The organism is Enterococcus sp. DIV0008 (assembly GCF_050542615.1).
Lineage (GTDB): Bacteria > Bacillota > Bacilli > Lactobacillales > Enterococcaceae > Enterococcus_D > Enterococcus_D innesii.
Genome location: NZ_CP172937.1, coordinates 2,113,852 through 2,229,194, shown reverse-complemented (window position 1 = coordinate 2,229,194; position 115,343 = coordinate 2,113,852). Strand labels below are relative to the sequence as shown.

Below are 115,343 nucleotides of genomic sequence, written 5' to 3'. Positions count from 1 at the left end.
GGCTATCTGTTATTCGGCCGTGATACCGAAAATGAGACGGCAGAGAGTTTAAAACAGAAAATTTCAGATTACCAAGCAGCCAGCGCCATTCCGCTGTTGATCGGTATGGATGAAGAAGGGGGCACAGTGACTCGCATCAGCCGCAATCCGAACCTTACGGATCAGCGTTTTCTCTCACCACAACAGCTGTATGCCCAAGGTGGATGGTCAGCGATCGAAGAAGATACAGCAAAGAAAGCGGAAATTTTAAAAGCTTATGGCATCAATGCTGGGCTGTTTCCCGTGGCCGATGTTTCCACTGATCCGCAGTCCTTTATCTACGACCGAACCATTGGCATGGATGCGCAGGGCACGAGTGCGTTTGTAGAACGTGTGGTTCATGTTTTACAGAAACACCACGTTGGGTCTACCTTGAAGCATTTTCCTGGTTATGGCAACAATCGTGACTCGCATGTCGAAATCGTCACCGATGACCGTCCACTATCTACACTGCGGGAAACGGATTTTCTACCTTTTGCCGCAGGGATCAAGGCTGATGCCGATAGTATTTTGGTCGCCCATACGATCGTCAATAGTATCGATAAGACCGTACCCGCCTCTATTTCAAAACCCGTGCATGAGCTGCTGCGAAATGAATTGCATTTTGAAGGGGTCATCATGACGGATGACTTAGATATGGCAGGACTTTCTGAGTTCATTCCGCAAAAAGAAGCCGCATTACAGGCGTTGCAGGCGGGAAATGATCTAGTGATCTCCTCTACCTACCAAGAACAGATTCCTTTTGTCGTGCAAGCAGTTGAAGATGGCCGCTATTTGGAAGCTGATTTGAATGCTTCCGTCAAACGAGTCTTGCTCTGGAAAGAAGCATTGCATTTACTTTAAGAAAAAATAAACCTGCTGTTTCCTCCGTGTAAGAGAGTCGTTCTCTTACTGAGAGGAAGCAGCAGGTTTTTTTTAGATACTCTGAGCCAGTGCCTCTAATTCTTTGGCAAAGGCTTCTTGCCCAATAAAACGCAGATAATCCAATGCTTTTTCAATCGTGGCCATTCCCAGAGTACGATCGCCTTGAAACAAGGCGTAGATGCCTTCGAAATAACGAATCATCAAGCGAATACGATCATTGTCCGGCGGCAGGTGATCGGCTAGATACGTCAGCACATGCGCCAACTCGGCAGGTTTTTTGCGATCGATAAACAAGAAAGCCGCATTTGTCAGCAATTTTGTGTAGATTTGATAATTGATACTTAGCGTATTGCTGTAAAAAATTTTTTTATTCAGGTGTTTCATTTGATACAAGATGTACTCGTCAGAAAAAAGAAAAAGCAGATTGGTAAATAAGGAGATTTCAAACTTTCCCCACGTGTCGATGCGTTCCAAGTATTTCTTGATGGTCGCTTCGATGATGCGCCGTTCTTCCTCGTCGGTAACCACGCCTTTTTTCTCTAAAATCAAAAAGAATTGACTATACAGTACATAATAGAAGAAATCCTTCGTGGTTTTATACAGCGCTTGGGCTTTGTTGATCAAAGAGAGGACTTCAGAATACTTGCTTTCATAGTAAGCGGTGGTCAACTGTTTGGATAGCTGCTTTTTCTCGCTGACTTGATTGTCATCCAAGCGATACTCAAATTCCTCCAAAGTGACATTTAAGCGGTCCAAATATTGGTGCAAAATATCAAAGGCGATGCGGTGCCCTTTTTGTTCAAAGGTTGCCAGTGTACTGCGTTCTGAAATGTTCTCAACCAATTTTCGCTGTGAAATATTTCGTTCCGTTCGTAACTCTTTTAACAAGTCATTGGCCTTCAAAAAATCCCTCCTAAAAAAAGTGGACGGAAAAATAGTCCAAATATGTTACAGCTTTATTTTGCGGGTAAACTTGAAGAAAGTCAATTAAAGGAGGAGAAATGGATGTTTGATTTTTTTAGTTTTCCCTGGGAAGTTGTAGAACTAATGGCTAACGTTTTTTCTTTCTTCAAATAATCGATCCTTTGTGATTGGTTAGCAATTGATTTTTTAACAGGAAAAAAGTATAAGTGGTTTCACGTAATAAGTTACTGTTCATTCGCGCATTCAAACGCCCTCTCCCCAAACAGCTTACCCTGTCAAGGTGCGTAGGTCTGCCGAATCCCTTTTAAAAAAGGAGCAAACACAACAGCGAGTGATTGCTCTTTTTTTGTTGGTCAAAAAAACCTACATACGGCATCGCAACAGTCAGTTTTGTTTTTTCTTGAACATTGGTTCATTCGGATCAGAATAGTAATCAGGATTGAACTCATCATCGATCGAGACCCCGAAAAGAGAAACGAGACTGGGAAGAAACCCAATCACGCCGAGGACGACGGCAACTGGAATGTAGAATTTTTTACGCTTGTACCACGAAAGCTGCGATTTCTTTTCCATAGGAAATCCTCCTTTTTAAATAGTGTAGCATGTTCTGAGGTGAGTGTGTTAATAATTATCTTCAATATTTAAAAATGTACTAAAACGGTATATCTGATGGGATAAAAAGTTTCGCTAGGTAAATCTAGGGGGGGTTCGTTTTTGTCATTGTTGCCAGAATCAAGTTTTTATAAAAAAGGAACCGAGTAAGAAAGCATCCTTCTTACTCGGTTCCTTTTATTGAAAATAATCCTTGGTTTGGTCCATCAAGGTTTGAAAGTCTGATTCGTTTTTTCTTATCGCCTCTGTTAGGGTAAATAAATAACCGTTGGGGTCTTTGATGGTCATTTCAAGGGCATTCCAAGGCTTTTCCATCAAAGGTTCCACGATCCACTTTTCGGGAATTTTCTGAGCGATATTCTGAAGATCAATCATCGCTACATTCAAAATTGCCCCATCGCCAACAGTGAACGAGTCTGCGGCAATCAGCATCAAATCTTGGTAGTCAGCAAGACGCAGATGGTCCATCGTCACTTGATTTTCTTGATTGCGAAACTGATACAATGACTGGAACCCCAAGATTTCTGCAAACCATCTCGATGATTGTTCAATATCTTTGGTCTTCAATTGGTAAAACATTGGCATAACATAAACCTTCATTTTGACACCTCCTCTTAATTAGAGGATACCGCTTGACGCAGCGTCAAAGTCAATAGACATTTTCGTATTGAAGCAAAGCTTGAGAAGGGTGTTTCTTTGGCACTTAAGTCAAGGAAAAATGGGCAATAATTTTTTGACTGACTTCATCAGGTGACAAGTGGGTATTGTTGATTTTCAGCGAAGGAATCGTTGGAAAAAGGGTAGTTAATTCCTGGGGCAGACTTTCTAAGCGATAGTTTTCAAACGAAGACAAAAGCTCGTTTCTAGAAAAAGCCAGCACTCTTTTTGACGGCTTTGCGGCTAAACGGTCCTCATGGCAATTACGCTGTAAGCGTTCTTCAATATCAGCCACTAATTCGATAAAATAGACCTTTTGCTGGGCATCGGTAAATAGTTGGGCGATCTCTTGTAAAAAAGCTAATTCTGCCGCTTGATCGAAATCAATCAAGACCGTAAAGATGATTGATTTTGTCGTATTATGGGCTTCATTTTGAACAAAGGCTTTGAAGAGTTCGATCCGTGTTTGATTAGACAAAGCGAATGCCGCGGGGCTATAGCCAAGAAAATTCGCAAAAAGATCAATGGTCTGGTGATTGAATAAAAGCTTTGCATCTAATCGTTTTTCCAGTTCTTTCCCCACAGTCATTTTCCCTACTGCTTGCGCGCCAATCAAGACGATCAATGACATCACAACACATCCTTTTTAACAATCGTAACAAAGGAGAGCGAACGTGTAAATCGCATCTTAGAAAGAAACGATTGAGAAGCTGGTTTTTTTATGTGGAAACCAGAGATGATTTTTTTAGGCAAAAAGGAATGAGCGAAATTTCTCCGATAGAGGGAAAAAGATCATGCAACATAGTAGCACGGTCTGGAACAACAAAATGACTAGTAGATTGATCGTTTCAAATCGTGAATAAAGATAGAAGTGGATCAGCCATTCGAAGACATTGACAAAAACTAAGTAAATATAGTGAGCTTTTTTAACCTTGCAGTTTTTCAACCAATAATAGCTTAAGTAATAATCCAGCAAGATCATCAATAATAGAAAAAGTTTGCTAAAAGCCGTCAGATTGTCATGTTGGGAGGCAAGTTTTTGAAAAAATAGCAAAAGTGTGGGCGTCGGAATATAAATGATCAATAAGGATAGAAAAAAATAGACAATAAAGGGCATAGTCATTCCTCCAAAATATTGATAGAAAAAGCATAGATAAATTAGCAAATTTGACCGTACTCGTCAATTGGTTTTGTTATCGAAATTTTCGATAATGGATGGTTGGTATTGATTGAAGGAAAAAGGATTATAGGAAAGTCGGCGACCATTGATTCAACAAAGCGCTGATAGGGAAGGAATATTTAGGGGACAGAAAAAAAGAAATACTCCCTTTCTTTAATCGAGAAGGGAGCAGAAGGATTGATCCAACGGAAACCTCTAATTCCATGTTTCGTTGAGCTTATCGGCATAAAACAAAAGCGCCTGATGGTAAGATTGGATATCTGGATCGCTAGAAGTTTCGGCAAGCAGGGTCAATAGCCGTTTAGTGGCTTGCTCATACTCGGCTAGATTAAACAGTGTCATGGCATAGAAGGTTTGCAAAGCATGATTTTTTGGAAACAGCTTCATCGCGTGTAAAAACACTTCTTCGGCTTTTTGATAATTGCCGAGGGCACGATAGGTGCTGCCTAGACCTAGGTAGGCATCTGGCAAGTCGTTTTCTGATAAACCTAACGCGATTGCTTGTTCATAATAAGGAATTGCCTGTTGTTCTTTCCCTAAAAGATCATAACTCCAAGCCGTTTGGTAGTGGACAAAGGCATCTTGGGGATTTTCGGTAGCTAATTGAATCAATTGTTCATTTGATTGTTGCAGCTTTTTTTCAGCTCGCAGTTGAATCGCCGTAGCTAGACGTTCATTCATCGGTTCATCCCTCGCTTTCAATGGGTAAAAATTTTCAGTTAGATAGTAAGTAGAGCTAAGAGGAAAGATCAGTCCAGCTTTCACCCGCAAAAGAAAAGCCGCATGCTTCATATAGTTTGAAGGCTGGTTGATTTTCAACGGTCACTACCAGGTAAAGGTGAGTGAGTCCCATGGCTTTAGCTCGTCGGATCACTTCACTCATTAACAGCTTGGATAAGCCGTTTCCTTTACATGCTGCGTCCATAACGACAAATAATAGCAGTGGAATTTTTTGAAAAGTGCTTGTCACTATGCGCCAACCGGATAGTCTTCCTTCAGTAATTGAAAAGAGAGCTCTGGAATCAAGGGACCGTATTTGCCTTCAGCAGTTTCTCTAAGTTCCTTTTGCCAATCAGCGATCGATTCTCCTTCATCATCGATGGTTTCATGGTAAGCGGAATTGAAAAGTTCTGCAACTCTTGGTGAATCTGTGGGAAAGGCCTCAAAAGAAAAGCTGGCTTCAGCCTGACGACTGGAGGCATGCTGTAAGTCACATGACATAATGATTCGTTTCATTAGAGGACTCTTCTCTCGTTGTTTTGGCTTAATTTAGCAGAAGGTCACTTTGTCAGTGTTGCTTGTTTCTCATAACTTCCCAAATGACGCGAATTCCTTCGTAAATTGCAGTGAGAACAGCCACAACAAACAAAAAAGACATGTAGTGAATCAAAAAAGTCAGTTGAAACCATAAGCCATAAACCATCGGCAGGACGACAAGTAAACAGAGGCCCAATTCGATGCTTCGCTTTCTTCTCCTTTGAAACCAACGCTCATCTGACATCAGTTGTTTCCTCCCAATTTGGTTTTTATCGATCATTTTTTAAAAGAAAAAGTGGAAATTCTACCATATTTTGCGCAAAATAACTAGAAATTATCTGAATATTTTGGTAATATTTGATAGAAAGTAAGATATAAAAGACGTTATTGTATATTTTGACTTATTTTTCCCAGAAAGGCAAGGGTTGACAATGGAAAGAAAACCGATGTATGTAAAAAATGGGCTTCCTCTAACCATGGAACCCGGTAAGATTTATACATGCCTTTATCGAGGCGCTTATTTCATTTGTGAAGAAAAGGGCCAACCGCTGCCAGCGATAAAAAAAGAAGCGAAGTAAGCAAAATTCTCACTTAATATTTGTCAGGGATCGAATAGGTTGTTGGAATTGTTATCTCCTTTTTGATACCAATCAAATGATGTTTAGCATTTTCAAAAAATCTCAACGTTCTTCATTCAATCCATTCTAAGTCTTCTATTGATGTTTACCGATTTCAATTTGGTAAGAACAACGCGATCCCTGGCAAATGTTAGGTGAAAAGTTTTTAAGAGACTGAGCGAGTAATAATAGTCATTCCGATAACCAATAGCAGTGGATATTCGAGCGAACATACAATAGTAGAAACCGGGTTTTTCTCATAAAAGACGATTCTACTTGAATAGAACACGTTTTTTTGCTACAATAGTTCAGGAATTGAAAAATAGAATAGCCAAAGGTTGAGCATTTTTATGCTTCAAGGATCAGGTTTGCCAAGGGGTGAGGCAAACATTCTTGGAGGAATGCTGGCCTTTTTTGTTATCAGCATACTTCTTCGTGAGGTATGCTTTTTTTGTTTATTTTTCAGTTGAGTATCCAAATAGTATAGGAGGGGAATCGATGAGAGAAGCGTTGACTCGTTTACGAACAGCAGAAGAAGCCAATGAACAGCAATTGCTCGCTTTAAAAAAAGAGCTACAGTTGGAAGAAGCCAAGCAGCAACAAGTATTAGAAGAACGGGCTATCGCTTTGGAAGAAGAACTTGCGCAAGAACAAGCAGCAGTTCAAGAGCAAATGCGCCAGTCACTTGAAGCACAAAAGCAGCAGCTGGCAAAAGAGAACCAGCAAGTGTTAGATCGTTACCAAAAAAACATGCAAACCTTCCAAGAGCAAGCGGTTCAACAGATCGTTGAAGGAGTGATCGGGACTTATGGCAGTAACCAAACTAAATAAACTAACGTTGATCACCCCGAAGCACTACCAAGAAAGGCTATTGACGAAGCTGCAAACGATGCAGTTTGTTGAAATCGAGAATGTGTTCGAACAGGAAGCTAACGAAACTTGGCTGCGGGAATTTTTTGCAGGAGCCACCCCAGAAGGTGCTTCTCACCAACCAATGATTCGTCGACTGCAAGAAGCGATCCGCTTTATTCGCCAAAATGGTGATGCGAAAAAAGGGACAGAATGGCAACGAGATGCCTTGCGGCTGTCGGATTTTGAAACAAGCTTCGATGAAGCCGCAGCATTTACGGAGCTGGTTGCGGTCGAGAATTTGCAGGAGCGCTGGGTAGAGACGATCGAAGCGATCGAAGCAGCGACTCAGTCGGAAGAATGGGCGACACAGTGGCAAAATCTTGACGTTCCGTTGGAGATCGAAGCACCTGCTCATACAAGTTTTTTCGCTGGGAGTGTCGAAGGACCACGCTGGGAAGATCTAGCTGAAGCCTTGCGTCAATTGGAAGAGGTTCATATCGAAGTGATCTATTCTGAGCCAAAAAAAGTCAATTTCAGCTGCCTGTTTTTAACAGCGATCGAAGAGCAAGTGTTCCAATTGTTTCACCGATATGGGGTGAAGAAAGAAACTGGCCTAACATCCGAATCACCAAAAGTGGTTTTGCAAAATGCGAAACAAGCCTTGACTTCCTTGACACAGCAGCGCAAAGAACTGATTACAGAAATCAGTCAGCACAAACAACGGCTGATCCTGCTGCAGCAAGCGGAAGAACTGTTTTTGACTCGTGAGAATCGGGCAATGATGCAACAGCGCTTAGCAGCTGGTCAGACTTTTGCCCTCTTGCGCGGCTGGATCGCAGAAAAGGATCAGCCGTTAGTGGCGGAAATGGTCCAAGAATCCTTTGCCAACGAGATTTACTATTCATTTGAAGAACCCACTGCAGAGGAGATCGCTGCCAATCAAGTGCCAACGAAGCTAAAAAACGCCTCGTTTATTCAACCCTTTGAAATGTTGACGGAAATGTACAGCTTGCCAAAATACGATGAGATCGATCCAACCCCATGGATGACGCCTTTCTACTATGTTTTCTTTGGTATGATGGTGGCTGACTTAGGTTATGGTGCATTAATGGCTGTCGCAACCACGATTGGGCTACACGCCTTGCGTTTGCCCAAAGGGACCAAACGCTTTCTGAAATTGTTCCAGATTTTGTCTGTGCCAACTATGATTTGGGGCGCAATCTACGGCTCCTTCTTTGGTGCTACATTGCCCTTCCAACTTTTATCGCCCTCCGAAGATTTTATGGCGATCTTTGGTCTATCCATGATTTTTGGTGGCATCCAACTGTTTACAGGCCTTTATTTAGCAGCCAAAGAAAATATCCGCAAAAAGGATCTTTTAGGTGCAGTCAACGAAGGCTTTGCGTGGCTAGGACTTTTGAGTGGTCTTTTAGTGGCAGCCGCAGGCAATCTTTTGATCGATGTCCCAGCACTAACAACCGTCGGCTTGATTTTAGCAGGCTTTAGTGCCTTATTGATCATCGTGGTACCGATTCTTAAAGGGAAAACCAAAGTGGGCGGCTTCTTTTTAGGCTTGTATGACTTGTACGGCGTGACCAGTTACATCGGCGACTTTGTCAGCTATAGCCGCTTGATGGCATTAGGGATCTCTGGTGGAAGTATCGCAGCAGCCTTCAACTTATTGGTGGGCTATTTGCCGCCAGCCGCTCGTTTTTCTGTAGGCATTCTCTTATTGGTTGTCCTACAAGCTTTAAACATCTTTTTATCGTTACTGAGTGCGTATGTGCATGCCGCTCGTTTACAATATGTAGAGTTTTTCGGAAAATTTTTCACTGGTGGGGGGCGCCAATTTGAAACCTTTAAGCCAAGTGAGAAATACGTTGATTTTGATAAAGAAAATGGAGGAGACAATAAATGATTGATTACTTAATTAATAATAATGGTGGTATGGTGTTTGCAATTATCGGAATGGGGATCGCTACGATCTTTTCTGGGATCGGTTCAGCCAAAGGGGTGGGCCAAACTGGTGAAGCAGCGGCAGCCTTAACGACGAATCAGCCGGAGAAGTTTGGACAAGCCTTGATTTTACAATTGCTTCCCGGAACGCAAGGACTATACGGATTTGTTATTGCGTTTATGATCTATGGTAGCTTAAGTGGTGAAATGTCGACAGTGACTGGTATGGCGTACTTGATGGCCTCACTGCCAGTTGCCTTTACTGGCTTATTCTCAGGAATGGCCCAAGGGAAGGTCGCTGCAGCTGGGATTCAAATTTTAGCGAAGAAACCAGAGCATTTCTTTAAAGGGGTCATGTTCTCAGTAATGGTTGAGATGTATGCCATCTTAGGCTTTGTTATTTCTTTCTTACTTTTAGGAACGATTTAAAGGGGGCGAAGGTATGGATGCAATCGACAAAATGATTGCTGAACTAGACCAAGAAGCGCAGACAAAACGGGAACGTTTGGCTGCCGCTGAACGTGCTAGGATCAGTGAAACGATGGCACGTGACTGGGCGAAAAAAGAGTCGGACTTGCAGCTTCGTGCCCAGCAAGCAAAAAAGCAAGCCGAAAAACATTATCAGCAAGCGCTGAATCGCCAAGCAAGTGCCGCTAAGCAGCAGCAAATGGTGAAACAAAACGAATACCTGACTCAACTTTTTGAGCAAGCGTATCAACAAATGGTTGCCTGGACGCCAGAAGAGCTGCAGTCATTTGCTGAAAATGTGCTGCAACAGCTGCCGATCAGCGGGACGGTGACCTTCCACGCTGGTCCTGAGCAAGCAGCCCATCTAGATGCCGCTTGGCTTACGTCTTGTCAATCAAAACTACCGTATCAAATCAAAGCAGGCGCACCATTGACAGAAGCAGGCTTTTTGGTGGATGACAACGGCATCCAATACAATTTTACCTATCAGGTTTTGCTTGATGAATACAAGAAAGAAACCCGGGAACGGTGGTTGCAGATCATACAACAAGGAGGTTGATCCATGAGGAACTATCATCAATTGAATCCAATCATTCGGCTGAAAGAGATGACGTTGCTAAAGCCGCAAGAAGTCGAGCAAATGATTGCGGCAAAAGGGTTTGCTGAAGTCGAAGCTGTTTTGCAGCAGACCCATTATCAACGCTATTTAAAGCCAGATTTTCATGAACGATTCGAAACCTATCTCGATGAAGAATTGTTAAAGACGATCAAAGAATTGGCCGAGCTGGTTCCTGATCAAGAGATCCTCCGACTGTATATGATGCCTTTTACTTTCCATAATCTAAAAGTCTTGACCAAAGAGTCAGTGACTGGAAAAGACTATGATCATCTACTGATCGAAGATGGTTTTTACACGATCGATGAGTGTCGGACCGCCATCAAAACGGGAACCTCAGAGGTATTGCCTGAGAAAATCGTGACTACGATCCAAGAGGTGCGGGAGTACTTAGAAGGTGGCGCCGTGCTGCAAGGCATCGATATCATTTACGATCGCCGGTATTTACATGAACAACGGCGACTGGTAGATGAAATCAAGATCCCTGAGCTACAAGAAGCTGTCATCAAGATGATTGATCTGACCAATATAACGATCGCCGCTCGTTGTGTACTTCAAAAACGATCGCGCAGTTTTATGGAGGCAGTCTTAGTGAGTGTCGGCAGTATCCCGAAAGAAGAATTTTTAGCGTTTGCGGATGCGTCTTATAGTGACTTTTTAGCCTTCTTATTAGAAAGTGATTATCAGGAAGTAATGCGGCCTTTGATTCATGAACAGGTGATCGACTTTGCTGGCTTGGCACTTTTACAAGACAATTTGATCACAGAAAGCTATGGTCAAGCTCAAACAGATGCTTTAGGACCACTGCCTTTACTGGCATTTTTGAATGCTAAGGTTTTGGAACTGCAAAATCTGCGTATCTTGCTGGTAGGCAAACGCAGTGGCTTTACGGAAGAACAACTCAGAGAAAGGATGCGGCACTATGACTCATAAAATCGGCGTAATCGGCGAGAAAGAATCCGTCATTCCTTTTCAACTATTTGGCTTTCAGGTCTGTTATGCCTCGGAAGAAAAAGAAGTGAAGCAGGCGCTGGCAAAATTAATGAAGAACAGTACGATCATCTACCTGACTGAAAAATGTGCCGAGCTGATTCCCGATGAATTAGCAAAAGTCCAACAAAAAATGACACCTGCAGTCATCTTGATTCCTGATTATGATGGTTCCCGAGGAATCGGCAAGCGAATGATTCAAGAAAATGTCGAAAAAGCAGTTGGACAAAACATACTATAGAGAGGAGCCGATGTTGTGGAAAAAGGAACAATTATTAAAGTATCTGGTCCATTGGTGTTAGCCAAAAATATGGGCCATGCAAGTTTAGAAGATATCTGTTATGTAGGAGATTTAGGCGTGGTCGGTGAGATCATCGAAATGCGCGGCGACGTCGCTTCGATCCAAGTCTATGAAGAAACGTCTGGGATCGGACCTGGTGAACCAGTCGAAACCACCGGTGAACCGCTATCCGTCGAATTGGCGCCTGGGATCATGTCACAAATGTTTGATGGCATCCAACGTCCCTTAGAAACCTTCATGTCTGTCACCCAAAGCAACTTCTTGACGCGTGGGGTGCAATTGCCTGCGTTGGATCATGAGAAAAAGTGGCCCTTTGTACCGACAGTGGAAGTCGGCGCAGTAGTCAGTACTGGGATGGTCATCGGCACCGTGCAAGAAACACCGTTGATCAATCACAAGATCATGGTTCCTCATGGCATTTCAGGAACAGTCAAGGCTGTTTATGCGGGGGAATTTACCATCGATGAAACGATTTATGTTTTAGATACATCCAAAGGAGAACGGTCTTTCACGATGCTGCAAAAATGGCCCGTTCGTCATAGCCGTCCAGTAAAGCAAAAACTGAATCCAGTTGAACCGATGATCACTGGCCAGCGAGTGATCGACACCTTCTTTCCAATCGCTAAAGGCGGGGCGTCAGCCGTTCCAGGACCTTTTGGTGCAGGGAAGACTGTCGTTCAGCACCAAATCGCCAAATGGGCGGATGTCGACCTGGTCGTCTATGTCGGCTGCGGCGAACGCGGCAATGAAATGACCGATGTAATGAACGAGTTTCCAGAGTTGATCGACCCTCGTAGTGGTGAATCTTTGATGGCGAGAACCGTGTTGATCGCTAACACCTCCAATATGCCGGTAGCCGCTCGGGAAGCGTCGATTTATACCGGGATCACGATTGCGGAATACTTCCGAGATATGGGGTATTCCGTGGCGATCATGGCGGATTCCACCTCACGTTGGGCAGAAGCACTGCGGGAAATGTCTGGTCGTCTGGAAGAAATGCCTGGGGATGAAGGGTATCCAGCTTACTTAGGCAGCCGCTTGGCAGAGTATTATGAGCGTTCTGGAAAAGCGATTTGCTTAGGTTCTGATCAAGAAGGCAGTATCACTGCCATCAGCGCCGTTTCACCATCAGGCGGCGATATTTCAGAACCAGTTACCCAAAATACGTTGCGGGTCGTAAAAGTCTTTTGGGGCTTAGATGCCACTTTAGCGCAAAAGCGTCATTTTCCATCGATCGATTGGTTGAAGAGCTATTCATTATACGAAAACGAATTGGGTGCCTTTTTGGACCAACAAATGCAAGTAGATTGGTCCAAACAAGTAACAGAAGCCATGCGGATGCTGCAAAAGGAATCTGAGTTGTCAGAGATCGTTCGACTTGTCGGCATCGACGCTTTGTCCGAAAAAGATCAGTTATTGCTGGAAACCACCAAATCATTGCGAGAAGATTTCTTGCAGCAAAACGCTTTTGACGACGTCGATACGTTTACCTCTCGCGAAAAGCAGTTCAAAATGCTGGAAACGATCTTGCTGCTCCACAAAGAAGCGGAAGATGCGTTGACACTAGGTGCGTATCTTTCAGAAATCTATGCAGGGACCGAAGAATTGCGAGACAAAGTGGCACGTATGAAGTACTTGCCTGAAACGGAATTAGAAAAAATTCCTGCTTTGCATCAAGAGATCAAAGCAACGATGAAAGAAATTTTACAGAAAGGAGACCGCACCGATGATCAAGGAATATAAAACGATTGGAGAAGTCGTCGGACCATTGATGGCCGTCGATCGCGTCTCCGGTGTCAAATACGAAGAGTTGATCGAAGTCCGCATGCAAAACGGCGAAACGCGGCAAGGACAAGTACTGGAGATCCAAGAAGACAAAGCGTTGGTCCAAATTTTTGAAGGAACCGGCGGGATCAATTTGCGGGAATCTGCGGTGCGTTTCTTAGGACATCCTTTGGAATTAGGCGTTTCCGAGCAAATGATCGGGCGAGTCTTTGACGGCTTAGGTCGGGTCAAAGATGGCGGAGTAGAGATCGTCCCAGAAAAATTTATGGACATCAACGGCGAAGTGATCAATCCAGCAGCGCGGGATTATCCTGATGAGTTTATTCAAACTGGGATCTCATCGATCGACCACTTGAATACGCTTGTTCGGGGACAAAAGCTGCCGATTTTTTCTGGTTCTGGTCTGCCTCATAAAGAATTGGCTTCGCAAATTGCGCGTCAAGCACAAGTGTTGAACTCGGAAGACGATTTCGCTGTTGTGTTTGCTGGCATCGGGATCACCTTTGAAGAAGCTGAATATTTCATGGAAGATTTTCGTCAAACGGGTGCCATCGACCATTCTGTCGTCTTTATGAATCTAGCCAATGACCCAGCGATCGAGCGGATCGCTACGCCCCGAATGGCACTGACGGCAGCCGAATACTTGGCTTATGAAAAGGGCATGCATGTCTTGGTGATCATGACGGATATGACCAACTACTGTGAAGCTTTGCGGGAGATCTCCTCTGCTCGTCGTGAAGTGCCAGGGCGTCGGGGCTATCCTGGGTATCTTTACACCAATCTATCCACGTTATATGAACGTGCGGGACGGATTCGCGGCTTGAAAGGTTCAGTGACCCAGCTGCCGATTTTGACCATGCCAGAAGATGACAAAACCCATCCGATTCCCGATTTGACCGGCTATATCACCGAAGGACAAATCATCTTGTCTCGTGATTTGTATAAAAACGGCATCCAGCCACCCATCGATGTCTTGCCGTCATTGTCACGGTTAAAAGATAAAGGGACCGGCGAAGGCAAAACACGTAAAGACCATGCCGCAACGATGAACCAGTTGTTTTCTGCCTATGCTCAAGGAAAGCAAGCCAAGGAATTGGCAGTCGTTTTAGGAGAATCGGCATTGTCGGAAGTAGATAAAACCTATGCCAAATTTGCGGAACGCTTCGAAAATGAATACTTGAACCAAGGGTATCGCACCAACCGCTCGATTATCGAAACCTTGGAATTAGGGTGGGAATTATTGGCGATGCTGCCAAAAGTCGAGCTGAAGCGGATCAGCGATGCTTTACTGGCGGAATACTTACCGGGAGAGGAGAACAATGGCGCAAAAAACCGTTAATCCAACCCGCATGGAGCTGTCGCGCCTCAGCAAACAATTGGCGACAGCCAAACGCGGACACAAATTATTAAAAGACAAACAAGACGAACTCATGCGTCAATTTATTGAATTGATCAAAAAGAATGACCATTTGCGTAAAGAAGTGGAAGAACAATTGCAGCGTGCCATGAAGGCATTTCGCTTAGCCAATGCCACGATCAATGAAAAATACATTGAAGAAATGTTTATTTTACCAGCAACTGAGGTCTCCCTTGAGTTATCCACGAAAAATATCATGAGTGTGGAAGTGCCAGTGATGCATTTTGATTATGACGATACGGTGATGCAAGCGCCGATCGAGTATGGCTTTTTGAATTCGAATGTTCCGTTAGATCATGCGGTCGCCCGTTTTACCGACGTCATGCCGAAGCTGTTGGAGCTAACGGAAATCGAAAAGACCTGTCAACTGATGGCAGGGGAAATCGAACGTACGCGCCGACGCGTCAATGCCCTAGAATATTTGACGATTCCCGAGCTGGAAGAAGCCATTTATGGAATCAAAATGCGGCTGGAAGAAAACGAACGAGCAAACGTAACAAGAATGATCAAAGTGAAGAATAAATCAAAATAAAATGGTATGATAAATGAAAAACAACTGCAATAAACTAGGATTATCAAGCCATTCGTTTTTGCAAAAGGTCAGAGGAAATGAAAATGAAAAAAAGAAATCGTTTGAAAAAAAAGCTGGCATCGCAACGCTTTTTGATTCCGCAGATCGTCACACTGGTCTTCGTTTTGCTGATATTGGCAGGAACCGGCTTGCTGATGCTGCCGGCTGTCACCCAAAGTGGTGAAGGTACCAACTTTTTAGATGCGCTGTTTACTGCCACATCGGCTGTTTGCGTGACGGGTCTTTCGACCTTGACAGTAGCTGACCATTACAACCTCTGGGGCCAAGGGATCTTGCTGATGCTGATTGAGATCGGTGGGATCGGCTTCATGTCGATTCCCGTCTTCTTTTACATCTTGGCGAGAAAAAGAGTCCATCTTAGTACCCGGATGATTTTGCGGGAATCATTGAATTTGGATCGGATGTCTGGAGAGATCCATTTGGCATGGTACCTGATTCGGATCGCCTTTTTGATCCAAGTCAGCGGGATCATTTTGCTGGCTTTTGCATTCGTGCCCCGTTTTGGTTGGGGGCAAGGCCTTTGGTACAGTGTTTTTCATGCGATCTCGGCCTTTTGTAATGCTGGGTTTGATTTGTTCGGCAACAGCATGGTAGGATTTCAAAACGATCCGTTTGTATTGGGGGTCATCAGTTTCTTGATCATTGCCGGTGGTCTTGGGTTTCTCGTTTGGTTCGATCTCCTGCATACGTCGTCCAAAAAACGGTCCCTGCATAGCCGCTTGGCATGGATCGCTATGATCGTTTTGGTAGTTTTTGGAACGGCAGGGTTCTTTTTGACCGAAGCCAATTCACAGTTGATTACGGGTGATTCGGTCATTGAACGTTTTTTCCAATACCTCTTCTTAGCGGTCACCCCAAGAACTGCTGGATTTTTCAGTATTGATTACGGACAAATGAGTCAAGCAGGCTTGATGTTGACGATGATTTTCATGTATATCGGTGGGACCTCTGGTTCCACTGCTGGGGGATTGAAGACAACGACGTTTGCGGTCTTGATCATCAAGATCCGCAGCTTATTGAAAGGGCGCAGTCGAGCGGAGGTGTTCGGTCGCACGATCAAAGAATCTGCCGTATCACGTGCCTTTACGTTTTTCTTCCTTACCTTGACGTTATGCTTCTTAGCGATTTTCTTATTGTCGATCACTGAACGCATGCCGCAAACCCCAAACTTTGGGTTGCCAACCATTGCCTTTGAAGTTTTTTCCGCTTTTGGAACCGTGGGGTTGACCATGGGGTTGACGCCTTACTTGTCGGTTTTTGGCAAACTACTGATTATTTTTTTGATGTTCATTGGTCGAGTCGGCATCATGACCGTTGCTTTTTCATTGATGAAAAAAGCTAACAAACAAGAAGCTGGCTACAAATATCCTGATGAAACCGTAATGATTGGGTAACGAAACAGGGAAACGAAGCACGCTTCGTTTCCCTGTTTTTCGTTTATTGAAGTACTTCTAACATCACATCGCGTTGGTCATCGCTGACATTCCCCGCGTAATTCGGCGTGATCAAAGACAGACCACCCTCCTTATTTGTAAATAGGTACAGGTTGTGGCTAAAATCAGGATTTCCATTGGAAGTGATCCCTTTTGCAAAGGTCAACTGAGTGTTCACTTTTACGGTGCGAATCTCATTGTTTTTCGCAGAAAATACGCGAATCTCTTTTGTTGCGATCGTATCAACTTGTGCTTCATAGCTTGCGCTGTCGCCGATCGAAATAATCAATGGGCTCGTATTTTGAATCGTGACAGTATCTGGTACATTGACGCCATGGAAATAAAAAGTCAGTGAAGGGCCATATTGGGAAAGATCAACGGCATATGGAAACTCGTTGATGGATGGTGAGCTTGCCGTCGTTTGACTCGAATCAGAGTGGTCCGTCGATTGCTGGCTTGTGGTCGAAGGTTTTGAAGTAGAGGTTGACGCTAAGGAATTGCTTTCAGTCGTTTGCGTCGACGTGCTTTGTTTGCTTTCAGTAGACATCTGACTCTGGCTTAGCTCGCTTGTTGACTCAGCAGTATCTTTTTCGTTGTTACAGCCTGCCAAAAGCCCCAAACTGACGAGCGTCAGTGCGCCAATCAAAGAAATTGTTTTTTTCATCGTTTGCTTCATCCTTTCCTTAGAATACTAGAACATCTAAAACAAGCAAATCATTGTGTCGGAATGCACAATTTTGCTGATATAGTGTTGAAATATTCTTTGGTGTTAAAGTTATTGTAGTATAGAATATTGAGAAAGAACAGGAAGTTTTTGCTGAATATTTCATCCTTGCTATCATAAAAAACTCATTAACGTCCGCCGCAGCTGGCTAGTTTTGTATAATAAAGTGTCAGCCATACTGGCGAAGCTTTCTGGCGGCTTGCGTAACGCAGGGATCTAGATTAAAATACCTTGGTATAGAAGAATGGGTGGTGAAGAGGATGGAAAAAGAACGGATGGGGCAATGGCTAGCCTTTACGAATCAGCATCAAGCGATTGAAGCTCGCTTGGAGCAAGTTCTCAAAGCAGAAAGCAATCTGTCTTTGAATGAGTATTACGTACTTTATTACTTAGAAAAGACCCCCAATCATAGCATGCGCCTCAATGATTTGATCGCTCATTTTGATTTGAGTCAAAGTGCGATGTCACGCATGATCATGCGCATGGAAGACAAGCTGTGCGGTGTGATCGAACGGCATTCTTGTCAAGATGATAAGCGAGGGATCTATATTGATTTGACCCAATTAGGGGAAAAGAAACTGCAGCGATCAAAAGTCGTTTTTGAAAAAGTCTTGGAGGAAATGATGGACTAACGAAGGTTTCACTTGTTTTCTCCTTGATTCTTTTGTAATATAGATGCATGTGCATGTATATTTTGGCAAAAGAGAAGAAAATGCACCAATTTGCTTTAAGGATCTCCTTAGAAAACCAAGCCAATCAGATCTACAAAGCGATATGAATCCAATGGAAAAGGTGGGAAACCCATGCGAAATGTAACAGATAAAGCAACATTTAAGCGCGGATTGCAGTTGAAAAATCGAATTATCATGGCACCAATGACGACCAAGATGTCCTTCTTTGATGGGGTGATTACGAAAGATGAGTTGGCATACTATGGCTTACGCTCCGGGGAAGTCGGAGCAGTCATCACAGCGGCAGCCAATGTCCAAGAAGATGGCAAGGGCTGGGAAGGGGAATTAGGCGCTTACGACGATGCCTTTTTACCTGGATTAAGCAAATTGGCCAGCACCATCAAAACCAATGGAACCAAAGCCATTTTACAAATTTTTCATGCCGGTCGGATGACGGATGAATCGGTCCTACGAGGGACACAACCGATTTCTGCCAGCGCGGTTGCTGCCGAACGACCAAATGCCCAAGTTCCCCGGGAAGTTACGGTGGATGAGATATTAGCGATTATTGAAAACTTTAAAAAAGCTACCGAACGGGCGATCAAGGCGGGGTTTGATGGCGTAGAACTCCACGGAGCCAATACGTATTTGATTCAACAATTCTTTTCTCCTCACTCAAATCGTCGGTCCGATGAATGGGGTGGCTCACTAGAGAACCGTTATCGTTTTATTGAGAAGCTTGTCGATGAAGTGTTGGAGACAGTGGACCAATCATGTGTGAAGGAGTTTATCGTCGGTTATCGGTTTTCACCGGAAGAATTCGAAGAACCAGGGATTCGCTTTGAAGATACGTTGTTCTTAGTAGACCAACTGGCAGAAAAAGGATTAGACTATCTGCACATTTCTCTTGCGGATTATACCCGCAAATCGATTTCAAAAGCGTACCAAGAAAAATCGATGTTGGCGTATGTCTATGAAAAAATCGCTCAGCGAGTTCCTTTGATTGGTGTAGGGGATGTTCGAACATCGAAGGATGCCACGGGCTTGCTAGAACATGCAGATTTTGTTGCAGTGGGGCGGGCATTGTTGATCGATCCTCATTGGGGACAAAAAGTCTTAGACGGTCGAGATGAGTTGATCCGCACCACGGTTTCAACTTACGAACGTGAGGAACTCGTATTACAAAACGGCGTTTGGGGTTTTATGGAAAACATGATGCCAGATCGACTAAATGAAGAATAATAAGCAGACAACCACCTTTGCCTCGGGCGAAGGTGGTTTTTTGTGATCGCTACTCATTTGTGACACATTGAGAAGAGCTTTTTTTCTCTAGTGAAACCCTGCTAGCTTAAAAATGACGAATCAGCAGAAGATTGTGAGAAACAAGCCTGTGATCGAAAGAAAGAGCGTGAAAAGATTTTTTTAGTTAAAATACACGAATGAATTTTCGCTTTATTTTAATAAATAGTCAAATAATTCAGAATCATTCATTTTTCTTACAAAAAGATAGCGCAAGTCGAGTTGATTGATAAAAAAACAATCAGTTGTTAGACTGAATACAGGTTAAAAAAACAAAAAGGGGATGTAATGATGAAAAGAGGATTCAGAAATTATTTAGGTTCAGATGAGCGGGAGGCAGGCTACAATTTGTCTTGGGGGTCTATCTTTGCAGGGGTCGTAACATTTATCGCATTGTTCATGACACTGTCAATGATTGGCTCAGCAATCGGTTTTGGTTTGGTGGAACCAACATCAAATAATCCATTAGATGGTGTTGGTACAGGATTATTGATTTGGACAGTCATTACCTTTGTCTTGGCATTATTCGGTGCTGGTTTTGTTTCAGGTGTGGCGGCTCGACGTGTTGGATTGGTTCATGGTTTCTTAACATGGGCAACCAGTATGATCGTGATGATGGTTATGCTCTCTTACTTAACGATCGGAGCATTTTCTGTAGTCGGTTCACTTTTAGGAAACGTTGCCTCTGCTGTTGGCAGTGGCGTTGAAACAGTTGCCTCAGGTGCTGGCGATGTCGCTTCAAAAGCCTTCGATGAAATAACAGGAAACATGGAAGACGTCAACACAGATGAATTACAAGCGAATGTCAATGATGTTTTACAAGATACCGATGTTCCGGAATTGCAACCAGACTACTTGCAAAACCAATTGTATGACGCGACAAATGATATCAAAGATGCTGGCAAAGACATTGCAACCAATCCAAATGATGCCGATAAAATCATTGATGATTTAGCAAGCAAATTGCAAGATCGTGCTACAACGATCGGTGATTCAGTCGATAAAGAAGCAATCTCAAATGCAGTGGCTCAAAACACAGAGCTAAGCCAACAAGAAGCAGAAGAAGCAACGAACAATATCGTGAACGGCTTACAAGATGCTTCTGATGAAGCACAAAAACAAATCGAAAATGCACAACAAAATCTTGAACAAGCCAAACAAGACATTGACCAAGCAGTGGAAGACGCTCGTCAAAAAGCGGAAGAAGCAAGTGATGCAACAGCCAAAGCGTCCATTTGGGGCTTTGTGGCAATGGTCTTAGGACTCGTTCTTACGTCAATCGGTGGTATGGTGGGAGCAAACTTAGTCAAAACTGCTGACCACGAAAATCGTATCTAATTCATCTCTCACAAAGAGAGTTAGTGATCCATAAACCAGTGAACAGCGTTCTGCCAAAGACTCAAATGGCAGCAGCGCTGTTTTCTGCTTTTAAACAAGCGGTTAAAAATCCCCATTGACGAGTGATTTTTCTCATGCTACACTGGCTCTGAGGATTGTTACCGCTTTAGGCGGGCTATACCTATTTTTTTGTGTGAAGAAATCTAAAGAAGAATAGGGTCGTTAAAATGAACGTAACAAAAGTGATCAATAACAACATTGTGATTTCTGAGAATGAGGAAAAACAAGAATTGGTCGTCATGGGCAAAGGCTTAGGCTTTAAGAAAAAGCCGGGCGATGCGATCGACGATACCAAGATTGAAAAAGTCTATCTCAGTACACAAGAATGGAATGTCACAAAACTAACCCAATTACTTTCTTCTATCCCTATCGAACATATTCAAGCAGCGAATGAGATCATCAGTTTTGCAAAAGTTTCCCTTGGGAAAAAATTGAGCGAAAAATTGTTTCTGACGCTGACCGATCATATCAATTATGCTATCGAGCGCTATCAAAACGGCATGGAAATCAAAAATGCCTTGCTATGGGAAATTAAGCGGTTTTATAACCATGAATACCTCATTGGCAAAGAAGCGTTATCGATCATCAAAAATCGCTTGGCTATTGAGCTGCCGGAAGATGAAGCCGGCTTCATTGCGCTACACATCGTCAATGCGGAGTTGGATATGGCGCAGGTCAGTCAAGTATCGGAAATGGCGAAGATCATTCAGCATATCCTGAACATCGTCAAATATCATTTTTCAATGGAGCTTGATGAGTATTCATTGAACTACGAACGCTTTGTGACCCATTTGAAATTTTTTGTCCAGCGCTTATTCAGTGGTACAAAGCTCGATGATGCAGGAACCGGCAGTTTTATTTTTATGTTGAAAGACCGCTACATGAAGGAATATGCGTGTGCACTGAAAATCAGCGACTACATCAACAAAGAATTCGGTAGACCGTTAGAAGAAGACGAATTGATCTATTTAACTATACACATCAAACGAATAACAAGTGCTTAGGATTGTTACTGGATTGGCAGGCTATACCTAAATGAACTCCCAAGGGGTTTGTTTAGGTATTTTTTTATGGTTTGACACACAAAAAGCAGACGAAAAACCAAAATAGGAGGAACGACATGAATTACAAAGAGTTAGCAAAAACGATCATCACCAATGTTGGCGGGGAAGAAAATATCCAAAGCTTGACCCATTGTGCGACCCGCTTGCGCTTCAACTTGAAAGATGACAGCAAACCCCAAGAAAGTACTTTAAAACATACACCAGGGATCATGGGTGTGGTCAATAAAGGTGGGCAATACCAAGTAATCATCGGCAGTGATGTTGGCAATGTCTACAACGAAATCACTGCCCAAACCAATTTAAACAGTGACCAAGAAACAGCAGAAGACGATCGCGGACGTGTGGCAAAAGTCATCGATACGATCACCGGGATCTTCACCCCAATCTTGCCAGCCATCACAGCAGCTGGGATGCTAAAAGCAGTTCTTTCATTGCTGGTGGTCTTTAATGTTTTGACGGCAGAAAGTCAAAGCTACCAAATCCTAAACTTTATGGCGGATGCGGCGTTCTACTTCTTGCCTATTTTGCTGGCTGCTTCTTCTGCACAAAAATTCAAAGCCAATATGTATTTAGCTATGATGGTGGGGGGGATTTTACTCCATCCGAACTTTATCGCGATGGTGACAGCAGTCAATGAGGCAGGCGGCGGCATCCATTTGTTCGGCTTACCGATTTCACCAGTGAGTTATTCATCATCGGTGATTCCAATCATCTTAAGTGTTTGGTTTATGTCTTACGTTGAACCGATTGCCGATAAAGTCTCACCAAAAGCAATCAAATTCTTTAGCAAACCGTTGCTAACGATCTTCGTCGTAGGAACAGTCGCATTAGTTGCTTTAGGCCCTCTAGGCTACATGATCAGTGAAGCGATCTCTGCAGGGATCCAAGCCCTAGAAACGGTCAGCCCATGGATCGTTCCATTACTGATTGGTGCCTTCACGCCATTGTTCGTGGCAACTGGTACCCATTATGGGTTAGTGCCTATCGGAATCAATAATCGAATGACTGCCGGCTACGACACAGTGATCTATCCTGGCATGCTGGCTTCAAACGTCAGTCAGGGAGCTGCAGCTATCGGCGTTGGTTTCAAATCAAAAGATTCTACGATCAAACAATTGGCATTTTCTGCTGGTCTGACTGGGCTATTCGGTATTACTGAACCGGCGTTGTATGGGGTCAATTTGCGGTTTAAAACACCTTTGTATGCAGCAATGATCGGTGGCGGATTTGGTGGTCTATTTATGGGAATCATGCGTGTTCGCAATTTCTCAGGCGGTTCACCAGGCCTATTGACTTTGCCAAGCTATATCGGCGATGACACCTTACGACATTTGACCAATGCCTGTATCGGTGCCGCAATCAGTATTGTGGTCACATTTATTGCGACATTATTCTTATACAAAGACCCTGTTACAGAAGAAGCACCTGAAGCAACACCAGCAGACAAAGAGCAAGAACCAACTCATCAAATCAGCGGCGCAGAGATCAAAGCACCTTTAAAAGGGGAACTAAAAAGCTTGCAAGCAGTCAATGACGGCATGTTTTCGGAAGAGATTCTTGGACAAGGGGTGGCAATCGAGCCAACCGACGGGGAAGTGCTAGCACCAGTCAACGGGACTGTCACAGCAGTCTTTGATTCAAAACATGCTATTGGCTTGACTAGTAAGGAAGGCATTGAACTATTGATCCACGTGGGGATCGATACAGTGCAATTAAATGGTGAAGGCTATGCCTATCAAGTAGAAAAAGGGCAAAAAGTGACAGTCGGGGATCCATTGATTACGTTTGATATTGAATTTATCAAAGAAAAAGGCTATCCAGTAATCACGCCGATCGTTATCACCAACAGTACTGAAGTGGGGGACATTTTGACGGCTAACAGTGGTCCGATCACATTTGGCGATCAAATCATCAAAGTGATCGGCTAAAAAAGGAGAAGAAGACATGGGATTTCCAGAAAACTTTTTATGGGGCGGTGCAACAGCCGCTAATCAATGTGAAGGCGGGTTTGATCAAGGCGGGCGTGGGCTTGCCAATGTCGATGTAATTCCGACTGGCAAGGACCGCCGAGCAGTCATTACCGGCAAGCGTGAGATGCTTGCCTTTGAAGAAGGGTATTTCTATCCGGCAAAAGAAGCGATCGATATGTACCATCATTTCAAAGAAGATATCGCCTTGTTTGCGGAGATGGGCTTTAAAACCTATCGTTTATCGATTGCTTGGTCAAGAATTTTTCCGAAGGGGGACGAAGAAACCCCTAATGAAGAAGGCTTGCGCTTTTATGAAGAACTATTTTTAGAGTGCCGCAAATACCAAATCGAACCCTTGGTAACGATCACGCATTTTGACTGTCCGATCCATTTGATCAAAGAATATGGCGGTTGGCGCAACCGTAAGATGATCACCTTTTATGAAAACCTTTGTCGAGCGATCTTCACTCGATACAAAGGATTGGTGAAGTACTGGCTGACCTTTAACGAAATCAATATGATTTTGCATGCCCCATTTCTCGGTGCCGGGCTGACCTTTGCTGAAGGCGAAAATGAAGAACAAATTAAATACCAAGCTGCTCATCATGAATTAGTCGCTAGTGCGTTGGCAACGAAAATCGCCCACGAGATCGATCCAGAAAACAAAGTAGGCTGTATGCTGGCAGCGGCTAGTTATTATCCTTACAGCTGCAATCCGAAAGATGTCTGGGAAAGCAAAAAAAGCGATCGCGGCAACTATTTCTTTATCGATGTGCAATCGCGAGGAGAATATCCAAATTATGGTTTGAAGATGCTAGCGGAAAAAGGAATCACTTTGGAACAAACCGCCGAAGATACGGCTTTATTAAAAGCCCATACCGTCGATTTTATTTCCTTTTCTTACTATGCCTCTCGGGTCGCTGCTTCAGAAGATTCCGGTGTTGAGAAAACGGAAGGCAACTTGTTCCCGACCATTAAAAATCCGTATTTAGAAGCGTCGGAATGGGGCTGGCAGATTGATCCGCTTGGCTTGCGGATCACGATGAATGATCTTTATGATCGTTACCAAAAACCACTTTTCATCGTCGAAAACGGTCTAGGAGCGGTGGATACACCAAACGAAGATGGAAAAATCAATGATGTGTATCGCATCGACTATCTACGTGCGCATATTGCAGCGATGAAAGAAGCGATTGACCAAGACGGTGTGGAACTGCTGGGCTATACTTCATGGGGCTGTATCGATTTGGTTTCAGCAGGAACCGGAGAAATGAAGAAACGCTATGGCTATATCTATGTCGATCGCGACAATGAAGGCAATGGCACATTAGCCCGCAGCAAGAAGCAATCCTTTTATTGGTACAAAAAAGTGATTGCCTCAAATGGAGAAGATTTGGCTTAAGCCAGTTAACTAACGATTATCATTAAGGAAAGAAACGCCAGCGGAACAGAACTGCTCATGGAAGCAGCCTGGTTCTGTTGGCGTTTTTCTTATTTAACGAAAGAAATTATGCTGCTTCCTCCCGTTGGATCGGCAGCAGCAAGCGAACGGTGGTTCCTTCGTTGATGCGTGATTCTACGGTCAATCCATATTTTTCCCCATAGAGCAGCTTGATACGCTGATCAATATTGTCTAAGCCAATACCCGAATAGTGTTCAAAGTGGTTGGCGGTGCTGGTTGGGTGCACTTCATTGAACCCAATGCCCGTATCGATGATCTCAATTTTCAGGCCTTCCTTACTGACGCGAGAAAAAATCTGGATCAATCCTGAATCCTCTTCGGGAAAGGCATGCAGGTAGGCATTTTCGATAATCGGTTGCAATATCATCTTCGGTACGAGAACATTTTCACAGCCATCTTCTGAAAAAATCGTCGATTGGATGCGATTGCCGTAACGCACGTTCATTAAAACGAGGTATTCTTCCACGATCGCTAGCTCATCCTTTAAAGGGACGATCTCTTTGCGGTTAAAGGTATGCCGCAACAATTGGACAAAACTTTCAATCGCTTGGGTGGCGGCTTCTTGTTCGTTTTGCCAGATCAAAAACTTGATAGCAGTCAAGGTGTTATAGACAAAATGCGGTTGGATCTGCATTTGCAGTGAACGAATCTCGAACTTGCGTTTTTCGGCTTCTGTGACCATTAAATGATCGACATAAGATTCCAAGTCCTCCAGCATCAAGTTATAGGCACGCCCCAATTCTCGCGTTTCATACGTACCGTTGATGGTGACTTTATCGCTGAAATCACCTTGTGTGACCGCCGGCAGTTTGGCGATCAGCTGATAAATCGGTTGGGTGATATTACGGATGATCCAAAATGCCAGCAGACTAAAGAGTAAAATACTAACGACAGAAATCAACAGAGCTGGCTTGATCAGATTCATATTGCGTACCAGATGCGATTCATCCAAAACATCGTAAAAAGTAAAATGATACGAATAAAGGGGCAGCTGATTGATGCTAGTATCTCTTTTGACCGTGATGAGATGATCCTCAAACGGCTTGCCTAAAAGGCTCGGATCAGAAGTAGAGAGTATTTGATTTTGCTCATTGACGATATAGATCGAGTGAAGACTGGTATCTAACAGTTGACGATAGATCGAAGAAAAATCGGATTCCTTTAAGAAAATCAGAGCATAGCCGAAAATCGTTTCTTCTTTCATTAATTTGCGCACGTACATCAAGCCAGGGGAGTCGCTGGTGGAGGTACTTAAGCCTTGGTCCAAGAAATAATACTGACTGATGGCGTCATTGTCATTGATCTGCTGGACAAAGGCACTGGCGAGAAACTCATCCACCGATTGGTTGCGAACCGCATCGTTTTGAAAGAAAGTGCCCCCGTTGACCCCAATCAACACTAAATTCGAGGGGATGTCTTGAAACAAAGAGCGGGTGTCTTTTAATTGCTCGTTTAATTCTAAAATCGTGCGCCCTTGATTCATGTCGCCTTCTAAGTATGTTTCAACAGCTTTGCTTTCATCGACGATGTCAAAAATCCGATGGATATTCTCGTTCAGACGCTCATAATCTTCTTGGATTTTTTCCAGTAGCAGCTGATTGGAACTCTGGTACGAAGCAACATAGGCATCTTTCGAACGACCATAGATCACGATGACGGTTAGCAGACAAACACTGATGACCCCGACGACAACAAAGAGGAAGATCCGACTGAATAATTCATTTTTCTGAATCCATTGGTTGATTTTCATAATTGATTCAACCGCCGATACTTCGATGGGGTGACCTGACATTCTTTCTTAAAGATGCGAGAAAAATAGCTGATATCTGAATACCCGACCGCTTCACTGATTTCAGATAGGTTCAGATCAGATTGTGTCAGTAGTTCTTTGGCTTTATCCAAGCGGGTTTTCTTTACGTACTCAGAAAAGCTCATTTTCAGTTTCGCAGAAAGAAAAGCCGAAAGATAGGTGTAACTAAAGTGAAAGGTTTCAGCTAGTTCAGACAAAGACAGGCTTTTGGTGTAGTTGTCTTGAATAAAGCGCTGAATCGCAACGAGTAGATCATCTTCATCCAATGGTGATAAGGTCGTCAGCTGTTGACGAATATCATCAATGGTCGCCAACAACAAATCAGAAAAATCTTCCAAATACTGCACGTGACCGATGGCATGCAAAAATTCAGCTTTTAAGCGGCTAAAGCGTGGAGCAGTGGGGAATTCTTCTTCCAAGCGGGAAAGTAACGTGTAAAAAATACTGCTGGCCTGCTGTTTTAAGAATGTCGGATCGACATTGGATAAGATCATGTCATTGAAATATTCCTCGATTCTGGTGATTCCTAGCAAAAAGTTGTTGTCTAACAAAGCCCGTAAGAACTTCTTGGTATCAAAACGATCACTTTCAATGTACAAAAAGAGTTCGTGTTCTAGCACCAGCCGTTGTCGTTTATAAAAAAACGATTGTCCTTGGCTTTTGGCTTTAAGCGTCACAAAATGGTCCCGTAACTGTTCAATCTTTCGAAAGGGCACACTGAGAGTAAAGAAGGCATCTGGCTCGGTAAAACGCAATTGCTCCAATGTTTCTTTCAAGGAGGAATAAACATCCGTTCCTTCTGGATAACTGATCACTAAGCCGGCATCTTTGTTACTGGTTTGAAAAAAGAGCGTCTTTACCTGCGGTTGTGATTGAGTAAATTCTGTCAACGCATGCAGCAGCTGATCATTGGCACGAAAGCCGCTAAAATTGGTGGTCAAAATTTGGGCTTGCTGTTGCGGCTGATCCAATGCAAGGTAGTCCGCCAAAGGAGCCAAGGGTTCTTCATACCCTGCTAAATAGCGATTCAACGATTCTTGCAGTTGCGTCTCCTCAGTCACGGAGCCTTTTGTATGTGACAGCTTTTGTGAGATGTTGTGTAGCGTTTTCAACAAGAGTGTCGGTGTCAGTGTCGGTTTTAAAAGATAATCTACGGCACCATTTCTAAAAGACTGACTGACGTATTGGAAATCATCGTAGCTGCTCAAGACCAAAAAATGGACTTCTGGATATTGTTGTTGAATGATCGTTGTGAGTTGAAGGCCGTCCATTTGTGGCATTTTCAAATCCGTGATCACGATGTCGGGATTCAGCTCATGGATCAGCGCCAATGCTTCTTGCCCGTTCGCTGCATCGCCTAAGAGACGGAACCCTTCTTGCTCCCAACGTATCATATGTTTTAATCCATCTCGGATCGTTGCCTCATCATCAACGACTAAGACCGTGCGTAAAATCGTCATGGTATCCCCCCTATATCTCTTCTTTATTATAAACGCTTTCAAAAAAGAAAGGTATTGTAACTTTTTTCTATTTTTGGACAAATTTAGTAAGCTCTTTCATATTCATTGAATACGGTTACAAAATCAGTGTATAGTTACCATGTAAATAAAAGGAAAGAGGGATAAAAATGAAAAAACTACTTGCATCGATGGTAACGGCGGCTGCAGTGCTGACTTTGGCGGCTTGCGGAAACAGCAACACAAGCTCTGGTGATTCCGGCGAGTCCTCAAACAAAGTCACGGTCTGGGCATGGGATGAGACCTTCAACATCAAGGCAGTCAATGAAGCCAAAAAAGTGTATGAAAATCAAGATGTCGATGTGGAAGTCGTGACGATGTCGCAAGATGATATCGTCCAAAAATTAAATACGAGTCTGGCATCTGGAAATACGGACGGACTACCAAATATCGTTTTGATCGAAGACTACCGCATTCAAGGATACCTTTCTTCTTATCCCGATGCGTTTAGTGATCTAACGGATATCGTGAATGAGGAGGATTTCTCCAGCTATAAATTTGCGGTCAATAAAGTCGACGATGTCATTTATGGGGTGCCCTTTGACAGTGGCGTCGCAGGACTATTTTACCGCACAGATTATTTGACCGATGCAGGCTATGAGCAAGCGGATCTCCAAGATATTACTTGGGATGATTTTATCAGCATTGCCAAAGATGTCAAAGAAAAAACGGGTCACGCTATGATGTCGTTAGACCCAAGCGATCTTGGCTTGGCAAGAATCATTATGCAATCGGCAGGCGAATGGTATACCGGTGAAGATGGCTCCACTGTGACCATCAAAGACAATGAATCCTTCAAAGCCGGTCTTACTGTTTTAGCAACATTGTTGAATGAAGGCTTAGTTGAACAAGTTTCTGATTGGGATGGCGGGGTCAATGCCGTTCAATCGGGGAATGTTGCTTCTGCGCCAACCGGTGCGTGGTATTCCAGCACGATTCAAGGCGCTGAAGATCAAAGTGGCAAATGGGCGATCGCTCCAATCCCATCTATCGCTGGCGATAGCAATTCAGTCAATGCCTCCAGCATCGGTGGAGCAGGCTGGTACGTGATCAAAGGGGTTGACGGTGAAGAAAATGCCAAAGACTTTTTAGCCAATACCTTTGCTTCAAATAAAGAATTGATGGGTACATTAGCTACCGAGATCGGTTTGGTTTCAACCATGAATGCTGCAGAAGAAACGGAAGAATATACGTCGGGGCTTGATTTCTATGGCGGTCAAAAAGTCTTCCAAGATTTCTCTCAATGGTCACAAGAAATTCCAGCCGTGAACTACGGCAATCACACCTATGCCATTGAATCCGTCTTGACTGAAAGCTTGCAACGAGTGATCAACGGCGAAGACATCGATAAAGTATTAGAAGAAGCACAATCACAAGTGGAAGCACAAATTGCAAACTAATCGAACAACTTTGCAGAAACTCGTGAGCGATCGCGAGTTTCTGTGTTAAGGGGGAATTACAATGAAAAACAAAACAAAAAATTGGTTTGCAAACGGCAATGCCTTTATTACCTTACCCGTCATTTTGATCACGATGCTGGTCTTTATTCCGATGGTCTCGGCATTGTTCACGTCATTCCAATCAGGACCACCGACAGCGATGACCTTTAACGGTCTTGGCAACTATCAGCGAATGTTGAGCGACTCAACCTTTAAAAAAGCGTTTGGCAATACGTTTTTATACTTATTAGTCCAAGTTCCGATCATGCTCTTTTTGGCGCTGATCGTATCGAACATATTGAATGACAAAAAATTGAAATTTAAAGGGCTATTCCGCACCGCCTTGTTCTTACCATGTATCACATCCTTGGTTTCTTATTCCTTGATCATGAAAAGTCTCTTTTCGGCAAACGGGTTAGTCAATAACTTTTTGACGCAGCTACACCTGATCGATGCACCGATCCAGTGGTTGACGGATCCTTTTTGGGCAAAAGTACTGATCATTTTTGCCATCACCTGGCGTTGGACCGGCTACAATATGATCTTTTTCATCTCAGGCATGCAAAATATCGATCCAAGTATTTATGAAGCGGCAGAGATCGATGGCGCTTCAAAATGGGATCAATTCTTCAAAATCACGATTCCCAACTTGCGTCCAATCATCCTATTTACCACGATCACTTCAACGATCGGTACGCTGCAATTATTCGATGAAGTTCAAAATATCACTGGCGGTGGACCAGCCAATGCTACGACGACCTTGTCACAATACATCTACAATTTGAGTTACAAATTCACGCCAAACTTTGGGTATGCTGCCGCGGTTTCCTTTGTCATTGTGATCGCGATCGTGATCCTATCGATCATCCAAACGAAAATAGGAGGAAAAGAAAATTGAAAACAATCTCACTCACTTTAAAATACGTCTTTCTGGCGATTTTGGCTTTCATCTCTATTTTTCCATTTGTTTGGATGATCCTAGGGATGACCAATCAAACCTTTGATATCGTTGCCGGAAAAATCATGATTGGCGATCAGTTGGTCATCAACTTCCAAAATCTCTTTTCTTCCGATTTGAATTTTACTCGGGCATTAGGCAATTCCGCAGTGATTGCCGTGATTACGACCGTCTTTGCGCTGTTGTTCTCCTCCATGGCAGGGTATGGCTTTGAGATCTATCGAACGAAAACCAAAGACCGTATCTTCAATATTCTATTGCTGTCGATGATGGTGCCTTTTGCCGCGCTAATGATCCCGCTCTATCGGATGTTCAGCAAGCTTAGCGGCACACCAATCGGGATCAATACCTTCGCTGTCGTGATTTTGCCCTCGGTCTGTACCGCCTTTTTGATTTTCTTTTTCCGCCAAAACATCAAGGCATTCCCTAGAGAATTAGTCGAAGCTGCTCGGATCGATGGCTTGAATGAACTGAGTATTTTCTTTAGAGTCTACATGCCGACGGCTAAAAATACCTACGCAGCTGCCGCGATCATTACGTTTATGGGCAGCTGGAACAATTATTTGTGGCCATTAGTTGCCCTGCAATCACCAGACAAACGGACCGTTCCACTGGTTCTTTCAGCAATGGGTGCTTCTTATACACCTGATTATGGCATGATGATGTGCGGCATTGTGATCGCCACACTGCCAACGGCCATCATTTTCTTCGTTTTACAAAAACAATTCGTCCAAGGGATGCTGGGTTCCGTGAAATAAGCGGGACATCGGTAAACAAATACAAAGTAGAGGGTACGATATGATTCTTTTTGACAAACAATTAAACGTCTTTCATTTAAGCAACGATCAAATCAGCTATCTCATACAAATAGAAGAAGGGGGCAATGTGGCACACCTTTATTTTGGAAAAAAAATCGCTCATTATTCTGGCGGCTATCGTTATCCACGTCTTGATCGGTCTTTTTCACCTAATCCCCCAGACAGCAGCGATCGGCTTTTTTCATTAGACACCTTGATGCTGGAGTTTCCTGGTAATGGCTTCGGGGACTTTCGAGAAGCTGCCTATAAGATTCGTCAGTCTGACGGCAGCCGAGTCAGCCATTTTGTCTTTAGTGATTACCAGATTCAACAAGGTAAACCAGCCTTAGCAGGATTGCCTCAGACCCATGGGGTCGACGACGGGATCGAAACACTGATTCTGTCCTTAAAAGATGATGTGGCGGGACTCGAACTGCAATTGTTTTACACGATTTTTGAGGAGGCGGCAGTGATCGTCCGCTCAAGTAAAATAATCAATCACGGAATCCAGCCTGTTACCATCGAACAGCTGGCGAGTCAAGCGCTGGATTTTCCTAACCGTCCCTTTGATTTGATCCACTTGCCGGGGGCGTGGGCGAAGGAACGCCAAGTCACCCGAGAACCAATCAATCGCGGCATCAAGCGTTTGGACAGCAAGCGGGGGTCCAGCAGCCATCAGCAAAATCCTTTTGCCGTCTTGCTGGAACCTAATGCTACGGAGTTTACTGGGGAGTGTTTTGGTTTTAGCTTGCTGTACAGTGGCAACCATGAAACCATCATCGAAAAAGATCCCTACCACCAGACTCGTGTAATCATGGGGATCAACAGCCATCAATTTGCCTGGCAATTGCCGCCAATTGAAAGCTTTCAAGCCCCAGAAGCCGTGATTGCTTATAGTGAGGCTGGCTTGAACCAGCTGTCAGCCACCTATCATGACTTTTATGATGAGCATTTGATTCGGGGCAAATACAAAAAGCAAGAACGGCCGATCCTAATCAATAACTGGGAAGCAACGTACTTTGATTTCAATGAAGAAAAGCTGGATGCCCTCGTTGATGAAGCCAAGGAGCTGGGAATCGAACTGTTTGTTTTGGATGACGGCTGGTTTGGTCAGCGAGAAGATGACCAAACCTCATTAGGCGATTGGTTTGAAAACGAAGGCAAGCTAGCTTCTGGCTTGGCAGGATTTGCCCAAAAAGTCCATGACAAAGGGCTGCAATTCGGGCTTTGGCTGGAACCAGAAATGGTTTCGGGCGACAGTGAACTGAACCGACAACACCCTGATTGGCTGTTACAAGTACCAAATCGCAAGCCGGCGCTAAGCCGCAGTCAGTATGTGTTGGACTTTTCTCGACAAGATGTCAGAGACCATCTCTATCAGCAGTTAACCCAACTGTTTGATACGGTTGCCATCGACTATATCAAATGGGACATGAACCGCAGTCTGTCGGATGTCTATTCCTTGCTCCTCGATCCTGCCCAACAAGGGGAGGTTGCACATCGCTATCTGCTGGGCTTGTATGAATTTCTGGAAAAACTGACCACTGCCTATCCAACGATCCTGTTTGAAGGCTGTTCTGGTGGCGGCGGGCGCTTTGATGCTGGCTTCTTGTATTATATGCCGCAGATTTGGACCAGCGACAACACCGACGCCATCGCCCGCCTGAAGATCCAATACGGAACCAGTCTGGTCTATCCGCCATCCACCATGGGTGCGCATGTCTCGGCGATCCCGAACCATCAGACCCAACGGGCAACGGATCTAGCGATTCGCGGCAATGCTGCGATGTCCGGCTTGCTGGGCTATGAGCTTGATTTGACACAACTGACAGCAGAAGAAAAAGCACAGATCAAAGAACAAATCACTTTTTATAAAAAACATCGGCGCCTGCTGCAGTTGGGCCGCTTTGTTCGACTACTCAGCCCTTATGAAGGCAATGACGCCGCCTGGCTGTATGTTTCTCCAGATAAAAAAGAAGCGATCGTCTTTTACTTCCGAGTCTTAGCCGAAGCCTCTGCACCATTGGTTACTTTAAAGCTGGCTGGTCTTGATCCTGACCTCACCTATCAAAGTGGGGGAGAGAGCTTCGGTGGCGATGAATTGATGCAACTCGGGTTGTATATCGATCCTCATTTAGCCGGGGATTATGCCACGCAGCGGTTTCATTTTGTTGCAAAAGCACCTCATGAATAAAAAAAGCGTCCTGTCAAAGTAGCAAGTTTTGACGGGGCGCTTTATTGTGTTAACGCAAGCTTTTAATTAATGATCGGCAACTGAGAGGCTATTTTAGAACAAATGATTTATTTTTTTCTCGAGAAGTCGTATGATGAAGGAGGAGGCAGGCAGTTTGCTTCTGACAATCAGTAAGAGGAGGGTGTTCAACATGGACGAACAGCCACTAGCAAATGAAACAGAAGAAGGGTGGATCGCTGCAGGATATCGGAAGTATCGTGGCGAAGCGATCGATATTTATTACAACAAAGAGATCTGCACCCACAGCGGTAATTGTGTGCGGGGCAATCCCGCCATTTTTGAAGTTGGACGGCGTCCCTGGGTGATTCCTGATAATGGGGAAGCAGCCCAAGCGGCCCAAGTGATCCATACCTGTCCAAGCGGTGCATTAAAGTATGTGTTAAAGGAGGAACAATCATGGAAATCTTAGAAGAAAATGCTCGATTTGTGTTAAAAGACGGTGACAAAGAAATCGGTGAAATGACCTGGTCGGAAGCGGGTGAAACGCGTATGATCATTGATCATACCTTTGTCGATCCTGCCTATCGGGGGCAAGGATTGGCAGAAAGATTAGTGGCAAAAGGGGTGGAAAAAGCCCGCAAAGAACAAAAGAAAATCATTCCTTTGTGTCCCTTTGCCAAAAAAGAATTTGAACGCAAACCAGAATATGCCGATGTTTGGAATCAATAAATCAACCAAAACAACCCCTGCCAACTCAAGAGTCTCTCTTTGAGCTGGTGGGGGTTGTTGTATGGCTGATCAATGTTGGAATTGAGCATGGTACAAGCGATAGTAATAGCCTTGTTCTGCCAGTAATTCTTCATGGGTTCCTTGCTCCACGATTTGACCGGCATCCATTACAAGGATCTTGTCTGCTGCTCGAATCGTTGATAACCGATGGGCGATCACAAAGCTGGTTTTGCCTTCCATCATTTTCAAGAAAGCATCTTGGATTTTTTTCTCAGTCAGAGTATCAACCGAACTGGTTGCTTCATCCAAAATCAGCATTGGTGGGTTGCTGATCATCGTGCGGGCGATCGTCAATAGCTGCCGTTGCCCGTCAGAGATCTTGACCCCTTGATGACCGATCGGTGTATCTAGTGTTTCTGGTAAGCGCATCACATACTCATACATATAGGCATGCTTTAAGGCATCGTAAATTTCTTCATCTGTGGCAGTGTCATTGCCGTATTGCAGGTTTTCCCGTAAAGAGGCATCAAAGAGCCACGTATCCTGCAAGACCATTCCGAAGCTTTGCCGTAATTCTTCTCTTTTCAACTGACGAATATCGGTGCCATCGATCTTGATCGCGCCTTTATCGACATCATAGAAACGCATCAATAAATTGACCAACGTCGATTTACCGGCACCGGTTTTTCCGACGATTGCGACGGTTTCTCCAGGTTTTGCAGTAAAAGTGAAATCTTCGATCAATTTTTGACCAGGATCATAAGCAAAAGAAACCTCCTCAAAGGCAATCTCGCCTTTGGTCTCACCCAGTGATTGAGATTCTTGGTCATCGGCTGTTTCTGGCTCTTGATCCAATAACTCAAAGGTTCTTGAAAGTCCAGCCAATGCCGTTTGGATCTGGGTGGTAATTCCCGACAATTCAATGAATGGTTTCGAAAACTGACTGGAGTAGATCGTAAAGCTGGAGATTACCCCAACCGTGACGGCACCTGAACCAGAAAAGTAAAGCAGACCGCCGACAAAGCCGACTGACAGATACGCCAAGTGATCGACGAATCGTGAAAGGGGATTGGTCAAAGAAGAAGAAAACTGTGCTTTTTGCCCCCGGACATTCAATTCTTGGTTGATTGTTTCAAAACGGTTTTGGTTGATGGTTTCTCGATCAAAGGCTTTGACGATTTTTTGATTGCCGATCATTTCCGTAACAAAGCCAGAAATTTCGCCGACGATTTCTTGTTGGCGAGCAAAATGCGATTGAGACGTTCGTGCCACGATCCAGTTGACCAGAAAGATGATCGGGGTCGAAACCAATACGACCAACGTTAAGGGCACACTCATTTGCAACATGACAACTAAGGCGATCAAGACGACCGAAATACCAGAGAACAACTGGTTAAAGACTGCAGCGACGGCAATGGAAATATTATCCATGTCGTTGGTAAAACGACTGACGATGTTGCCGTGGGAGTTTTGGTCATAATAGCGCAACGGCAATGTATTGAGATGGGCAAAACCTTTCTTTCGTAAGTCGGCGACGGATAAATACGCCACGCGGTTGCCTAGTCGCTGGATCAACCATTGACTGACCACAGTCACTAAAACCACTCCGGCAAACAAAAGCAAAATACGATAGAGGGAGCTGAATTGCACTTGATCGGCGCCTATCAGCTGATCGACGGCTTGACCGATCTGATACGTCATATAAACCGAGGAGACACCAGCAGCGATCCCGAGGACAACTGCTGCCCAAGTTTCCTTCGCGTAGGCAGTCAAATAAGGGAGGTAGCGACGAAAGGCCGACCAATCGAATGATTTCTTTTTCATGCTTCTTCCTCCTCTGCCTGTGATGCCACGATTTCTTGGTATTCTTTTGAAGATGCCAACAGCTCTTCATGGGTACCTTTGCCTACCAAATTCCCTTGGTCTAAGACTAAGATCTGCTGCGCATCTTGAATGGAGCGAACCCGTTGAGAGATAATGATGACCGTACCACGAATGCTTTCTTTTAAAGCCATCCGCAAATCAAGATCGGTTTGATAGTCAAGGGCGCTTAGAGAATCATCCAAAATCAAGATATCTGGTTTAGCGATCAATGCTCGGGCAATTGTTAACCGTTGTTTTTGTCCCCCAGAAAAGTTCTTGCCACCTTCAAAAATCGGGGTATCCAGTTGCTGCGGCAAGGCTTCAACGAAGTCACGGCTTTGAGCGATCTCTAAAGCGCGCCAGCACTCTTCATCGGTGGCATCTTTTTTGCCCCATTGCAAGTTTTCTCGAATCGTTCCCGTAAACAGCACGGCGGTTTGAGGCACCATGGCGATTTTTTGGCGTAATTGCTGTAAAGGCCATTTCCGCACATCGTGCCCGTCAACGATCACTTTGCCATCTGCTACATCATAGAAGCGGGGAATCAATTGGGTCAAGGCAGATTTCCCACTACCGGTTGGTCCAGTGATACCTAAAATAGACCCTGGTGCGACTTGGAAATCAATGTTTTTCAAGGCTAACCCATATTCTTTTGAAAAGCGGAAATCCACATGTTCAAAGCGAATCGCTCCAACGTTGTTTTTCGGCTGATCCATAAAGACTTCTGAAAGTTCATCGCCGATCGACGGCTCAGTGGCTAACACTTCGTTGATCCGTGAACCTGATGCTGCGGCACGGGTAAAGATGATCACTAAGTTGGAAACTACGATCAACGCTAAGAGCATTTGATTCATGTAATTGACCAGTGCCAGCACTTGTCCTTGCTGCAAATTGCCAATATTGACTTTGAATCCACCGATATAAAACAACGCGATAATGCCGACATTCATGATTAAGGTAGTGGCAGGCGTCAATAAAGCGGACAGATTTGTCACCCGTAAATAGACATCACTTAAATCATCAGTTGCTTTATCAAAGCGTTTTGTTTCCGTTTTTGTGCGGGCAAAGGCTCGAATCACCCGAATCCCGCTTAAATTTTGACTCACTAACTCATTCAACTCATCTAAATGGACTTGAACTTTCTTATATAATGGCACGGTTTTGGCGATGATCCAGAATAAGACAATACAAAAGAGCGGTAAGACGAGTAGGAAAATCAAGCCAGCTTGCCAATCAATGACAAAGGCCATAATCACGGAACCGATACTTAAGAAGGGCGCCCGGACCACCAGCCGAATCAGCATCGCCAAAGCAATCTGCATCTGATTGATGTCGTTGGTCATTCGAGTAATCAACGTATCCGTACCGAATAAGTTCAGTTCGCTATGGGAAAGGGTGTTGATTTTTTTCATCAAGCGATTGCGTAATTCTGTCCCGAATCCTTGAGAAGCGACGGAAGCATAATACTGACAGATGACGGCACAGATCATGCCTACCACGGACATCACGATCATCCAGATCGTCATTTCAACGACCTTCGACCAATTGTTTTGCCGTAGGCCCTCATCGACTAAAGCGGCCATCTGTAAAGGCAGAACCAATTCAAACACCGCTTCTAAAAATTTGAAAAACGGACCAAGAATAATCTGTTTGCGATAATCCTTGGCGTAGCGTAACAAGCTTATCATAAAAAACCTCCTAAATTATTTCGGATGAGCAGGATATTCACTGGCTAAACAGGCAAAAACCAAACTATCGGTCCATTCCCCCTTGTTCCACCAGTCTTGGATAAAATGTGCTTCTTGGCGCAATCCAATACGTTGGCAAAGCTTGGCTGAGGCCTGATTACGGGCATCTAGCGTCGCTTGGACCCGATGGATCTTCTGACTGGCAAACAACCAGTCCAACAACTCGTTCAATGCTTCTTGAGCAAACCCTTGTCCGCCAAATGACGGATGGAAAGCATAGCCGATTTCAACAGAAGACGGCTGACCAGTAGACCATACCGACAAATCGCCGATGACCGTTTGATCGTGTAGTACCGCCAAAGAAAGACCTGCTTGGTCCGTCAAGGCGTGCTGTTGGCATTTTTTGGCAAAAGCCGCCGCTGCCGTTTCTGTCTGCCAAGGCTCATGAAGTAAGAAACGGCAGACTTCCGCTTGACGATAAATAGCAAAGGTATCGGCAAAATCACTTTCTTGGAACGGGCGGATCGTTAACCGTTCACTTTCCATACATACCATAGACAGCCTCCATTTCTTTAGGGACATCTTACCATAGAACGAAATAGCCGAAAACATTATCAGAAAAATACAACAATATTCTTGTAAAAGCATGTAAATTTCATGAAAGTTCTTTCTTATAAAAATAGAACTTGCCAGTTGCTGCTCATTTACCACGACTGCCAGCGGGCAAGAAAGGTTTTTTGCCAATCTCCCAAGGGCAAGATCACTCGCTGCATTTGAAAACGGTAGGTTTCCCCTTTATAAGTAAAGCGAATCGGGACGAGCATGCCCACCACCGAATCTTTGTGCTCTTTTGTTAACTCAGCAAGAGGCACGATTTTTTGCTGAAGGACTTTTGTCGAGAAAAGATTCAACGCCAAAATCGTCAATTGCTGATCATCTAAGACGAGCAGGCTACGGCTGGTGATGGCATTGAAGGACTGCCATTTTGCATAGCCGATCACAGCTCCTTCCGTCAAATAGGGGGCTGCCAACGCTTGGAAGGTTTTTTTATTTAAAAGAAACATGGGTAGAAAACTCCTTATCAGTTAGAATCAGTTTCGGCGCAGGCAAGCAATCAAAACCAACCTAGGAAAGAGGTCAGTCAGTTGTAAATGGCTGCAGCATCCGCCGAACTTTTTCAGTATACGCCTGTTTGAGGACTAACGGTTCGATTTCTTTGATGGTTGGCCCAAATTGCAAGAGAAAGTCAGCTAAAAAATCAAGCTCATTGTCGGCAATGTGTCCTTCTAAGCAAAGCTCACTAGGACGTTCCACCACTGCCATATCAGGATATTTTTCTTGCCACAAGCGTTCCTTTGCCGATAAATCAAAGCGGATGTGATAGCCCAGTGTTTGTGTCAACACTTGTTGCTGCACCTGTTTTTCAGCTAACTGTTGCAAGGTATAGCCTGTTTTTTCAGCCGGAGCAAGTTCCTGCATTGCATCGCAGCGATAGCGACGAAAGGCCTGTTTTTGATAGTCGTAGGCCAAACAGTACCAGTAACCAGCACGAAAATCTAGCTGATAAGGCTGAACAGTCTTGCTCGTTTTTTGATACCGCTGATAGCTAAAGTGGATGACCTGTTCTTGTACGATCGCTGAAAAAAGCGTTGAGAGGATCGGTGCACTCGTCAATTGAGGAACTCCTTGAAACGAAACCGCCGTCTCCATTTTTTCTAGCCACTCGGTGTCTCCTTGGTAAAAAGACTGCAACAGTTTTCGCCGTAATCCTTGATAACTTCGATCAAAAGGAGAATCGGATAATTTTTGCAAGAGCTGTAAAGCAAAGAAAAGGGTATACCGTTCATTTTTGTCAAAGTACAACGGGGTCAGTTGATTTTTCAAAATCTGATAGCCGCCATATCGACCGACTTCTACTACGAGAGGCAAACCCAGCTCTTCCAACGACTGGACATCGCGGACGGCTGTGCGTTTTGAGATCGCGAAGGTTTCCATTAAATCGGCTAGATGAAAAGTGGCTTTTCCTTGTAAATACAATAGTTCTTGGGCTAAGCGTTCTGATTTTTTCATTTCTTTCTCCAATGGTGCCAAGTTTTGGCAAGATTCACAGTTACACTTATGGTAACAAGAAAAGGAGGAACCAACAAATGATCGAACCAAAAATCGCTTTGTTTTTAACGTTAGACGGCAAAGCCCAAGAAGCCATTCAGTTTTATCAAGAAACACTAGACGCAACCCTCTTATTTACCATCACCAACCAGGAGTATCGTGAGAGACTTGATCCAACACTGGAGATTCTTGCGGGACAAGAACAGTATCTTTCTCACTCCATCCTACAGATCGGAGATTTCCAGTTGCAGCTGGCAGACAATCCATTAGTTGAAGGAGAGGCGATTCAGCTAGGGAATCACTTATCCTTGAGTTTGACGATAGACGACACCAAAATAGCCCAGAAGCTTTATCAACGACTAATGGAAAATGGCAGTCAGATGATCCAAGCACCTAGTGACAATCCATTTGCGTTTTTTTATGCTAGTGTTCGGGATCCTTTTGGTGTAATTATTCAGCTTACTGTCGAGAAAGAAGTTGATCCGTCCAAAAAAGGCGAATGAGAAAAACTCGTTTTTTAATAAAATATCCATAGAAGTTGACTATTTATCCAACTTTCTTTCATTGTCAGAATTATTTTTTAGGAATGTTTAAAGGACTTCACAGAAAAAGAATAAAACTTCTTAAAAAAATAGGCGGATCGTAAAAATTCTGGTACAATCGGGGAGAGCAATTCAGGAGAAATGAAGGAGGCACTATGGATAGAAAGACGAGATATAAACAGCAAAGAGCCCACAAAGCACGCAATAAGCGCGTGATTATTGGAGGAATCTTTCTTTTCGCCATTGCAGGCATCGTATTATTTGCCGGCTATACGTATTATGCAGCAAAGAATTCAGTGGATAAAATGTTTAAAGAATCCGCTGTGATCAGTTCCAATAAGAGCAAAGAGGACAACTCATTGAAAGCTTCTGACGTGAATTCAAAGTTTGGGATCTTGTTAATGGGTGTTGATAATGACGCGGAACGTGAAAAGACAGAACATTTGGACAGTGCTCGTACCGACAGTTTGATTTACATGGTGTACGATGGCGAAAATAAGAAAATCGATATGGTCAGTCTCCCAAGAGACATTTGGACCAACATTTATGATGGAACAGGAACTGGGACAATTGCTACTACAGCCAAGATCAATAGTGCATTCACAATTGGCGAAGAAGACGCAACGATTGAAACAGTCCAAAACTACCTGCAATTGCCAATTGATTATTACGTAAACATCAACTTTACGAGTTTTGAGAAAATCATTGATGCGATTGGCGGAATTACTGTTGATGTACCTTATGATATCAATAAGAAATATACTTCAGATAACACCGGGGAAACATTGATTCCAGAAGGTCGTCAATTGTTGAACGGTGAGCAAGCCTTGATTTTTGCCCGCATCCGGAAAATGGACACCGATGTGGACCGAGGGAACCGTCAGCAAGAAGTCATTGAAGCAGCGATCCATCAAGCTTTGAAAATCAATAATGTTACCAAGTACCAAGAAATTCTAGACTCAGTCAGTGAAGACGTCAATACAAACTTCAAGTTTGAAGACTTAGTATCTTTAGCTGGTAATATGTTGTCTGGGTTCGATATTCAAAAACATACCTTTGAATGGTACGATGGGGAATCTTATGATGGACAATCGATCGTATATATTCAAGATTATTCTTACAACGAAATTCGTAACGATATGCTGAAAGCCTTAGGTCAAGCACCAGCAGATTCACAAGTAGATGCCAATACAGAAACACAAACCGGTGTTGGAAACGAAACTGGAACCGAAACAGGTGCAGGAACTGGTGACGGATACGGCTCGGAAGTCGTTGATGACGGAACCGGCTACTAAACAAGAACAAAAAGTCAGGAGCAATCCTGACTTTTTTAATACCCTCAGTCCGTCTAACAATCGATTGAAAACAGGGGCAGTCTCTCAAGTCACTTTCGTTTTCATCTAAGAAGCGCAGTGCTATGCTTGAGAAAAGAAACAGCTTGTTGCAGCTAGTCCGACATCGGAGGAGGAACCATGATGGAAAAACAACAAGAACAAAAAGCCCGAAGAATCGTCTTGTTGACCCATGTCTTAGGGTTGATCATGAAAGCCATCGGATATTTCCTTAGCGGCAGTGCAGTCTTGATGAACGAAAGTATCCACAGTATGATCGATTGCATCAATCAAGGGCTTCTTGCCATCGGTGAAAACCGAGCACAGCGAGGGCGCAGTGAGCTGCATCAGTTTGGTGAAGGACGAGCGACCTATTTTTTTAGTACCGTGGTTGCCATGACGGTTTTTTTAGGCGGAGGCATCTTAGCCGTTGTCGAAGCTAGCCGTGATTTGCTGGATCCAACCCATGAGGTGGAGCAGATTCAGCTAGTAGCAGCAATCTTATTCGTCAGTTTGTTTATTGAAGTGACTGCGGTTCAAGAAGGCTGGCAAGAAGTCAAAGAACAAAACAAACAAAAACAACCCCTCGTCCGTTTTTTGAAAGAAAGCCGGGATTCTGATTTACTTTTAGGCTTTACGGAAAATCTGTTTGCCTTAGGGAGTGTAACGATCGCCATCGCAGGAATCTTATTGACCGCTTTGACGAACAATCCGATATTTGATTCCCTCGGAGGCATTTTAGGTGGACTGTTGTTGATTGCTGCCGCTGTCTTCTTAGCCAAAGAATTTTATAGCCTCTTGATTGGCGAAGGGGCATCCACTTCGGATTTAATGGCGATCAAACAAATTTTAGCCGATCCTGCAATCATTCAAATCAAAGATTTGCGAACCCTTCATCTAAGTCCAGAAGAACTTTTGATCGTCGCCGACCTTAGCTTGAAACTAGCGCCGGATGAAGAACCAAGTTCGTTTATCGATACTATTGAACAGCAGATCAAACAGGCTTTGCCTGAACTAAGGGTCTATTGTTATATCGAAAGCGAAGAAGTTGCTTCTTAAACTAGTAGACTGAAAAGCATTTTGCCGGTTGCTGATTTCTCACCATTTCGAGGAATGTTTTTTAGTATTGCCGACCTCGTGGATGGCTGCCGCAGTTCGATGATCTATTTTTGCTTAAAGCTTTGAGGACAACCAGAATCTAGACCGTCAAGCAAAGGGGAGTCTTGTTTTTCGTTTTTATAGCAAAAAGAAAGAATTTTGTTTAAAAGTTTGTTGTTTTTTGTTAAAATTAAGTAAGGATAGTGAGCGCTCATTTTTTGAGTTATTTTTTTGGCATAGTTGTAACAATGTAAATCACAACATAACTAACGCTCAGTTTCTCAAGAAAATGCCGTAACAAGTGCCTTTTTGCATTGCTGAAATGACCAAAAATCTACAGCAATAGTTGTGTTACCCATTTGGTCACGTCTGTTTTTTTCACCACTTGTGAAGCAAAATCCTTTGCGAACATCTTCATCCATGATAGGTTAGAAGTAGGCCGGATGGTTTTTTCACAAAGTACGTACATAGAAAGATCACTTGCGACTACTAAAAGCAGCTGCTTCATTCCTCGCAAAATGATCGATGCTCAACACACATACCTTTTCCCTCAGCCAGTCAACCTGCGCTTGCTTTTCTTATTGGTTATCTTCCCTTCATTCAGCGATCGCCTGAACCGATTCAAATCAAAAAATGACTGTGCAAGGTATCTGTACCGATTTATCCCTTCAGAAACGTGGAAACCCTCGGCAAGAAGTTTACAATTAAAAGGAGGAATTTGATGGAAAAATTTTACCAGCAAAAGACTGAAGAGACCTTGAAACATTTTGAAAGTGACCGCAAGCAAGGCCTAAGCGGGAAAGAAGCCGACAAACGCTTAGAAAAATACGGAGAAAACACGATCCAGCAACAAGAGTCCCTTTCTGTATGGGAATTGCTGTGGCATAACTTGAACAACTTGATTGTTTATCTCTTGCTAGCAGCTGCGTTACTCTCTTTTGCGATGGGGGAAACGGTTGAAGGAATTGCAGTATTGATTGCCGTGGTGATTGCTGTAATGACAGGCTTCATTACAGAATTACGAGCACAAAAATCAATTGATTCACTTCAAAGCATGATTTACACTACCGCAAAAGTGATTCGTGATGGAGAAGTAATGGAGATTGAGTCGGCAAAAATCGTACCAGGCGATATTCTCGTTTTGGAAGAAGGGGATGCTATTGCCGCAGATGCCCGCTTACTTGAAACGAGCAACTTTGCCTGCATCGAATCAGCGTTGACCGGTGAGTCAGAAGCTGTGGAAAAAGATGCTCGAGAAACCTACGAAGAAGATGTTCCATTAGGCGATCGTCGCAATGTCGTTTTCGCAGGAACTGCGGCAACTCGGGGAAATGCTTATGCCGTAGTGACAGAAACTGGTATGAAGACCGAAGTTGGAAAAATCAGTGATATGCTGACCGGTGACAAAAAACGTCAAACACCATTAGATATCGAATTGGATAAGCTTGGAAAAGCAATCATTATTGCAGCGCTCTTTGCGGCAGTGGCAGTTCTGATCGCTGGGATACTGACGAATCAGCCATTTGTCGAAATGATCCATATTTCGATTATTTTAGCGGTCGCAGCCATTCCTGAAGCCATGCCAGCCGTTTCGACGATCACATTGTCTCGTGGGATGCGAACGATGGCCGAGCACAAAGCCCTTGTCAAATCGTTATCAGCCGTCGAGACTCTTGGCGCCACCAGTATCATTGCCAGTGACAAAACGGGGACGCTGACAGAAAACCAAATGACGGTCGCCGAGATCATTTTAGGTTCAGGAGAAATGTTCAAAGTGTCCGGAAATGGTTACGAACCGAATGGAAAATTCTACAAGGCAGACTCGGAGGATGAAACCGAGATCGATGCAACCAATCATGATGCGCTGCAAGGGATGATCGAAAACGGTGCTTTATGTACCACCGCCACTTTACGTGAAAACGAAGGGCAATACGAGATTCTCGGTGATCCAACGGATGGGGCGTTCGTCGTTTTAGGTCAAAAAATCGGCATCGATCGGCAAAAAGAGCAGGATAACGGTCTGAAGAAAATTGCAGAAATGCCTTTTGATTCCGACAACAAATATATGGTGACCGTGTATGAAGGAGAGCAACGGACATTGATTATCAAAGGGGCACCAGATGTCTTGATTGATTTAGCCGATGCTGATGCCAAAGAAAAGGAACAGCTCCATGTATACAATGACACGTTAGCCAGTCATGGGCAGCGGGTGATCGCTGTCGGTTGTATCAAGGATTATCAAGGTGGTACGGACGAAGCAGAGCTGAAAGCAGCACTGCAGCAAATCAAGATCCAAGGCTTTGCGGGCATCGTCGATCCGCCACGAACAGATGTCAAAGAAGCAGTGAAGGTCGCCCAAGAAGCGGGGATCCGAGTGAAAATGATCACTGGGGACCATCCGAAGACAGCCTCCATGATTGCCAAAGAAATTGGCTTAAAAGACCATGAAAAAACTATGACGGGTCGTGAGATCGATGAATTGGCAGGACAGGAAGGCTTTAACGAAAAAATCGAAGAAGTCGCTGTCTTTGCGCGAGTCTCACCAAAAAATAAATTACAGCTTGTGGAAGCCTTGCGTGAAGAAGGCGATATCGTTTCAATGACTGGCGATGGCGTTAACGATGCGCCGGCACTCAACGGCGCTGACATCGGGATCGCCATGGGGATCCGCGGCACAGAAGTAGCCAAAGAATCTTCCGATATGATTTTGACCGATGACCGTTTTGGAACGATCGTCGATGCCATCAAAGAAGGACGCATCATTTTTGACAATATCAAAAAATACGTCTCCTTCCTGTTCTCATGTAATATGGTTGAGATCGTGACGATCTTTTTAAGTGTCATCTTTTTGATGCCAATGCCAATTCAACCGCTGCATATCCTTTTCTTGAATCTAGTTATCGATATTGCTCCAGCCATGGCGTTAGCCTTTGAACCAGCAGAAGACGACATCATGAAACGTCAGCCACGGTCGAAAGCTGATGGACTCGTCAACAAGCGTTTCTTAGGACGTATCATTTTAAGTGGTGTTGTAATTGGTTTGGTGGCGTTTGGCTTCTTTAACTTCTTGATGTTGACGGATCACGAGTTGCTTTATGCACAAACAGCGACCTTTACCTTTATGGCAGTGGCGCAATTGATGCATATTTTCAACGTTCGTAAGAGCAGCGGCTTTGGTTTAGATAAAACCCTCTTGAAAAACAAACCGTTGATGGGGGCATTGCTCCTTTCCGTCGGCTTGCAGCTTTCAGCGGTCTATGTACCGTTTATGAATGAGCTATTAGACACGATGCCAATTCAAGCCGGCACGTGGGGGATCATCTTCGCTGCTGCAGCGATCTCCACATTGATCGTCATGGGCTTGAAGAAACTCTTCCAATTAAAATAAAATAAATTCTCCAGTATTGACTCAATACTGGAGTAACGAAGACCCGCAGCCTAATGGTGCACCTTCATCAAAGGATTTCTGATTCGATCCTTGATGAAGTTCGCCTAACTGCGGGTCTTTTTTATGCTTACTCTTTACAAGCAAAAGAAAATGACTTATACTTGACTAGTCAACAGTTGACTAGTCAATGATGAAAGGAGCGGTTGATGCAATGAATTTACGTGAGCTAAGCGGATTGCTCTATCGGATGAAAATCGTGAACCAAGAATTAACGGCGATCTTTGAAAAAGAGACCGGCTTTAGTCTGACCCGTTATCAGTTGCTGCAGTTTTTGAATGAGCAAGGACGCTGTACCCAAAATCAAGTACAGAATGAATTGAAAATCGATAGTGCAGCGGTCACGCGGCATTTGAAGATTCTCGAAGAAAAACAATTGGTGACTCGGGAACGAAACAAAGACAATAACCGCGAGATTTTTGTTTCTTTGACACCGAAAGCACAAGCCGATTTGGCTAGTTGTGCTTCAAAGCATGCCAGCTCTGAGGAGTCGTTAGGCATCAATTTGACCGAAGAAGAAGAAGCCCAGCTTCTAACATTACTTATGAAATTAGTTCCATGAAAGAAGGCAAACCCATGACAGAATACAGCAACAACAATTTTTCAGAGATTACTTTTGGCCGAAAATCGGTCCGTGTCTATGATGAAACCTACAAAATCCCCCATGAAGAAATGTTGACCATGATCCAAGAGTCAACGACAGCACCTTCCTCAGTCAATATGCAGCCTTGGCGCTTTGTCGTTGTGGAAAGCGATGAGCAAAAAGCAAAATTGAAACCATTGATTCGTTTCAACGTCCGTCAAAATGATACCTCTTCTGCAATGGTCTTGATTTTTGGCGATATGCTTTGTCATGAACTAGGAGAAGAAATTTATAACAAAGCAGTAGCAGAAGGCAAAATGCCAGCGGAGGTTCGTGACCAACAATTAGCAGCGATCATTCCTCATTACGAAAATCTTACAAAAGAACAAATGAATGATGTGGTGAAGATCGACGCTAGTTTAGCAGCGATGCAATTTATGTTAGTTGCGCGGGCGCATGGCTATGAAACCAACCCAATCGGTGGCTTTGAAGCGGATCAATTAGCAGAAGCTTTTGGCTTAGACAAAGAGCGTTATGTTCCTGTCATGATCCTTTCAGTCGGAAAAGCCAAAGAATTAGGCTATGAATCCGTTCGGTTGGACGCAGAACAAATTACGACATTCCTATAAGAGGAGGAAAAACGATGGAAATCATCAATGCAACGTTTTACATCAAAGAAGAAAAGCGAGCAGATTTTTTAGCCGCTGTTACCCCATTATTAGCATCGGCGAGAACTGAGGATGGCTGCCACGGCTATCATCTCTATGAATCATTGGAAGAGAACAATCGGTTTGTCATGGTCGAAAAATGGGCGAATCAAGAAGCGATCACCGCCCACAATCAAAACCCGCTGCTGCAACAATTATTCCAACAAATGCCTGACTTTGCAGCCAAACCGAGCGAGATCGTTGTCGCTCATCAAGGAGAATAAAGATGACGATTTTATCGACGGTTTTGATTGTACTGGTTGCCTTAGAGTTTTTCTATATTCTCTATTTAGAAACATTTGCCACTACTTCCAAAGCAACAGCGCGAGTCTTCAACGTGACGAAGACAGAACTTGAGCGACCGATCGTGGTGACCTTGTTCAAAAATCAGGGGGTTTACAATGGGCTGATTGGTTTGGGGTTACTGTATAGCATCACCTTTGCTTCAGCGCCTTTGGAAATCAGTCGTTTGCTGTTGATCTACATTATCTTAGTGGCTGCATATGGCAGTCTGACTAGCGACAAGAAAATTATTTTGACCCAAGGCGGTCTAGCGATCCTTGCCTTGCTGTCCACCTTTTTTTAACCAATAATACAAGAAACCCCGAACATAGAAAGCTATTCTATAGAATAGAAGCTTTCTATGTTCGGGGTTCTTTTAATGTTTGGGCAAAGAGTACTCAGAACGTGAAAAAAATGATAGGATAAGAGAAGGGACTAACGATTTTCTGGACGTAAACTGGTTGCCGCAAATAAGGCTTTTACTAGAATTGGGGTTAAGACCGCAGCTGTGATCACCTCAGAGATTCCATTTGTTACAGCGATTCCGCCGAGGGTCACGAACAAAGCCGAAGCATCGACACCATAGGTATTAGCAACTAAGCTAGTATACAAGGTTCCCATTAAGGTTAAGACCAGAACCGTATTGGTGATGGTCCCAAAGATTGCTGCAACAATCGACGCAGCGACGACTTTTTTTGTCTTCTTGTAAATGATCGTAAATAAGAGACCAGCCACTAAGCCAACCAACACACGGGGAATCACCGAGATGATTGGATTGGTGAAAACGGCAATGTCTAAGGGCGTTGTTGGAGAGGTAAAGGCGCGAATCATGGTAAAAATACCCCAGACTAAGCCAATGAACATCCCGTCTTTTGTCCCTAAAACGATGGCAGCGACGATCACCGTGATATGGATGATCGTTAAACTAGTGATACCGATCGGAATAAATCCAAGGAAAGGTACCATCGTCTGTAAAATAATAATAGCTGTCAAAATGGCACGAATGACAAGGCGATAGGTTTTGCTTTTTGTATTCATTGTAAAAACTCCTTTTTTTATAATGACACTCGTGTCATTTTTAAGTTAGGTTGATTATACAACAAAATGACACTCGTGTCATTCATAATGTGATGAAAGGAGCCAAAAAAATGGCGAAGAAGCAGCAGAGCGAATTGACTACAGCTGAAAAGAAAAAACAACAAAAGCGTGATTTGATTCTTGAAAGTGCCAAAGTCGTCTTTAGTAAGAAAGGCTTGATCGATGCGACCATGAAGGACATTATCGAAGAGTGCGGCATTAGTCGCGGTGGCATTTATTTGTACTTTCGTTCGGTGGATGAGATTTTTTTGGCAGTGTTAGAGCAGCGTTCCAAACGAAAATTTGATGATGTACGAGAGATGATTATGGAGCAAGTGCCCTTTGAAACGATTTTAAACAAATATTTTTCCGACCATCGCAAACGTCTACTCCACAGCATTTCTGACGGTATGCTGCGAGCCGTCTACGAGTATTACTATACGCATAAAACTGAAGCCTCCAGTTCACTGCAGCAAGCACAACTTTCTGAGACGAAACGGACGATCCATGAGATCTTTCAAGTCGGCGTTCAGCAAGGTGTATTAAAAGATGAAAACTTGGCAGTGATTGCCGAAAACTATATGTTCGTGATTGAAGGATTAGGGATTTTGGCTCTGACTGGTCATATCACTGAACAGACTATTGACGACCAAATCGCCGTGATGCGGCAATTACTGCCATATCGCAACTAGCACAGACAAAAAACGCGCTCTTTTCTAGAAAACACTAGGAAAGAGCTTTTTCTTATGAATAAGATTTTGTAAATCAAGCATATTTTGCAAAAAATTAATGTAATAAAAGTGAAATCTAAAACATGATTTATTTTTTCTTAAGAAAAAGAAGATTTTCTATGAAGTTTTCTTGAAGAGTTGATAGATAGGGATTGATTCAACTTTAATGACTTTTTTTACTGGGGAACAATCAATAAAAAAACATTTGATATTTGTGTAACTAAAATGTAAATCGCTTACGGATTGGGTTTGTAGATGAACTATGTTAAAATGAAAATGGTCAAATAAATGAAAAAAAAGTTTTTAAATTGAATTTGGAGGATCAGATGAAGAAGAAAATCTTTGCAACAGTATGTATGTGTGGCATTGTCTTGTCATCATTCGGCGGCCCTATGACCGTTTTTGCAACGAATCATGACCAATTGATTGAACAAAAAAATAACGAGATTGATCAGTTGAGACAGCAGCGCCAGAGCGTACAAGGGGAAATTGACGGATTGTCTGAGGAAATTGATTCACTGAATCAAGAAACAGCGACCATTTTAGCGCAGCAAGGTGATTTGCTGCAAGAGATAGAAGGATTAGACCAAGAAATCAGTCAATTAGAAGAGCGAATCGCCAAACGCTCAGAAAACATTGAAAAACAAGCCAGAGAAACACAAATCAATGGCAAAGGCGATCATTTTTTAACAGCGGTGTTAGAAGCGGAGTCTGTCAGTGACCTAGTCGGTCGGGTGCATGCCATGACGACGATCATCCGAGCAAACAATGAAGTGATTGAACAGCAAAAAGCTGACCAAAAAGCCGTTGAAGAAAAGCGCGCAGAATCACAAGAAAAAGTTGCAGAATTGCAAGCAGCACAGAGTCATCTAGAAGCGCAAAAAGGTGTCTTCGAAGCCACTCAAGCAGAATTGAATGTGCTAGTCAGTAACCTAGCCTACGAAGAAGCAACAAAAGAAGAAGAAAAAGAACAGCTGCGTGCGGAAAAAGAAGCTTATGAAGCGGAGCAAGCAAGAATTCGTGAAGAAGCAGCTCGCGTTGCTGCTTTACAAGCCCAAGCGGAACAAGCGGCGCAACAGCAAGCAGAACAAGCGGCTGCGGAAGAAGCAGCCTTGAATGAAGCAGCTGCTCAGGCGGATTCAACGGAACCTGAAATAGGAGCAGAAAGTCAGGAACCAGTGGAAGAGCCAGAAGCGCCAGTAGAAACACAACCAGAGGAAACGCAAGGATCTGAGTCGGTTGAAACACCAGATGCTCCAGAGGAAACACCAGTAGATGCACCAGAAATTCAAGAACCAGAAACACCAACAACACCTGCAGCACCGGAGACGCCAGCGGATAGTGCACCTGTAACTCCTGCACCGACGCCAGTGACACCAGCGCCTGCGCCGACACCAATCGTGACTCCACCGACAGCGCCTTCCGCACCAGCTTCAACAAATGGTGCCGCGATCGTTGCCGAAGCCTATAGACATATCGGAAAACCATATGTTTGGGGTGCCAAAGGACCTGACAGCTTTGACTGTTCTGGATTTACTCGCTATGTCTTTTTACAAGTAACAGGTAGAGATATTGGCGGTTGGACGGTACCACAAGAAACAGCCGGTACAGTGATTCCAGTCAGCCAAGCGCAACCAGGAGATCTTTTATTCTGGGGTTCATCAGGAAGTACGTATCACGTAGCCATTGCATTAGGCGGTGGCCAATATATTCACGCACCACGACCAGGACAAAACGTTTCTGTTGGTAGCACTGCTTACTTTACACCTAGTTTTGCAGTGAGAATGTAAGGTTTAACTGGATGTGGTTTTAAGGAGAGACAAATGGAAGAAAGAAAATTGATTCGCAGACGAGCGATGAAACAAAAAAGAGGAGTGTTTTACCGCAAAAGTGCAGCCACAACGGCTGCACTTGTTAGCACGGTGAATATTTTGCCAGTGAGTGTCTTAGCTGATACGCTTGAGTCAACAGAAGCGCAAAATGGCGTTCGGGTCGTTGAAACAGCTGACTCATCGCAAGATACCTCAACACAAGATTCAGTGATCGTTGTAGAAGACAACGCAACGAATGATGAATCAGGAACACAAGACAATTCCGATTCCTCAAACGTTGACGTTGTGGGAGTGCCAGAAAGCGAAGACGTACCTGAAAGGGTACCGGCAGATGACACGGCTTCCGAACAAGAAGAGACAGAAATAGGGAGCGACATCCCGGTTCTTTCAGAAGAAGAGCGGATTGCCATTGAAACGAAGGTGATGCCGAACTACAACAATCCAATGGCACGTTCTACCAATCAACAAGCCTTTATTCAGCAAGTAGGGCCGATGGCACAAGAAGTGGCGGGAGCAAATGATCTGTATGCTTCGGTCATGATTGCCCAAGCAATCTTAGAGTCCGGTTGGGGCCAGTCCACACTGACCACTCTTGCGAATAATATGTTTGGCATCAAGGGATCTTACAATGGACAATTTGTAGAGATGCAAACGATGGAAGATGACGGGAATGGCAATCTTTATCCGATTATTGCTAAGTTTCGTAAATATCCCTCGCTAAAAGAATCCTTTCAAGACAATGCCCACGTTTTGAAAACCACCTCATTTTCGCCAGGTGTTTTCTTCTACCATGGGGCATGGAAGTCTAATACCAGTTCTTATCGTGATGCGACACAGTGGCTACAAGGACGTTATGCAACCGACACGTCTTATGCAAGTAAGCTGAATAACTTGATCGAAACCTACAATTTGACCCAATACGATACCTCAAGCGGTGGCGGTTCGAATAATAACAACAATAATAACAATTCTGAACAAGCCATCAATAAGCAATTCAGGACAAATGCAGCGCTAAATATCCGTTCAGACGCTTCCACCAGTGCCTCGATCGTTGGTTCACTGGCTACCAATGCGACGTTCCAAGCAGTTGCCCAAAAAAGCGGCACCAGTGTCAACGGTAATACGACCTGGTATCGGATTCAAGGTCGTGGATGGGTAAGTGCCGCTCATGTGACAGAGATCTCATCAAATACGGGTGGGAATGGTAATAACAATAATGGGAATAACAACAATACCGAACAAAGTATCAATAAAGAATTTCGAACAGCGGCGGCTTTAAATATCCGTTCAGATGCATCAACTAGCGCCTCAGTTGTCGGCTCGTTGGCGAATAATACGACCTTTCGAGCTGTCGCTCAAAAGACCGGAACCAGTGTGAATGGCAACAATGTCTGGTATCGGATCCAAGGCCGTGGGTGGGTAAGTGCCGCCTATGTCAGCGAAGTAAGCTCAGGAAGTAACAATACCGAGCAAAGCATCAATAAAGAGTTTCGAACAACGGCGACCTTAAACATCCGTTCAGACGCTTCTACTAGTGCCAACATTGTCGGTTCGTTATCAAGCAACGCTTCTTTTCGAGCCGTTGCCCAAAAGACTGGGACGAGTGTCAACGGCAACAATATCTGGTATCGAATTGAAGGTCGTGGGTGGGTAAGTGCCGCCTATGTTCGAGAGAATAGCACCTCTTCAAGTAGCACCACTCATACGGTGCGTTCGGGAGATACCTTGTGGGGAATCTCGCAACGGTACGGTGTAACAGTGAATCAGTTGATGCAGTGGAACAATCTTTCTGGTTCATTGATTGTGGTAGGGCAGCGACTAGTAGTAAGTAGATAAAAAAGAAAAACATCTGTAATCATTTTTGCGATTGGACGCAAAAGTGGTTTACAGATGTTTTTTACTTATTCTTCTTTGAAACTATTCATGATCGCTGTCAGTTCCTCTTTTGAGGAGTCATACAAACTTTCCAATGTCCAACCATATAACTGCACATAATTATTTTCTGTTTCAAGGACATAATAAATATAGTGGATATTTAGTCCTTCAACGGTTGCTGGGAAATCAACGAAATAGGCTTTGGTGTCAGGAATTGGTAAAAAGGTGGCAGTCGTATCAAAGCTCGTTGCCAAATTTTCTTGAACCAACCCGAGATAAGTTTCTAAATCGGCGAAATCTTGCTTTGATTCAACAACAGCAGCTAAGTACTTCGTTTCTAATGCATCTGACAACATAAAATCATTGTCAGGATTCAATGAAGTGAAATCTGGTACTTCTTGCCAATTGCTAGGTAACGCAATCTTGTAGTTTGTACCACTGACCCCTGTGATGGTTTGTTCAGAACTCGGTAAAGCAGATCCGCTAGATGAGGCCGTTGATTCTTGATTCATTTCTGTGGAAGATGTCATGGCGATACTTGAAGTGCTTGCACTTTGCGAACTTTCTCCCGCCGAGTTTTCTTTTTTTTGTGTACATCCTGCAAAAAGAAGTGTAAACCCCAACAAACTTAAAACAACACTTTTTTTCATTATTCTCACTTTTCCCTTCGTATGTGCTTTCAAATAACCAACATTATTTAGTTAATCGTATAATAGGAAAGAAAATAACGCAATAAAATATTCTCAGTTATTGCATGAATAAGGTGAAATTTATTTTTCTTGATGATGAAAATAATAAAACAAAGTCAAAAATAAAAGATTATAAAGGCTTGTTTTCACTTTTTTCCTAGATGGATGCAAAAGTTGATTATAAATATGAGAGTAGTTTTGATATGCTTAGTATAAGAAAGGAAGCATAAAAAAAATGGTGAAGTTGAAAATTGCATGGAATGCATCTAAAAATTGATCGTATTCTTTTTCTTTATTGATGCAAAATATATGCTTTATGTTCTTATCATAAAAACTACTTTATATGGGGAATTTCAAGCGAAAGCAAAATAAGATTTCCCCGAGAAATCAACGAACATCGCAGAACGACAGTCATCTCTATTGGGGAAAATTGGTTCAATAATATACTTAGGGGGAATGAAATTGCTATATCCATCAGTTAATGAATACTTAAGAAAAATGCGTGAAGGTCTATCGCCAGCTGATATTCGAGAGGATATGCCAGTTGTTTATTCTTATTGGTTAGAACAAGAAGCAGAACTGAAAAAAATTTTAAAGAATCGAGAAACAACTTTTTGGACAGATATCCAAAGAGTACTTTTGATTGATGCAAAATTGGTCTTGTTGCGTAGTTATATCAATGATTACGATTTCCATGGATTTTCAGAGGAGGAAATCATTGCCAACGTAGAACAAGATCACTTTACTTTCAACAAAGAATTATGTGGATATAGTTTAAAGGAACAAGTCCATCCATCCATTATTTTTGGCAATCAATAAAAGCATAGGAAACAATAAAATGAGCTGTTCACTGAGAGAACGTCACTTTGAACTGAAAATGAGATAGCTTACTTTGTGGTATGATGAATAAGAAAAGTACCGCAATAATACGTCATCATTTTTTGAAAGGAGTAAATATGTATGTTCGAATTTGAACGAATTATTTTATTGTTTTTTTGCTATTCATTTATTGGCTGGTTGTGGGAAACGATTTATTGCTCGATAAAAGCAGGTCATTTTGTTTATCGAGGTTTTCTGGTCGGTCCCATCACACCCATTTATGGCTTTGGCATTTTAGGCGTTGTCTACCTATTACGACCAATTCATCAACATATTGTCTTGCTTTTTTTTGCAGCCGCAATCCTAGTAACTATTTTGGAGTATGCCACGAGTTTTCTATTGGAAAAACTGTTTCACGCTTCATGGTGGGACTATAATAATGTCCCTTTGAATATCAATGGGAGAGTAGCACTGCCAATCTCCGTATTTTGGGGAGCGTGCTGCGTGATCATCGTTCGATTTATTCATCCCCAGATGCTAGTTTTTGTTCAAACATTAGTAGAACGTACAGGATTTTTATTGCCAGTTATCTTGTTGATGATCCTTTCATTTGATATGGGGTATACTTTGGCAAATTTGGTTGCCTTTCAGAAAGCTGTGCAACAAGTCAATCAAGCCTTTGAACAACACAAAAAAGAGTTGGCTGAAAACATTGAGCAATATAAAAATGATTGGCAAGGGCGATTTGCAGCATTTCCAGAAGAATGGCGCATCTTAAAACAGAATCTACCGAAGTTGAATTTCCATCAAAGAAGACTCTTAAAAAACTTTCAAAAGTTAGAAATCAATCAGATAAAAAGCAGCCAAGAATTGTCGCGCTTCATCGAGGCTATTCGTAGAAAAAAATAGCATTGTTACGATAGTGTTACAGAAAATAAACCCTTATCAAAGCTGATTCTTCCCACTTCTGTCTGAAATCCAATGGAAAAGACTGTTAAAACTCCCACTTTTACGATAATTTGTAACAAATTGTAAAGGTCTTGCAATAAAATTCTTCTTAAGAATTTGTATAATAGGATATGTTGGAAACCATAGTGAGAAGTGAGGGAATTTTTTGAAGGCAAAGAAACTACGAACAATCGTTGTCGCTGTCTTTGCGGCAGGAATCGTTTCTCCCATCTTTGCGCAGGCTGAGTCACTTGAATCATTGCAAGAGCAAGAAAGTGCCGTCATGCAGCAAAGTCAGGAAATCAGTACGGAAGTGCAGATTGCATTGACTGATGTGAATGCGAAATACAGCGAAGTAGAAGAGTTAAAAGCTCAAATCGCTGAAAATGAAGAATCATTAGCAACAACCAAAGCAGAAATCAAAACTGCACAAGAAACAATTGAAAAGCGTGAAGCAGTCGTTGCGGAACGTATGAAAGACATCCAAGTCAATGGTGGGGCAACCAGAGATTGGACCGTCCTATTAGAATCATCGAACATCCAAGATTTCATCAATCGTGCCTATGCCATGACGATGCTGCAAAACTTGGAAAAAGAAAAGATCGATTCATTGACGGCTGAGAAAGAAAAGCTTGAAACATTAGAAGAAAAAGCGCAATCTACCCAGCAATCGTTGAAAGAAAATCAAACAGCACTAGAATCAGAAGCCAAAGCGCTAGATTCAAAAATCGCCAATCTTCAAGCGCAGTTGAAAGAAAATGAATCAACCTTGGCTCAAATCGCTTCAAGCAAAGAAGCTGAAACTGCTCGTTTAGCCGCTGAAAAAGCAGCAGAAGAACGTGCAGCCAAAGAAGCAGCAGAACAAGCAGCGAAAGAAAAAGAGGAAAAAGAAGCAGCACAAGCGGCTGAACGTTCAAGTTCTTCGGAATCACAATCGTCTGCATCATCTAGCAGCAACACGACTGAAAGCAGCACGTCATCATCGAATAGCTCTTCAAGCAGTAACAGTAATAGTAGCTCGAATAGCAGTTCAAGTAATACAAGCAACAACAATACTAGCAATAGCGATACAAGTAGTGGTCGGACATTGATGATGGAATCAACTGCCTACTCTTATAAAGAAGCTGGTGCGAGCTTCTTTACCGCAAGTGGTACAGATTTACGTAAAAATCCAATGGCAGTTGCCGTTGATCCAAGCGTGATTCCGCTAGGCACTTTAGTCAATGTTGAAGGCTATGGCGTAGCACTAGCACTTGATACTGGTGGCGCGATCAAAGGGCACATTATCGATGTTCACTTTGATAATGTAGCACAGTGTATCCAATGGGGACGTCGTCAAGTAAAAGTCACGATCTTAGATTGATCAAAAAAAGAAGCAGAGGCCTGCTTCTTTTTTTTTGGCTTTTTTTCAATAAAACAGAGTGCCGTAAATACCTGATTTGTGGGGTATTTCTAGCACTCTGTTTGATTATCTTTAGTCAGTCAAAATATCTATGTTAAATAAATCACAATCCCTTAAATTCCCATAGATGATCGTTTCCGGCAAGAACGACCATTATAGAGTCGCCTCAGGCTGCCAAATAATAACAAAGAAAAAAGAAGAAAGACACCAGTAGCAAAATTAACTATTGAAATTCGTGTTTAGTTTCGCTTCTAAAGCTTCCCAGTCATAGTCATCCGGAAAGGTTTTAAGGAGTAGATAATCAATGTTCTGAGCGTACTCCGTGATGTATTCCGTATAGTTCGTTACGATCAAATCGATCTGATTCTTTTCTAAGTATGCTTGCGACAATTCGTTGGAATCCGGGAAATAAAAGGTACGAAAACTGCGCAAATAACGGACAGACTTGCACTTAAGTAATTGGCATAGATAATAAGGACCTTCAAATAAAAAGGCAATATTCTTTTTTTCTTGCCAATACAACGATCTGATGGAGGAGCTGTACATTGTTAAACTTGTACTCAAGTGATTCAATGTATCACTATCCCAAGTATCAAGTGCTATAGGTTGCGTGAACAAGTAAGTTTTAAACAATTGAAAATCATCCGGGTAACTATCTTCTACAAATTGGATGGCATCAGAAATCATGTGGTTTAGCAAAGGTGATAATAATTGTTTGATTTTTGCTACGGTAAAGAATGATTCGATCAAAAGTTGATCGCGAGCAGGATCTGGTGAATCGGGTAAGCAGTCGTTTACAAATAATGCCGCAAGTTTTTTGAGTTCAGGCCAATGGTTGTATTCTTTGCAAAATGTATGTTCAATGGTCAGGTTGCTGATCGATCGTCGCGTTTTCACTAATAAAAATAAATAGAGCATTTCCTCATAAGGAAGTTCTCTTTGGTATTGCTCCTCGATGGATTCGTTGATTTCGGAAAATAACTTGAAATCATTGTAGTTTTCGAACATAGCTTTGACTGGCTTTGGTAAGGAGATAGGCTGACCAATGCAATGCCGTTCGAAGGTGATATACAAATAGTAATTAAACTCACCGAAAGAGCAAGTATGTTGATTCAGCTGATAGCACTTTGAAAATGCACTGGCAGTGATGTTTTGAATCGCGATGGGCGGGAAAATCGTATGGCCAGTAATTTCGGATTCATAGTAGAAATCATGAAAAAATTTGCGAATGTTGATTTCTTCCCCAACAAAGCTGACTGGGTTGGTTTGAATTTCCAAACGATAGGAGGAAAAAATGGGTTGGACCTTTCGCAAATACCGCAAAACAGTACTCTCAGATATATGATATTTTTCTGCCCATTCAGAAGAAGTAAGCAAATCGTGATGAAAAATACTTTCAATGATATGGAATAAAATTTCATCGGCAATCAAAGCACGTTTTTTTGTAAGGTAATCAGAAGAATTTTTTATAGAAAAAAAATACCCTTTGTGTGAAGAGTCGATCATAAGGCAGTCACCAAAGTGTTCTTTTAAATTCGTAATATCTGTCATGATCGTACGAGTCGTACTTCCTGATGTCTTTGCTAAGCCGACAGTTGAGCAATGGTGATTTTTCTCGAATGCCATTAAAATTTTCAGCCATCGAATCGTAGCCGTATTAGTAATGAAGTTATTTTGAAAATTTCTCAAGATGCAGCTCCTTTCATGAAGAAAAAGCAAAACTCTTTCCTATACATCTTAAAGAAACTAGGGATGGAAAAACAAATCACATATTTCATCGATTGGTGAAATATATACCTGAGCCTGTGTAAGATTTTTTGCGTTTTCTATAAATCATCTGACGATCAGCATATATATAGGTAGAAACACGTTTTTTTCAGCCTCTCAAAGAAGATAAATGGAAATTAATTAGCAAAAGAGACGTCAAGGTAATAACTTTTTAGCGTAGGAATAAAAATTGAACGATTAATTATGTTTCGAGGAAACTGATAGAAGATGAAAGAAAACGGAAATGAAGAGAAAAGTCACTTTTCGAAAGACAACTTATAATTTTAACAGGAATGATTGGCGTAAATAAAGAGCAGTCGCAAAGGAAACCCTAAGTGCGCCAAGAAAAGAATTCAGCTTTGACAAGTTAATTTATAATAACAAGAAAAGTGTATGAAAATACTTTCTGAATTTCTTTTCTTTTCTATTTATAATGAAAAGATGTTGAGACAGTGAAGGGATTTAATCTCTCAAGGTTATTTTTCTGTAATGTGACAACCTTCAAAGGTGATGAGAATAACGATTATAACTGAATTATTCATTATTTAAAATGAGGGTTTAAAAAAACTGTCAAGTAGAGTAGACGTTATTTATGATTTTTTAAAATAACGGATGTTTGGCATTATACGAGTCTTTTATTGACGAAAAATATACCGTAATAAATAAAAAACGGGAATTTCCTTTATTTAATGCTACATTTCTCTTATAATAAACTAGAATTGCCTTTATTATGTGAGAGGAAGGCAGAATGCTTAAACAAGCACAATTGAAGTAGGGAGTGTGTTCATGGGAAAGCCGTTATTAAAGACTTTGACTGTTTTAGCCGTTGGTATTGGCGCAGTTGCGATTTGTTTTATTGGTTACCGACAAAATAACCAAAGGCAATATCAGCAGCGAGTCGAATATGCACAGACAGCGATTGCCAGCGAAAAAGATCGCATCAATGAGTTGTCGAAAGAGATTGCTGAATTTTACAGCAACGAAGATCAAACGTTTTTGAGAAAAGATCTTAAAGAAGAAGACGTTCTTAAAACAGTCGCAAAACTTTCTGCAGTGAAAGTATCTGCAGACGATTATGGGATCGATGATGATGCATTACCAAGTGAGTCAGTCGAGATCCAACAAGAAAAAACCGCCCTTGATGATCAGTTAAAAGACATCGAGGCAAAATTAAAAGTACAAGCGGATACGGAAGCCTTATTTACTGAAGGCGTTTCAAATTGGCAAAGTGCTGAAAATGATGTCATCATTAGAGCCGATCTAAAAGAAACGGATGTTGGGAATGTCCGTGAAAATCTGAGCTTTTTTGAGGATAGTAAATGGAAAGACTTAGTTGTTTCCTATTTAGAGTATGCGGATACCCAATTGGACCGCATTGCAAAGTTACAAGAAACTTTTGATGAAATGCTTAAAGATGATACAGTGACCAGTGAAGTGACCTTGGAAAAATACCTAACTGCTGTTGATAGTATTAGCAAAGTCCGTAATGAAGAGTTAAAAGAAAAATTTACTGAACTTGCAGATAAAGTCGCGACACAAATGGGATATACCGGTTATAGCAGTTACTCATCCACTGCCCCGACAGAAAGTTATTCAAACGATACTTCCGCAGGAGACGGCACTTGGACCGATCCAAATTCAGACGTCGTTTACTAGCATAAGTGAAGGATCGAAGAAAATTAGAGATAACTGGAGGAAAGCAAATGTCAAAAGGCAAAAAGATTTTTTTGATTATCTTTGGAATCGTTGCAGTATTAGTCATCGGAATCGTCGGTGTTGCTGCAAAGTTATATTTTGATGTATCAAATTCAATGCAACAAACCTATGAATCTGTCGAACGTGATCGCGAAGATCGCATACGTGAAAACGATGTGGACCTATCCCAACAAGATTCTTTCTCGGTTTTATTGATGGGCATCGATACAGGTGATTTGGGGAGAGTGGAGCAAGGCCGTTCCGATACCATGATGGTGGCAACGATCAGCCCTCAAGACAACCAGACGACAGTGGTTAGTATCGGACGAGACTCCTATGTTGATATCGTTGGACATGGGACGACAGATAAAATTAACCATGCTTATGCTTTTGGTGGACCAGCGATGGCAATGAACACTGTAGAAAAATTTTTGGATATTCCGATCGATCATTATGTATCAATCAATATGGCTGGATTAAAAGAATTAGTTGACGCCGTTGGCGGAATTGAAGTAAATAATGAAATTACCTTTTCGCAAGATGGTTTTGATTTTGCTATTGGACGTACATCACTAAATGGCGAACAAGCCCTTGCCTATTCAAGAATGCGTTATGAAGATCCAAACGGCGATTATGGACGTCAAGAACGCCAACGTAAAATCGTTGAAGGGATCGTTAAGAAAGTCTTGAGTCTTGATGGAATTACCCAATATCAAACGATCTTAAATGCCGTTGAGCAAAACATGAAGACAGATATGAGTTTCGATGACATGCGAACCTTAGCATTTAACTATCGCAGTGCCTTTCAAACGATCAAACAAGATCAGTTGCAAGGGGAAGGATTCATGCAAGACGGCATCTCATATCAGCGTGTGAGTGACGAAGAACTAGCAAGAGTTCAAAAAGAGTTGAAAGCTCAACTAAATCTAGAGAATGAATAGGAAAGTGGAGAAAAGATGGAAGAAACAATTAGCTTAAAAGAAATATTCGCAATTCTACGGAAACACTTAGCTGCTATTTTTATTTCAATGTTTGCTGGTTTAGCTTTAGCAGGAATATTCACCTTCTTTGTCATTACACCGAAATACAGTTCACAAGCTCAGTTGATTGTGACATTGCCGCAATCCGAAACTACCAATGCCAACGATGTGAATACAAACTTGCAAATGATCAATACGTATAAAGATATGATTGTCAGTGACTTGGTTATGACACAAGTAAAGGATCGTTTGGAGTCTGAATACAACCTTGACTTGACTGTCGGACAATTGAAAGAATCCATTTCGATCAACCAGTCACAGAACTCACAGATGTTTTCCATTCAGGCAACTAGTACAAATGCAGTGTCAGCGCAAAATATTGCCAATACGACAGCATTGGTCTTTCAAGAAAATGCTCAAGATGTTATGAATGTTGATAAAATCTCAATCATTTCAAGTGCGGTAGCTAGTACTACACCAGTTTCACCTAACAACAAACTAAATTTAGCCATTGGTCTAGTATTAGGGATCATGGTCGGTGTCGGTTTAGCCTTCTTATTGGAGCTACTAGATCGAACTGTCAAAGATGATAAATTTGTAACCGAAACATTAGGCTTTACCGTATTGGGTACTGTACCCCAAATGTCACCAAAAGAATTGGCTGCGACCATTCAGAAAAAGCCAAGCGTACCATTTATTAAGAAACCGCAAGGCGACAAAACGGCAGAATCACGCCGTAGTCGTAGCCGGGTCTAGGAGGGAACAATGATGGCAAAAAAACAAGAACGTACTGGGACACAGACACATGCAGTGAGCTTGATTACAATGGTTGATCCTTCTTCACCAATCTCAGAGCAATATCGTACGATCCGTACAAATATTCAATTTGCGTCTTCAGCAGATAAACAAATCAAGACCATTGTTGTTACTTCTTCTGGTCCAGGTGAAGGGAAATCGACAACTTCAGCTAATTTAGCGGTTGTTTTTGCAAAATCAGGACAACGAGTATTGTTAGTTGATGCCGATATGCGAAAGCCTACTGTATATAAAACATTCAGCTTAAACAATGCGAGTGGATTAAGTACCGTATTAAGTACCTCAACGAGCGTCCTTGAAGCAGCTCAAAAAACGGTGATTGATAATTTATCTGTCTTAACCAGCGGACCAAAACCACCAAATCCATCTGAGCTACTTGGATCGGCACGAATGAACCAAGTGATGGAAGAAGCGAAAAATCTTTATGATGTGGTTATTTTTGATATGCCACCAGTTGTAGCAGTCACTGATGCACAAATCATGGCATCTAAAGCAGACGGAACGATTTTAGTGGTTCGAGAGAATGTTGCTCGGAAAGAATCCTTAATAAAAGCGAGAGATCTTTTGAATATGGTTCAAGCAAGAATCATTGGTGTGGTCTATAACGGTGCCGAACACTCGAAAGATTCAGGTTACTACTATTATTATGGAAATTAATTAATTTGAAGGAGAAGAGAGAAATGATTGATTTACATTGCCACATTTTACCAGGAATTGATGATGGTGCAGAAGACATCAATGCGAGCATCGCTATGGCTGAAAAAGCGATTAGCCAAGGGATTACGCATATTCTTTGTACCCCACATCATAACAATGGAAAATACCGCAATCCGAAGTCAGAGGTCATTTCTCTCGTTACTTCTTTACAAGAAGAATTGGACGCACGGAGCTTGTCCTTGACAGTACTTGAGGGACAAGAGGTGAGAATAACAGGAGATTTAATTGAGGATATACAGAAAAATAACATCCTTTTTACAGATCTTGATGATACGTATATCTTGATAGAATTTCCTACGATTGAAGTACCTACGTATACAGAACAAATTTTCTTCGATTTACTACAGCTGGGAAAAATTCCAGTCATTGTCCATCCCGAGCGGAATGCTCATTTTAGGAAAGACCCTAACAATCTAATCCCATTTTTAGATATGGGCTGTTTAGCTCAGTTAACTGCGCCAAGTTATGTCGGCGTATTTGGAAAAGAAATCCAAAAAACAGCAAAAACAATGGTTGAACATAATCTTGTTCAGATGGTCGCTTCGGATGCCCATGGCGTTACAAAACGCACCTTTAATTTAAAAGAAGCTTATGAGCAAATTGAGCAAGATTTTGGCATGCTCAAAGTAACGTTGATGAAACAAGTAGCAAAAGATTTAATAAACGGGGATCAAATCAGTTTTCCAAGTTATATTGAAGTGAAAAAAAAGAAATTCGGGTTATTTTAGGGGGCAACTGGGTTGTTTGAATTAACGAGGAGAAGAAAAATTGTAACTTTAATAATTGTAGATAGTTTATTGATCATAGCAGCAAATATAGCAGCAGTTTATTTTATGAAACCTTTTGTGGCGATTCCAAGGGAATTTACATTGATCTCTGTGAGTCTGTCTGTCGGCTTCTACCTTTTTTATGGTTCTGTGTTCCGTGTTTTTTCTCGAATCAATCGCTATACGAATCTGAAAGAAATGATTGCTATCTTCTTAGCGGTGTCATGTAGCGCTTTTACTTGCAATGTGATCTTATTTTTCGGTGATGAAACCTATAGCGTGCGGTTAGTGATCTTTACGTACTTTCTTTCGCTCTTTTTGATCATTGCTAGTCGATTGATTTGGCGGATCTATATTGAAAGAAAAAACATGAGGGGGTCGTCCAATGAGGTTGTCAAGAATACCCTGATCGTCGGCGCAGGAGAAGGCGGCCGTATTCTTTACAATAGCTTTGTAGGTTCGAAAACGGCAAGTGACATTAATATTATCGGATTTGTCGATGATGATCCGAATAAACGAAATACTTATCTTTCTGGGAAAAAAGTCTTGGGTTGTATCACTGATTTACCTGATTTGATTCAAAAGTATGAGATCAATATGGTCACGATCGCCATTCCTTCTTTGTCACGGAAAAAGTTGCGGAGCATTTTTAGCTTAATTGAACCTTTGCATGTCAAAGTCAACACGATGCCATCAATGGAAGAAATCGCCTCTGGGAAAATCAGCACTTCACGTTTGAAGAAAATCGATGTCGTTGATTTGCTAGGTAGAGATGAAGTCAAATTGGATATCGACTCCATCAAAGATCAAATTACCGGAAAGACGATATTAGTGACTGGAGCAGGAGGATCGATTGGTTCCGAAATCTGTCGCCAAGTGATTCAATTCAATCCTAAAAAACTAGTTTTATTAGGACACGGAGAAAACTCGATCTACTTAATTGACCGCGAGTTGAACATCAATTTTAAAGACAATATTACCGAAATCGTTCCAGTTATAGCCGATATACAAGATCGTGAAAAGATGTTTGAAATCATGAACGAAGTCAAACCGGATATCGTCTATCATGCGGCAGCCCATAAACACGTGCCGTTGATGGAATACAATCCTAGAGAGGCAGTCAAAAACAATATTTACGGAACGAAGAATACTGCTGAAGCTGCCAAAGCCGCAAAAGTGAAAAACTTCGTAATGGTCTCTACAGATAAGGCCAATAATCCGCCAAACGTCATGGGGGCAACAAAGCGCATCTCTGAGATGATTGTTACTGGCTTAAATGAAAAAGGTTGCACGAAATTTTCTGCTGTGCGTTTTGGCAATGTCTTAGGTTCAAGAGGCAGTGTGATTCCAGTATTCCGTGAGCAAATAGCAAAAGGCGGACCAATTACGGTGACTGATTTTCGCATGACTCGCTATTTCATGACGATCCCAGAAGCTAGCCGCTTGGTTATTCAGTCAGGTGCACTTGCTAAAGGTGGTGAAATCTTCATTTTAGATATGGGCGAACCGGTGAAAATTGTTGATCTTGCGAAGAATATGATTCGTCTAAGTGGTTATAGTGAAGAAGAGATTGAGATTATTGAAACTGGGATTCGACCTGGAGAAAAATTATACGAAGAACTATTATTGGATAAAGAACGGAATGATGAAGCAGTCTTCGAGAAAATCTTTGTTGGCAATATCAAAGGTTATTCCTTGGAAGAGGTACTTTATTTTGTAGAAGCACTTCCTAAAAAAAGTGCTGCTTTGGCTAATGAAATTGTGAAATTTGCAAATGCTTCAAACAAATAGGAGTGGGTTTTGTTGTATAAGGATGGATTGAAACGAATCATTGATTTTATTTTATCGTTAATGGGGATCGTTGTGTTATCACCAGTTTTATTACTTTTATGCTTAGCAATAAAACTAGATTCTAAGGGACCAATTATTTTCAAGCAAAAACGGGTTGGAAAGAATAAAACCTATTTTAATATTTATAAATTCAGAACAATGAAGATTGATACACCAAAAGAAATGCCGACACATCTATTAGCAGATCCTGATTTTTATATCACCAAGGTAGGGAAATTTTTAAGAAAAACCAGTTTGGATGAGCTGCCTCAATTATTCAATATTATCAAAGGTGATATGGCTGTCATTGGGCCTCGTCCAGCGCTATGGAATCAATATGATTTGATTGAAGAACGAGATAAGTATGGGGCAAATGATATTCGACCAGGATTGACTGGGTTGGCTCAGATTAGTGGTCGAGACGAGCTTGAAATTCCAATTAAGGCCAAGTTAGACGGCAAATATACGGATAATATTAGTTTAAGGATGGATATAAAATGCTTCTTTGGTACGATTACTTCTGTTTTCAAAAGTGACGGTGTCGTTGAAGGCGGGACGGGAACGATGAAGAAGGAGGAAATCGAATGAAACGAATCCTAATTACAGGAGCGAACAGTTATATCGGTACATCCTTCGAGAAATGGATGCAGCAATTTGGCGATAATTATCAAATTGATACAGTTGATATGCATGGAGATCGATGGAAAGAAAAAGATTTCTCTCAGTATGATTCTGTTTTTCATGTCGCAGGAATTGCCCATGCAGATGTTTCAAAAGTCAGTGAAGAAACGAAACAACTTTATTATAAAGTAAATTGTGATCTTGCAGTTGAAACAGCTGAAAAGTACAAAAGTGATTTAAATGGAAAAAATGGACAATTTATTTATATGAGTTCGATTATTATTTATGGTGAGGAAACGAATATAAATAAGAAACGTGTTATTACTCCTGAAACACAGCCTAATCCATCCAATTTTTATGGTGATAGTAAGTGGAAAGCTGAAAAAAAAATGACCCCTCTTAAAAGTGACACTTTCAGAATAGCAATCATCCGCCCACCAATGATTTATGGAGAGGGAAGTAAAGGGAATTATCAACAACTAGTGAAAATAGCAAATTTAACCCCAGTTTTTCCTAATATAAAAAATGAAAGATCAATGTTAAATATTAATCGTTTATGTTGTTTTATTAAAATTAGAATAGACTCTTGTGATTCTGGTGTATTTTTTCCGCAAGATCCAGTACTACAGAGAACTAGTTTTATGGTTAAAGAAATAGCTTCATCAAAAGGGAAAAAAGTATATCTTTTTTCTGGACTAAATTGGTTTATTTGTTTATTAGGATACTTTCCTGGAAGAATTGGAAGACTAGTAAATAAAGCATTCGGAAGTTTAACATATGACAAAGAACTTAAGAGGAAAGATCATGAGAATTGGAATAGTTAACTGTTTTGAAACATACAATATTAGAGCACAGCAAACAAAAGTTTATTTTGAATCTATGGGATGCAAAGTGGATATAATTGTTTCAAATTTTTCGCATAGAGATAAAGTTCAGATTGATAATAAAGAAAAAGGAACAATAGTAATTGATGTCCCCGCATACAAAAAGAATCTATCAATAAGGAGAATGTATTCGCACTTTTCTTTTGCTAAAAAAGTTAGAGGAGTGATAGAAAAAGAAAACTATGACTTGTTGTATGTTCTAATTCCGCCAAATACGCTTGTTTCACAAATATATAAAAGTTCCTATAATAGCATCCTAGTTTATGACATTATTGATTTGTGGCCCGAAGCAATGCCATTAGGTAAGCTTAAGAATTTAAAAATTGCTCGTTTCTGGAGTAACATTAGGGATAAACACCTGAATAATGCTGATGTTGTAATAACTGAGTGTGAGATGTATGCTGATTTTTTAAAAAAAACGAACAAATCTATTCCATTTAATACGGTTTATTTTAATGGTGGTATTCCGATAGAAACAGAGTACAAAGAGAAAGATTATAATCGAATTAATCTTTGTTACATTGGATCTATTAACAATCTATTAGATATTGATTTATTGTTTGATTTATTAGTTAATTTAAATAATAAAATCAAAGTTACTTTTAATATTATAGGGGATGGAGAAAAGAAAAAAGATTTAGTTGAGAAATTAATTTTATCGAATGTTAGTTTTAACGATTATGGAATAATTTTTGATGAATTAAAGAAAAAAGATATAATATCTCAGTGTGACTTTGGTTTAAACTTTATGAAAAGCTCAACAAAAGTTGGTTTGACTATGAAATCAATTGAGTACTTTAGATACGGGTTGCCAATTATTAATAATATCCCTTATGATACTTGGAATTTCGTAAAAGACTATGAAATTGGACTCAACTTAGAGAGAGGGAATGAAGAAATAGTTGCTAACAGAATGATAAACTTAAAGCGAAGTAATTTGATAGATTCTTACAGATTGAATACAAGACAAATGTATCAAACGTACTTTTCGGAATCTTCTTATACTGCTAAAATGAACGAAATATTTTATGATAAGTTTTTAGGAGAATTAAATGCAAAATATTAGATCGGTAGGCGTGATGGTTACCTATAATCCAGACTTTGATACTTACAAGGTTATAAAAGAATTAGTTGCTCAATCAATTTATTTGATTGTTATAGATAATGGTTCTAAAGAAAGCTCTATTGTAATAAGTCTTGAAGAACTCGAAGATAATGTGGATAATTTGAAAATAATTAGAAATGATAAAAATATCGGACTAGCTGCGGCACAAAATAAAGGCATTTTATATGCCGATAAAATGGATTTCGATTATCTATTCTTTTTTGATCAGGATACATTAATTCCTAAAAATTTTGTTGTGTCGATGGAAGCAGCATATGAAAAATATCAAACTGAAAATAACTATAAACTAGGAATACTGGCTCCTAATTATAAAGATAAAAATATTAAAGATTTTGCTCATTACGCTAGACTTACTGAAAAAGGATATGAAGATATTATATTAAATAATTCTGAATATAAAAAAGTATCATTTGTCATCTCTTCAGGTAGCATGATGAGTATGGATCTTATAAAGAAAATAGGATTACTAAGAGATGACTTTTTCATTGACCAAATAGATACTGAATACTCATTAAGAGTCTTATCATGTGGTTATGATATTGTAGCCACATCCAATGCTTTGCTAGAACATACAATTGGGAATAGAGAAAAAAAACACTTTCTTTTTTTAACCATAAAACCAAATCATCATAACTCTTTACGTAAATATTATATTTTTAGAAATGGTCAGTACTTAAAAAAAATTTATGGAAAAGATTATCCTGGTTTTATAGTTCTAATGAATCACAGATTTATACATGATTTAATTGGAGTTGTTTTTTTTGAGAACGAAAAATTAAGTAAGCTAAAATCGATTTTTAAAGGATATAAAGATGGAAATATAATGTTCAAAAAAGAACAATCTAATTAGTGTGGAGATTGACTATGATAGAAAATAAAAAGCGAAACTTTGGTTTTTTTAATATGATAATGACCATATTGGTTGTATTTATAATGTGGTTAATGTTTGCTGGTAATACTTATAATCCTGATTACGAAAATTTTTCAAATATATATAATACTTTTACTCGAATCGGAATTACTAGCTATTCGGGAGTAGAAGCTGGTTTTTCATTTTTGATGCGATTTTTAGGATCACTTGGCTTATCATATCAAAGTTTTCTATTTGTTATAGCCACTATTTTTCTAACAGTGATTACAATGGTTACATTTTATTTTTCAAGAAATCCATTTATTTCATTATTGCTATATATATATTTCCCATTTATGTTGGATATTGTTCAAATAAGAAATAGTTTAGCGTATGCTTGTGTATTATGTGGTCTGATTTTTTTGCTAAATGAAAAATATTTAGTATTTACTTTTTTTGTTATCTTAGCTTCGCTTTTTCACATAACAAGCTTATTTTACTTATGCTTCTTAATAATAAAATTAGATTTACAGAAAATATTTCGATATATTGTATCCATAACTTTACTCTTAATAGTATTTAGAACCTTTTTTATAAAATATTTATTGGGCTTATTACCATTCGGACAAAAATATTTAGTATATTTAGATGGTATTTCATTATTTAGCTTGCTGCTTTATATCGTCCTTATAATTGCTAATATTATAGTTAACTTTTTTATTTACAAAAGAATGCTTATTTTGAAAAATAAAACCAAAATTGAGAGAAAAACAATAAAAATTGCATTACTCACATTGAAAATCTCTGTAATCTTGTTGTTGGCAATACCATTTTTGAGCTTTAGTTCCGATTTTTTTAGGTTATATAGAAATATGATTCCCTTATTTTTGTTCAATTTAACAAACTACTTTTCTATTAAAGTATATATAAAAAGAGGATATTCTTTTCTTGTTGATATAATTACATTCCTTCTTTTTATATTAACTGGTTATTATTTTCTATACTTATTTGAGTTTGAACATATAGTATTAAATGTTTTTAGATATAATATATTTTTTGGAGGAAACTAATTGGATTATAAGAAAACTATAGAGGTTTTAGAAAAGCAAAACCTTGAGATTATTAGATTAAGAAGAGAAACCCGGATATCTGATTTTTTTTCAAAACTCTCCTTTGATACTAAATCATTCAACTATATAATGAATGTGTTCATAAAGAAAAAAATTAGTAAGACCATTAATAGAAATTTTATAGTATTTAGAGATGAAGAAAATAGAAATAATGTTGAGATGATTGCCGATAGACAATATGTCGATGACAAGAAAATTGTTGTATATACTTGTATAACTGGTAATTATGATAATATTCCAGAACTAACTTTTTTGGACGAAGATATTGATTATTATTTGTTTACTGATCAAGAGCCGGAAACAGTAACATGGAAAACTAAAAGAATCCCCGATTATATTACGTATTTACAAGACAATGTTCTTATTAACAGATATTTAAAAATGCATCCTTTTGAATTATTTGAAGACAAATATGATATTGCTATCTATATTGATGGAAACGTAGATATAACTTCTGATATTAAACCTTGGTCTCAGTATGTAACTGATAAGACTGGATTGGCATTTCATAGGCATTTTCAAAGAGACTGTTTATATCAAGAAGCCGAAGTTTTAAAGCTGTATAAGAAAGGGAACGCAACTGCAATAGATGAACAAATCCAGCGATATAAGAAGGTAGGTTTTCCAATAAATTATGGTTTGCCAGAAGCGACAGTAATTGTGTCTGATTTAAATAATTTAAATTCGAAAAAAGTCTTTAATCAATGGTGGGAAGAATTCATAAAGACTGGTTCTTTTAGGGATCAGCTTTCGTTGCCATATGTCCTTTGGAAAAATAATATCCTTGTATCAGAGGTCACGAAATTAGGAAAAAACTTATATCGCAGTGCAAAAATTTCAGTAAAATCACACTGATAGGTCGAGGAGGAATTTATTATGAAAATTCTTATAACAGGGGGAGCAGGATTTATAGGCTCACATTTAGCAAAAAAAATCCTAGTAAGTACTGAATATGAAGTTGTCGCCATTGATAATCTAAATGATTATTATGATGTGAATTTAAAAAAAGATAGGATTGATTTATTAAATCATTACAATAATTTTAGATTTGAAATATTAGATATTTGCGATAAAAATAATATGAACAAGTTATTTTCAAAAGAATCATTTGATATCGTAATAAACCTTGCAGCTCAAGCTGGAGTTAGATATTCTCTTGAAAATCCCGAAGCATATATAAAATCAAATATTGAAGGTTTTTTAAATATTCTAAATTTGTCTAAAGACTATTCTATTAAGCATCTTCTTTATGCTTCATCGAGTTCAGTATATGGTGGTAATACAAAACTTCCATTATCAACAACAGATAACGTTGATCATCCGGTTAGTATATATGCTGCAACAAAAAAATCTAACGAATTAATGGCCCATGCTTATAGTCATTTGTATAATTTGCCCACTACAGGTCTAAGGTTTTTTACTGTATACGGACCCTGGGGGCGACCAGACATGGCATATTTCTCTTTCACTAAAAACATTTTGGAAGGAAAGCCAATTAACGTATACAATAATGGTCATATGCAGAGAGACTTCACATATATAGATGATATCGTAGAAAGTTTATTTAAATTGATCAATCATATTCCAAATAGGGACAATATAAAAAAGGAAGAATATTCTGCAAACGAGAGTTGGGCACCGTATAAGATATATAATATTGGAAATAGCGAGCCAGTAAACTTAATGGATTTTATAAACACTATTGAAAATAAATTAAGCACAAAAGCAAGAATAAATTTTGAAGAGATGCAAGCTGGGGACGTAAAAGATACTTATGCGGATACTCATGATTTAGAAAATGATATTAATTTTAAACCTAACACTTCAATAGAGAGAGGATTAAGTGAATTTATAGATTGGTATATTAAATATTATAAATAAATTTATAAATCGAAATATATTGATAATTATTTTTATAATAAAGTAACATATAAATCAAATTTGGGGATTAAATAAATGAATATTAGAAACATATTGAAAAGATCAATACCTAGTTATTTATTTTTGAAGATTCAGTATAAGAAAGTCATGGGAAAAAAGCTAAATTTAAGAGAACCAATAACATTTAATGAAAAGCTTCAGTGGTTAAAGCTTTATGATAGGAGGAAAGAATATACTTTTCTAGTAGATAAATATAAAGTAAAAGAAATTGTTGGAGCAAAAATTGGAAAAGAATATCTTATACCTACTTTAGGTTATTGGAGTAACTTTGAATTGATAGATTTTGGATCTTTGCCAAACCAATTTGTTTTAAAATGTACCCATGATAGTGGAGGGGTAATAATTTGTAAAAATAAAAAGGATTTTAATTTTCATGAGGCTCAGAAAAAAATCGATGATAGTTTTGGATGTAATTTCTTTTATATGAGTCGTGAGTGGCCTTATAAAAATGTAGTGCCTAAAATTATTGCAGAGGAGTTTATTAGTGATAATCTAAGTGATTATAAATTTTTCTGTTTTAATGGGGAAGTAAAAATAGTCTTAGTGTGTAGAAACAGGTATACAAAAGAAGGGTTAACTGAAGATTTTTTTGATACAGACTGGAAACATTTAAATATGTCCCGTAAGCATCACCCTAATTCCACCAAAGACATATGCAGACCCGAGAAGCTTGATGAAATGATAAATTTAGCAGAAATATTATCAGAAAATATTCCTTTTGTGAGAGTTGACTTATATGAAGTTGATGGAAAAGTTTATTTTGGCGAATTGACTTTTTTCCCAGCAAGTGGCTTAGAAGGATTTGTTCCTGAATGTTGGGACAAGACATTGGGTGAATGGTTAATTTTACCAGAAAAAAATAAATTTATATAATAACTTTTATTCATATCATATTAAAAGGTTTATATATTACAGAATAGTTGAGGGGAAGTCATGAGGAAAATACTTTCTAATTTTTTTTATCAAAGTATATTTCAAGTTACCAAATTAATTCTTCCGCTTATAACAATTCCTATAGTATCTAATGCTTTAGGACCAAGTGGAATAGGTGTTTTTAATTATACAAACTCAATAGCACAGTATTTTGTATTAATCGCTGGTTTAGGCATCGGGGTCTATGGAAATAGAGAGATTGCAAGAGTTAGGGATGATAGAGTCAAAATGTCAAAATGTTTTTGGGAAATATTTTGGATGAGCTTTATTGTTTCAGTATTGTCTTTACTTGCATATTTTACTATAGTTTCTTTTTCTGAATATAGGCTCTATTTTTATTTGCAATCACTTGTAATAATAGCAGCTGTTTTCGATATATCTTGGTTTTTTATGGGGATTGAAGATTTTAAAAAGTCTAGTCTCAGCAGTATAGGTGCACAAGTGTTCTCATTCTTAGCCATTTTATATTTTGTAAAAGGCCCAGATGATATAACTACTTACATTATTATTCAAGGTATGAATCTAATTTTTACTCAACTAATCATGTGGCTATTTATTATTAAAAAAATTGAATTTAAAACAGTTAAACTTAAACACATGTATTATCATTTTTGGCCAGCAATGCAATTCTTTATCCCTAAAATAGCGATAATATTGTACACCAATATGAGCAAGACTTTGTTAGGATGGTTAGCAACTACTACAGATGTTGGATTTTACACAAATACATTAATACTCAACAGTATACTTGTTACACTAGTAACAACTATAGATTTAGTCTTGCTGCCCAAGTTTAGTAATTTAGTGGCAAAAGGTGATTCAAAAAGCTTATTAAATGTCCTTACAAAATCGATACATATACAGTTATTTTTCACTATACCTATGATGTTTGGGACTATTCTCATTGTACCCCAAATGGTTCCCTGGTTTTTCGGAGAAAAGTTTGACTTTATAATTAAAACTATTCCATTGGTATCTCCACTTACAATAATCATGCCATTAGGTTTAGCAGTCGGTAGACAATATTTGGTCCCAATGAATAAAATCAAGGTATACAATATAGCGGTTTTAAACGGTGCTGCAATTAGCATTATCACAAATTTAATATTTATTCCGATAATAGGGGTGTACGGAGCGATATTAGCTATTGTTTTAGCTGAGTTATTTGTAAGTGTTACGAGAGTATATGCTTTTATTAAAGAAACGAGATTTTCATTCCAAAAGAAATATATACTAAAATGCATATTTGCATCTGTTTTAATGCTTGGTATAACCAGAATTCTTACTCAAACTATGCTTAATAGTTTTACTACTACGTTTGTTCAAATCATAATTGGGTTTACAATTTATATGATCATGACTATTTTGATGAAATGTAATCCATTAATGACTGTAGTTAAAGCAATAAAAAATAATTGAAAATTTGGAGGTATTCATGAAAGGAATCATATTAGCAGGGGGATCAGGTACACGCTTGTATCCACTCACAAAAGCAACATCGAAACAATTGATGCCAATTTATGATAAGCCCATGATCTATTACCCTATGTCTACGCTGATGCTAGCTGGCATTAAAGAGATCTTGATCATCTCTACACCACAGGACACCCCGCGATTCGAAGAGCTCTTTGGCGATGGACGAGAATTAGGACTTCAGATAGAATATGCTGTTCAACCGACACCAGATGGACTTGCCCAAGCTTTCATCATTGGGGAAGAATTTATTGGAAATGAGAGTGTCTGCCTGATTTTAGGAGACAATATCTACTATGGCGGTGGCTTATCTAAGATGTTACAAAAAGCTGCTCAAAAAGAAGAAGGTGCCACGGTATTTGGTTATCATGTCAACGATCCAGAACGTTTTGGCGTGGTAGAATTTGATGAGTCGATGCAAGCTGTTTCGATTGAAGAAAAACCTGCTATGCCAAAGTCTAGCTATGCCGTGACAGGTTTATACTTCTATGATAATCAAGTTGTTGAGATTGCTAAAAAAATTGTCCCTTCTGAACGAGGAGAATTGGAAATCACCGATATCAATCAAAAGTATCTTGAAAAAGGAAAACTCTCAGTAGAAGTGATGGGACGGGGATTTGCTTGGTTAGATACAGGTACACATGAGTCCTTACTAGAAGCATCCACGTTCATTGAAACCATTGAAAAGCGACAAAATCTTAAAGTTGCTTGTTTAGAAGAAATTGCTTATCGAATGGGTTATATCAATCAGGAGCAATTGATCGCATTAGCACAACCTTTGAAAAAAAATCAATATGGTCAATATTTATTGAACCTGGCAAGTGAGGCATAAACATGGGAAAACTAACTGTAACAAAAACAAAATTGACAGATGTCTTGATTATAGAGCCAGCTGTATTTGGTGATCATCGCGGATTCTTCACCGAAAGCTATTCCCAGGCCGATTTTCAAGAAGCAGGAATCACACAAAACTTTGTACAGGACAATCATTCTTTATCTATCGAAGCAGGTGTTTTGCGAGGACTTCATTTCCAAAAAGGAACTGCCGCGCAAACCAAATTGATTCGTGTGTTGACGGGAGCTGTTTTAGATGTAATCGTTGATATCAGAAAAGGAAGTCCAACCTATGGAGAATGGGAAGGCTATATTTTATCTGAAAGTAATCAGCGACAATTGTTGGTCCCTAAAGGATTTGCTCATGGTTTCATGACATTGACTTCAAATGTAAACTTTTTGTACAAGTGTGATAATTATTATGATGCTGAGGCTGATGCAGGTATTGCCTTTGATGATCCTGATTTGGCAATCGATTGGCCCATTGCAAAAGAAAAAGCGATTCTTTCGGAAAAAGACCAACATCACCCAACTTTAAAAGCATTCGAAGAACAAAACCCGTTTATTTATGGCGAGATATAAGGAGCGAGTGGACATGAAAAAAATCATTGTAACCGGAGGGGCAGGCTTCATTGGGTCTAATTTCGTCCATTATGTCGTTAATCATCACCCAGAGATCCATGTCACTGTTTTAGATAAACTAACTTATGCTGGAAACAAAGAAAATCTAGCGGGTCTTCCAAAGGATCGCGTAGAGTTAGTGGTTGGCGATATTGCTGATAGCACATTAGTCGATCAGTTGGTCCAGCAAACGGATGCGGTGGTTCATTATGCTGCAGAATCACACAATGATAACTCATTGAAAGATCCATTTCCTTTTGTTCAGACAAATCTTATTGGTACCTATACATTGATTGAAGCTTGTCGAAAATACGATGTGCGTTATCACCACGTATCAACCGATGAAGTGTACGGAGATCTGCCGTTACGAAAAGATCTTCCAGGGCATGGAGAAGGACCAGGGGAGAAGTTTACCGACCAAACACCCTATAACCCATCTAGTCCCTATTCTTCCACAAAGGCTGGCTCTGATTTATTAGTCAAAGCTTGGGTTCGTTCCTTTGGTTTGCGGGCAACACTTTCTAACTGTTCCAATAATTATGGTCCGTACCAACATATTGAAAAATTTATTCCACGCCAAATTACGAATATTCTGAGTGGCATTCGACCAAAATTATATGGTGAAGGAAAAAATGTTCGCGATTGGATCCATACAAATGATCATTCTTCAGCGGTATGGACAATCTTAACAAAAGGTCGAATTGGCGAGACTTACTTGATTGGTGCTGATGGAGAAGCAGACAACAAATCAGTCATTGAAACGATTTTAACATTGATGGGAGAGCCAAAAGATGCTTATGATCATGTGACTGATCGCCCCGGTCATGACTTGCGGTATGCCATTGATGCCTCAAAATTAAAAGAAGAATTGGGTTGGCAGCCGATTTTCACGGATTTTGAAGAAGGTCTAGCTGATACGATCGACTGGTATCGAAACAATCCTTCTTGGTGGCAAGATGAAAAAGCACAAGTAGAGAAAAGTTACGCAGAACAAGGACAATAAGGAATCAAAAGCAGGAGAGATCCTGCTTTTTTGAAAGGAAGCGATCATTTATGTACTTAATCACAGGAGGAAATGGCCAATTAGGCAGTGAATTACGTCATCTATTTGATGAAAAAGGTATTGACTACGTGTCTACAGATGCGAAAGAGATGGATATCACAGATGAAACGGTCACGATGGAGAAAGTAAAAGAAATCCGCCCATCAGTTATCTTTCATTGCGCTGCGTATACCGCAGTTGATAAGGCAGAAGAAGAAGGCAAAGAATTAGATGAGTTAATCAATGTCACTGGCACAAGAAATGTGACCCTCGCTGCAAAAGCTATAGGTGCAAAACTTGTTTATATCAGTACTGACTATGTTTTTGATGGAGAAAAGCAAGTTGGTGAATACCAAGTCGATGATCAAGTAAATCCCCAAAATGAATACGGAAGAACCAAATTATTAGGGGAACAAGCAGTCCAAGAACTATTGGATGATTACTATATTATTCGTACTTCTTGGGTCTTTGGACGGTACGGACACAATTTTGTCTATACCATGCAGCGATTAGCTAAGGAACATAAGACTTTAACAGTAGTAAATGATCAATTTGGGCGCCCAACTTGGACACGAACATTAGCAGAATTTATGCTTTATGTTATCGAAAAGCAAGCACCGACTGGAATTTATCATCTTTCGAATGATAACAGCTGCTCATGGCATGAATTTGCGTGCGAAATACTAAAAGATTCAGATGTAGTTGTCAAGCCGATTCCTTCTTCCGAGTTCCCACAAAAGGCGAAGCGACCACAATATTCGGTGATGAATCTTTCAAAAGCAAAAGAGTTGGGATTTGAAATCCCAACATGGCAAGAAGCATTAAGAATGATGGTGCAATCTAGTAAGTAATTAGAGATGTATTATAAAAAAATTTGTATTGGTGGAATAAAAAATGAACATTTCTGTTTTTGGATTAGGCTATGTCGGGCTAGCAAACGCGTTATTATTATCTCAAACTGAACATGTTAAAGCGTATGATATTGTAAATGAAAAAGTTAATCTTTTAAGTCAAAGGAAATCACCTTTAGAAGACAAAGAAATACACGAATTTTTGAAACGTGATGACTTGAATATTGAGTTCACGAACGATTTTGAATATGCTGTAAAATATGCAGATTATTTAATTATTGCTACACCAACTGATTATGATGAAGTGAAGAACTATTTTAATACATCTACAGTTGAAGACGTTATAGAAAAAGCATTGGCGATACGCCCAGATGCAACCTTCATAATTAAATCGACTGTACCAGTTGGATATACGTTAGATGTAAAGGCAAGATTTAATACTGAGAATATTATCTTTTCTCCTGAATTTTTGAGAGAAGGCAAAGCTTTATATGACAATTTGTATCCTTCCAGAATTGTTGTAGGTGAGGTTTCTGATCGGGGAAAAGAAATTGCTGCTATGTTCAAAGATAGCTGTATTAAAGAAGAAGTGCCGGTTTTACTCACTCATTCTACTGAAGCAGAGGCAATAAAACTTTTTTCAAATACGTATCTTGCCCTAAGAGTAGCGTATTTCAATGAGTTAGACACTTATGCAGAGTCACGTGGTTTAGATAGTAGACAAATAATTGAAGGTGTAGGATTAGATCCACGTATAGGCTCACATTATAATAATCCTTCTTTTGGTTATGGTGGATATTGCTTACCGAAGGATACAAAGCAGTTAAGAGCAAACTATGAAGATGTCCCTAGTAATATTATTGGTGCTATTGTAGAAGCGAATACTACCCGAAAGGATTTTATTGCTGATCAAATTATTGCAAAAAAACCTAAAGTGGTTGGTATCTATCGTCTGACTATGAAGGCAAACTCAGATAATTTCAGATACTCTTCCATCCAGGGAATTATGAAACGTATTAAAGCAAAAGGTATAGAAGTTATTGTCTATGAACCAACTTTAGATGCAGCTGAATTTTATCATTCAAGAGTAATAAAAGATTTTGATGAATTTAAAGATTTGTCTGATGTAATAGTTACCAATCGTTTTGAAGAAATTTTGAAGGATGTTGAGAATAAGGTATATACAAGAGATATCTTTGGAGACAACTAACTTCGTTTTGTTGAATAAAATTATTATTCTTAAATCCTAATGCAGTTAATAACAATCAAATCAGTTATTGTTATCAACTGCATTCTTGATTTTAAATTTAAAATTGGAGTCCTTACATCTCAAACTTCCGCCAATCAAACAAATAAATCACCCCAATTGCTTTAAACGTCAAATAGACAAAATGACCATAATTATGGCCAATCAGATGTAACGCATCTGCGGAAGCTCCTTTATTCGACCAAAGAGTAAAACCTAATATAATGGCTAAGATCAGCAGACCTTTTCCTAATGCAAAGACAATTGTTTTTGCAGGGAGGGGTCTTTTTTTTGTGAGGAAAAAGCCGAATAAAAGGACAAAGTTAACTAGTAACAAAAAGTGTGCAGCAGCTGTCCATAGGGTCATTGTTCCTGTAGGTGTTAAGAAGTCGGTGAAAACGCAAGCGACGATTGCAGTCAAATTTAGCAAGTATAGAGGAAGGCGAAAGGTTGGTTTCTTTTCGTCACTCATTCTTTCTGGTTCGTCTGCTGCTTGTTCTGGTTTTAGCAGTGACTCTAAATCGATTTGGTAGAGATCACTTAATTTGATCAAGGTGTCGATGTCTGGGGTACTTCGGTTGTTTTCCCAATTTGAGATCGTTTGTCTAGTAACAAATAATTTTTCGGAAACTTCTTGTTGAGTGAGTCCTAATTTCAAGCGACTCTCTTTTATTTTTTCAGCTATAGTCATTTCAATGCTCCTTCTGACCTATCCTATCATAAAGCGGTTCAAAGAAACAATTGTAAAGCTCGATTTAACGAAAAAATGCACAAGATATTTTCTTTGTTTACATAAGATTAAATTAAAATGAGTTTCCTTCAGATGTTCCTAAAAAAATTTCTGGAATTACTCGATTTTTTTTCAGTGAATCCTTCACCTGTAATAAGTAACAATTGTCATATATGAACTGATAAATGTTCAAAGATGGCACATATTGAGAGTAGAAGATAGACTTGCTCGAATCATTCGAAAAAAGAAAGTCACGATTAAGTAAAAAATAATTTGCTTTTTTGAAAATGAAATCATTGATAAAACAAGGATGCAAAGAAGATTTGCGCTGATTTGCACTGGGTTTGCTTGAAGGTAAGGGTGCTTGAATTATAAAATTCTGAAGAGGTGATGCAATGCGATGACAAGTGAATTAAGTATACATACGATCAATGGTATTTCATGTGTCCGCATAAAAAATTTTTGAGAGGAGTGGATGATAGGCTAAATAAAAAATTGTTTGTAAATTAAAAATTAATAAATTATAATGATTTTTAGGCGTAAAAAAAGTTTGGATAAAAAGGTTTTAATTTTGAAAAAGAAGGTTAAGGTGAAAGTTTGTGAAAAAGAAGTTTAAATCTATTCTATCTTTAGTAATCTTATTAAGTGCTGTGGTGGTAACGCCAGCATTTCAGGTAATGGCGGAAAGCCAAGTGTTTTCAGAATCTCCGCAGGTGGATCAGGAAGAAGTGAATACTGTGCAATCTGATGATACGAATGCTTCTGTGGATGCTAGACAAGCTACCTCTCAAGTAGAAAATGCTACGCTGACATCAACGACCTTAGCGAGTGTGGATGCTGAGAACGAACAAACACAAGCAAGTAGTGACAGTAAAGAAGCCATCAGCGGATCAGAAAATAAAGAAGAACCTGCTGCAAGCCCTGTAAATAATGTCCCTTCTTCTGTTGATCCGTCGTCTGCAAGAGCTGCCAATGCGCAACTGACGGTTCAAGTTTTAGATAGTAATTCAAACCAGCCAATCCAAGGCGCTTATTTCACATTGACCTCCTCGACATCTGGTGAAGTGACGTTGTTAGTCACGGACAGTTCAGGAAAGGTAACGATTCAGGTTCCTTCAGGGGGCTACTTTATTAAGCAAGTGGGTACAACGAATCAAAGATTGAACTACGCATTTACATCGATTGGAAATTCTATCAATTTGCAAGCAGGAGAAACCAAAACATTGGCACTTTATGAGCGTCAAATTGTAGGCGAGTATGCTTTTGGAGATAGCCCCGATACGATTCATATTCCTGTAAACAGTAACTTCGATTTCTCAACACAGGCATTAGGGATCGAGGCGTTTAAGTTAAATTTTAGCGGCAACATAGAAAAAAGTATTTCTGACTCACAGATCTTTCCGTACTACACAAATGTTGATCCGAGCAAACCGGGGACTTACGTAGCAATTTTTATGGCTAGACAAGCCTCATATAGTGTATATACAACACATGTAGTCAATGTCATTGTTGACCCGGAGCAGGTGGGAGAGGTAACTGTCAGATATCTTGATACTCAAGGGCAAGAAATCCATGAAACGAAGACTTTATCTGGTACCATTGGTGCTTCATATGATGCTAGTACGGATGAGTATAAGTTATCAATTGACGGTTACACCCTAGACGAAAGCCAACTGCCGGAAAATAGTAAAGGTATATTTAGCGAAACAGCACAAACCATCACCTACATTTACACAAAAAATCCTGTACCAGCAGCGGATGTCACGATTGAGTATGTAGATTTAGAAGGCAACGAAATCCACGCTAGTCAAACGATTAGAGGGAATGTAGGCGACTCTTTCGATGTAAGCACAGATCAATATAAACTATCGATCGATGGCTATACACTAGACGAAAGCCAATTGCCAGAAAATAGTAAAGGTGTATTTGGCGAAACGGCGCAAACCGTCACCTATATCTACACAGAAAATCCGATACCAGCAGCGGATGTCACGATTGAGTATGTAGATTTAGAAGGCAACGAAATCCACGCTAGCCAAACGATTAGCGGGAATGTGGGTGACTCTTTCGATGCAAGCGCAGATCAATATAAACTATCGATCGATGGCTACACTTTAGATAAAAGCCAATTACCAGAAAATAGTAAAGGCACATTTAGCGAAAAAGCGCAAACCATCACCTACATCTACACAAAAAATCCGATACCCGCAGCTGATATAACAGTAAAATACGTTGATACAGAAGGCGAAGAAATTCATTCTCCTCAAACGATCAGTGGAAACGTAGGCGACTCTTACGATACTAGTACAGAAAAATATCAACTAAAAATCGAAGGCTACACTTTAGACGAAAGCCAGTTGCCAGAAAATCTTAAAGGTATATTTGGCGAAACGGCGCAAACAGTCACCTATATCTACACAAAAAATCCTTTACCAGCAGCTGATATAGTAGTGGAATACGTGGACTTAGAAGGCAACGAAATTCACGCTGCTAATAAAATTAGTGGGAATGTGGGTGATCCATACGATGCCAGTACGGAACAATATCAATTAACGATCAAAGGCTACACTTTAGACGAAAGCCAATTACCAGAAAACCTTAAAGGTGTATTTAGCGAAACGGCACAAACAGTCACATACATCTACACAAAGAATCCGATACCCGCAGCGGATGTCACGGTTGAGTATGTGGACACAGAAGGCAACGAAATTCACCCTTCACAAACAATCAGTGGAAACATAGGTGATTCATATGATGCCAGCACAGATCAATATCAATTATCGATCGACGGCTATACACTGGATGAAAGCCAACTGCCAGAAAATACCACAGGAGTATTTAGTGAAACAGTACAAACAGTCACTTATGTGTATACAAAAAATCCCGTTCCAGCAGCGGATATAACAGTGAAATACGTTGACACAGAGGGCAATGAAATTCATGACTCCCAAACCATTAGTGGAAACATAGGTGATTTATACGATGCCAGCACAGATCAATATAAACTATCGATCAATGGCTATACACTAGATGAAAGCCAATTGCCAGAAAATACCACAGGAGTATTTAGTGAAACAGTACAAACAGTCACTTATGTGTATACAAAAAATCCCGTTCCAGCAGCGGATATAACAGTGAAATACATTGACACAGAGGGCAATGAAATTCATGACTCCCAAACCATTAGTGGAAACATAGGTGATTTATACGATGCCAGCACAGATCAATATAAACTATCGATCGATGGCTATACACTAGATGAAAGTCAATTACCAGAAAATAGTAAAGGTATTTTTAGCGAAACAGCGCAAACAGTCACTTATGTCTACACAAAAAATGCCGTACAAGCTGCGGATATCAAGGTCGAATATATAGATACCGAAGGCAACGAAATCCACGCTTCTCAGACGATTAGCGGTAATGTGGGCGACTCTTTCGATGCAAGCACAGAACAATATCAATTAACAATCGATGGTTACTCACTAGATAAAACCCAATTACCAGAAAACCTTAAAGGTGTATTTAGCGAAACAGCACAAACAGTCACCTACATTTACACGAAAAATCCGATACCAGCAGCGGATGTCAAAGTCGAGTACGTAGATACAGAAGGCAACGAAATACATTCTTCTCAAACGATCAGTGGGAACGTAGGCGAATCTTACGATGCTAGCACAGAAAAATACCAAATATCAATCAACGACTACGTCTTAGATCGAAGTCGTTTGCCACAAAATGCGAAAGGCACATTCGGCAAACAAGGGGCAACTGTGACGTACGTTTATACAAAAGAACAAGCTGCAACAGTTGATAATTCTGATAATAAAGAAAAAGCTCCTGCCCAAACTGTTGTTTCGAAAAAAAGCGCTTCTGCACAAAGATTGCCGCAAACCGATGAGCAGGGGACGTTGTTCCCAATTATAGTTGGTTTGTGCTTTATCGCCACGGCAAGCTGGCTTTATTTCAGAAAGCGAAAATAGCGATTAAGTAAGCCATTGGGGAAAGGCATCACTGACTAACAAAAAGGACAGCTAGGATTCAGCTGTCCTTTTTGTTGCTTATTTGCTTAAAAATGAAATGAATTTCAGAGAATCATAGAGAAAATGGCAGATCCAGCTGACCCATACGCTATTAGATTTTTTCCAAACGTAGTTGAGTGCCAATCTGGCAGGCATCAAGGTGATCAATAATTGGGCTGGATGAAAACCATATGCTGGGATGTGCCACAAAGCGAATAGCACACTGCAAATGATGGAAGACCAGACAAAAGAGAGTCCTTTTTTCTGTAAAGCCAACAAGAGATTGGTGCTAAGCAATTCTTCCCCCATAAGCATGAAGGGAACTTGTAAAAAGACCATTTGGACGGTGATAGTCTCGCTGATCGAGTTTGTTGTGGGTTGTCCAAAAATAGCGGCATAAATAAAGGAAAAGAACACGCCAGTCAAAATGACGAAAGGCACACCCCATAATAAAACGACGAAACGAAAATGCTTGAATTGTTCCAAAAAGGTCCTTCGTAAGAGGAAGTACCCTGCACCAAATGCCAAAATCACATTCCATACAGTACCAACAATGGATAAAACGGAATCGCTTAGGGGTGTATAGGGAAGCATTTGATAGGTTAAACCGATGACTAATGTGAGTATAAATAAATACATTGCTGACTTGTGTTTCATTTTGAACACATCCTTTAAAGTAATTGCCACACGCTGAATTATAAACAGAAAAAACATCAAAGTACAAAAAGATATCTCTCATTATTTTTAAACGAAAATAAAAAGGAGTGAATACGATATCATGACTGACAGGCTTGATTTTATTAGTATCATAATAAAAGATTTCTAAGAACAATTCTCAAAAATGGTGAACAAAAAGAGAAGTTTATAAGAATCTCTGTAACACTGTTGAAATATTATTACGCTTATGTTACATTTTGTTTACGTTATTATGTTTAGGGAGAATGTTTATGAAGAAATCAAGCAATTATTCAAATAATTCACAACATAAAGAAGCGACGTCTGAAAAACAAGCACCTTTTTCAAGGGTCGAATCACATCAAAAGCAAACAACGGGAACGGCAAGACGCACGCAAACCACCAATCGTCAAGTTTCTAAAAAGAAGCCAACCCATCGCAAGTATCTCTTTTCTTTGATGACGCTGCTGACAGTTGTCATTATCGCCACTGGCGGTTATATCGCCTTTACGTTGAAGCAGCAAGAAGCCTTGGCAAGGGAAAAATATGAGGCTGCTGCTGAAAAGTTATTGGCATCGATTCAAGAAGAGCAGGTCAAAGAGGGAATTCCAGCAAAACTTGAAACATTGTCTGATGGAGACAAAAAAGAATTGATTTTCCGACCAAAAGAGGAGAATGCGATCCCTGTCAAGGATGCAAGCAAGAAATTGTCGAACATGGCGAACAAATTATGCAAAAAACACACCGACAAAGAGACAGTCACCATTGCTAGGATTGAAGCACAAGCAGTCGCATCGAAAGTGTCAACCTATTCTTTAAAAGCGGACAGCTATGTTTGGAATCGGGAAACTGGTCGCTTTGAAGATGCGGATAGCGTGGTTGCCGATCCAATTTTTATTTCCGAGAAAACCGGCAATGAATTATCCTTGAAAGACTTGGTTCCAGACGAGGGAAGCTTGCTAGGGATCCAGCAAGTCATTCAGCAAAAGATTTTAGACCAAGCCAAGGAACCAGATAAAGTCATTGATGCGGTCTTGGCGATGGATCGAATCACCTATGAGTCGAAATTTACGTATGATCCTGAAAAAGTAACGATCCAGTTGCCGCAAAATCAAACAGGCGTATCTGAGATCACGTTGGCGTACAAAGAGATTGCACCCTTTATTGATCCGGAACTTGTTAATGCGGACCAATTGAAAGAGCAACAACCGACATTGGACGAAAACAAAAAATATGTTGCATTGACTTTCGATGATGGACCAAATGATACCTCGACATTGGATCTCTTAAAAATCTTGAAAGACAATAATGTGAAGGCAACGTTTTTTGAATTAGGCCAAATGGTGGATCAGTATCCTGAAGTATCGAAAAAAATCCATGAAGAAGGGCATGAAATTGCCAGTCACTCGTATTCACACCCGCAATTAAATACGTTGTCGCCGGAGGATGTCAAAGCGGAAATAACTAAGACCGACAAAGCGATCTATCAGGCAACTGGGGTCTTGCCTAAGAATTTGCGTCCACCGTATGGGGCGATCGACCAACAAAGCGCCCAAGCAGCAGGAAAAGCGATCATTCAATGGAGTGTCGATACCGAGGATTGGAAGCTAAAAGATCCGAATAAGATTCTAAAGGTCGTACAAAACAATGTCTACGATGGATCGATTATTTTGCTTCATGATATTCATCCGAAATCCGTTCAAGCTGTACCAGGTATTATCCAAACGCTGAAAGCGCAAGGCTATGAATTTGTGACGGTGGATCAGTTGTTAAATAGTAAACAAAAACCAATGTATCAATATTTTGGTGAAACAGATGAACGTAGCGTTAGCTAATAGCTGAAAAAGGAAGTGATGATCGCTATCACTTCCTTTTTTTATTAAACGAACACTGCAGTTGCCGCTTTATCACTCGTCTGAGGCAAATACCTGGAGGTAGTCTTCATCCAGCAGTAAAGCAAAATCATTGGCAAGGGCTTCTTGATCCAGTTCTCGCATGAGAGCTAGCATTTTTGTGGTTATCGTTTGCCCCGCTTTTTGATTGCCGGTTCTTAAGAGCAACACGCCTTGGAAAAATTTGCAGACGGTTTGGTGAAAAAACTCTTTGTAGTCTGTCGCCAAAAGTTTCAATTGGACAACGAGAACTTCCGTTGCATCGTATTGCTGGTGCTTTAGTGTGTATTCAATCAAATTGATCAGCAAGGCGCAGTAAATTTCACGACCTTTTTCCATATCGATATAGTACTCGAGCATCTTGGATACTTTTTTGAAAAAGAGGAAATTATACTCGTTGTCCAAAAGGTCGATGGTGTTGGCGAATAACTGGATTTCTTGCAACGTCCAGCTTTCAACATCAATGAGGTAGGAAATAATCGTTTGACGATCACATTCCAAAACAGCTCTTTTCCGATAGACGCCATGCTCTGCCAAGCATTGCAGCATGCGAATTCGCGAGCGAACCTCTGCAATACGGACATTGTTTAGTCTGCTAGTGGTTTGCTGCAGTTCCTGTAATAGCTTTTGTAAATTTGGCAGATCGTGTTTGTTTGAATACTGATTGTACCGATGATTATAGCTATTTTGCTCATCCAGACGATAGCCATTCGCGATATAGAGAAATTCATCGATATCCATTGAGAGATTTTCTAAGATTTGCAAGAGTAAGTTGGTAGCAATCTGATGCTTGCCTTTTTCAAATTCAATTGCATAGGATTTTGAAATAATTGTGCCATAGACTTCTTTTTGGGTGAAGCCTTTTTTCAATCGGATTTGTCTGATCGTTTCGCCATACATAAGAACCCCTCCGCTCTCATTGCTTTAATGAAATTGTGTCTCCTCATTATAGTAAAACAAGCCCAGTGTAGGAATCAAAAAGGTCTTATATTTCAGACTTTCTTGATTTAATGAAAGAAATTGATTGGTAAACTTAGTGATAGAGGATCCTCAGAGAGGATAATAGAAAAGCGTGAGAACATTCGATTCTCACGCTTTTTTTTAGACGAAACTAAGGCAGATCAATACAAGAATCATTACTAGCCAATGCATCGTTTTTTTGCTCCTTAAATGGTATTAGAAGAAGACGATTGGGCAGCTGCGTTTCCTTCTGACTAACAAGTATAAGTAAAAAGAATCCAATAAATGGTTAAGTCCAAAATGTAAGACCAAAAAGATACTGAGGAATTCTCAGGGAAGAAAAAAGTGGGATATGGCGACTGAAGAAATTCTATTTCATAATGGTTTAGACTCGATTTTAATGGGGAGTTTTCATTCTTTTTTCATAGAACTTTCTGTGAACGTTTCGATTCTTTTTTTCGCTACTAAGAGTTATTTTGAAGGATATCGTGAAAAATCGGGTGATATTTTTTTGTTTTTTTATTTGTAGAGGTAAAAAACGAAGGTGAAATCAAGAAAAAACACAATCGTCGTTTTTCTCTAAATAAATGCATAAGTATACAAATGTAATCGTATTCATTATATTGATTAAATATAAAAAAAGGAATGGTTGAATGACAAAAAAATAGATTTTTTTATCGTAACAGCCTGATTTATAAGATAAATATAAATAATTTGTGCTTGTTTATTAAATAAACCTTTTATGTTTTCTGAGGCTAAATTAAGTGTTTTTTTAATTATTTATCGTGTTTATAATTTGTTGGAAAGAAATAAATTTGCTAGAATTTTGGTACACAGTGTGTTCGTTTAGTTATTTTATTTTTATGATTCACAAGCGATTTCTACTATGCTGCTAAACTATTTGAACAAAAATCACTGGGTTTTTCAGAAAGCATGCGAAAAAACGTCGCGGTGCGATCGGTTACTTTTGTTTTCTCTCTATGCCTTTGGGTGTTGGGTTGAAATAGATTTTCATCTGGTATTAAAGGGGGAAAGAAGGATTCCAGAGATCATCAGTTTTATCTTTTGTCGGTTAAATTTTTTTCGAACAGGAGGAGAATGAATGAAAGGCGTTAATTATAAAAAGCTCATGGATTCAAAGAAAAACACACGCGTTCGAACAAAGAAAAACATTATTGCGAATTTAACTGTTAGTGGGATGTTGTTGACGAGTACAGTGGTCGTGCCAGCAAGTTTATTATGGGCACCAACGACGGTTGAAGCTGCTTTGGTTTCAGCTGAACTTTTCTCAGATATCACAGCATCTAATAACTCAGGCACGAGTGCGTCTGCACCTTATGCAACTCCTGGTGCAACGAACCAAGTCAATTTCTCAATTTCTGGGTCAAATGCAGTAACGGTTGATGTCTTGAATGGAGATAAAGTTGCGGTTGTCGGGGTTCCTCAAGGGCTTACTGGGTTGGTTCAACCGGCAGGGAATGCATCGATTTCCACCAATGTGATACTCCAACTGGGGAATTTCCCAGCCTTGCAAACGCTGATCGGTACAGTCACACCAGCAGTCAATACCTTGATCAGCACGGTGGATGGAATCGTCAATCAAAATTTAGCTGATGCACTGGATATTCCGCCAACAATCGTTGGGGGCTTACCGAATCCGTTGTATACGGCAGCTTCAATCGTGGATGTCAGCCAAGTGATTTCTGTTAACTTAGATGAAATCACTACCCAGTTAGACTTATTAAATCAACTTGGACAATTCGGCCAAGCGAATTTTGAAGTTCCAGCTGGACTAACCGATAACGAACGTGCCCTGATTGCCAATGTGGATGATGGTTTATTTATCGTTATCAATCAACGCATCAATCAAATTCTTGATAATTTACAAGCAGCCCAGATTCAAGTCAGTATTTTGGATGGTGCAAGTGGGATTCCAGGAATCGGTACCTTGATCGGTCAAATCAATACGTTGGTACAAAGTACCGTTAATACAGCGAAAGCTACTTTGAACGCAACAGTTGAAACGGCACAAACAGTCTTCAATGCAACGACAGATTTAGCAGATCAAATCGCTTCTGCATCTGTTTTAGGTCAAACCAATGTGGTCATTCCAACGAATGTCACCAGTCCGACCTATGCACAATTGGTTGAAAACGGTGTGGCGAATCCATCTAATCCTTACGAAGCCCGCTTCGAAGGAACGATGTCGCAACTTGATTTGATCACCATTGATTTGTTTACGGATGCTGACGGCAATAACTCGATTTGGTTTACACCAGATACACCAGAAGATCAAACTGATACACCAACGATCAATCCATTGACAGCAGGGGAGACGACGATCAGCGGAACAGCTGAGCCAGGCGCAGCCATTACATTGGCGATCAACGGCGGTGCACCTATTACGACAACCGCAGATGGTGACGGCAATTGGACGGCGGATGTCCCTGAATTGGTGGAAGGCGATACGGTCACAGCCGTAGCGGAAGCTGATGGGGAATCGGCGAGTGAGCCTGCAACGGCAATGGTAGCAGCACCAGTGGTTAATGCACCAACGGCTTCGATTACAGGAAATAGTACCGATGGGTACCCTGTGACGGGGACAGCCGCAGCAAATGCAGCGATTGAAATCACTAATGCCGAGGGTGAAGTCGTTGGCTCTGGGACGGCAAATGAGAACGGCAACTACAGTATCACGTTGAACCCAGCAGATGTAGCAGAAAATGAAAACTTAAATGTTGCCGCAATCGTCACTGCCGGTGGCCAAACTTATCGCAGTGGCAATACGCCAATCGTCGTTCCAGCAGACGATGCCGAGCAACAAACGGGAACACCAACGATTCAACCGGTGACTGCCGGGGATACAAGCGTCAGCGGAACGGCTGAGCCAGGTGCTTCGATTACTGTGACCGTCAACGGTGCAGATCCGATCGTGACGGAAGCCGATGAAGAGGGCAATTGGCGTGTTGATGTGGCCGAAGTGTCAGAGGGCGATACGGTTTCAGCTGTTGCCGAATTAGCAGGACAAACGCCAAGCCAACCGGCTAGCACCACCGTGTCCGCCTTAACGGTCAATGCACCGACGGCTTCGATTACAGGAAATAGTCAAGAGGGCTATCCAGTGACTGGAACAGCAGCACCAAATGCGGCCATTGAGATCACCAATGCGGATGGCGAAATTGTCGGAACAGGTACCGCCAATGAGAATGGCGTTTATACGGTGACGTTAGATCCAGCAGATGTTGACGCGGAAGAAACCATCAATGTGACGGCGGTTGTCACCGCTGGCGGCGAAACCTACCGTAGCAGCCCAACACCTGTTGTGGTGCCTGCGGATATTTTGCAGACGGAAACACCAACGATCGATCCAGTCAGTGCTGGAGATACGACCGTTAGTGGGACAGCCGAACCGGGGGCAACGGTAACGATCACGCTTCCTGAAGGCGACCCAATCACGGCTGAAGCCGATGAGGAAGGCAACTGGGAAGCAACGGTTCCTGAATTATCAGAAGGCGATTCCGTGACGGTCTTAGCTGAATCCGAAGGCAAAGATCCGAGTGCACCAATCACCGTGAGTGTAAACGGTTTAACCGTGGCGGCGCCAACGGCTACGATCACCGGAAATAGCACAGACGGGTATCCAGTAACGGGAACGGCGACTGCCAATGCAGCGATTGAAATTTTGAATGAAGCAGGCGATGTTGTTGGTAGCGGAACAGCTGATGAGGATGGCAACTTCACGATCACCCTTGATCCTCAAGAGGTGACAGCTGGCGACAACTTACGAGTGGAAGCGATCGTGACGGCTGGTGGTGAAGACTATCGCAGTACAGGCACACCGCTTGTAGTTCCTGCAGATGATGTCGAAAATTTGACGGAAACACCAACGATCGACCCAGTAACAGCTGGGGATACGACCGTCAGCGGAACGGCTGAACCAGGGGCCACTGTGACGATTACGCTGCCTGAAGGCGATCCGATCACGGCAGAAGCCGATGAGGAAGGCAATTGGGAAGCGACGGTACCAGAATTAACGGAAGGCGATACGGTAACTGTCGTTGCCGAAGCCGAAGGCAAAGAGCCAAGTGCCCCGATTTCCGTGACCGTTGATGGTGTGACTGTCAGTGCACCGAGCGCTTCCATCACAGGCAATAGTACGGATGGCTATCCAGTCAGCGGAACGACGACACCGAATGCGGCCATTGAGATTTTGAATGAAGCAGGCGATGTTGTTGGTAGCGCGACGGCGGATGACACGGGTGCTTATACCGTGACCTTAGATCCAGCCGATGTGGCACCAGAAGAAGCCTTGCGGGTAGTGGCAGTCGTGACAGCGGGCGGTCAAGACTACCGTAGTAATGCCACGCCAATCACGGTACCAGCAGACATTGAACAAACAGGGACACCAACGATCGATCCGGTCACAGCAGGTGATACCACGATTAGCGGAACGGCAGAACCAGGTTCGACGGTTACTGTGACGATTACCGATCAAGAACCAGTAACGGCTGAAACGGATGACGAAGGAAACTGGCTTGCAGAAGTGCCAGCAGTCTCTGGTGGCGATACAGTCACGGTCGTTGCGGAAGCCGAAGGCAAAGAGCCAAGCGCGCCAATCAGCGTTGGAGTCGCAGGAGTGACGGTGGCAGCACCGACAGCGATCATCAGCGGCAATAGTACCGATGGTTATCCAATCACGGGGACTGCACCAGCGAATGCAGCGATCGAAGTGTTGAATGAGTCAGGCGATGTGATTGGTACTGGCACAGCTGATGGTGATGGAAACTATACGGTAACTATCGCACCAGCCGATGCAACACCAGCGGAAACCTTGTCTGTCGTTGCGATCGTAACAGCTGGCGGGGATCAGTATCGTAGTCCTGCCACACCCGTGACGGTCCCAGCAGATGAGCTTGAACAAACAGAATTACCAACCATCGACCCAATCAACGCCGGGGATACGACGATCAGCGGAACTGCCGAACCAGGCGCAACGGTGACGGTAACGATCCCAGGAGAAGATCCGGTCACTGGCGAAGCCGATGACGAGGGGAACTGGACGGTTGACGTTCCTGAAGTTTCTGAAGGAGAAACCGTCACAGTGGTCGCACAAGCACCAGACAAAGACCCAAGTGCACCAATCAGTGTTGGGGTCAATGGATTGACGATCGCTACGCCAACTGCGACGATCAGTGGCAATAGTACCGATGGTTACCCAATAACGGGAACGGCACCAGCTAATGCAGCCATCGAAATCTTGAATGCCGATGACGAGGTCGTAGCTACTGGCACCGCCAATGACGAAGGCCAATATACGATCACGTTAACGAGTGAGGATGCGTCTCCAGCTGAAACCTTACGGGTGATAGCTGTAGTCACAGCCGGTGGTCAAGATTACCGCAGTGCGGCTGCCCCAATCACAGTACCATTGGATCAAACTGCAGTCCCAACGATTGAAGCGGTGACAGCCGGCGACACCACCATCAGCGGAACGGCTGAACCCGGCGCGACAGTCTCAGTCACGATTGGTGACGCAGAGCCAGTCACTGCCGAAGCAGATGACGAAGGCAATTGGACGGCAACGGTGCCCGAGGTTTCTCAAGGAGAAATTGTTTCTGTGGTAGCGACCCTTGATGGGGAAACACCAAGTGATGCAGCAACGGTCGTCGTAAATCCACTCAGTGTGGTGACACCGACAGCAGCGATCAGCGGCAATAGTACCGATGGGTATCCAGTAACCGGAACGGCAACGCCGAATGCAGCGATTGAGATCTTAAATGCAGCTGGTGAGGTTGTTGGTAGCGGTGAAGCAAATGAGGAAGGTGCTTACAGCATCACATTGAGCAGCGATGATGTTGATCCTTCAGAAGCACTTCAGGTGGTGGCAGTGGTAACAGCTGGCGGCGATGAGTACCGTAGTGCGCCGCTCTCCATCGTGGTACCAGCAGACCAAACGACTACCCCAACGATCGATCCAGTGCAAGCAGGTGATACATCCATCGGAGGAACTGCCGAACCTGGTTCAACGGTGACGGTAACGATTCCTGGAGAAGATCCAGTGACTGCCGAAACGGATGAGGAAGGCAATTGGACAGTCACCGTACCAGAACTTTCAGAAGGCGACACGGTCACAGTGGTTGCGGAAGCTGAAGGCAAAGACCCAAGTGCACCAATCAGTGTTGGTGTCGGTGCCTTGAACGTGGCTGCACCAACCGCAACGATCACGGGCAACAGTACTGACGGCTATCCAGTCACAGGGACAGCACCAGCCAACGCAGCCATTGAAATCTTAAATGCTGCCAATGAAGTGGTAGGCAGTGGTACTGCCAATGGAGACGGTGAGTATACGATCACCTTGACAGAAGGTGTTTCACCAGCAGAAACCTTGCGCGTGGTGGCTATCGTATCAGCCGGCGGTCAAGACTATCGCAGTCCGGCAACTACTATCGTGGTGCCAGAAGATAACGCAGAAGACCAAACAGCGGCACCGACTGTCGCACCAGTGATTGCTGGGGCTACAACCGTTAGCGGAACGGCTGAACCTGGGGCAGATGTAACGGTTGAACTACCAAACGGCGATACTGTTACAGTGGCAGCGAATGACGAAGGTGAGTGGACGGCAACTGTGCCGACGGTTTCTCTGGATGATGTCTTGACAGTTACTGCCTTGGCAGACGGCAAAACAGAAAGTTTACCAGTAACAGTGACGGTGCAAGGGCTGATCGTGGCAGCACCAACGGCAACGATTTCTGGCAATAGTGAAGATGGTTATCCCGTAACTGGTACAGCACCAGCCAATGCGGCAATCGAAATCTTAAATGCTGATGATCAAGTGATTGGCACAGGGACAGCCAATGAGAATGGCGTTTTCACCGTTACCTTGACCAGTGAAGAAGTATCAGCGGGCGAAACGGTCCGTGTCGTTGCTATCGTTTCAGCAGGTGGGGATGACTTCCGTAGTCAACCAACAGCTGTCGTGGTGCCAGCGGATCAAACGGCGACACCAACGATCAATCCAGCTGTGGCTGGCGCAACACAAATCAGCGGGACAGCCGAGCCGGGAGCAACAGTCAATGTGACGGTCGGTGAGCAAGACCCAATCACCGCTGAAGTTGACGAAGAGGGCAATTGGCAAGTTGATGTGCCAGAGCTTTCCGAAGGGACGACTGTTACGGCAGTGGCAGAAGTAGAAAATGAAACACCAAGTACACCAGCAACGATCACGGTCGGGGCATTAACGGTGGCGGCGCCTAGTGCGTCTATCAGCGGCAATGCAGCCGATGGCTATCCAGTGACTGGAACAGGACCAGCGAATGCGACCATCGAAATCTTGAATGAAGCTGGCGAGACAGTAGGAACGGGTACGACCAATGCTGCAGGGGGTTACACGATCGCTTTGACTAGTGAAGATGTCTCTCCTGTAGAAAACTTGACGGTGGTTGCGGTGGTCACAGCAGGTGGCAAGGATTATCGCAGTCCAGCGACACCGATCATGGTGCCAGCTGAACCGGGTGAAAATCAAACAACGGCACCAACGGTTGATCCAATCAAAGCAGGCGATAAAACAGTTAGCGGAACGGCCGAACCTGGCTCAACTGTGACTGTAACACTACCTGATGGCACAGAAGAAACCGCCGAAACAGATGACGAAGGCAACTGGAGTGTCGATGTGCCTGAATTGTCTGAAGGAGATACCATCACGGTCGTCGCAGACAGTGACGGCAAAGACCCAAGTGATCCAATCACTGTCATCGTTGAAGGAGTGACTGTTGCAGCACCAACAGCTTCCATCAGCGGCAACAGCACGGATGGCTACCCAGTGACTGGTACAGCACCAGCCAATGCAGCGATCGAGATCTTGAACGCAGCCAATGAAGTCGTAGGAACAGGCACTGCTGATGGAGACGGCAACTATACAGTGGACTTAACTGCTGAAACTGTCGATCCAGAAGAAACCTTAAACGTCGTTGCCATCGTTACAGCTGGTGGGAAAGAGTACCGCAGTAATCCAACAGCGGTCATCGTACCAGCAGATACGGTAGTGGATCAGACAGCAGCACCAACGATCGATCCAATCACGGCGGGGGATACCAGCATCAGCGGAACTGCTGAACCAGGTTCAACCGTGACGATCACCGTACCAGATGCGGAACCAATCACGGCTGAAACGGATGACGAAGGCAATTGGACGGCAGAAGTACCAGAAGTTTCTGAAGGCGATGCAGTCACTGTCGTGGCTCAATCACCTGACAAAGAGCCAAGCGCTCCAGTCACAGTTGGTGTGGGTGCGTTGACGGTCACTGCTCCTAGTGCAACCATCACAGGCAATAGCACGGATGGCTATCCAGTAACTGGAACGGCACCAGCCAATGCCACCGTACAAATCTTGAATAGCGATGGACAAATCGTCGGTTCAGGAACCGCAGACGCGCAAGGGAACTACAGTATCACTCTTGAACCAACAGCTGTTGCACCAGCGGAAAGCCTAACCGTCGTCGCAGTTCTGACAGCTGGCGGCAAGGAATACCGCAGTAATGCGACACCGATCGTGGTACCTTTGGATCAAGAAGAGCAACAAACTGCAACACCAACGATCGATCCAGTCAAAGCTGGCGATACGACGATCAGCGGGACTGCCGAACCAGGTTCAACGGTGACGGTAACGATTGGTGAAAATGAACCAATCACGACCGAAACGGACGAAGAGGGCAATTGGACAGTTGAGGTACCTGAAGTTGCGGAGGGTGATACCGTCACTGTTGTGGCACAATCACCTGAAAAAGATCCTAGTACACCAATCACAGTGAGTGTGGATGGCATCACGGTTTCAGCACCGACTGCTTCGATCACCGGCAATCCAGAGGATGGTTACCCAGTGACGGGGATGGCAGCACCAAATGCGGCGATTGAAATCTTGAATGAAGCGGGGGATGTCGTTGGATCAGGCAATGCCGATGAAAATGGCAATTACACGATCACGCTCTCTGGTGAAGACGTTTCTCCTGAAGAATCATTGAACGTCGTTGCGATCATCACTGCCGGCGGCAAAGACTACCGGAGTAATGCGACACCAATCGTCGTGCCTGTCGAGAATACGATCGACCAAACCGCCACACCAATCATCGAACCAGTCACAGCTGGTGACACGACCATCACTGGTACTGCTGTACCGGGAGCGATGGTCACCGTGACGGTAACGGGTGAAGAAGCGGTTGAAACTGAAGCAGATGAAGCAGGAAATTGGTCAGTGGATGTTTCTGAAGTTTCTCGAGATGAAATCGTGACAGCAGTGGCGCAAAGCGAAGGAGAAATCGCCAGTGAACCGGCAACGACCGTTGTCAGTGGCATCACGGTCAACGCACCTTCAGCGTCCATTACTGGGAATTCACAAGATGGCTATCCAGTAAGTGGGAACGGACCTGCCAGTGCAGCGATTGAAATTCTTAATGAAGCGGGGGATGTCGTAGGAAGAGGCACTACCGATGAAAATGGTGACTATACGATCACGTTGACTAGCGAAGATGTCGCACCAGAAGAAAACTTATCGGTTGTGGCGATCGTCACTGCCGGTGGGGATGACTACCGCAGTAATGCGACCCCAATCGTCGTGCCTGTCGATGATGAAAGCATCAAAACTGATACACCAACCATTGACCCAGTCACGGCTGGTGATACAACGATCAGCGGAACGAGTGAGCCAGGTGCGACGATCACCGTTACCATCAGTGATCCGTTAACAAGTAGCTTACTGACTATCTTCGCAGCTGAAGGACCGATCACAACGATCGCCGATCAAAATGGTGACTGGGATGTTGAGTTATCCGCGGAAGCGACGGAAGGCGAAACTGTTACGGTTCTTGCTCTAGCCGAAGGCGAAACCTTAAGTGATCCGACGACGACCGTAGTTGGTGCCTTGACGGTTGATGCACCGGTTGCCACGATCACTGGCAATCCTACCGATGGCTATCCAGTCTTCGGAAATGGGCCAGCCAATGGGACGATCGAAATCTTGAATGAAGCGGGTGACGTTGTCGGAACTGGAACGACCAATGGGAATGGTGCCTTCAGCATCACATTAGACCCAGAGGATGTTTCACCAGAAGAAACCCTTAACGTTGTGGCTATCGTTACAGCAGGTGGCAGAGAATACCGCAGTGCAGCAACACCAATCGTGGTACCAACGGGTGACAATGGTACGGATGGTACTGACGGCACGGACGGTACCGATGGAACGGATGGCACTAATGGTTCTAATGGTACCAATGGCACGGACGGAAGCAACGGCGCTTGGGGCAACTGGGGCAGTTGGGGGAACAACAACGGCAACGGCAGCAATAACAACCAAAGCTGGTGGGGAAGTAAGTACCTACCGAAAACGGGATCAGAAGGAACTTGGTATGCTTCAGTGATTGGGGCAGCAGTCTTCGTTGTCGGAGGAATTGGCTTGTTCTTCAAAGCAAGAAAGAAAAAAGACCAACAAAAATAGCATGACTTTACCAGCGGAGTGGACATCCTCCGCTGGTATCTCTAGTGAATAATAGTTTTGAAGCAATGATCATCGTTTCGTAAAGAAAGGGTTAGAAATGGTATGGAAAGCAGAAGGAGGGAAAAACGTTTTTACAAATGGACGATCAGCCAATTAATTCTCTTTTTGACCAGCATCAGTTTCGTCAATTTGTATCTTTTAACAACGACAATAAAAGCCGAAGCAGCAGTGAATGTTTTAGATGTGGAGATTTTAAGCAATTTAACGAGTGCCAATACAAGTGGCACCTCAGTAAGCGTTCCATGGCCAGGCAGCGTGACAAATCGACCAGTGACTTTTTCGATCAAAGGCAACGGCGGGTTGAACGCTTCTGTCAATGTCAGTGGGGAAGATAAATTTGCTTTATTAGCGATCCCAGCAGAATTGAGAAATAGCATCAGTGCCAATGGATCAGCAGCCATCAAGACGTCGACCACAGTCAATATTGCCAATGTCCCACTGCTGAATGCGATCTTAACGGCACTTGATTCCTTGACCAGTTCACTAAATCTCAACCTTGGGATTGTTCAAATCGATTTGACAGCGATCAACCAGCAGATTTCTTTACTAAAGACTGTCGGAAATATCGGGAATGTAGAAATAACCAGTCCGTTGCAGTTCACCACCCAAAGAGAAGCTTTGTATACCAATATGAGTTCGAACCTTGGTGTCGTCTTAGGAACCAATGTCCCGCAAATTCTACGGAATTTAAGTACTGCAATTCAAAATACCCAGATCCGAGTAATCGGCATCGATATTGGCGGCGTCGTTCGCGCATTGCTGCAAGGGTTACTGAATACTTTGCTTAGCAGCGTGAATTCAGCGTTGAATGATTTGGCAACTGTCCAAGAACAAATGGCGGATGCAGCTGTTTTAGGAGCAACGGATGTTCAAATTCCGACGTTACTTTCAGGTCCAGGTCAGTTGACCGCAAATTGGACCGCCAATTTTTCGGCTTCTGTGTTGAAAGCAAAGCCGACGGATATCAATCTCTTGAACTTTAGTGCGCTAAATATCAGCAGTCGCCAAACTATGGTTTATTTTATGGTCGAAGCATTGACGATGGATCGGACGAATCTGCCGACTCAGCTGAATTTTGGCCGACATGCCATTCAAACGAAAAAGAGCGAGACATGGCGGGCAACCGCCAACGGCGATCAAAGCGCAGCTGCTACAACTGGGATTTTACGGATCAATGATACCCGCAATCGGCAGAAAAAATGGCAAGTGAAGGTCAGACAATCCACCAATTGGGTCAATGGTACACGCACATTGCCAGCCGCCGAATTAAGGGTTCAGCTTGGAACTGTCAATTCGACCTTTACGGACGGTCGAGTGGTTTTACCTGATAATGCAACGATTGCCCTGCAGCAAAATGTCGAAAAAAATGTGGTGACGTTGGAAAATGCGGCATCGACTGGTGGACTGACTGTTAATTTTTCCCAGTTCAATTTATTTATACCTGAGAAAACACCTAAATTTCAAGGTCAGTATCGCGCCACAGTCGTGTGGACCGTTTCCGATACACCTTGAAAAGGAAAAGCAGAATGAAAAAGAATTCCCTTGTGCTACTTCTGATTTTGCTGATCGGCAGTTTCTACAGTATCGTTCCATCAGCAGTAGCCAATACGACGACCGGCAACATTGAGTTTTATGAAGGACCAACGGAAACATCTAGCAGTGATTCAATTGATGAAGAAATTGAACCACCGACCAGTCAAGAAACGGTCACTAACGCGGAAGAACCGCTGCCGCAGCTTGCAGAGGCCAATTACTTTTGGCTGCCCATAATAGGCGGATTCTTCATTAGTCTGACATTGATCTTTAGCATCAAAAAAAGGAGGACGGTAAAATGATTTCAAAGAAATACGTAGTGGGGGCATTAGGAATATTGACGACACTTAGCATCGGTGCGACAGTGCAAGCGGACGACACGACCGGTGTCGTAGAATATACCTCTGGTGGCATCGTGTTTGACCCGGATAAAGGCGGGAGTGATCCCAATACGCAGCTACCAACGAATTTAGATTTTGGTGCCCATGAGATCCAAACAGAAAATGCCGAAACGTGGGTGGCAACAACGGATGGAACTGGATTACCTGGGGATGGATCCACGATACAAAGAGGAGCAGTTGCAGTCAGCGATAACCGAGGACAGGCGAACTCTTCTTGGGCAATCAAAGTACGGCAAGCAACCCAATTTACGGCGGGAGACAGCACGTTGGACGGTGCGGTATTAACAGTAGATACGGGTACCTTGACCAACAACTTAAGTTTGCCGCCAACCGGAGCCAGTGATATTGCCAATGGCGAGCTTGATTTTGCGGCGATCAACAATGAGTATGCCTTCTTGACCGCCAACGCTGGCGAAGGGATCGGTGAAACGTCGATGCCTTTAGAACAATTTACCCTTTCGATCCCAGCCAATACGGAAAAACAATCAGCAACCTATCAAACGACCTTGGTTTGGACGATCAGCAGTGCGCCGACGACCCCATAGGGCAGTAGTCATTGCGTAACAGTTAGCAGAAAAAAAGCAGCTTGCCTGAGCGGCTGCTTTTTATGCTAGCTGATTTTTCTTTCCTATTTTGTGTAGAAAGGATCTGACAGGATGCATCAGAAGAAAGTTCGAGGCAAAGGATTTCAGAATTGGGTAGTAAGTATTCTAATGGTCTTATTTTTCATTGGTACTAGTAGTACGGGGGCAGCAGATTCGCTTGATACCTTCGATGTTCAAATCAAATTGCCAGAGTCACAGCGGGACAAAGAGTTGATGTACTATGATTTGTTGCTGGAGCCCAAGGCAGAAGAAAAACTAGCGGTCATGGTTTCCAATAAAAGCGAGCAACCAATCAATTTACAGCTATCCTTTAATCGAGCGGTCACGAACATGACTGGCGTCGTTGAGTACTCTGGGGCAAATGAAGAAGCAACGCCTTCAACTCCTTATCCTATCGAAGAACTCGTCAACTTAAGTAATGAAACACTTTCGCTTGCTCCTGATGAACAAAAAGAAATCACTTTGACAGTTCGGATGCCATCTAAATCTTTTGATGGGATTTTGGCAGGGGGACTATACGTACAGCAAACCGGCAGTGAAGAGTTTCAAGGGAATGTTCAAAACCTATTAGCCAGAGAAGTAGCAGTATTGCTTCGAAACAAAGAATCTGACATCCCGCCAGCGGTCCGAATTGAAGAAGCTCATTTGGAAGAGATCAATCGCCGTAATGTCATCATCGTAGCGGTGGAAAATACAGCGGCCGATTATCTCAGTAAAGCTACGCTTACGTACGAAGTATTTCATGATGGGCAAGCAACCGCCATCAAAGGGGAAAAAGAGGTCCAATTAGCGCCCAATGCGTTAATGAATTACGCACTGCCATTAGAGGGAAACGAACTGCAATCAGGAGAGTATGAAATAAAAACGATTCTCAAAGCAGCTGATCAAGAATGGCAAGGAGAGCCTACCTTCCAAGTTGCAAGTCAAGAAGCGCAAGAAAGAAACGAGCAAGATGTCAGTATTGAAGAAACCTCTTCGCCGCTCCTTCTCTATTTATCGATTGGTTGTGTATTATGTCTGATCATCGCCTATTTGATTTGGCATAATCGAAAACTAAAACGAGCATTAAACAAAACAGATGATAAAACCCCATGAGCACTTGTAAGAAATTCCTTATTAATATAGAAGGAAAAAAACAATTAAAATTCATGGGATGCATGTAAATCAGAAGCATAAAAAAAAGCAGCAAACAGGCCATTTATTGTTCAAAATAAATGGTTTTTTGTCGTGTCCATGAAGATTCGATATGGTAAATTAAGTAGAAAATTTTTTTGATTGCATCTTGCAGCGGCTAATGATCACTTTTATTTTTATGGAAAATCTTCAGAGGAAACAGTTGATTACCCATGAACGGACTGCCCAAAGAGAAGGGTAGCTTTTTTTTGCGAAAAAATGAAGAATAAATAACGATTAATATTTTTTTTGGTAGAAGTTTATTTTTTGAAAATCATTAGAAAGGTTGGGTAGCAGTCGGTAAGCTTTGGAATAGCTAACTAGTTGAACTACTTAAAAAAACGTAAGTTATTATTGTTGTTTGCGCTTTCTGTCTTATAAATGTGTTAAGAAAGCAGTACGCCGGAATCTCCTTTACTATAATAGGTTTAGACCAATTATAAAGTCTTTTCTTACTTTGTTTTTAATTTAAACTACCTTTTTTGCATAAACGTTTCGTTAATTCGTTTGAAAGTGCAAGCAGGCATTTTTAATTAAGAATACAATTAGAAATGATGTGAAAAGGAGAATTAAGATGTCTGCAAATTTGAGCAATTTCGCTGTTTATATAGTAGATGACAACTTTTTTAATGGAAATGTGATGAAAAAAATGATCACTGAAAGTCATGTTCCTTATTCTATGGTGGAGATCATTTCACCGGAAGAACTAGATTCTTTTCTTGAAGGGTACCTAACAGATGTGAACGATTTATTTTTATTTTCCATTGAAATGATGGGATTTGATCGAAGTTTTCAATTAGCAGGGCGATTGAGGGAGCAGTGCAAAAAGTGTCAAATTGCTTTTTATGGTGCCTATGCGTCCAAAATCGAAATCAAGAAACTGAATCTTATCTGTCCTTTAGGAATCATCGATACAGAAGAAAAGGATGTGGCAATGCAGTTAAGAAATTTGTTAACAGAAGCAATTGAAGTGAAACGATCATTGCTGGGAAAAAAGCACTTATTAAAAATTGTCAGTAAACGAGAGTTGATGATCGTTGACGCTGAAGCAATCAACTACATAACAACAATCAAAGGAGAGCGAAACCGAATCGTATTCCATCAAAAAAAATCAGTTGAGTGCCTTGAAACTTCATTGAAGGTCATCAAACAGTTAGATCTACCTGAATATTATAAAGTATTCAAATCGTACATTATTAATACGCGACAAATCAAAATGATTGATCGAACAAACAATGTTCTTTGCTTTTTTAATGGGGAAGAATTAGAAGTTGGAAAAAAAATCCGTAAAGCAATCAGTTAAAACTACATATATTTAATGGAGGAAAAAAATGAAAAAGAGAAATAAACGAATTCGTCATGGCATTGTTGTGACCGCTCTAGGTCTGTCCCAAGTGATCACTCCGGTCATGGCGCTTGCGGAAACCACGGAACAGGAACAAACCATTCGTACTTTAGATAACGCAAATCATCTGCTGGAATCAACCAGCGACATTGCCAATGAAACAAACGCAAGCGACGCGCAAATAACTGAGACTACTCAAACGGATCGTTCTTCAGAAGAAAGCGGCGAAGCAACCCCAGAGACGGATGCAGCAGCAACGAGTCAAAGTGAAACGCCTGCAACAACTTCTTCAACACATACAGTAGATACCACAGATTCGACGCAAGCAAGTTCTTCAGAAACCGAATCGAAAGAGGCCAAAGGAGCCGAAAAGAGTTCCCGTGTCAGCACCCGCATCAATGGACAAGAGCTTTTGGAAAAAGGGACATTACTTACGATTGCTGGTGAGGAGTTCAGTCAAACGGAAGAAACGCGGATTTTAAACAATAGTCCGGTGAAACTGAAATTAGACTTTGAAATCAATGACGAAGACTATTTAGCCGGCACCACTGCTGTTTTTGAACTGCCGGAAGGCCTTGGTTTTAGTGATATGCAAGGATCAAATGAAGCAATCAATGCTTCGTGGGCAGTAGATAGTACCGCCCATCAATTAACGATCACCTTTAACCAATCCATACATGATGCATCGTTTTCGATCGACTTGACTAGTTATCTTTATTCAGAAGACAAGCCTCAGCTAACCATTGAGATGGGCGATCAAAAGCAGACAAGCTATGCCATTGATTTGTATGAAGAAGTTGACCCGATTCAATATGTGTCAGAAAAAAATGTCTTTGGGATGGAAGGAATGGTCTACTACAACGTTGATCGGATGTTGTCTGGGACAGAGACCCTCTCATTGCGATTGGTTGATACACCGGGAGCAGTGTTCAAAAAGATTGAGACCCAACCGTTAAAAGTTTTCAGCTATGAGGTGGATATCAAAGGAAAGATCAAGCCAGAAACACAAACAGCCTTAGTCGAAGGGACAGACTACACGATTACCTCAGATAGTCTTTACAATACTGCTGTTGAAATCAAACAGATGGACAAACAAAAGGCTTATGGGGTTTCTTATCAATTCACTATGAGCTTGACCGAGCTGACGGATTCTACCTATTATTTTTCGAAAGGATATCCAACGACCGGTTTCGGTTCGGTACAACTGAAGCAAACAACTGCCCAATATAGAGGGATTGCCTTTACCGCAAAAACCAGCAAAGATGAAAAGGAAGTCGCTTCAAGATACTTTTCGAATGTGGCATCCGGTAGTTTTAACAACAACACAAAGGGAAGTTACATTTTAAGCATTCACGAAATGCCGACAGCGATGAAAGCGGGGCAGCAAGTTATCCTTTCCAGTCAAAACGGACAGCCGATCACTGCGAAACAGTTAACAGCAAGAGATGCCTTTTATCAGAATGTGAACTTTGCGGATTATTTTTCTGTCGAAAATACTGGAGATAAATTAATTTTGACCGCTACAAAAGACAGTAATCTTTCGTTTGGTTGGATGTATGCAACGGTGCCTTTTGATCAGAAAGATATCATCCTCAATGTCTCGACACCGTTAATTGCTAATAAAGAATTCAAAATCGTTGAAGACAACTACGTCGAACCAATCAGTGTTCTTAATCCCAATAACGCTGAAACGGCTTGGGGAAATTATGATCAAAATGGTGCTTACATGAGTGATACCTCCGTTAACATCGAAGGCAGCACCTCACAACCAATCGAAAATTTACAAGTGTTTATTGAACATCCCGAGTATCTTTCACTCAGAAAAGTACCAAAAGTTGGTTTCTATTATATTTTAGGAACTGATTATACGATTGAGAAGGTAGAAGGGGGCACGTTAGTAACTTTTACAACACCAATTACAGCTTCTGTACAATTTGATTTGGGCTTCAATTATGTGCCGGACAGTTTATCGCCAGCCACTAGAATTCCGGTGGATACGATTCCTGTGACATTTACAGCAGATGGCATTGATAAAATTGAAACGACTGTTACTACAGGGAGGAAACAATACCAAGAACAAACGCTTCAAAGTAGTAAAAACCAATTTTTGGTGAACGCTCGTCAAGATACCATCAGTGATTTGACTGTGGAGACCCATGTCCCGAAAAACACGGAGGTTGTTTTTTCGATCATTGATGTTTCCAATGATCAAGTAAACGGCATTTATCCGCAATATTGGGATCGCGGCGCTTATAATAATCAAGCCATGAAAGAAAGCGATCCAAATTATCCGACGATCACCCATGATGAGGCAACCAACTACTACACCTTTGATTTTGGGACGACGAATCGACGCTACATTATTTCCTATCAATACGCCAATGGTTGGCAGGAAATGAGTACGATTTATGTGCCTGGTTTTGCAAAAGAGCCGTTATCAAATAATCAGCAAGGCTCAGCTACCATCTCCGTTTCCAATACGGCGACGGATATTATTGGGATTACGCAAAATACCGTGAATAATACAAAAAACATGACGCAGGTCAAGGTCACAACAAAAAATATCGATGATGGCTCGAAAAAGGTAGCCAATCCAACGATTCTTCTTAAATCATTGGGAAATACCAATGGTGAAATCGATCTAGGTTCAATCAATGTTTCGAATGTGCCAGATGACAGCTACGAAGTCAAAGAAGTTGACGGAGACGTACAGCTTGTCTTTTCAAACTATGTTCTAACGAAAAATATCGAAATCAGTTACAACGTACTTTCACAAAACGCCGGCCAAATCTCAGCTTCAGCAACGATCGTTTCTGATACGATTGATACCTTGTCGGAAGCCAAACGGACGGCTACTTCGACGGTGACTAACCTGCAATTTTCGGCAGGTGACTCAAACGGGATCATTTACAAAACTAGTGCGTCACTTGATGTTTATAATACCGAAGAACCAACTCAGAAAATTGCAGGCGTTACATTGATGCTTTGGAATCAGTTGACTGGAGATGTCATTTCTGTTGTAACAGATGAGAAGGGAGAGTATCAATTAGCTGATATTTATACGGGGACCTATACGCTTTATGTTTCCTCCGTCCCAGAAGGCTACGTTGTGCCGCAGGAGCTTCAGCTTGGTAAAGAAATCCAAGTAAATCGGACAGGCAATCAGTTCTCAGTAGGCATCACACCAGAAGAAGATTTATCAACGATCGTCACGAAAGATAGTACGATCTACGTGGGAGACGAGTGGCATGCTGCAGATAATTTTGTCTCGGCAACAGACAAGCATGGCAATGGAATGTCCTTCTCGGAAATTACCGTCAACGGTGAGGTCGACACATCTAAAGTCGGCACTTATGAAGTCAAATACATGAATGGCAACGTGAGCGATACAGCGACAATCACTGTTGTTGCCAACCAAGAAACGGTGACAGCCAAAGACAGCACGTTATATGTGGGCGATGCATGGACAGCAGAAGATAATTTTCTATCGGCAACGGATAAAGATGGAAACGTCTTGTCACTAACAGAAGTGACCATTATCGGTGAAGTTGACACGGATACACCAGGAGAATACCAAGTTATTTATCGTAACGGCAAAGCCGAAGCAACAGCGACGATCACTGTATTGGCAGATCAAACGAGTGTCAAAGCCAAAGACAGTACCTTATATGTTGGGGATGACTGGCATGCGGTTGATAACTTTGTTTCGGCAACGGACAAAACAGGAGCGAATGTTCCATTTTCAAATGTGACCGTTAGTGGAGCTGTTGATACTTCCAAAGAAGGTCAATATCCAGTGGTTTATCAAAACGGCAATCAAAAAGCAGTCGCAACAATTACGGTTGTTGCCAACCAAGCGACCGTTGTTGTCAAAGACAGCACCCTCTATGTTGGTGATTCATGGGAACTAGCAGATAACTTTGTGTCCGCAACAGATAAGTCTGGTCAAGCGCTAACCCTGGCAGATCTTACCACCAGTGGTGAAGTGGATACGAAAGTACCAGGAGAATACCAAGTAACCTATCGCAATGGCAAAGCCGAAGCAACAGCGACGATCACTGTATTGGCAGATCAAACGAGTGTCAAAGCCAAAGACAGTACCTTATATGTTGGTGATGACTGGCATGCGGTTGACAACTTTGTTTCCGCAACGGACAAAACCGGAGCGAACCTACCATTTTCAGCAGTGACGGTTAGTGGCTCAGTCGATACCTCCAAAGAAGGCAAGTATCCAGTGGTTTATCAAAATGGTAATGTAAAAGCAACTGCGATGGTCACAGTGGTGGCTGACCAAGAAACGGTAGTTGCCAAAGACAGTACGATTTATGAAGGCGATGACTGGCAAGTCGCCGACAACTTTGTGTCGGCAACAGACAAAGACGGCAACGAAGTAAAACTGGCTGATATCACAACAGTAGGTACAGTCGACAGCGCCACACCAGGGAAATATGAAGTAATTTATCGCAATGGCAAAGCTGAGGCGAAAGCGACGATCACCGTGTTAGCTGATCAAACATCAGTTAAAGCCAAAGATAGCATCTTATATGTCGGGGATGACTGGCAAGCAATCGACAACTTTGTCTCAGCCACAGACAAAACCGGAGCAAACCTACCATTTTCAGCAGTGACCGTTAGTGGATCAGTTGATACGAGCAAAGAAGACCAGTACAAAGTCACGTATAGCAATGGTAAAATGGAAGCTATTGCTACGATTACGGTCGTTGCCAACCAAGAAACGGTAGTCGCTAAAGACAGTACGATTTATGAGGGCGATGACTGGCAAGCCGCCGACAACTTTGTGTCAGCCAAAGACAAAGACGGCAAAGAACTAGAATTTGCCGATATTACGGTATCAGGCACAGTTGACACCTCTAAAGCAGGTAGATATGAAGTGGTTTACCGCAATGGTAAAACTGAAACAACTGCCACGATCACCGTGTTAGCTGATCAAACGAGCGTCAAAGCCAAAGACAGTACCCTATACGTCGGCGAAGAATGGGGAGCTGCCGACAACTTTGTCTCAGCTACAGACAAAACGGGAGCAAATCTACCGTTTTCAGGAGTGACGGTTAGTGGCTCAGTCGATACCTCCAAAGCAGGCGAGTACCCAGTGGTTTATCAAAATGGCAATGTAAAAGCAACTGCGATGATAACCGTGGTGGCTGACCAAGAAACGGTAGTCGCTAAAGACAGTACGATTTATGAGGGCGATAACTGGCAAGCCGCCGACAACTTTGTGTCGGCAACAGATAAAGACGGCAACGAAGTGCAACTGACTGATATCACAACAGTAGGTACAGTTGACAGCACCACACCAGGCAGATACCAAGTAACCTATCGCAACGGTAAAGCCGAAGCAACTGCCACGATCACCGTGTTGGCAGACCAAACCTCTGTAACTGTGAAAGATAGCGTGATTTATGTTGGTGACAACTGGACAGCTGCCGACAATTTTGTCTCCGCTACAGATCGTGATGGTAAGACACTTACGTTGGAGCAACTGCTGGTGGACGGTTCGGTTGATACGAAGAAAACGGGCACCTATCAAGTCAACTATTCAATCGTAACTGATGAAGCAGCAACTCCTAACTTTTTCGCACGCTTATTTGGTACTGACTCACAAGAAGCAGTCACCGCCACAGCGACGATCAAAGTCATTGAAAAAGCAGAGGATCCAGAGGAGGAAGATCAGCAACCAGAGAAAGATGATTCTAACAAAGGGCAAGAAAAACCAACGGATGCAGGTCAGCCTGGCAAACAAAGCAAAGCGACCGCAAAGGACAAACGGGTGTTACCAAAGACCGGTACAGCCATCACTCAAGGCTATTCGATTGCAGGAGTGAGCCTTGTGGCACTAGCGGGGATCTTCTTCTTTCGTAAAAAACACACGAACAAAAGCAGAAAAACGAAATAAGTCTCAATGACTATAACAGCGGATATCGTTAAGGATATCCGCTGTTTTTAGTTTGTTTTCTAAAAAAAACCTGCAGTATTGCGGTTTTCTTGTCTGATAAGCAGACGTATAAAGAAGATATAAAGACTCTAGCAGAAGATTTACACTATTTTTATTTCTTTTTGCGTATGCTTACGTCATGAAGGAGTGAAGAATATGAATCTTGTTTTAGGAATAATCGGAGTGATCGTAATGATCTATCTCTTTTGGTATTTGTTTGAGGGGGGAGAACAATGAGTAGCTATTTTGTGCAAGGCTTTTTATTTTTACTGATCTTACTAGCAGCAGCGGTTCCTTTGGGCTGGTATATCAAAGAAATCATGCAAGGAAAAACACCGCGGTTTGTCCGCTTTATTCAACCGATTGAACGGTTGACCTATCGAGTGATTGGTTCAGTCAGCAAAAAAGAAATGACCGCCAAAACCTATCTATTCTCAGTCTTGGTCGTCAGTGTCTTTTCCATCATCGGTTTGACCGGATTATTGATGGTTCAGCACTGGTTACCACAAGGGGCAGCCGTTGAGAATATGTCCTTTGACTTAGCATTGAACACAGCCGTCAGTTTTGTGACGAACACGAACTGGCAAGCTTACGCTGGGGAAGAAGCACTGACCAATCTTTCCCAAGCATTAGGATTAACGGCGCAAAATTTCTTATCTGCGGCAGTCGGACTAGCCGTACTGTGTGCCTTGATTCGTGGGCTGCAACAAAAACAAAAACGAACGGTAGGAAATTTTTGGCAAGACATCACCCGTTCTTTGCTCTATATTCTTTTACCACTTTCATTGATTTTAGCGATCTTGCTCCTGTCTCAAGGCGTCGTCCAAACGTTGAGCAGCGGCGTGGAAGTCAATGGATTTGAAGGGGAATCCTTTTGGATGGCGCTCGGACCGGTAGCGAGTCAAATCGCCATCAAGCAATTAGGGACCAACGGCGGCGGCTTCTTTGGCGCCAACTCTGCCCATCCATTTGAAAACCCAACGATGTTCAGTAATTTTTTAGAAAACTTAGCGATCTTGTTGCTGCCAGCTGCTTTGATTTTTGCCTTTGGCTTTTGGATCAAAGAGTGGAAACAAGGACGTACGATCTTGATCACCGCAACCGTCTTTTTGATTCTAGCTTTTATTGGCGTAGTGATCAGTGAAGGTTATGGACCGCAATTCAGTCAAGTGCTTGGGAATGCCAATTTAGAAGGCAAAGAAGTACGTTTCGGTGTCGGTTGGTCGAGTCTCTGGGCAGTGAGTACCACCGCTGCTTCCAGTGGATCAGTCAATGCCATGCTGGATAGTTTCACACCACTCGGGGGTGCGATTCCGATGTTCTTGATGCAGCTGGGAGAAATCATCTTTGGCGGTGTTGGTAGCGGGCTTTATGGCATGATCGCTTTTCTATTATTGACGGTCTTTATCGCTGGTTTATTAGTCGGACGAACACCCGAATATATCGGCAAAAAAATCGAAGCTTTTGACATTAAAATGACGAGTATCGTTATTTTGACGCCATTGCTACTGACGCTTTTCGGGGCTATGTTGATGACCTTACATCCTGACATCATGAGCTGGCTAACCAACCAAGGCGCCCATGGCTTTAGCGAACTGTTGTATGCAGCAACTTCTTTCAGCAACAACAACGGGAGTGCCTTTGGCGGCTTGACCGCAGATACTGTTTTCCTAAATAGTTTGGGTAGTATCTTGATGTTCGTTTCACGTTTCGTTCCCATCGCAGCCATTTTGTATCTCGCAGAAAACATGGGTGCCAAAAAGAAAACCGTTCGTAATGAAGGAACCTTGTCAACCACGAGTCCAGTCTTTGTCACGATGCTGATCATTGTGATCATCGTGATCGGTGCACTGAGCTTTTTACCAGCGATGGCTTTAGGACCAATCGCAGACTTTTTTACAACGAAATAGGAGAGAAAAAAAATGAAAAAAATCTATCAATGGGCGATCGGCGAATCCTTTAAGAAATTGGACCCTCGCCAACAAATCAAAAACCCCGTGATGTTTGTAGTTTATTTAGGGGCGATCTTGACAACGATTTTATGTTTTCAAGAACAAACGGTCCCGTTGTGGTTTAGCATCAGTGTGACTGTCTTCTTATGGTTGACTATATTGTTTGCCAATTTTGCCGAAGCAGTGGCAGAAGGGCGCGGCAAAGCACAAGCGGATAGTTTGAAGCAAGCAAAAAAAGAAATCATGACCTACAAAGTCATGTCCTTGGAAGATGTCGCCAAAGAGGCTTTTATCGAAGTCCGTTCTTCAGATTTGAAAAAAGGCGACTTGGTTTATGTTCCTTCTGGCGAACAAATTCCTGCCGATGGGGACGTCGTTGAAGGTGCTGCTTCGGTGGACGAAAGTGCCATCACAGGAGAATCAGCACCTGTCATTCGTGAGTCTGGTGGCGACCGCAGTGCAGTCACGGGAGGAACGTTAGTCGTTTCCGATTACTTGGTCATCAAAGTGACCGCTGAAAATGGTCATTCTTTTTTGGATAAGATGATTGCGATGGTGGAAGGGACACAGCGGAAAAAAACACCCAATGAGATTGGCCTGCAGCTGTTCTTAGTGACACTGACCATCATCTTCTTGGCTGTTTCCATCACATTGATTCCCTTTACTGATTTTAGCAGTCAGTTATCTGGTCGGGGAACGGCGATTTCCAGTGTGATCGTGATCGCTTTATTGATTTGTCTTGCACCAACCACGATCGGCGCCTTGATTTCCTCGATTGGGATCGCTGGAATGAGTCGTTTGACCAAAGAAAACGTCATCGCCATGAGTGGACGCGCAATTGAAGCAGCAGGAGATGTGGATGTTTTGCTGCTGGATAAAACAGGAACCATTACTCTGGGAAACCGCCGTGCCAGTGAGTTCTTGCCAGTAACGGGGGTCACCGCTAAAGAGTTGGCAGATGCAGCGCAGTTGGCATCTTTTGCCGATGAAACGGCAGAAGGACGCAGTATCGTGATTTTAGCCAAAGAAGCCTTCAATATTCGTGAACGGGAATTTCAGCAAGCCGATGTTCATTGGATCGATTTTAGTGCCAAAACACGGATGTCTGGGATCGATTATCGTGGCGATGAGATCCGTAAAGGAGCTGCCGATACGATCAAGCAATATGTGACGGCAAAAGGGCAGACCTATCCCGCAGCGTGTGACGAGATCGTAGAAAAAGTCGCTAAAGCTGGTGGAACCCCATTGGTCGTAGTAAAAAATGGCCAAGTACTCGGAGTCGTTTATTTAAAAGACATCGTGAAAAACGGCGTCAAAGAAAAATTTGCCGACATGCGCAAGATGGGCATCAAGACGATCATGATCACTGGGGACAACCCCTTGACGGCAGCTGCTATTGCCGCCGAAGCGGGCGTCGATGATTTCTTAGCCGAAGCAACACCAGAAAACAAAATGAACCTGATTCGCGAATATCAGGAAAAAGGGCATTTGGTGGCGATGACGGGGGATGGAACCAACGATGCACCCGCACTCGCCCAAGCCGATGTGGCAATGGCGATGAATACCGGTACGCAAGCAGCCAAAGAAGCGGGCAATATGATCGACCTTGATTCCAGCCCAACCAAATTACTGCAAGTAGTCCAAATTGGTAAACAGCTGCTGATGACCCGAGGAGCATTGACGACCTTTAGTATCGCGAATGATATCGCCAAATATTTCGCAGTGATCCCTGTTCTGTTTTATGCGATTTATCCAGAACTCGCAGCGCTGAATATCATGAATCTTGGCAGTCCCTTAACGGCGATTTTGTCCGCAGTCATCTACAATGCAGTCGTGATCATCGCCTTGATCCCTCTGGCGTTGAAAGGGGTCAAGTACCAAGAAAAACCAGCCAGCCAAATGCTGCGGCACAATCTGGTCGTCTACGGACTAGGCGGCATCATCGCACCATTCATTTGCATCAAGCTAGTAGATTTGCTTTTGTCAGCTGTTCTGCTATAAGAAAAATCCATCAGAGTCAAGGAGTCATTTAGGAGGAAAACATGATGAAGAACACCCTCTTTGCCAGTATCAAATTTTTACTATTTAGTACCGTGCTATTTGGCGGTCTCTATACATTGTTGGTCACTGGAGTCGGACAAGTCTTTTTTGCCCATCAAGCCAACGGCAGTCAAATCGTGGAAGACGGAGCGATCAAAGGATCTGAGCTAATTGCGCAACCTTTTGACCAAGCAGGTTACTTCCAAGGGCGTGATCAAACTGTTTCACAATTGTCGCCCTATGATACGACCCAAAAAAAGACTGTAGCTGAGCGGACAGCGGCGTTACTTGCAGAAAACCCAACCCAAACCAGTGTGCCGATTGATCTCGTGACCGCTTCGGGTAGTGGCGTTGATCCTGATATCAGTGTCGAAGCGGCACTTTTTCAACTGCCGCGGATCGCTGACACAAGAGGCATCGATGAACAAACAATTCATGATATAATAAACAGGAATAAAGTAGCTGATTTGTTCTCCACGAGAGAATATGTCAATATCATGGCCTTGAATCAGCAGCTCGATCAATTACCCGAAGAATAGGGGGAAGCATCTATGAGTGAAAACAACCAGCAGACGATCCCAGAAGAGATGCTGCTGCAAGCGGGCTTTGGACCTAAACGTGGCAAGCTACGGGTATTTTTCGGTTTTGCTGCCGGTGTTGGAAAAACCTATACGATGTTAACTGAAGCCCATGAGTGTTTACTCATGGGCAAAAATGTGGTGATCGGCTATATCGAACCCCACAAACGTCCCGATACCAATCGATTGCTTGAAGGGTTACCACAAGTACCATTAAAGCAATACCAACACAAGCAATTGACCCTTTATGAGCCAGATATCGATCGACTGATCCAACTAAAACCAGATATCGTCTTGATCGATGAGTTGGCACATACCAATCCCATTGGTGCGCGAAACAAAAAACGTTACCAAGATGTCGATGAATTACTGAATGCAGGAATCACCGTCTACACGACCATCAATGTCCAGCATATCGAAAGTCTGAATGATATCGTGGAAAAGGTCACGGAAGTGGAAGTCAGAGAAACGGTCCCTGACACCTTTTTCCAGCACGCCAGCTTGCGGGTGGTGGATGTTGAACCAGACGAACTGATCGATCGATTAGAACAAGGAAAAATCTATGCCGACGAAAATGCCAAACGAGCGCTAAAAAACTTTTTTACGCCAGAAAAACTTGATCATCTGCGGGGATTAGCGATCCAAAAAGCTTCCAATCATATCAATCAAATGAACGGCGGTCGAAAACGAGTCCAAAGCAAGCTTTTGACGATCATTGATGATCGCTTGCCGAAAATGGCAGAGAAATGCATTCGTTGGACCGCCCGCTTAGCCCAAGGAGTGGGTGCCGAATGGACGGTTATCCAAGTTCGATCGTTAGATGATACACCTACCGAGGTGCCATTGGCAGAGCGTTTGGGAGCAGAAGTCATCAACATCGAAGCGGATGACAGTTTTGAGACCATCGTAGAGTATGCCAAAATGACGGGTGCCAGTGACATTATCATGGGGAAACAGGTTTCTCAGAAGTGGTTCCAAAAATTGTTTGTCGAGGATTTAGAAGACCGCTTGATTCGGCGCCTTGATGATATTGAGATCCATTTGATTCCTTTTAAAGAAAAAATGCAGCGACCACGGCTGACGTTTTCGCAATTATTTGAAGGCGGTGGTCGAGATTTCACCTTGACCTTTGGGCTGATCATGCTCGCCACCATAGTGACAGAAGGCATGCAGTACTTACATTTCGGCGATCAGAATTTGATGC

92 protein-coding genes, 1 pseudogene and 1 other annotated feature (2 of these 94 only partly in view) are annotated in these 115,343 nt (G+C 42.0%); of the genes and pseudogenes, 70 read left to right on the top strand and 23 right to left on the bottom strand.

Annotated features, from left to right (window positions below; all coding sequences use genetic code 11):
* Window positions 1-882, top strand: the 3' portion of a protein-coding gene (locus IGI84_RS10560; RefSeq protein WP_430600317.1) for a glycoside hydrolase family 3 protein. It extends 321 nt beyond the left edge of the window; 882 of the gene's 1,203 nt are visible here — the last part of the coding sequence; its start codon lies off the left edge, out of view; it ends in the stop codon at window positions 880-882.
* 72 nt (window positions 883-954) lie between these two features.
* Here the strand turns inward: IGI84_RS10560 and IGI84_RS10555 are convergent, their stop codons facing one another.
* The 9 genes from IGI84_RS10555 to IGI84_RS10515 all read right to left on the bottom strand — a co-directional run bounded on the left by IGI84_RS10555 (window position 955) and on the right by IGI84_RS10515 (window position 5,777).
* A complete protein-coding gene (locus IGI84_RS10555) occupies window positions 955-1,806 on the bottom strand; it encodes an Rgg/GadR/MutR family transcriptional regulator (protein ID WP_081118171.1) in 852 nt (283 codons plus the stop codon).
* Between the two features lie 405 nt (window positions 1,807-2,211).
* Window positions 2,212-2,400, bottom strand: a complete 189-nt coding sequence (locus IGI84_RS10550; RefSeq protein WP_081118170.1) for a hypothetical protein — start codon at window positions 2,398-2,400, stop codon at window positions 2,212-2,214.
* 216 nt (window positions 2,401-2,616) lie between these two features.
* Window positions 2,617-3,039, bottom strand: a complete 423-nt coding sequence (locus tag IGI84_RS10545) for a VOC family protein (protein WP_081118169.1) — start codon at window positions 3,037-3,039, stop codon at window positions 2,617-2,619.
* A 103-nt stretch (window positions 3,040-3,142) separates the two neighbouring features.
* Window positions 3,143-3,727 (bottom strand): AAA family ATPase, encoded by a 585-nt coding sequence (locus IGI84_RS10540; RefSeq protein WP_220426810.1) that lies wholly within the window; start codon window positions 3,725-3,727, stop codon window positions 3,143-3,145.
* Between the two features lie 114 nt (window positions 3,728-3,841).
* Window positions 3,842-4,213 carry a hypothetical protein gene (locus IGI84_RS10535; RefSeq protein WP_081118167.1) on the bottom strand — a complete coding sequence of 124 codons (372 nt, stop codon included), beginning with the start codon at window positions 4,211-4,213 and terminating at the stop codon, window positions 3,842-3,844.
* A 258-nt stretch (window positions 4,214-4,471) separates the two neighbouring features.
* Complete coding sequence (locus IGI84_RS10530; protein WP_081118166.1) at window positions 4,472-4,957, bottom strand: tetratricopeptide repeat protein; 486 nt, start codon at window positions 4,955-4,957, stop codon at window positions 4,472-4,474.
* A 55-nt stretch (window positions 4,958-5,012) separates the two neighbouring features.
* Window positions 5,013-5,246, bottom strand: a complete 234-nt coding sequence (locus IGI84_RS10525; RefSeq protein ID WP_241508726.1) for a GNAT family N-acetyltransferase — start codon at window positions 5,244-5,246, stop codon at window positions 5,013-5,015.
* A complete protein-coding gene (locus IGI84_RS10520; protein WP_241508724.1) occupies window positions 5,246-5,512 on the bottom strand; it encodes a hypothetical protein in 267 nt (88 codons plus the stop codon). Before IGI84_RS10520 ends, IGI84_RS10525 begins: the two co-directional genes overlap by 1 nt.
* Before the next feature lie 52 nt (window positions 5,513-5,564).
* Window positions 5,565-5,777: a hypothetical protein gene (locus tag IGI84_RS10515; protein WP_081118165.1), complete on the bottom strand. Its 213-nt coding sequence runs from the start codon at window positions 5,775-5,777 to the stop codon at window positions 5,565-5,567.
* Between the two features lie 709 nt (window positions 5,778-6,486).
* Window positions 6,487-6,539: a sequence feature (sodium ion sensor (DUF1646 type); this cis-regulatory element may regulate processes involved in with the transportation of sodium ions), on the top strand.
* Window positions 6,540-6,648: 109 nt separating this feature from the next.
* Between IGI84_RS10515 and IGI84_RS10510 the strand changes: the two genes are divergently transcribed.
* The 10 genes from IGI84_RS10510 to IGI84_RS10465 all read left to right on the top strand — a co-directional run bounded on the left by IGI84_RS10510 (window position 6,649) and on the right by IGI84_RS10465 (window position 16,521).
* The gene (locus IGI84_RS10510; RefSeq protein ID WP_430600312.1) at window positions 6,649-6,981 is read left to right on the top strand and encodes a V-type ATPase, subunit F family protein; all 333 of its coding nucleotides are present in this window, start codon (window positions 6,649-6,651) and stop codon (window positions 6,979-6,981) included.
* Window positions 6,959-8,920 carry a V-type ATP synthase subunit I gene (locus IGI84_RS10505; RefSeq protein WP_081118163.1) on the top strand — a complete coding sequence of 654 codons (1,962 nt, stop codon included), beginning with the start codon at window positions 6,959-6,961 and terminating at the stop codon, window positions 8,918-8,920. Before IGI84_RS10510 ends, IGI84_RS10505 begins: the two co-directional genes overlap by 23 nt.
* Complete coding sequence (locus IGI84_RS10500; protein ID WP_005225567.1) at window positions 8,917-9,387, top strand: V-type ATP synthase subunit K; 471 nt, start codon at window positions 8,917-8,919, stop codon at window positions 9,385-9,387. Before IGI84_RS10505 ends, IGI84_RS10500 begins: the two co-directional genes overlap by 4 nt.
* A 13-nt stretch (window positions 9,388-9,400) precedes the next feature.
* The gene (locus IGI84_RS10495) at window positions 9,401-9,985 is read left to right on the top strand and encodes a hypothetical protein (RefSeq protein WP_081118162.1); all 585 of its coding nucleotides are present in this window, start codon (window positions 9,401-9,403) and stop codon (window positions 9,983-9,985) included.
* Between the two features lie 3 nt (window positions 9,986-9,988).
* On the top strand, window positions 9,989-10,975 hold the full coding sequence (locus tag IGI84_RS10490; RefSeq protein ID WP_081118161.1) for a V-type ATPase subunit: 987 nt from the start codon (window positions 9,989-9,991) through the stop codon (window positions 10,973-10,975).
* A complete protein-coding gene (locus tag IGI84_RS10485) occupies window positions 10,965-11,273 on the top strand; it encodes a V-type ATP synthase subunit F (RefSeq protein WP_005225570.1) in 309 nt (102 codons plus the stop codon). Before IGI84_RS10490 ends, IGI84_RS10485 begins: the two co-directional genes overlap by 11 nt.
* 15 nt (window positions 11,274-11,288) lie before the next feature.
* Window positions 11,289-13,076 (top strand): V-type ATP synthase subunit A, encoded by a 1,788-nt coding sequence (locus tag IGI84_RS10480; protein ID WP_081118160.1) that lies wholly within the window; start codon window positions 11,289-11,291, stop codon window positions 13,074-13,076.
* Complete coding sequence (locus IGI84_RS10475; RefSeq protein WP_010747828.1) at window positions 13,060-14,457, top strand: V-type ATP synthase subunit B; 1,398 nt, start codon at window positions 13,060-13,062, stop codon at window positions 14,455-14,457. The genes IGI84_RS10480 and IGI84_RS10475 overlap by 17 nt, the downstream gene beginning before the upstream one ends.
* Complete coding sequence (locus tag IGI84_RS10470) at window positions 14,438-15,067, top strand: V-type ATP synthase subunit D (protein ID WP_195264823.1); 630 nt, start codon at window positions 14,438-14,440, stop codon at window positions 15,065-15,067. The genes IGI84_RS10475 and IGI84_RS10470 overlap by 20 nt, the downstream gene beginning before the upstream one ends.
* Before the next feature lie 77 nt (window positions 15,068-15,144).
* Window positions 15,145-16,521 carry a TrkH family potassium uptake protein gene (locus tag IGI84_RS10465; protein WP_430600308.1) on the top strand — a complete coding sequence of 459 codons (1,377 nt, stop codon included), beginning with the start codon at window positions 15,145-15,147 and terminating at the stop codon, window positions 16,519-16,521.
* Window positions 16,522-16,564: 43 nt separating this feature from the next.
* Here IGI84_RS10465 and IGI84_RS10460 read toward each other — a convergent pair whose 3' ends face one another.
* On the bottom strand, window positions 16,565-17,224 hold the full coding sequence (locus IGI84_RS10460; protein ID WP_081118157.1) for a hypothetical protein: 660 nt from the start codon (window positions 17,222-17,224) through the stop codon (window positions 16,565-16,567).
* 320 nt (window positions 17,225-17,544) lie between these two features.
* Here IGI84_RS10460 and IGI84_RS10455 point away from each other — a divergent pair, with 320 nt between their 5' ends.
* From IGI84_RS10455 to IGI84_RS10430, 6 genes are all read left to right on the top strand, one after another.
* On the top strand, window positions 17,545-17,916 hold the full coding sequence (locus IGI84_RS10455) for a MarR family winged helix-turn-helix transcriptional regulator (RefSeq protein WP_081118156.1): 372 nt from the start codon (window positions 17,545-17,547) through the stop codon (window positions 17,914-17,916).
* 171 nt (window positions 17,917-18,087) lie between these two features.
* Window positions 18,088-19,197 carry an NADH-dependent flavin oxidoreductase gene (locus IGI84_RS10450; RefSeq protein ID WP_081118155.1) on the top strand — a complete coding sequence of 370 codons (1,110 nt, stop codon included), beginning with the start codon at window positions 18,088-18,090 and terminating at the stop codon, window positions 19,195-19,197.
* 348 nt (window positions 19,198-19,545) lie between these two features.
* Window positions 19,546-20,592, top strand: a complete 1,047-nt coding sequence (locus IGI84_RS10445) for a hypothetical protein (RefSeq protein WP_430600305.1) — start codon at window positions 19,546-19,548, stop codon at window positions 20,590-20,592.
* A gap of 227 nt (window positions 20,593-20,819) precedes the next feature.
* Complete coding sequence (gene licT, locus IGI84_RS10440) at window positions 20,820-21,656, top strand: BglG family transcription antiterminator LicT (protein ID WP_005234912.1); 837 nt, start codon at window positions 20,820-20,822, stop codon at window positions 21,654-21,656.
* 116 nt (window positions 21,657-21,772) lie between these two features.
* Window positions 21,773-23,644, top strand: coding sequence for a beta-glucoside-specific PTS transporter subunit IIABC (locus IGI84_RS10435; protein WP_081118154.1), 1,872 nt, complete (start codon window positions 21,773-21,775; stop codon window positions 23,642-23,644).
* A 16-nt stretch (window positions 23,645-23,660) separates the two neighbouring features.
* Entirely contained in the window at window positions 23,661-25,088 is a 1,428-nt protein-coding gene (locus IGI84_RS10430) for a 6-phospho-beta-glucosidase (protein WP_081118153.1), read from the top strand.
* A gap of 106 nt (window positions 25,089-25,194) precedes the next feature.
* Here IGI84_RS10430 and IGI84_RS10425 read toward each other — a convergent pair whose 3' ends face one another.
* Window positions 25,195-26,898: a sensor histidine kinase gene (locus IGI84_RS10425; RefSeq protein WP_220426806.1), complete on the bottom strand. Its 1,704-nt coding sequence runs from the start codon at window positions 26,896-26,898 to the stop codon at window positions 25,195-25,197.
* Window positions 26,895-28,418 carry a response regulator transcription factor gene (locus IGI84_RS10420; RefSeq protein ID WP_081118151.1) on the bottom strand — a complete coding sequence of 508 codons (1,524 nt, stop codon included), beginning with the start codon at window positions 28,416-28,418 and terminating at the stop codon, window positions 26,895-26,897. Before IGI84_RS10420 ends, IGI84_RS10425 begins: the two co-directional genes overlap by 4 nt.
* 167 nt (window positions 28,419-28,585) lie before the next feature.
* Here IGI84_RS10420 and IGI84_RS10415 point away from each other — a divergent pair, with 167 nt between their 5' ends.
* From IGI84_RS10415 to IGI84_RS10390, 6 genes and pseudogenes are all read left to right on the top strand, one after another.
* Window positions 28,586-29,875, top strand: a complete 1,290-nt coding sequence (locus IGI84_RS10415; protein ID WP_005234924.1) for an ABC transporter substrate-binding protein — start codon at window positions 28,586-28,588, stop codon at window positions 29,873-29,875.
* Window positions 29,876-29,936: 61 nt separating this feature from the next.
* The gene (locus tag IGI84_RS10410; protein WP_005225588.1) at window positions 29,937-30,812 is read left to right on the top strand and encodes a carbohydrate ABC transporter permease; all 876 of its coding nucleotides are present in this window, start codon (window positions 29,937-29,939) and stop codon (window positions 30,810-30,812) included.
* Window positions 30,813-30,814: 2 nt separating this feature from the next.
* Window positions 30,815-31,630, top strand: a pseudogene (locus IGI84_RS10405) (carbohydrate ABC transporter permease); the annotation flags it as partial.
* 40 nt (window positions 31,631-31,670) lie between these two features.
* Window positions 31,671-33,863 carry an alpha-galactosidase gene (locus tag IGI84_RS10400; RefSeq protein ID WP_081118150.1) on the top strand — a complete coding sequence of 731 codons (2,193 nt, stop codon included), beginning with the start codon at window positions 31,671-31,673 and terminating at the stop codon, window positions 33,861-33,863.
* Window positions 33,864-34,053: 190 nt separating this feature from the next.
* On the top strand, window positions 34,054-34,332 hold the full coding sequence (locus IGI84_RS10395) for a (4Fe-4S)-binding protein (RefSeq protein WP_170920111.1): 279 nt from the start codon (window positions 34,054-34,056) through the stop codon (window positions 34,330-34,332).
* Window positions 34,320-34,592, top strand: a complete 273-nt coding sequence (locus IGI84_RS10390) for a GNAT family N-acetyltransferase (protein WP_220426805.1) — start codon at window positions 34,320-34,322, stop codon at window positions 34,590-34,592. The genes IGI84_RS10395 and IGI84_RS10390 overlap by 13 nt, the downstream gene beginning before the upstream one ends.
* Before the next feature lie 69 nt (window positions 34,593-34,661).
* Here the strand turns inward: IGI84_RS10390 and IGI84_RS10385 are convergent, their stop codons facing one another.
* From IGI84_RS10385 to IGI84_RS10365, 5 genes are all read right to left on the bottom strand, one after another.
* The gene (locus IGI84_RS10385; RefSeq protein ID WP_325907038.1) at window positions 34,662-36,416 is read right to left on the bottom strand and encodes an ABC transporter ATP-binding protein; all 1,755 of its coding nucleotides are present in this window, start codon (window positions 36,414-36,416) and stop codon (window positions 34,662-34,664) included.
* Window positions 36,413-38,143, bottom strand: a complete 1,731-nt coding sequence (locus IGI84_RS10380) for an ABC transporter ATP-binding protein (protein ID WP_077452695.1) — start codon at window positions 38,141-38,143, stop codon at window positions 36,413-36,415. Before IGI84_RS10380 ends, IGI84_RS10385 begins: the two co-directional genes overlap by 4 nt.
* Window positions 38,144-38,158: 15 nt before the next feature.
* Window positions 38,159-38,698: a GNAT family N-acetyltransferase gene (locus IGI84_RS10375; protein WP_081118146.1), complete on the bottom strand. Its 540-nt coding sequence runs from the start codon at window positions 38,696-38,698 to the stop codon at window positions 38,159-38,161.
* A 149-nt stretch (window positions 38,699-38,847) separates the two neighbouring features.
* A complete protein-coding gene (locus IGI84_RS10370; RefSeq protein ID WP_081118145.1) occupies window positions 38,848-39,207 on the bottom strand; it encodes a hypothetical protein in 360 nt (119 codons plus the stop codon).
* A gap of 73 nt (window positions 39,208-39,280) precedes the next feature.
* Window positions 39,281-40,213, bottom strand: a complete 933-nt coding sequence (locus IGI84_RS10365; RefSeq protein WP_220426803.1) for a helix-turn-helix transcriptional regulator — start codon at window positions 40,211-40,213, stop codon at window positions 39,281-39,283.
* Window positions 40,214-40,290: 77 nt separating this feature from the next.
* Between IGI84_RS10365 and IGI84_RS10360 the strand changes: the two genes are divergently transcribed.
* The 8 genes from IGI84_RS10360 to IGI84_RS10325 all read left to right on the top strand — a co-directional run bounded on the left by IGI84_RS10360 (window position 40,291) and on the right by IGI84_RS10325 (window position 48,544).
* Window positions 40,291-40,755: a VOC family protein gene (locus IGI84_RS10360; RefSeq protein WP_325907040.1), complete on the top strand. Its 465-nt coding sequence runs from the start codon at window positions 40,291-40,293 to the stop codon at window positions 40,753-40,755.
* A gap of 194 nt (window positions 40,756-40,949) precedes the next feature.
* Window positions 40,950-42,089 carry an LCP family protein gene (locus tag IGI84_RS10355; RefSeq protein WP_081117015.1) on the top strand — a complete coding sequence of 380 codons (1,140 nt, stop codon included), beginning with the start codon at window positions 40,950-40,952 and terminating at the stop codon, window positions 42,087-42,089.
* Window positions 42,090-42,266: 177 nt separating this feature from the next.
* Window positions 42,267-43,184: a cation diffusion facilitator family transporter gene (locus IGI84_RS10350; RefSeq protein ID WP_096741399.1), complete on the top strand. Its 918-nt coding sequence runs from the start codon at window positions 42,267-42,269 to the stop codon at window positions 43,182-43,184.
* A 760-nt stretch (window positions 43,185-43,944) separates the two neighbouring features.
* The gene (locus tag IGI84_RS10345) at window positions 43,945-46,611 is read left to right on the top strand and encodes a cation-translocating P-type ATPase (RefSeq protein ID WP_220426801.1); all 2,667 of its coding nucleotides are present in this window, start codon (window positions 43,945-43,947) and stop codon (window positions 46,609-46,611) included.
* Window positions 46,612-46,822: 211 nt separating this feature from the next.
* On the top strand, window positions 46,823-47,230 hold the full coding sequence (locus tag IGI84_RS10340) for a MarR family winged helix-turn-helix transcriptional regulator (protein ID WP_140965033.1): 408 nt from the start codon (window positions 46,823-46,825) through the stop codon (window positions 47,228-47,230).
* A gap of 14 nt (window positions 47,231-47,244) precedes the next feature.
* Window positions 47,245-47,880, top strand: a complete 636-nt coding sequence (locus IGI84_RS10335) for a nitroreductase family protein (protein WP_008378805.1) — start codon at window positions 47,245-47,247, stop codon at window positions 47,878-47,880.
* Window positions 47,881-47,894: 14 nt separating this feature from the next.
* Window positions 47,895-48,182, top strand: a complete 288-nt coding sequence (locus IGI84_RS10330) for a putative quinol monooxygenase (RefSeq protein WP_081117011.1) — start codon at window positions 47,895-47,897, stop codon at window positions 48,180-48,182.
* 2 nt (window positions 48,183-48,184) lie between these two features.
* Window positions 48,185-48,544, top strand: coding sequence for a DUF1304 domain-containing protein (locus IGI84_RS10325; RefSeq protein ID WP_118214855.1), 360 nt, complete (start codon window positions 48,185-48,187; stop codon window positions 48,542-48,544).
* 131 nt (window positions 48,545-48,675) lie between these two features.
* Here IGI84_RS10325 and IGI84_RS10320 read toward each other — a convergent pair whose 3' ends face one another.
* Window positions 48,676-49,278: an ECF transporter S component gene (locus IGI84_RS10320; RefSeq protein WP_081117009.1), complete on the bottom strand. Its 603-nt coding sequence runs from the start codon at window positions 49,276-49,278 to the stop codon at window positions 48,676-48,678.
* A gap of 110 nt (window positions 49,279-49,388) precedes the next feature.
* Between IGI84_RS10320 and IGI84_RS10315 the strand changes: the two genes are divergently transcribed.
* The 3 genes from IGI84_RS10315 (at window position 49,389) to IGI84_RS10305 (ending at window position 53,716) form a co-directional block, all read left to right on the top strand.
* The gene (locus tag IGI84_RS10315) at window positions 49,389-50,009 is read left to right on the top strand and encodes a TetR/AcrR family transcriptional regulator (RefSeq protein ID WP_081118135.1); all 621 of its coding nucleotides are present in this window, start codon (window positions 49,389-49,391) and stop codon (window positions 50,007-50,009) included.
* A gap of 365 nt (window positions 50,010-50,374) precedes the next feature.
* Window positions 50,375-51,838, top strand: a complete 1,464-nt coding sequence (locus IGI84_RS10310) for an NlpC/P60 family protein (RefSeq protein WP_220426800.1) — start codon at window positions 50,375-50,377, stop codon at window positions 51,836-51,838.
* Between the two features lie 33 nt (window positions 51,839-51,871).
* Window positions 51,872-53,716: a glucosaminidase domain-containing protein gene (locus tag IGI84_RS10305; protein WP_220426799.1), complete on the top strand. Its 1,845-nt coding sequence runs from the start codon at window positions 51,872-51,874 to the stop codon at window positions 53,714-53,716.
* A 65-nt stretch (window positions 53,717-53,781) separates the two neighbouring features.
* On the opposite strand, the gene IGI84_RS10300 is transcribed toward IGI84_RS10305, so the two are convergent.
* A complete protein-coding gene (locus IGI84_RS10300; protein ID WP_220426798.1) occupies window positions 53,782-54,405 on the bottom strand; it encodes a hypothetical protein in 624 nt (207 codons plus the stop codon).
* A gap of 495 nt (window positions 54,406-54,900) precedes the next feature.
* On the opposite strand from IGI84_RS10300, the gene IGI84_RS10295 reads away from it, so the two are divergent.
* From IGI84_RS10295 to IGI84_RS10285, 3 genes are all read left to right on the top strand, one after another.
* Entirely contained in the window at window positions 54,901-55,263 is a 363-nt protein-coding gene (locus tag IGI84_RS10295) for a DUF7006 family protein (RefSeq protein WP_259280153.1), read from the top strand.
* Window positions 55,264-55,404: 141 nt separating this feature from the next.
* Window positions 55,405-56,172: a putative ABC transporter permease gene (locus tag IGI84_RS10290; RefSeq protein ID WP_216681873.1), complete on the top strand. Its 768-nt coding sequence runs from the start codon at window positions 55,405-55,407 to the stop codon at window positions 56,170-56,172.
* 205 nt (window positions 56,173-56,377) lie between these two features.
* The gene (locus tag IGI84_RS10285) at window positions 56,378-57,574 is read left to right on the top strand and encodes a 3D domain-containing protein (protein WP_081119560.1); all 1,197 of its coding nucleotides are present in this window, start codon (window positions 56,378-56,380) and stop codon (window positions 57,572-57,574) included.
* Window positions 57,575-57,832: 258 nt separating this feature from the next.
* Here IGI84_RS10285 and IGI84_RS10280 read toward each other — a convergent pair whose 3' ends face one another.
* Window positions 57,833-59,302 carry a helix-turn-helix domain-containing protein gene (locus tag IGI84_RS10280; RefSeq protein ID WP_220426797.1) on the bottom strand — a complete coding sequence of 490 codons (1,470 nt, stop codon included), beginning with the start codon at window positions 59,300-59,302 and terminating at the stop codon, window positions 57,833-57,835.
* Window positions 59,303-60,166: 864 nt separating this feature from the next.
* On the opposite strand from IGI84_RS10280, the gene IGI84_RS10275 reads away from it, so the two are divergent.
* The 20 genes from IGI84_RS10275 to IGI84_RS10180 all read left to right on the top strand — a co-directional run bounded on the left by IGI84_RS10275 (window position 60,167) and on the right by IGI84_RS10180 (window position 79,701).
* Window positions 60,167-61,036, top strand: a complete 870-nt coding sequence (locus IGI84_RS10275) for a hypothetical protein (RefSeq protein WP_220426796.1) — start codon at window positions 60,167-60,169, stop codon at window positions 61,034-61,036.
* A gap of 47 nt (window positions 61,037-61,083) precedes the next feature.
* Complete coding sequence (locus tag IGI84_RS10270) at window positions 61,084-62,016, top strand: LCP family protein (RefSeq protein WP_259280152.1); 933 nt, start codon at window positions 61,084-61,086, stop codon at window positions 62,014-62,016.
* Between the two features lie 15 nt (window positions 62,017-62,031).
* A complete protein-coding gene (locus IGI84_RS10265; protein WP_086316353.1) occupies window positions 62,032-62,811 on the top strand; it encodes a YveK family protein in 780 nt (259 codons plus the stop codon).
* Between the two features lie 9 nt (window positions 62,812-62,820).
* Window positions 62,821-63,528: a CpsD/CapB family tyrosine-protein kinase gene (locus tag IGI84_RS10260; RefSeq protein ID WP_430600293.1), complete on the top strand. Its 708-nt coding sequence runs from the start codon at window positions 62,821-62,823 to the stop codon at window positions 63,526-63,528.
* A gap of 23 nt (window positions 63,529-63,551) precedes the next feature.
* Window positions 63,552-64,316, top strand: a complete 765-nt coding sequence (locus IGI84_RS10255) for a tyrosine-protein phosphatase (RefSeq protein WP_220426795.1) — start codon at window positions 63,552-63,554, stop codon at window positions 64,314-64,316.
* 12 nt (window positions 64,317-64,328) lie between these two features.
* On the top strand, window positions 64,329-66,146 hold the full coding sequence (locus tag IGI84_RS10250) for a polysaccharide biosynthesis protein (RefSeq protein WP_220426794.1): 1,818 nt from the start codon (window positions 64,329-64,331) through the stop codon (window positions 66,144-66,146).
* Between the two features lie 12 nt (window positions 66,147-66,158).
* Window positions 66,159-66,773: a sugar transferase gene (locus IGI84_RS10245; RefSeq protein ID WP_220426793.1), complete on the top strand. Its 615-nt coding sequence runs from the start codon at window positions 66,159-66,161 to the stop codon at window positions 66,771-66,773.
* A complete protein-coding gene (locus tag IGI84_RS10240) occupies window positions 66,770-67,630 on the top strand; it encodes a sugar nucleotide-binding protein (RefSeq protein ID WP_220426792.1) in 861 nt (286 codons plus the stop codon). Before IGI84_RS10245 ends, IGI84_RS10240 begins: the two co-directional genes overlap by 4 nt.
* Window positions 67,611-68,756 carry a hypothetical protein gene (locus IGI84_RS10235; RefSeq protein ID WP_016608116.1) on the top strand — a complete coding sequence of 382 codons (1,146 nt, stop codon included), beginning with the start codon at window positions 67,611-67,613 and terminating at the stop codon, window positions 68,754-68,756. The genes IGI84_RS10240 and IGI84_RS10235 overlap by 20 nt, the downstream gene beginning before the upstream one ends.
* On the top strand, window positions 68,743-69,666 hold the full coding sequence (locus IGI84_RS10230) for a glycosyltransferase family 2 protein (protein ID WP_016608115.1): 924 nt from the start codon (window positions 68,743-68,745) through the stop codon (window positions 69,664-69,666). Before IGI84_RS10235 ends, IGI84_RS10230 begins: the two co-directional genes overlap by 14 nt.
* Window positions 69,667-69,680: 14 nt before the next feature.
* Window positions 69,681-70,736 (top strand): EpsG family protein, encoded by a 1,056-nt coding sequence (locus IGI84_RS10225; protein ID WP_016608114.1) that lies wholly within the window; start codon window positions 69,681-69,683, stop codon window positions 70,734-70,736.
* Window positions 70,737-71,651, top strand: coding sequence for a glycosyltransferase domain-containing protein (locus IGI84_RS10220; RefSeq protein ID WP_430600290.1), 915 nt, complete (start codon window positions 70,737-70,739; stop codon window positions 71,649-71,651).
* A 21-nt stretch (window positions 71,652-71,672) separates the two neighbouring features.
* Window positions 71,673-72,677, top strand: a complete 1,005-nt coding sequence (locus IGI84_RS10215; RefSeq protein WP_220426791.1) for an NAD-dependent epimerase/dehydratase family protein — start codon at window positions 71,673-71,675, stop codon at window positions 72,675-72,677.
* A 75-nt stretch (window positions 72,678-72,752) separates the two neighbouring features.
* Window positions 72,753-73,610: an ATP-grasp fold amidoligase family protein gene (locus IGI84_RS10210; RefSeq protein ID WP_220426790.1), complete on the top strand. Its 858-nt coding sequence runs from the start codon at window positions 72,753-72,755 to the stop codon at window positions 73,608-73,610.
* 60 nt (window positions 73,611-73,670) lie between these two features.
* Window positions 73,671-75,089, top strand: coding sequence for an oligosaccharide flippase family protein (locus tag IGI84_RS10205; protein WP_016608109.1), 1,419 nt, complete (start codon window positions 73,671-73,673; stop codon window positions 75,087-75,089).
* A gap of 16 nt (window positions 75,090-75,105) precedes the next feature.
* Window positions 75,106-75,975 (top strand): glucose-1-phosphate thymidylyltransferase RfbA, encoded by an 870-nt coding sequence (rfbA, locus tag IGI84_RS10200; protein ID WP_220426789.1) that lies wholly within the window; start codon window positions 75,106-75,108, stop codon window positions 75,973-75,975.
* A gap of 2 nt (window positions 75,976-75,977) precedes the next feature.
* Window positions 75,978-76,559, top strand: a complete 582-nt coding sequence (rfbC, locus tag IGI84_RS10195) for a dTDP-4-dehydrorhamnose 3,5-epimerase (RefSeq protein WP_220426788.1) — start codon at window positions 75,978-75,980, stop codon at window positions 76,557-76,559.
* Window positions 76,560-76,572: 13 nt separating this feature from the next.
* Window positions 76,573-77,601, top strand: a complete 1,029-nt coding sequence (gene rfbB / locus IGI84_RS10190) for a dTDP-glucose 4,6-dehydratase (RefSeq protein WP_034857368.1) — start codon at window positions 76,573-76,575, stop codon at window positions 77,599-77,601.
* Between the two features lie 50 nt (window positions 77,602-77,651).
* Window positions 77,652-78,491, top strand: coding sequence for a dTDP-4-dehydrorhamnose reductase (gene rfbD / locus IGI84_RS10185; RefSeq protein ID WP_220426787.1), 840 nt, complete (start codon window positions 77,652-77,654; stop codon window positions 78,489-78,491).
* A gap of 43 nt (window positions 78,492-78,534) precedes the next feature.
* Window positions 78,535-79,701 carry a nucleotide sugar dehydrogenase gene (locus IGI84_RS10180; protein WP_430600288.1) on the top strand — a complete coding sequence of 389 codons (1,167 nt, stop codon included), beginning with the start codon at window positions 78,535-78,537 and terminating at the stop codon, window positions 79,699-79,701.
* A 112-nt stretch (window positions 79,702-79,813) separates the two neighbouring features.
* On the opposite strand, the gene IGI84_RS10175 is transcribed toward IGI84_RS10180, so the two are convergent.
* On the bottom strand, window positions 79,814-80,428 hold the full coding sequence (locus IGI84_RS10175) for a helix-turn-helix domain-containing protein (RefSeq protein WP_430600287.1): 615 nt from the start codon (window positions 80,426-80,428) through the stop codon (window positions 79,814-79,816).
* A gap of 638 nt (window positions 80,429-81,066) precedes the next feature.
* Between IGI84_RS10175 and IGI84_RS10170 the strand changes: the two genes are divergently transcribed.
* Window positions 81,067-84,447: a MucBP domain-containing protein gene (locus IGI84_RS10170; protein ID WP_430600285.1), complete on the top strand. Its 3,381-nt coding sequence runs from the start codon at window positions 81,067-81,069 to the stop codon at window positions 84,445-84,447.
* A gap of 78 nt (window positions 84,448-84,525) precedes the next feature.
* On the opposite strand, the gene IGI84_RS10165 is transcribed toward IGI84_RS10170, so the two are convergent.
* Window positions 84,526-85,200: a CPBP family intramembrane glutamic endopeptidase gene (locus IGI84_RS10165; RefSeq protein ID WP_430600962.1), complete on the bottom strand. Its 675-nt coding sequence runs from the start codon at window positions 85,198-85,200 to the stop codon at window positions 84,526-84,528.
* A 233-nt stretch (window positions 85,201-85,433) separates the two neighbouring features.
* Between IGI84_RS10165 and IGI84_RS10160 the strand changes: the two genes are divergently transcribed.
* Window positions 85,434-86,996 (top strand): polysaccharide deacetylase family protein, encoded by a 1,563-nt coding sequence (locus tag IGI84_RS10160; RefSeq protein ID WP_430600284.1) that lies wholly within the window; start codon window positions 85,434-85,436, stop codon window positions 86,994-86,996.
* A 72-nt stretch (window positions 86,997-87,068) separates the two neighbouring features.
* Here the strand turns inward: IGI84_RS10160 and IGI84_RS10155 are convergent, their stop codons facing one another.
* Window positions 87,069-87,953, bottom strand: a complete 885-nt coding sequence (locus tag IGI84_RS10155) for a helix-turn-helix domain-containing protein (RefSeq protein ID WP_430600283.1) — start codon at window positions 87,951-87,953, stop codon at window positions 87,069-87,071.
* Window positions 87,954-89,115: 1,162 nt separating this feature from the next.
* Between IGI84_RS10155 and IGI84_RS10150 the strand changes: the two genes are divergently transcribed.
* The 11 genes from IGI84_RS10150 to IGI84_RS10100 all read left to right on the top strand — a co-directional run.
* On the top strand, window positions 89,116-98,499 hold the full coding sequence (locus tag IGI84_RS10150) for an Ig-like domain-containing protein (RefSeq protein ID WP_430600282.1): 9,384 nt from the start codon (window positions 89,116-89,118) through the stop codon (window positions 98,497-98,499).
* 102 nt (window positions 98,500-98,601) lie between these two features.
* On the top strand, window positions 98,602-100,071 hold the full coding sequence (locus tag IGI84_RS10145; protein ID WP_430600280.1) for an adhesive domain-containing protein: 1,470 nt from the start codon (window positions 98,602-98,604) through the stop codon (window positions 100,069-100,071).
* A gap of 14 nt (window positions 100,072-100,085) precedes the next feature.
* Window positions 100,086-100,394, top strand: a complete 309-nt coding sequence (locus IGI84_RS10140; RefSeq protein WP_077454631.1) for an LPXTG cell wall anchor domain-containing protein — start codon at window positions 100,086-100,088, stop codon at window positions 100,392-100,394.
* The gene (locus tag IGI84_RS10135; RefSeq protein ID WP_430600278.1) at window positions 100,391-101,038 is read left to right on the top strand and encodes a WxL domain-containing protein; all 648 of its coding nucleotides are present in this window, start codon (window positions 100,391-100,393) and stop codon (window positions 101,036-101,038) included. The genes IGI84_RS10140 and IGI84_RS10135 overlap by 4 nt, the downstream gene beginning before the upstream one ends.
* Window positions 101,039-101,149: 111 nt before the next feature.
* Window positions 101,150-102,193 carry a DUF916 and DUF3324 domain-containing protein gene (locus tag IGI84_RS10130; protein WP_081119336.1) on the top strand — a complete coding sequence of 348 codons (1,044 nt, stop codon included), beginning with the start codon at window positions 101,150-101,152 and terminating at the stop codon, window positions 102,191-102,193.
* Window positions 102,194-102,845: 652 nt separating this feature from the next.
* Window positions 102,846-103,574, top strand: coding sequence for a LytTR family transcriptional regulator DNA-binding domain-containing protein (locus IGI84_RS10125; RefSeq protein ID WP_430600277.1), 729 nt, complete (start codon window positions 102,846-102,848; stop codon window positions 103,572-103,574).
* Between the two features lie 28 nt (window positions 103,575-103,602).
* Window positions 103,603-109,530 (top strand): bacterial Ig-like domain-containing protein, encoded by a 5,928-nt coding sequence (locus IGI84_RS10120; protein ID WP_430600276.1) that lies wholly within the window; start codon window positions 103,603-103,605, stop codon window positions 109,528-109,530.
* Window positions 109,531-109,802: 272 nt separating this feature from the next.
* Window positions 109,803-111,479 carry a potassium-transporting ATPase subunit KdpA gene (kdpA, locus tag IGI84_RS10115; RefSeq protein WP_430600274.1) on the top strand — a complete coding sequence of 559 codons (1,677 nt, stop codon included), beginning with the start codon at window positions 109,803-109,805 and terminating at the stop codon, window positions 111,477-111,479.
* 12 nt (window positions 111,480-111,491) lie between these two features.
* On the top strand, window positions 111,492-113,522 hold the full coding sequence (gene kdpB / locus IGI84_RS10110; RefSeq protein ID WP_430600273.1) for a potassium-transporting ATPase subunit KdpB: 2,031 nt from the start codon (window positions 111,492-111,494) through the stop codon (window positions 113,520-113,522).
* A gap of 41 nt (window positions 113,523-113,563) precedes the next feature.
* On the top strand, window positions 113,564-114,100 hold the full coding sequence (locus tag IGI84_RS10105; protein ID WP_430600271.1) for a potassium-transporting ATPase subunit C: 537 nt from the start codon (window positions 113,564-113,566) through the stop codon (window positions 114,098-114,100).
* A gap of 12 nt (window positions 114,101-114,112) precedes the next feature.
* Window positions 114,113-115,343: the 5' end (the start) of a DUF4118 domain-containing protein gene (locus IGI84_RS10100; RefSeq protein ID WP_430600270.1), read on the top strand. It continues 1,370 nt past the right edge of the window; 1,231 of the gene's 2,601 nt are visible here — the first part of the coding sequence; its start codon is at window positions 114,113-114,115; its stop codon lies beyond the right edge, outside the window.

Excerpts from the sequence above, each read along its gene's own strand:
- IGI84_RS10550 (WP_081118170.1), bottom strand. The coding sequence starts at position 2,400 with ATGGAAAAGAAATCGCAGCTTTCGTGGTACAAGCGTAAAAAATTCTAC.
- IGI84_RS10545 (WP_081118169.1), bottom strand. The coding sequence starts at position 3,039 with ATGAAGGTTTATGTTATGCCAATGTTTTACCAATTGAAGACCAAAGAT.
- IGI84_RS10540 (WP_220426810.1), bottom strand. The coding sequence starts at position 3,727 with ATGTCATTGATCGTCTTGATTGGCGCGCAAGCAGTAGGGAAAATGACT.
- IGI84_RS10535 (WP_081118167.1), bottom strand. The coding sequence starts at position 4,213 with ATGCCCTTTATTGTCTATTTTTTTCTATCCTTATTGATCATTTATATT.
- IGI84_RS10530 (WP_081118166.1), bottom strand. The coding sequence starts at position 4,957 with ATGAATGAACGTCTAGCTACGGCGATTCAACTGCGAGCTGAAAAAAAG.
- IGI84_RS10520 (WP_241508724.1), bottom strand. The coding sequence starts at position 5,512 with ATGAAACGAATCATTATGTCATGTGACTTACAGCATGCCTCCAGTCGT.
- IGI84_RS10515 (WP_081118165.1), bottom strand. The coding sequence starts at position 5,777 with ATGTCAGATGAGCGTTGGTTTCAAAGGAGAAGAAAGCGAAGCATCGAA.
- IGI84_RS10510 (WP_430600312.1), top strand. The coding sequence starts at position 6,649 with ATGAGAGAAGCGTTGACTCGTTTACGAACAGCAGAAGAAGCCAATGAA.
- IGI84_RS10505 (WP_081118163.1), top strand. The coding sequence starts at position 6,959 with ATGGCAGTAACCAAACTAAATAAACTAACGTTGATCACCCCGAAGCAC.
- IGI84_RS10500 (WP_005225567.1), top strand. The coding sequence starts at position 8,917 with ATGATTGATTACTTAATTAATAATAATGGTGGTATGGTGTTTGCAATT.
- IGI84_RS10495 (WP_081118162.1), top strand. The coding sequence starts at position 9,401 with ATGGATGCAATCGACAAAATGATTGCTGAACTAGACCAAGAAGCGCAG.
- IGI84_RS10490 (WP_081118161.1), top strand. The coding sequence starts at position 9,989 with ATGAGGAACTATCATCAATTGAATCCAATCATTCGGCTGAAAGAGATG.
- IGI84_RS10485 (WP_005225570.1), top strand. The coding sequence starts at position 10,965 with ATGACTCATAAAATCGGCGTAATCGGCGAGAAAGAATCCGTCATTCCT.
- IGI84_RS10475 (WP_010747828.1), top strand. The coding sequence starts at position 13,060 with ATGATCAAGGAATATAAAACGATTGGAGAAGTCGTCGGACCATTGATG.
- IGI84_RS10470 (WP_195264823.1), top strand. The coding sequence starts at position 14,438 with ATGGCGCAAAAAACCGTTAATCCAACCCGCATGGAGCTGTCGCGCCTC.
- IGI84_RS10465 (WP_430600308.1), top strand. The coding sequence starts at position 15,145 with ATGAAAATGAAAAAAAGAAATCGTTTGAAAAAAAAGCTGGCATCGCAA.
- IGI84_RS10460 (WP_081118157.1), bottom strand. The coding sequence starts at position 17,224 with ATGAAAAAAACAATTTCTTTGATTGGCGCACTGACGCTCGTCAGTTTG.
- IGI84_RS10455 (WP_081118156.1), top strand. The coding sequence starts at position 17,545 with ATGGAAAAAGAACGGATGGGGCAATGGCTAGCCTTTACGAATCAGCAT.
- IGI84_RS10450 (WP_081118155.1), top strand. The coding sequence starts at position 18,088 with ATGCGAAATGTAACAGATAAAGCAACATTTAAGCGCGGATTGCAGTTG.
- IGI84_RS10445 (WP_430600305.1), top strand. The coding sequence starts at position 19,546 with ATGAAAAGAGGATTCAGAAATTATTTAGGTTCAGATGAGCGGGAGGCA.
- licT (WP_005234912.1), top strand. The coding sequence starts at position 20,820 with ATGAACGTAACAAAAGTGATCAATAACAACATTGTGATTTCTGAGAAT.
- IGI84_RS10435 (WP_081118154.1), top strand. The coding sequence starts at position 21,773 with ATGAATTACAAAGAGTTAGCAAAAACGATCATCACCAATGTTGGCGGG.
- IGI84_RS10430 (WP_081118153.1), top strand. The coding sequence starts at position 23,661 with ATGGGATTTCCAGAAAACTTTTTATGGGGCGGTGCAACAGCCGCTAAT.
- IGI84_RS10425 (WP_220426806.1), bottom strand. The coding sequence starts at position 26,898 with ATGAAAATCAACCAATGGATTCAGAAAAATGAATTATTCAGTCGGATC.
- IGI84_RS10420 (WP_081118151.1), bottom strand. The coding sequence starts at position 28,418 with ATGACGATTTTACGCACGGTCTTAGTCGTTGATGATGAGGCAACGATC.
- IGI84_RS10415 (WP_005234924.1), top strand. The coding sequence starts at position 28,586 with ATGAAAAAACTACTTGCATCGATGGTAACGGCGGCTGCAGTGCTGACT.
- IGI84_RS10410 (WP_005225588.1), top strand. The coding sequence starts at position 29,937 with ATGAAAAACAAAACAAAAAATTGGTTTGCAAACGGCAATGCCTTTATT.
- IGI84_RS10400 (WP_081118150.1), top strand. The coding sequence starts at position 31,671 with ATGATTCTTTTTGACAAACAATTAAACGTCTTTCATTTAAGCAACGAT.
- IGI84_RS10395 (WP_170920111.1), top strand. The coding sequence starts at position 34,054 with ATGGACGAACAGCCACTAGCAAATGAAACAGAAGAAGGGTGGATCGCT.
- IGI84_RS10390 (WP_220426805.1), top strand. The coding sequence starts at position 34,320 with ATGGAAATCTTAGAAGAAAATGCTCGATTTGTGTTAAAAGACGGTGAC.
- IGI84_RS10385 (WP_325907038.1), bottom strand. The coding sequence starts at position 36,416 with ATGAAAAAGAAATCATTCGATTGGTCGGCCTTTCGTCGCTACCTCCCT.
- IGI84_RS10380 (WP_077452695.1), bottom strand. The coding sequence starts at position 38,143 with ATGATAAGCTTGTTACGCTACGCCAAGGATTATCGCAAACAGATTATT.
- IGI84_RS10375 (WP_081118146.1), bottom strand. The coding sequence starts at position 38,698 with ATGGTATGTATGGAAAGTGAACGGTTAACGATCCGCCCGTTCCAAGAA.
- IGI84_RS10370 (WP_081118145.1), bottom strand. The coding sequence starts at position 39,207 with ATGTTTCTTTTAAATAAAAAAACCTTCCAAGCGTTGGCAGCCCCCTAT.
- IGI84_RS10365 (WP_220426803.1), bottom strand. The coding sequence starts at position 40,213 with ATGAAAAAATCAGAACGCTTAGCCCAAGAACTATTGTATTTACAAGGA.
- IGI84_RS10360 (WP_325907040.1), top strand. The coding sequence starts at position 40,291 with ATGATCGAACCAAAAATCGCTTTGTTTTTAACGTTAGACGGCAAAGCC.
- IGI84_RS10355 (WP_081117015.1), top strand. The coding sequence starts at position 40,950 with ATGGATAGAAAGACGAGATATAAACAGCAAAGAGCCCACAAAGCACGC.
- IGI84_RS10350 (WP_096741399.1), top strand. The coding sequence starts at position 42,267 with ATGATGGAAAAACAACAAGAACAAAAAGCCCGAAGAATCGTCTTGTTG.
- IGI84_RS10345 (WP_220426801.1), top strand. The coding sequence starts at position 43,945 with ATGGAAAAATTTTACCAGCAAAAGACTGAAGAGACCTTGAAACATTTT.
- IGI84_RS10340 (WP_140965033.1), top strand. The coding sequence starts at position 46,823 with ATGAATTTACGTGAGCTAAGCGGATTGCTCTATCGGATGAAAATCGTG.
- IGI84_RS10335 (WP_008378805.1), top strand. The coding sequence starts at position 47,245 with ATGACAGAATACAGCAACAACAATTTTTCAGAGATTACTTTTGGCCGA.
- IGI84_RS10330 (WP_081117011.1), top strand. The coding sequence starts at position 47,895 with ATGGAAATCATCAATGCAACGTTTTACATCAAAGAAGAAAAGCGAGCA.
- IGI84_RS10325 (WP_118214855.1), top strand. The coding sequence starts at position 48,185 with ATGACGATTTTATCGACGGTTTTGATTGTACTGGTTGCCTTAGAGTTT.
- IGI84_RS10320 (WP_081117009.1), bottom strand. The coding sequence starts at position 49,278 with ATGAATACAAAAAGCAAAACCTATCGCCTTGTCATTCGTGCCATTTTG.
- IGI84_RS10315 (WP_081118135.1), top strand. The coding sequence starts at position 49,389 with ATGGCGAAGAAGCAGCAGAGCGAATTGACTACAGCTGAAAAGAAAAAA.
- IGI84_RS10310 (WP_220426800.1), top strand. The coding sequence starts at position 50,375 with ATGAAGAAGAAAATCTTTGCAACAGTATGTATGTGTGGCATTGTCTTG.
- IGI84_RS10305 (WP_220426799.1), top strand. The coding sequence starts at position 51,872 with ATGGAAGAAAGAAAATTGATTCGCAGACGAGCGATGAAACAAAAAAGA.
- IGI84_RS10300 (WP_220426798.1), bottom strand. The coding sequence starts at position 54,405 with ATGAAAAAAAGTGTTGTTTTAAGTTTGTTGGGGTTTACACTTCTTTTT.
- IGI84_RS10295 (WP_259280153.1), top strand. The coding sequence starts at position 54,901 with ATGAAATTGCTATATCCATCAGTTAATGAATACTTAAGAAAAATGCGT.
- IGI84_RS10290 (WP_216681873.1), top strand. The coding sequence starts at position 55,405 with ATGTTCGAATTTGAACGAATTATTTTATTGTTTTTTTGCTATTCATTT.
- IGI84_RS10275 (WP_220426796.1), top strand. The coding sequence starts at position 60,167 with ATGGGAAAGCCGTTATTAAAGACTTTGACTGTTTTAGCCGTTGGTATT.
- IGI84_RS10270 (WP_259280152.1), top strand. The coding sequence starts at position 61,084 with ATGTCAAAAGGCAAAAAGATTTTTTTGATTATCTTTGGAATCGTTGCA.
- IGI84_RS10265 (WP_086316353.1), top strand. The coding sequence starts at position 62,032 with ATGGAAGAAACAATTAGCTTAAAAGAAATATTCGCAATTCTACGGAAA.
- IGI84_RS10260 (WP_430600293.1), top strand. The coding sequence starts at position 62,821 with ATGATGGCAAAAAAACAAGAACGTACTGGGACACAGACACATGCAGTG.
- IGI84_RS10255 (WP_220426795.1), top strand. The coding sequence starts at position 63,552 with ATGATTGATTTACATTGCCACATTTTACCAGGAATTGATGATGGTGCA.
- IGI84_RS10240 (WP_220426792.1), top strand. The coding sequence starts at position 66,770 with ATGAAACGAATCCTAATTACAGGAGCGAACAGTTATATCGGTACATCC.
- IGI84_RS10235 (WP_016608116.1), top strand. The coding sequence starts at position 67,611 with ATGAGAATTGGAATAGTTAACTGTTTTGAAACATACAATATTAGAGCA.
- IGI84_RS10230 (WP_016608115.1), top strand. The coding sequence starts at position 68,743 with ATGCAAAATATTAGATCGGTAGGCGTGATGGTTACCTATAATCCAGAC.
- IGI84_RS10225 (WP_016608114.1), top strand. The coding sequence starts at position 69,681 with ATGATAGAAAATAAAAAGCGAAACTTTGGTTTTTTTAATATGATAATG.
- IGI84_RS10215 (WP_220426791.1), top strand. The coding sequence starts at position 71,673 with ATGAAAATTCTTATAACAGGGGGAGCAGGATTTATAGGCTCACATTTA.
- IGI84_RS10210 (WP_220426790.1), top strand. The coding sequence starts at position 72,753 with ATGAATATTAGAAACATATTGAAAAGATCAATACCTAGTTATTTATTT.
- IGI84_RS10205 (WP_016608109.1), top strand. The coding sequence starts at position 73,671 with ATGAGGAAAATACTTTCTAATTTTTTTTATCAAAGTATATTTCAAGTT.
- rfbA (WP_220426789.1), top strand. The coding sequence starts at position 75,106 with ATGAAAGGAATCATATTAGCAGGGGGATCAGGTACACGCTTGTATCCA.
- rfbC (WP_220426788.1), top strand. The coding sequence starts at position 75,978 with ATGGGAAAACTAACTGTAACAAAAACAAAATTGACAGATGTCTTGATT.
- rfbB (WP_034857368.1), top strand. The coding sequence starts at position 76,573 with ATGAAAAAAATCATTGTAACCGGAGGGGCAGGCTTCATTGGGTCTAAT.
- rfbD (WP_220426787.1), top strand. The coding sequence starts at position 77,652 with ATGTACTTAATCACAGGAGGAAATGGCCAATTAGGCAGTGAATTACGT.
- IGI84_RS10180 (WP_430600288.1), top strand. The coding sequence starts at position 78,535 with ATGAACATTTCTGTTTTTGGATTAGGCTATGTCGGGCTAGCAAACGCG.
- IGI84_RS10175 (WP_430600287.1), bottom strand. The coding sequence starts at position 80,428 with ATGACTATAGCTGAAAAAATAAAAGAGAGTCGCTTGAAATTAGGACTC.
- IGI84_RS10165 (WP_430600962.1), bottom strand. The coding sequence starts at position 85,200 with ATGTTTTTTCTGTTTATAATTCAGCGTGTGGCAATTACTTTAAAGGAT.
- IGI84_RS10160 (WP_430600284.1), top strand. The coding sequence starts at position 85,434 with ATGAAGAAATCAAGCAATTATTCAAATAATTCACAACATAAAGAAGCG.
- IGI84_RS10155 (WP_430600283.1), bottom strand. The coding sequence starts at position 87,953 with ATGTATGGCGAAACGATCAGACAAATCCGATTGAAAAAAGGCTTCACC.
- IGI84_RS10150 (WP_430600282.1), top strand. The coding sequence starts at position 89,116 with ATGAAAGGCGTTAATTATAAAAAGCTCATGGATTCAAAGAAAAACACA.
- IGI84_RS10145 (WP_430600280.1), top strand. The coding sequence starts at position 98,602 with ATGGAAAGCAGAAGGAGGGAAAAACGTTTTTACAAATGGACGATCAGC.
- IGI84_RS10140 (WP_077454631.1), top strand. The coding sequence starts at position 100,086 with ATGAAAAAGAATTCCCTTGTGCTACTTCTGATTTTGCTGATCGGCAGT.
- IGI84_RS10135 (WP_430600278.1), top strand. The coding sequence starts at position 100,391 with ATGATTTCAAAGAAATACGTAGTGGGGGCATTAGGAATATTGACGACA.
- IGI84_RS10130 (WP_081119336.1), top strand. The coding sequence starts at position 101,150 with ATGCATCAGAAGAAAGTTCGAGGCAAAGGATTTCAGAATTGGGTAGTA.
- IGI84_RS10125 (WP_430600277.1), top strand. The coding sequence starts at position 102,846 with ATGTCTGCAAATTTGAGCAATTTCGCTGTTTATATAGTAGATGACAAC.
- IGI84_RS10120 (WP_430600276.1), top strand. The coding sequence starts at position 103,603 with ATGAAAAAGAGAAATAAACGAATTCGTCATGGCATTGTTGTGACCGCT.
- kdpA (WP_430600274.1), top strand. The coding sequence starts at position 109,803 with ATGAGTAGCTATTTTGTGCAAGGCTTTTTATTTTTACTGATCTTACTA.
- kdpB (WP_430600273.1), top strand. The coding sequence starts at position 111,492 with ATGAAAAAAATCTATCAATGGGCGATCGGCGAATCCTTTAAGAAATTG.
- IGI84_RS10105 (WP_430600271.1), top strand. The coding sequence starts at position 113,564 with ATGATGAAGAACACCCTCTTTGCCAGTATCAAATTTTTACTATTTAGT.